The 84234-nt window shown below is 70.2% G+C and carries 74 protein-coding genes and 2 tRNA genes; 46 read left to right on the forward strand and 30 right to left on the reverse strand.

Annotated elements, in window-relative coordinates:
• From ACWD0F_RS15020 to ACWD0F_RS15030, 3 genes are all read left to right on the forward strand, one after another.
• A partial coding sequence (locus ACWD0F_RS15020; RefSeq protein ID WP_449875582.1) for a S1C family serine protease occupies positions 1-1393 on the forward strand: 1393 nt, incomplete at its 5' end.
• A 292-nt stretch (positions 1394-1685) separates the two neighbouring features.
• Complete coding sequence (locus ACWD0F_RS15025; protein WP_449875584.1) at positions 1686-2048, forward strand: sec-independent translocase; 363 nt, start codon at positions 1686-1688, stop codon at positions 2046-2048.
• A gap of 26 nt (positions 2049-2074) precedes the next feature.
• Positions 2075-2443, forward strand: a complete 369-nt coding sequence (locus tag ACWD0F_RS15030; protein ID WP_449875586.1) for a hypothetical protein — start codon at positions 2075-2077, stop codon at positions 2441-2443.
• A gap of 100 nt (positions 2444-2543) precedes the next feature.
• On the opposite strand, the gene ACWD0F_RS15035 is transcribed toward ACWD0F_RS15030, so the two are convergent.
• Entirely contained in the window at positions 2544-3503 is a 960-nt protein-coding gene (locus ACWD0F_RS15035) for an EamA family transporter (RefSeq protein ID WP_449875588.1), read from the reverse strand.
• 96 nt (positions 3504-3599) lie between these two features.
• On the opposite strand from ACWD0F_RS15035, the gene ACWD0F_RS15040 reads away from it, so the two are divergent.
• Both ACWD0F_RS15040 and ACWD0F_RS15045 read left to right on the forward strand, forming a co-directional pair.
• Positions 3600-4808, forward strand: coding sequence for a magnesium transporter MgtE N-terminal domain-containing protein (locus ACWD0F_RS15040; protein WP_449875590.1), 1209 nt, complete (start codon positions 3600-3602; stop codon positions 4806-4808).
• Positions 4798-5265 (forward strand): DUF1003 domain-containing protein, encoded by a 468-nt coding sequence (locus ACWD0F_RS15045; RefSeq protein WP_449875592.1) that lies wholly within the window; start codon positions 4798-4800, stop codon positions 5263-5265. The genes ACWD0F_RS15040 and ACWD0F_RS15045 overlap by 11 nt, the downstream gene beginning before the upstream one ends.
• Here ACWD0F_RS15045 and ACWD0F_RS15050 read toward each other — a convergent pair.
• The gene (locus tag ACWD0F_RS15050) at positions 5249-5710 is read right to left on the reverse strand and encodes a MarR family winged helix-turn-helix transcriptional regulator (protein ID WP_449875594.1); all 462 of its coding nucleotides are present in this window, start codon (positions 5708-5710) and stop codon (positions 5249-5251) included. The genes ACWD0F_RS15045 and ACWD0F_RS15050 overlap by 17 nt on opposite strands.
• 160 nt (positions 5711-5870) lie before the next feature.
• Between ACWD0F_RS15050 and ACWD0F_RS15055 the strand changes: the two genes are divergently transcribed.
• Together ACWD0F_RS15055 and ACWD0F_RS15060 are read left to right on the forward strand one after the other, a co-directional pair.
• A complete protein-coding gene (locus ACWD0F_RS15055; RefSeq protein ID WP_449875596.1) occupies positions 5871-7007 on the forward strand; it encodes an Mrp/NBP35 family ATP-binding protein in 1137 nt (378 codons plus the stop codon).
• A 127-nt stretch (positions 7008-7134) separates the two neighbouring features.
• Positions 7135-8067, forward strand: a complete 933-nt coding sequence (locus ACWD0F_RS15060) for an HpcH/HpaI aldolase/citrate lyase family protein (RefSeq protein ID WP_449875597.1) — start codon at positions 7135-7137, stop codon at positions 8065-8067.
• Here the strand turns inward: ACWD0F_RS15060 and ACWD0F_RS15065 are convergent.
• A complete protein-coding gene (locus tag ACWD0F_RS15065) occupies positions 8057-8605 on the reverse strand; it encodes a DUF6529 family protein (RefSeq protein WP_449875599.1) in 549 nt (182 codons plus the stop codon). The two genes, ACWD0F_RS15060 and ACWD0F_RS15065, sit on opposite strands and share 11 nt — an antisense overlap.
• Complete coding sequence (locus tag ACWD0F_RS15070; RefSeq protein WP_449875601.1) at positions 8602-9303, reverse strand: hypothetical protein; 702 nt, start codon at positions 9301-9303, stop codon at positions 8602-8604. The genes ACWD0F_RS15065 and ACWD0F_RS15070 overlap by 4 nt, the downstream gene beginning before the upstream one ends.
• A gap of 99 nt (positions 9304-9402) precedes the next feature.
• Here ACWD0F_RS15070 and ACWD0F_RS15075 point away from each other — a divergent pair, with 99 nt between their 5' ends.
• Positions 9403-10410: a CPBP family glutamic-type intramembrane protease gene (locus ACWD0F_RS15075; protein ID WP_449875603.1), complete on the forward strand. Its 1008-nt coding sequence runs from the start codon at positions 9403-9405 to the stop codon at positions 10408-10410.
• Between the two features lie 405 nt (positions 10411-10815).
• A complete protein-coding gene (locus ACWD0F_RS15080) occupies positions 10816-13686 on the forward strand; it encodes a hypothetical protein (protein ID WP_449875605.1) in 2871 nt (956 codons plus the stop codon).
• A gap of 54 nt (positions 13687-13740) precedes the next feature.
• Here ACWD0F_RS15080 and ACWD0F_RS15085 read toward each other — a convergent pair whose 3' ends face one another.
• On the reverse strand, positions 13741-14151 hold the full coding sequence (locus ACWD0F_RS15085) for an NUDIX hydrolase (RefSeq protein WP_449875607.1): 411 nt from the start codon (positions 14149-14151) through the stop codon (positions 13741-13743).
• Between the two features lie 74 nt (positions 14152-14225).
• Between ACWD0F_RS15085 and ACWD0F_RS15090 the strand changes: the two genes are divergently transcribed.
• The 4 genes from ACWD0F_RS15090 (at position 14226) to ACWD0F_RS15105 (ending at position 17825) form a co-directional block, all read left to right on the forward strand.
• Positions 14226-14852, forward strand: coding sequence for a DUF6758 family protein (locus ACWD0F_RS15090; protein WP_449875609.1), 627 nt, complete (start codon positions 14226-14228; stop codon positions 14850-14852).
• Between the two features lie 52 nt (positions 14853-14904).
• Positions 14905-15621, forward strand: coding sequence for an MBL fold metallo-hydrolase (locus ACWD0F_RS15095; protein ID WP_449875611.1), 717 nt, complete (start codon positions 14905-14907; stop codon positions 15619-15621).
• A gap of 83 nt (positions 15622-15704) precedes the next feature.
• Positions 15705-16607, forward strand: a complete 903-nt coding sequence (locus ACWD0F_RS15100) for a RecB family exonuclease (protein ID WP_449875613.1) — start codon at positions 15705-15707, stop codon at positions 16605-16607.
• Positions 16608-16655: 48 nt separating this feature from the next.
• Complete coding sequence (locus ACWD0F_RS15105) at positions 16656-17825, forward strand: MFS transporter (protein WP_449875615.1); 1170 nt, start codon at positions 16656-16658, stop codon at positions 17823-17825.
• On the opposite strand, the gene ACWD0F_RS15110 is transcribed toward ACWD0F_RS15105, so the two are convergent.
• The 3 genes from ACWD0F_RS15110 to ACWD0F_RS15120 form a co-directional block, all read right to left on the reverse strand.
• The gene (locus tag ACWD0F_RS15110) at positions 17782-18687 is read right to left on the reverse strand and encodes an oxygenase MpaB family protein (protein WP_449875617.1); all 906 of its coding nucleotides are present in this window, start codon (positions 18685-18687) and stop codon (positions 17782-17784) included. The two genes, ACWD0F_RS15105 and ACWD0F_RS15110, sit on opposite strands and share 44 nt — an antisense overlap.
• Positions 18688-18700: 13 nt before the next feature.
• Positions 18701-19591 carry an alpha/beta fold hydrolase gene (locus ACWD0F_RS15115; RefSeq protein ID WP_449875619.1) on the reverse strand — a complete coding sequence of 297 codons (891 nt, stop codon included), beginning with the start codon at positions 19589-19591 and terminating at the stop codon, positions 18701-18703.
• Positions 19592-19930: 339 nt separating this feature from the next.
• A complete protein-coding gene (locus ACWD0F_RS15120; protein WP_449875621.1) occupies positions 19931-21961 on the reverse strand; it encodes a DEAD/DEAH box helicase in 2031 nt (676 codons plus the stop codon).
• A gap of 350 nt (positions 21962-22311) precedes the next feature.
• Between ACWD0F_RS15120 and ACWD0F_RS15125 the strand changes: the two genes are divergently transcribed.
• Positions 22312-22947: a ferritin-like fold-containing protein gene (locus ACWD0F_RS15125; protein ID WP_449875623.1), complete on the forward strand. Its 636-nt coding sequence runs from the start codon at positions 22312-22314 to the stop codon at positions 22945-22947.
• A 74-nt stretch (positions 22948-23021) separates the two neighbouring features.
• Here ACWD0F_RS15125 and ACWD0F_RS15130 read toward each other — a convergent pair whose 3' ends face one another.
• The 5 genes from ACWD0F_RS15130 to ligD (ACWD0F_RS15150) all read right to left on the reverse strand — a co-directional run bounded on the left by ACWD0F_RS15130 (position 23022) and on the right by ligD (ACWD0F_RS15150) (position 26168).
• Positions 23022-23252, reverse strand: coding sequence for a DUF3107 domain-containing protein (locus ACWD0F_RS15130; RefSeq protein WP_449875624.1), 231 nt, complete (start codon positions 23250-23252; stop codon positions 23022-23024).
• An 89-nt stretch (positions 23253-23341) separates the two neighbouring features.
• Positions 23342-23962 (reverse strand): TetR/AcrR family transcriptional regulator, encoded by a 621-nt coding sequence (locus ACWD0F_RS15135; protein WP_449875626.1) that lies wholly within the window; start codon positions 23960-23962, stop codon positions 23342-23344.
• A 126-nt stretch (positions 23963-24088) separates the two neighbouring features.
• The gene (locus tag ACWD0F_RS15140) at positions 24089-24373 is read right to left on the reverse strand and encodes a hypothetical protein (protein WP_449875628.1); all 285 of its coding nucleotides are present in this window, start codon (positions 24371-24373) and stop codon (positions 24089-24091) included.
• Positions 24374-24417: 44 nt separating this feature from the next.
• Positions 24418-25290 carry a non-homologous end-joining DNA ligase gene (gene ligD, locus ACWD0F_RS15145; protein ID WP_449875630.1) on the reverse strand — a complete coding sequence of 291 codons (873 nt, stop codon included), beginning with the start codon at positions 25288-25290 and terminating at the stop codon, positions 24418-24420.
• Positions 25287-26168, reverse strand: coding sequence for a non-homologous end-joining DNA ligase (gene ligD, locus ACWD0F_RS15150; protein ID WP_449875632.1), 882 nt, complete (start codon positions 26166-26168; stop codon positions 25287-25289). Before ligD (ACWD0F_RS15150) ends, ligD (ACWD0F_RS15145) begins: the two co-directional genes overlap by 4 nt.
• A gap of 81 nt (positions 26169-26249) precedes the next feature.
• On the opposite strand from ligD (ACWD0F_RS15150), the gene ku reads away from it, so the two are divergent.
• Positions 26250-27143 carry a non-homologous end joining protein Ku gene (gene ku / locus ACWD0F_RS15155; RefSeq protein ID WP_449875634.1) on the forward strand — a complete coding sequence of 298 codons (894 nt, stop codon included), beginning with the start codon at positions 26250-26252 and terminating at the stop codon, positions 27141-27143.
• A 31-nt stretch (positions 27144-27174) separates the two neighbouring features.
• On the opposite strand, the gene ACWD0F_RS15160 is transcribed toward ku, so the two are convergent.
• Positions 27175-28122 carry a DUF2332 domain-containing protein gene (locus ACWD0F_RS15160; RefSeq protein ID WP_449875636.1) on the reverse strand — a complete coding sequence of 316 codons (948 nt, stop codon included), beginning with the start codon at positions 28120-28122 and terminating at the stop codon, positions 27175-27177.
• 307 nt (positions 28123-28429) lie between these two features.
• On the opposite strand from ACWD0F_RS15160, the gene ACWD0F_RS15165 reads away from it, so the two are divergent.
• Entirely contained in the window at positions 28430-28756 is a 327-nt protein-coding gene (locus tag ACWD0F_RS15165; RefSeq protein WP_449875638.1) for a hypothetical protein, read from the forward strand.
• 501 nt (positions 28757-29257) lie between these two features.
• Positions 29258-29596 carry a hypothetical protein gene (locus ACWD0F_RS15170; RefSeq protein WP_449875640.1) on the forward strand — a complete coding sequence of 113 codons (339 nt, stop codon included), beginning with the start codon at positions 29258-29260 and terminating at the stop codon, positions 29594-29596.
• Positions 29597-30566: 970 nt separating this feature from the next.
• On the opposite strand, the gene ACWD0F_RS15175 is transcribed toward ACWD0F_RS15170, so the two are convergent.
• On the reverse strand, positions 30567-30887 hold the full coding sequence (locus ACWD0F_RS15175; protein WP_449875642.1) for a hypothetical protein: 321 nt from the start codon (positions 30885-30887) through the stop codon (positions 30567-30569).
• A 484-nt stretch (positions 30888-31371) separates the two neighbouring features.
• Positions 31372-31704 carry a hypothetical protein gene (locus ACWD0F_RS15180; RefSeq protein ID WP_449875644.1) on the reverse strand — a complete coding sequence of 111 codons (333 nt, stop codon included), beginning with the start codon at positions 31702-31704 and terminating at the stop codon, positions 31372-31374.
• Positions 31705-32538: 834 nt separating this feature from the next.
• Between ACWD0F_RS15180 and ACWD0F_RS15185 the strand changes: the two genes are divergently transcribed.
• The 11 genes from ACWD0F_RS15185 (at position 32539) to ACWD0F_RS15235 (ending at position 49194) form a co-directional block, all read left to right on the forward strand.
• Positions 32539-33441: an alpha/beta fold hydrolase gene (locus tag ACWD0F_RS15185; RefSeq protein WP_449875646.1), complete on the forward strand. Its 903-nt coding sequence runs from the start codon at positions 32539-32541 to the stop codon at positions 33439-33441.
• A gap of 42 nt (positions 33442-33483) precedes the next feature.
• Positions 33484-34665 carry an adenylyltransferase/sulfurtransferase MoeZ gene (moeZ, locus tag ACWD0F_RS15190; RefSeq protein WP_449875648.1) on the forward strand — a complete coding sequence of 394 codons (1182 nt, stop codon included), beginning with the start codon at positions 33484-33486 and terminating at the stop codon, positions 34663-34665.
• A 47-nt stretch (positions 34666-34712) separates the two neighbouring features.
• Positions 34713-35432 carry a hypothetical protein gene (locus ACWD0F_RS15195; RefSeq protein ID WP_449875650.1) on the forward strand — a complete coding sequence of 240 codons (720 nt, stop codon included), beginning with the start codon at positions 34713-34715 and terminating at the stop codon, positions 35430-35432.
• Positions 35426-36661: a S8 family serine peptidase gene (locus ACWD0F_RS15200; RefSeq protein WP_449875652.1), complete on the forward strand. Its 1236-nt coding sequence runs from the start codon at positions 35426-35428 to the stop codon at positions 36659-36661. Before ACWD0F_RS15195 ends, ACWD0F_RS15200 begins: the two co-directional genes overlap by 7 nt.
• A gap of 56 nt (positions 36662-36717) precedes the next feature.
• A complete protein-coding gene (locus tag ACWD0F_RS15205; RefSeq protein ID WP_449875654.1) occupies positions 36718-37620 on the forward strand; it encodes a hypothetical protein in 903 nt (300 codons plus the stop codon).
• Positions 37614-38786 carry a S8 family peptidase gene (locus ACWD0F_RS15210; RefSeq protein ID WP_449875656.1) on the forward strand — a complete coding sequence of 391 codons (1173 nt, stop codon included), beginning with the start codon at positions 37614-37616 and terminating at the stop codon, positions 38784-38786. The genes ACWD0F_RS15205 and ACWD0F_RS15210 overlap by 7 nt, the downstream gene beginning before the upstream one ends.
• 45 nt (positions 38787-38831) lie before the next feature.
• The gene (locus ACWD0F_RS15215; RefSeq protein WP_449875658.1) at positions 38832-39191 is read left to right on the forward strand and encodes a hypothetical protein; all 360 of its coding nucleotides are present in this window, start codon (positions 38832-38834) and stop codon (positions 39189-39191) included.
• Positions 39179-39493, forward strand: a complete 315-nt coding sequence (locus tag ACWD0F_RS15220; protein WP_449875660.1) for an MGMT family protein — start codon at positions 39179-39181, stop codon at positions 39491-39493. The genes ACWD0F_RS15215 and ACWD0F_RS15220 overlap by 13 nt, the downstream gene beginning before the upstream one ends.
• A 208-nt stretch (positions 39494-39701) precedes the next feature.
• Positions 39702-42449 carry a CDP-glycerol glycerophosphotransferase family protein gene (locus tag ACWD0F_RS15225; RefSeq protein ID WP_449875662.1) on the forward strand — a complete coding sequence of 916 codons (2748 nt, stop codon included), beginning with the start codon at positions 39702-39704 and terminating at the stop codon, positions 42447-42449.
• Positions 42450-42700: 251 nt separating this feature from the next.
• Entirely contained in the window at positions 42701-45913 is a 3213-nt protein-coding gene (locus tag ACWD0F_RS15230; protein WP_449875664.1) for an ATP-dependent helicase, read from the forward strand.
• Complete coding sequence (locus tag ACWD0F_RS15235) at positions 45907-49194, forward strand: ATP-dependent helicase (RefSeq protein ID WP_449875666.1); 3288 nt, start codon at positions 45907-45909, stop codon at positions 49192-49194. Before ACWD0F_RS15230 ends, ACWD0F_RS15235 begins: the two co-directional genes overlap by 7 nt.
• Here ACWD0F_RS15235 and ACWD0F_RS15240 read toward each other — a convergent pair.
• Genes ACWD0F_RS15240 through ACWD0F_RS15255 form a run of 4 tightly spaced genes read right to left on the reverse strand, consistent with a single transcriptional unit; the run spans position 49154 to position 54383 of the window.
• Complete coding sequence (locus tag ACWD0F_RS15240; RefSeq protein WP_449875668.1) at positions 49154-50227, reverse strand: type III PLP-dependent enzyme; 1074 nt, start codon at positions 50225-50227, stop codon at positions 49154-49156. The two genes, ACWD0F_RS15235 and ACWD0F_RS15240, sit on opposite strands and share 41 nt — an antisense overlap.
• Positions 50224-51756 carry an IucA/IucC family protein gene (locus tag ACWD0F_RS15245; protein ID WP_449875670.1) on the reverse strand — a complete coding sequence of 511 codons (1533 nt, stop codon included), beginning with the start codon at positions 51754-51756 and terminating at the stop codon, positions 50224-50226. Before ACWD0F_RS15245 ends, ACWD0F_RS15240 begins: the two co-directional genes overlap by 4 nt.
• Complete coding sequence (locus ACWD0F_RS15250) at positions 51757-53244, reverse strand: IucA/IucC family protein (protein ID WP_449875672.1); 1488 nt, start codon at positions 53242-53244, stop codon at positions 51757-51759.
• Positions 53241-54383, reverse strand: a complete 1143-nt coding sequence (locus tag ACWD0F_RS15255) for a siderophore biosynthesis protein (RefSeq protein ID WP_449875673.1) — start codon at positions 54381-54383, stop codon at positions 53241-53243. Before ACWD0F_RS15255 ends, ACWD0F_RS15250 begins: the two co-directional genes overlap by 4 nt.
• A 144-nt stretch (positions 54384-54527) precedes the next feature.
• Here ACWD0F_RS15255 and nudC point away from each other — a divergent pair, with 144 nt between their 5' ends.
• Positions 54528-55502: an NAD(+) diphosphatase gene (nudC, locus tag ACWD0F_RS15260; RefSeq protein ID WP_449875675.1), complete on the forward strand. Its 975-nt coding sequence runs from the start codon at positions 54528-54530 to the stop codon at positions 55500-55502.
• On the opposite strand, the gene ACWD0F_RS15265 is transcribed toward nudC, so the two are convergent.
• The gene (locus ACWD0F_RS15265; protein WP_449875677.1) at positions 55503-55751 is read right to left on the reverse strand and encodes a mycoredoxin; all 249 of its coding nucleotides are present in this window, start codon (positions 55749-55751) and stop codon (positions 55503-55505) included.
• Positions 55752-55873: 122 nt separating this feature from the next.
• Entirely contained in the window at positions 55874-56770 is an 897-nt protein-coding gene (locus ACWD0F_RS15270) for an alpha/beta hydrolase (RefSeq protein WP_449875678.1), read from the reverse strand.
• Between the two features lie 144 nt (positions 56771-56914).
• Here ACWD0F_RS15270 and ACWD0F_RS15275 point away from each other — a divergent pair, with 144 nt between their 5' ends.
• From ACWD0F_RS15275 to ACWD0F_RS15295, 5 genes are all read left to right on the forward strand, one after another.
• Positions 56915-59002, forward strand: coding sequence for an ATP-dependent DNA helicase UvrD2 (locus ACWD0F_RS15275; protein WP_449875679.1), 2088 nt, complete (start codon positions 56915-56917; stop codon positions 59000-59002).
• Positions 59003-59156: 154 nt separating this feature from the next.
• On the forward strand, positions 59157-60026 hold the full coding sequence (gene tesB / locus ACWD0F_RS15280) for an acyl-CoA thioesterase II (RefSeq protein WP_449875681.1): 870 nt from the start codon (positions 59157-59159) through the stop codon (positions 60024-60026).
• Positions 60027-60187: 161 nt separating this feature from the next.
• Positions 60188-60451 carry a hypothetical protein gene (locus tag ACWD0F_RS15285; RefSeq protein WP_449875683.1) on the forward strand — a complete coding sequence of 88 codons (264 nt, stop codon included), beginning with the start codon at positions 60188-60190 and terminating at the stop codon, positions 60449-60451.
• A 127-nt stretch (positions 60452-60578) separates the two neighbouring features.
• A complete protein-coding gene (locus ACWD0F_RS15290) occupies positions 60579-60848 on the forward strand; it encodes a WhiB family transcriptional regulator (RefSeq protein WP_449875684.1) in 270 nt (89 codons plus the stop codon).
• Between the two features lie 66 nt (positions 60849-60914).
• Positions 60915-61079 carry a hypothetical protein gene (locus tag ACWD0F_RS15295; protein WP_449875686.1) on the forward strand — a complete coding sequence of 55 codons (165 nt, stop codon included), beginning with the start codon at positions 60915-60917 and terminating at the stop codon, positions 61077-61079.
• Between the two features lie 141 nt (positions 61080-61220).
• On the opposite strand, the gene ACWD0F_RS15300 is transcribed toward ACWD0F_RS15295, so the two are convergent.
• The 4 genes from ACWD0F_RS15300 to ACWD0F_RS15315 all read right to left on the reverse strand — a co-directional run bounded on the left by ACWD0F_RS15300 (position 61221) and on the right by ACWD0F_RS15315 (position 67146).
• Positions 61221-61832: a hypothetical protein gene (locus ACWD0F_RS15300; protein ID WP_449875688.1), complete on the reverse strand. Its 612-nt coding sequence runs from the start codon at positions 61830-61832 to the stop codon at positions 61221-61223.
• A 636-nt stretch (positions 61833-62468) separates the two neighbouring features.
• Positions 62469-64751: an ATP-binding protein gene (locus ACWD0F_RS15305; protein ID WP_449875690.1), complete on the reverse strand. Its 2283-nt coding sequence runs from the start codon at positions 64749-64751 to the stop codon at positions 62469-62471.
• Between the two features lie 487 nt (positions 64752-65238).
• The gene (locus tag ACWD0F_RS15310) at positions 65239-66576 is read right to left on the reverse strand and encodes an ABC1 kinase family protein (RefSeq protein ID WP_449875692.1); all 1338 of its coding nucleotides are present in this window, start codon (positions 66574-66576) and stop codon (positions 65239-65241) included.
• Positions 66577-66639: 63 nt separating this feature from the next.
• Positions 66640-67146: a hypothetical protein gene (locus ACWD0F_RS15315; RefSeq protein ID WP_449875694.1), complete on the reverse strand. Its 507-nt coding sequence runs from the start codon at positions 67144-67146 to the stop codon at positions 66640-66642.
• 1394 nt (positions 67147-68540) lie between these two features.
• Between ACWD0F_RS15315 and ACWD0F_RS15320 the strand changes: the two genes are divergently transcribed.
• The 3 genes from ACWD0F_RS15320 to ACWD0F_RS15330 all read left to right on the forward strand — a co-directional run bounded on the left by ACWD0F_RS15320 (position 68541) and on the right by ACWD0F_RS15330 (position 70490).
• Positions 68541-69323, forward strand: a complete 783-nt coding sequence (locus ACWD0F_RS15320; RefSeq protein WP_449875696.1) for an enoyl-CoA hydratase/isomerase family protein — start codon at positions 68541-68543, stop codon at positions 69321-69323.
• A 67-nt stretch (positions 69324-69390) separates the two neighbouring features.
• Positions 69391-69906 carry a M48 metallopeptidase family protein gene (locus tag ACWD0F_RS15325; protein ID WP_449875698.1) on the forward strand — a complete coding sequence of 172 codons (516 nt, stop codon included), beginning with the start codon at positions 69391-69393 and terminating at the stop codon, positions 69904-69906.
• Entirely contained in the window at positions 69900-70490 is a 591-nt protein-coding gene (locus ACWD0F_RS15330) for a DUF2064 domain-containing protein (RefSeq protein WP_449875700.1), read from the forward strand. Before ACWD0F_RS15325 ends, ACWD0F_RS15330 begins: the two co-directional genes overlap by 7 nt.
• Positions 70491-70550: 60 nt before the next feature.
• Here ACWD0F_RS15330 and ACWD0F_RS15335 read toward each other — a convergent pair whose 3' ends face one another.
• The 3 genes from ACWD0F_RS15335 to ACWD0F_RS15345 are packed head-to-tail and all read right to left on the reverse strand — an operon-like array spanning position 70551 to position 73336.
• Positions 70551-71537, reverse strand: coding sequence for an endonuclease/exonuclease/phosphatase family protein (locus ACWD0F_RS15335; protein WP_449875702.1), 987 nt, complete (start codon positions 71535-71537; stop codon positions 70551-70553).
• A gap of 33 nt (positions 71538-71570) precedes the next feature.
• Positions 71571-72131: an NUDIX hydrolase gene (locus tag ACWD0F_RS15340; protein WP_449875704.1), complete on the reverse strand. Its 561-nt coding sequence runs from the start codon at positions 72129-72131 to the stop codon at positions 71571-71573.
• On the reverse strand, positions 72128-73336 hold the full coding sequence (locus tag ACWD0F_RS15345) for a zinc-dependent metalloprotease (RefSeq protein WP_449875734.1): 1209 nt from the start codon (positions 73334-73336) through the stop codon (positions 72128-72130). Before ACWD0F_RS15345 ends, ACWD0F_RS15340 begins: the two co-directional genes overlap by 4 nt.
• Positions 73337-73466: 130 nt before the next feature.
• Here ACWD0F_RS15345 and ACWD0F_RS15350 point away from each other — a divergent pair, with 130 nt between their 5' ends.
• The 9 genes from ACWD0F_RS15350 (at position 73467) to ACWD0F_RS15390 (ending at position 83151) form a co-directional block, all read left to right on the forward strand.
• Positions 73467-74540 carry an NAD-dependent epimerase/dehydratase family protein gene (locus ACWD0F_RS15350; protein WP_449875736.1) on the forward strand — a complete coding sequence of 358 codons (1074 nt, stop codon included), beginning with the start codon at positions 73467-73469 and terminating at the stop codon, positions 74538-74540.
• A 20-nt stretch (positions 74541-74560) separates the two neighbouring features.
• Positions 74561-74986: a molybdenum cofactor biosynthesis protein MoaE gene (locus ACWD0F_RS15355; RefSeq protein ID WP_449875706.1), complete on the forward strand. Its 426-nt coding sequence runs from the start codon at positions 74561-74563 to the stop codon at positions 74984-74986.
• Positions 74987-74995: 9 nt separating this feature from the next.
• Positions 74996-76042: a YlbL family protein gene (locus ACWD0F_RS15360; protein ID WP_449875708.1), complete on the forward strand. Its 1047-nt coding sequence runs from the start codon at positions 74996-74998 to the stop codon at positions 76040-76042.
• Positions 76043-76207: 165 nt separating this feature from the next.
• A complete protein-coding gene (locus ACWD0F_RS15365; RefSeq protein ID WP_449875709.1) occupies positions 76208-79114 on the forward strand; it encodes a UPF0182 family protein in 2907 nt (968 codons plus the stop codon).
• Positions 79115-79177: 63 nt separating this feature from the next.
• Positions 79178-79254 (forward strand) — tRNA-Met (locus ACWD0F_RS15370).
• A gap of 114 nt (positions 79255-79368) precedes the next feature.
• Positions 79369-79445, forward strand: a tRNA-Met gene (locus ACWD0F_RS15375).
• 74 nt (positions 79446-79519) lie between these two features.
• Positions 79520-79987, forward strand: a complete 468-nt coding sequence (locus ACWD0F_RS15380; protein ID WP_449875711.1) for a group II truncated hemoglobin — start codon at positions 79520-79522, stop codon at positions 79985-79987.
• A gap of 9 nt (positions 79988-79996) precedes the next feature.
• Positions 79997-82486 (forward strand): DUF4118 domain-containing protein, encoded by a 2490-nt coding sequence (locus ACWD0F_RS15385; RefSeq protein ID WP_449875713.1) that lies wholly within the window; start codon positions 79997-79999, stop codon positions 82484-82486.
• Positions 82483-83151: a response regulator gene (locus ACWD0F_RS15390; protein ID WP_449875715.1), complete on the forward strand. Its 669-nt coding sequence runs from the start codon at positions 82483-82485 to the stop codon at positions 83149-83151. Before ACWD0F_RS15385 ends, ACWD0F_RS15390 begins: the two co-directional genes overlap by 4 nt.
• Before the next feature lie 266 nt (positions 83152-83417).
• On the opposite strand, the gene ACWD0F_RS15395 is transcribed toward ACWD0F_RS15390, so the two are convergent.
• Complete coding sequence (locus ACWD0F_RS15395) at positions 83418-83816, reverse strand: hypothetical protein (protein WP_449875717.1); 399 nt, start codon at positions 83814-83816, stop codon at positions 83418-83420.
• Positions 83817-84234 lie beyond the last annotated feature (418 nt).

Genomic DNA, 84234 nt, shown 5'->3' on the forward strand with positions numbered 1-84234 from the left:
CAGCCCGTCGTTCGGTGCGCCGGAGTCCGGCGCGCGGCCTTATGACGGCCCGTCGTTCGGTGCGCCCGGCAGTGGTACGCGGTCCTACGACAAGCCACCCTTCGGGGCGCCCGAGGGCGGTGCCCGCTCCTCCTACGACACCCCGCCCTTCGGCGGCAGGCCACCCTATGGCGGCACGCCGCCGCCACCCCCGCATCAGGCGCTCGGCATGGGCTCGGGCTGGGCTCCGCCACCCCCGGGCGGTCCGGATGGCGGCCGGCCGCCGAGACGCGGGCCCGGCATCGGCGCGATGGTCTCGATCGCACTGATCATCGCCGTCGTGGCCTCCGTGCTGGGCAGCTTCGGCACCTACCTGCTCACCAAGCCGGGCAGCGGCACCGACCCCTCCTACAGTCTCGGCCCGATCCCGACCGGCGCCACGAACCGGGCGCCCGACTCGGTGCCCGGCGTGGCCGCCCGGGTGCTGCCCAGCGTGGTCTCCATCGAGGCCGGCACCGCCAGCGAGGGCGCCACGGGCTCCGGCTTCCTGATCAAGAACGGCTACGTGGTGACCAACAACCACGTCGTCGCGGGGGCCGTCAACGGCGGCGAGATCCGGATCATGTTCCACAACCGCAAGACCACCGCCGCCCGCATCGTGGGCCGCGATCCCGGCTCCGACCTGGCCGTGATCAAGCCGGAGGAGACGTTCGGCACGCCGGAGATCACCCTCGGCAACTCCGACCAGGTCGTCGTGGGCGACCCCGTCATCGCCATCGGCTCCCCGCTGGGCCTGACGGGCACGGTCACGACCGGCATCGTCAGCTCGCTCAACCGGCCGGTCATCGCGGGCGACGACACCGGAACCAGCAGCGAGGAACCCGCCTACATCAGCGCCATCCAGACGGATGCCGCCATCAACCCGGGCAACTCGGGCGGTCCGCTGGTGAACGGCCGCGGCGAGGTCGTCGGGGTGAACTCGGCGATCGCCACGCTGAGTCGTTCGGTGAACAGTCAGAGCGGCAGCATCGGCCTGGGCTTCGCGATCCCGGTCAACCAGACCAGGCGCGTGGCCGAGGAGCTGATCAGCACCGGCAAGGCCAAGCGGCCCAAGATCGGCATCGTGCTGGACAAGGACTACAAGGGCCAGGGCGTGCGCATCGCCTCGGAGCCCAGCGGCGGCCGGCAGCCGGTGGACGCCAACGGGCCCGCCGACAAGGCCGGTCTGAAGGCCGGTGACGTGATCCTGGAGATCGACGGCCTCACGCTGCAGGACGGCAACGAGCTGATCGCCCTGATCCGCAGCAAGGCGCCGGGGGCCAAGGTCGCCGTCAAGTACCAGCGCGCCGGCCAGGAGCGCACCGCGACCCTGGTCGTGGTGGCCGAGGACGGGCCGACGCCGTCCCCGTCCTGAGCCGGCCGGTCCGCTGAGCGCCGGGAGAGCCTGCTCTCCCGGCGCTCAGCGCTGTCACGGTGCGCGCGGCCCGCGCATGCGGGGCCTTGGCGCTGTCACGGTGCGCGGCCTCGCTCGTGCGGTGCTCAGCGCTGTCACTCGCACGGGGACGCTGCCCTGGGGTGAGGAGGAAGCTCCCGCCGATTTGGCGGAAATGACCCAGGGGGGACGACCGACCTACCCCCCGGAGCCCTTAGTCTGTGGATAGGCCGGGGTTGTCCTCGGAGAGGTTGGACTGCGGTAGGAGCTCACGGTGTTCGGACTCGGGTGGTTGGAGGTCGGGGCGCTGATCGTCATCGCTCTCCTCGTCTTCGGTCCCGACAAGTTGCCTCAGGCCGCCTCCCAGGCGGGGCGGACGCTGCGCAACCTGCGCCGGATGGCCAACACCGCGCGCGACGACCTGCGGGCCGGGCTGGGCCCGGAGTTCTCCAACTTCGATCCGACCGACCTCAATCCGCGCAACTTCGTTCGCAAGCATCTGCTTGACGATCTTGAGGACGACTGGAACGACAAGCCCAAGACTCTGGAGCCGGTCGTCGCGGCGCCCTACGTGCCCGAGCCGGTGGACGAGCTCGGCTATGGGGAACTGCCGCCCTACGACTCGGAAGCGACCTGACGCGTCCGCTGGACTACAGTCGGGCTGTGAGCGACAACAGCGCGGCCATCCAGGAGGGCGCGAAGAAGTCCGGCGTCCTCTGGCTCACCCTCGACCGGCCTCGCCTGGCCTGGCACGCCTGGCACGACGGCGCGATCTACCTGGTCACCGGGGGTCAGGAGCAGCGGCTGCCCGGCCTCGACGCCCTCGACCGGGTCCAGGTCACGCTGCGCAGCAAGGACAACGGGGCCAGGCTGGTGGAGTTCGAGGCGACGGTCTCGGCGGTGGACCAGGCGGCGGCGGCCGACGCCGTGGCGGTGCTGGCCAAGGAGCGGCTCAACGCCCCCGACAGCGAGCATCTCACCGAGCGCTGGGCACGCGAGTCCACCGTCCTGCGGCTCACCCCGGCACACTGACGCCGGCCAGCCTCTTCGAGCGCCTCCTTCGGCTCACGCGGGCGCGCTGACCCTGTCGCGTCTCACGCGGGTGCGCTGACGCCGGCGCGTCTCCCGCGCCTCACACGGGCGTGCTGACGCTGCCGGGTCCTTCGAGCACCTTCTGCGGTGCCGCGGGATGGGTGGAGGCCGTGGCGGTCTGCGCGAGGAACGCGCCGGACAACACGATCAGGCCGCCCAGCATCTGGAAGACGCCCAGCGTCTCGCCGAGCACCGCCCAGGCCACGATCGAGCCGCCGATGACCTCCAGGGAGGCGACGGTGGCCCCGACGGCGGCCGTCAGGCGCCGCACGGCGTTCACGCTCAGGATGTAGCCGCCCAGGGTCGCGATCAGCACCAGCCACAGGTACGCCACCACCACCGGCAGGGTCAGGCCGCCCGCGGGGGTGACGGAGACGGTGAAGGCGTCCCAGGGGATGTTCCACGGGCGGGCGAACGGGATCAGCACCACGGTCGCCCCGGCCATGCCCCAGGCGATCAGGCCGAGCGGGTCCACGTCGTCGCCGAAGCTATCGCTCATGATGAAATATCCGGCGCAGCACGCGCCCGCGAGCAGTCCGAGCAGCAGGCCCAGCCCGTCGAGCCGCATCCCGTGCCACGCCTCGACGACGACGCCGAGGCCCACCACGGCGACGACCGCGCCGGCGTAGGCGGCCCGTGCGAGGCGTACCTTGCGGACGAACCGCACCCAGGCGACCACCATCACCGGCGCCATGAACTCCAGCAGCAACGCGATCCCCACCGGCAACCGGGTGATCGCGACGAAGTAGAGCGACTGCACCCCGGCCACCGCCATGAGCGCGTACAACCCCAGGAACGGCAGCCTGGACCGGGGGATCCGCAACGCCCGGGGCCGCACGACGGCCAGCACGGCGATCAGCAGCAGCCCCGCGCCCGCCATCCGCGTCCAGACGGCCTCGATCGGCGCCAGCCCGGCGCCGATGAGGTATTTGGCCATCGGGCCCGAGCACGCGAAACACCACGCGGACACGAACGCGAGCGCGAGTCCCGTAGACCTCATCCCACACCACCTGGCCAGTAATTACCGTATAAGGGGTTTGATACTGACATGTACGGCGTCTCGGGCGCAACAGAGTCCCACTGTTAGCCTGACCACGTGAAGATCTTCGTGGCCCGGCTGCCGGGAACCCCGGTCTTCGACCCGGCGGGCGACCAGATCGGCCGTGTCCGGGACGTCGTCGTCGGCCTGCGCATCGGCCGCGGGCCCATCGTCCACGGCCTGGTGGTGGAGGTGCAGCCGCGCCGCCGGGTGTTCCTGCCCATCACCCGCGTACGCCGCATCGAGGCCGGATCCGTGATCTTCACCGGCCGGCTCAACATGCGCAGGTTCGATCAGCGGGCCACCGAGACGCTGGTCGTCGGCGAGATCCTCGACCTCAGAGTGACCGTCGACGGCGAGCCCATGACGGTCTACGACGTGGCCATGGAGGAGATCAAGCCGTCCACCTGGGAGATCACCAAGGTCGCCCTCTACAAGGGCAGGCGGCGTGAGCCCAGGATCGTCGGCTGGGCGGAGGTGCAGGGGTTCGACAAGCTGCAGAAGGACCAGGGGGCGGCCGGGCTGATCGCCGCGTTCGGGTCGATGCGGGCCGCCGACATGGCCAGCGCCCTGCACGAGCTGCCGAGCAAGCGGCGCGTCGAGATCGCCCGCGCCCTCGACGACGACCGGCTGGCCGACGTGCTGGAGGAGCTGCCGCCCGAGGACCAGATCATCATCCTCGGCACCCTGGCGCCCGAGCGGGCCGCCGACGTGCTGGAGGAGATGGGGCCCGACGACGCCGCCGACCTGCTGCACGACCTGCCGGCCGAGCAGGCGGCCGAGCTGCTGGCCCTGATGGAGCCCGGCGAGGCGGCCCCGGTGCGGCGCCTGCTGACCTATCCCGAGGACAGCGCGGGCGGCGTGATGACCAGCGAGCCGGTCGTCCTGCCGCCCAGCGCCACCGTGGCCGAGGCGCTGGCGAACATCAGGCAGCAGGACCTGGCGCCCGCCGTGGCGGCCCAGGTCTACGTGACCCGGCCGCCCACGGAGACGCCGACGGGCACGTACCTCGGGGTCTCGCACTTCCAGCGGCTGCTGCGCGAGCCGCCGTCCACGCTGCTCGGCAGCGTGCTTGACCCCTCGATCGACCCGATCAGGCCGGAGTTCTCGCTGCGCGAGGTCACCTACTACCTCGCGCACTACAACCTCGTCGCGGCCCCGGTCGTGGACGAGCTCGGCCGGCTGGTCGGCGCGGTGACGGTCGACGACGTGCTCGACCACCTGCTTCCTGAAGACTGGCGCGAGGGGACCGACCGTGACGACTGAACGACTGGACCAGCCACGGGACCTGCGCCGCTCGCTGCGCCCGCACTATGATCCGGAGGCTTTCGGCCGGCTCTCGGAGCAGATTGCCCGGTTCCTCGGAACGGCGCGCTTCATCGTGTACATGACGGTGTTCGTGGCGATCTGGGTGGTCTGGAACGTCGCCGCGCCAGGCCATCTCAAGTTCGACCCCTACCCGTTCATCTTCCTGACGCTGATGTTGTCGTTGCAGGCCAGCTATGCCGCGCCGCTCATCCTGCTGGCCCAGAACCGGCAGGGCGACCGCGACCGCATCCAGTACGAGCAGGACCGCGAGACCGGCGAACGCAACCAGGCCGAGATCGAGTATCTGACCCGTGAGATCGCCGGTCTGCGCCTGGCGCTGAACGAGGTGGCCACCCGGGACTACCTGCGCTCGGAGCTCGGGCACCTGCTGGAGGAGATCAGGAAGGGCCAGTGACGTCGAGCTTGGTGAGCATCGCCCGCACCTGCCCGATCTCCCCGGCGTCCAGCATGTCGAGGAACTGGGACCTGATGCCGCGCAGGTAGGTGGGGGTGGCCTCGGCCAGCCGCGCCGCCCCCGCCTCCGTCAGGACGGCGAACAGCCCGCGGGCGTCGTCGGCGCACGCCTGCCTGGTGACCAGCCCGTCACGCTGCAACCGGTCGATGAGCCTGGTCAGGCCGCTGCGGGAGAGCAGGACGCGTCCGGCCAGATCGTTCATGCGCAACCGCCGCTCAGGCGCCTCGCCGAGCTGCATGAGCACGTCGTAGGAGGCCAGCGGCAGAGCGTGGGCGACGAGCAGCTCCGCCTCCAGATGGCGGGTGATGCGGACCTGGGCGCGTTGCAGCGTCCGCCAGACGGTCAGCTCCTCGACGGTCAGGCCCTCGTCGCGCAGAAGAGTCACGGAGTAACCTTAGGACGTTGTTGCACGGACATCTAACAGCACGGATTAACTGAGTGGGGTCTCCGGTTCATACCATGGAGGGGCATCCTCACTGACGTTCAGCGCTTGCCACACATATACCGACAAAGGAGGGACGGCACTCCCTCGTGCCGAGACTTCGATGGCACTAACCCAGGAACAGGTGACGGTCGCTCTCGCCACCGTCATCGACCCCGAGATCCGTCGGCCGATCACGGACCTCGACATGGTCAAGAGCATCGAGATCGCTCCTGACGGGGCGGTGCGTGTGGGCGTCTTCCTCACCGTGTCCGGCTGTCCGATGAAGGACACCATCACCCGCGACGTGAAGAACGCCGTCGGCAAGCTCGACGGCGTCACCGGCGTGGAGATCGAGCTCGACGTCATGAGCACCGAGCAGCGCAAGGTCCTGCAGACCAAGCTGCGCGGCGACCGCGGGCCGGAGAAGGAGATCCCGTTCAACCAGCCCGGCTCGCTGACCCGCGTGTTCGCGGTGGCCAGCGGCAAGGGCGGCGTCGGCAAGTCCTCCGTGACGGTCAACCTGGCCGCCAGCATGGCCGCCGGCGGGCTCAAGGTCGGCATCGTCGACGCCGACATCTACGGCCACAGCATTCCTCGCATGCTCGGCGCCGCCGAGCGGCCCACCAAGGTCGAGGACATGATCATGCCTCCGGTGGCCCATGACATCAAGGTCATCTCGGTCGGCATGTTCAAGCCCGAGGGCAACACGCCGGTGGTCTGGCGCGGCCCGATGCTCGACCGGGCGCTCCACCAGTTCCTGGCCGACGTCTACTGGGGCGACCTCGACGTGCTCCTCCTCGACCTGCCGCCCGGCACCGGGGACATCGCGATCTCGGTGGCGCAGCGGCTCCCGTCGGCGGAGCTCCTGGTCGTGACGACGCCGCAGATGGCCGCCGCCGAGGTGGCCGAGCGGGCCGGCTCGATCGCGGCCCAGACCCACCAGCAGATCGCCGGCGTCATCGAGAACATGGCCTGGCTCCCGTGCCCGCACTGTGACGAGCGCATCGCCGTGTTCGGCGAGGGCGGCGGCCAGATCGTCGCCGACGCGCTGACCAGGACGCTCGGCTCCCGGGTGCCGCTGCTCGGGCAGGTCCCCATCGACCTGCGGCTGCGCGAGGGTGGCGACGAGGGCAAGCCACTGGTGCTCACCGACCCCGACTCTCCCGCGGCGGCCGAGCTGAACAAGATCGCGGCCGGCCTGAGCAAGCGTTCCTCCAGTCTGAAGGGCCTCCAGCTGGGCCTGGCTCCGCGCCGCTGACCTCCCGTCTCCGTCGCGGGTTCCCAGCGAACCCGCGACGCGACGCGACCCGACCCGCGACCCGACCCGCGGTGCGAGCTGTGACCCGCGGCGTGGCACGGGATCCGTGGTCGGTTAGCGTGTGCGCATGCGCTCACGACGTTCGGTGCTCGCCGTGCCCGGCAGCAACCCGCGGTTCCTGGAAAAGGCCCAGACCCTGCCCGTGGACGAGGTCTTCCTCGATCTGGAGGACTCCGTCGCGCCGCTGGCCAAGGAGGAGGCGCGTGGCAACGTCGTGACCGCGCTGCGCGAGGGCGACTGGACCGGCAAGACCCGCGTGGTCAGGGTCAACGACCTCACCACGCAGTGGACCTACAGAGACGTGATCGAGGTCGTCGAAGGCGCGGGGGAGTTCCTCGACTGCGTCATGCTGCCCAAGGTGCAGGACTCGACCGAGATCGTCTGGCTCGACACCCTGCTGACGCAGATCGAGAAGACCATGGGCTTCGAGGTGGGCCGGATCGGCATCGAGGCGCAGATCGAGAACGCCCGCGGCCTGGTGAACGCCGACGCCATCGCAGGATCGTCGCGCCGCCTGGAGACGCTGGTGTTCGGTCCCGCCGACTTCATGGCCTCGATCAACATGCGCACCCTGGTCGTCGGCGAGCAGCCGCCGGGCTACGTCGAGGGCGACGCCTACCACTACATCCTCATGCGGCTGCTGATGGCGGCCAGGATGCACGATCTGCAGGTGATCGACGGGCCCTACCTGCAGATCAAGGACGTCGAAGGTTTCACCAGGGTCGCCAGGCGGGCCGCGGCGCTCGGCTTCGACGGCAAGTGGGTGCTCCACCCGTCGCAGGTCGACGCGGCCAACGAGGTGTTCTCCCCGGCGCAGGAGGACTATGACCACGCCGAGCTCATCCTGGAGGCGTACGACTACTACACCTCGGTCGAGAAGCGCGGCGCGGTCATGCTGGGCGACGAGATGATCGACGAGGCCTCCAGGAAGATGGCGCTCGTCGTGGCGGCCAAGGGGCGGGCCGCCGGTCTCACGCGGACGAAGAGGTTCACACCTTGAAGCCGACGGCGGTGAAGAACCAGAACGACGACGTCAGCCAGAGCCCGATGAGCGCGGTGAACGCCAGCCCGCCGAGCACCGGCAACGTCCAGCCCGGCGTGTTCCGCTTGGGCAGCGACAACAACTTCGCGGTGAAGACGCCGTAGAAGAAGCAGCCGAGCAGCGAGTGCGCGAGCACCCTGGGCACGTCGTACTGCAGGCCCAGGGCGTAGAGACAGTGGAAGGCGACCGGGATGGTCAGCACGAACGCCAGCCGGCCCGACCAGCGGTGCACGGCGGGCGGGATGCTGACCCCCAGCTTGCCCCACATCGACAGGGCCGAGACGACCTGGACGATCGCCAGCACGAACGCGCCCGTCGTCAGCCACACCTTCATCGGCAGCGCGCCCGAGAACCCGGCCACGCCGACGGCGAACCCGGTGGGCGTGTGCGCCCGCCCATAGACGCCGAGCGCGACCAGCACGAGACCGCCGATCAGCAGCGGCACCAGCAACGGGGTCACGCTGCCGCGCGAGGACGGCTGCTGGATGGCGGTCATTGCATCTCCTCGATGAAGCCGTCGACGTCCTTCGGGTAGACCGTGGTGTTCTCGACCGTCACGGGGGCGGTGGGCTGCTCGTTGTCCAGCTTGACGTCGACGCTCTCTTCGCCGACCTTGGCCGTGCCCACCTGGTAGTAGCCGCCGCCCGGGTCCTTGATCTGGATCCAGCCACCCTTGAACTGGGCACCCCTGACCAGCGCCGTGGCGCGGTAGAGCCCTGACGGCTTGACGACCGTGGGCGCGACGAAGCTCCACTTCTTGCCGGCGACCGAGACCCAGCCCTTGGCCTGGCCGCCGCCGAGTGTGGCCGTGACCTTGGAGCCGCCGCCCGCGAGGCCCTTCAGGTCGAGTGCGCCCGCCGACTCGGTGCCCTTGAACCAGGCCTCGGCCCGGCCGTCGCAGAAGTAGCCGACCGCCTTGCCGTTCCTGATCGAGATCGCGATGAGCGCGCCGTTGCCCTTCACCCGGCCGCCGTAATCGGCCTTCGCGATCTTCTTCGGTGCTGTTTGCTCAGGTGATGGCGATGGTTCTGTGGCCTGCTCCGGTGTGGTCTCCTCCGCCGCGGACGGTGCCTCCGCGGCGGTGCTGGCGGCGCCGCTATCGGCCGCCGGTGTCGCGGTGACGCTGGCGACACCGAGCCCCGCCGCGAGCACCACGCCCGCCGCGAGGGTGATGACAGGTCCCAGCCTTGACATGGCCTGCTCCCAGGGTCGAAATGCCTATGGCTCCGAGCATCCGCTTAAAGAGGGCAACCGTCTGTGAACTATTGCGCACCAGGCGGACAGAATGGGTGGATGCAGGAAAATCCAGGGCCCTATTTTCCCTCGGGTGAGCAGCCGCCGGGCTACCCCCATCAGCCACCCGGCTATCCCTATCAGCCACAAATCCGGTCCTGGTTCCTGCCGACGCCGAGCGGGGCCCGTTACGACCATCTCGCGCGCAACGCGGCCGCCCGGCCATGGCGGACGATCGTCGGCACGCTGACCGTCGCCGCCGGCTTCTTCGTCATCGGGATCGTGGTGATCTGGGCGGGCATCGTGGTCGCGTACTTCCTCGGCATCCCGACGCCGCTCGAAGCCGACGGGCAGTTGTTCGGCGATCCGGTGTTCGGACTGGTCGTGGTGCTGCTGTCGATCGCGCCCGTGCTGGCCCTCGTGTACGGCGCCGCCGCGCTCATCCAGCGGCGCAGGCCGGGAACCGTGTCGTCGGTGGCGGGCCGGCTCCGCTGGCGGTGGCTGCTGACCTGTGCCGGCATCGCCGTGGTGGCGCTGGTGCTCGGCCAGGTCACGCAGGCGGTGGCCCTGTCGTTGTCGGGCGAGGACGAGGCCCTGTTCGGCTGGAGCGGGTGGGCCGGGTTCCTGCCGGCGCTCGTCGTGATCGTGTTGCTGGTGCCGTTCCAGGCGGCGGCCGAGGAGTACGTCTTCCGCGGCTGGTTCGTGCAGGCGGTCGGAACGCACCTGAACAACCCGATCTGGTCCATCGTCGTCGGGTCCGCGCTGTTCGCGTCCCTGCACGGGTACTCGTGGGTGGGACTGATCGACGTGTTCGCTTTCGGGGCCGTCATGGCCTGGCTGACGGTGCGGACCGGAGGTCTTGAGGGCGGCATCGCGCTGCACGTCATGAACAACGTGGTGGCCTTCGGGCTGAGCGCCGCCGCGGGAGGTCTCGACGACGCTCTGAACCAGGGGAAGGTGCCGGTGCCGTGGCAGGCGCTGACGGGGACCGTCGTGCAGCTCGGGGTGTACGCGTTTGGTGTGTTGTATGTAGCCAAAAAACGCTCGATAAGCACTATTTCGGGATAAAGCGGGCGGGAGGTGCCGGGAATCTCACTAGAGAGGTCTCGCTATTCCGGCCCAGTCGTGTTGGTCTGGATCCTGTTGGTCGAGCGAGACGATGGGAGGTGATCGTTTCCGTGGGACGGGGTATTAGTGCGCACGTGTGATACTTCGTCTCGAAATAAGCGCACGATCGACCTTCCTGGAACGGTCCGCAGAGTGTGACCGTTCCCGTACGTCTAGTTCGACTAGGAGGTACGGCGCGTGGCCTCCGGCCCCAGCGAACCGCCACGGCGACCGCCGGGTGACGACGACTCGCGTCCCGAGGACGCGTCGGAACCGCAACCTTCGCAAGAGCCCAGGATCAGGCATTCGCCTCCTGGCCCCAGCGATGACCGGACCAGGGGATTACCCCTGACCTCGCCCTGGGGCATGCCGCCGTTCGCCGCTCCGATTCCGGAGGACGAGCCGCAGGAAGCGCCCAAGGGGCGCCGGCCGTACAGCTCGCCGACGGCCGAGCCCGAGGCCGAGCCGCGCCGCCGCCCGCGCCGCATCGTCAACCGGCCCGACAAGCTCGTCGCCGGCCGCCCGCTCCAACCCGACCCCGAACCGCGCGCTCATGACGTGCACGACCCCGAACCGCCCGGCATTGACGCGCACGACCCCGAACCGCACAGCCCTGACGTGCACGACCCCGAACCGCACGATCCCGCCGTGCACGACCCCGAACCGCACGATCCCGCCGTGCGCGGTCGCGCACCCTACGATCCCGCTGTGCCCGGGCGCGCGGCGCACGATCCTGAGGCGGAATGGGCCCGTGACGATGCCGGGCCCGCGCCGGGACAGGACGCGCACGAGCCCGACGAGCGGGGTGAGGACGCGTACGACCCGCAGGAGGACGAGTTCGAGGTGCGGCGGGTCGGACGCCCGCCGGCCGGCCGCCCCACCCGCCCCGACCTCCTGGTGGCCACGGGCGCGCCGCGCCCGCAGGGGTCGAACGGCAGGCACCACAGAGGACCGGCGCCGGCCGCCGTCCGCAGGTCCAGCCCCCTACGCCGGCACGACAGAGCCATCCCTCTCGTCCTGGCCGTGGCCCTGGCGGTCCTGGTGGGCACGGGTGTGCTCGTGTGGCAGTGGGGCGACGGCGAGAGCCCCGGCCTGCGGCTGGCGGCGGGCACGGGACGTTCGGGGGACGAGCTGTTCACCGTCTCGGCCGCCGGCGACGGCACCGACCAGAAGCTCAACGACATGACCTCGGTGGGCCGCGCCGTCGTGGCGGTCGGCAGCGACACCACCAGCCCCACCCCGCGCCCGCTGTTCCTGTTCTCCCCTGACGGGGGCAAGAAGTGGCAGCTCGGCCAGGTGAGCGGCGGGTCCGCGCCCACGGTGCGGCGGGTGGTCGGCGGCGCCGGCCGCTGGCTGGCCAGCGGCGGCGACGGCACCTCCGGCGACCGCGGCCTGTGGACCAGCACCGACGGGTTCAGCTGGACCGCCGTGGAAGCCGCCGGCATGACCGCGTTCAGGCCCGGCGACGCCATCCAGGACATCGCGCGGACGGCGTCGGGCTTCGTCGCGGTGGGACGGACGACGGGGGCGGACGGGGGCTCCGGCCCCGCGGCCTGGCGCTCCGGCGACGGCCGGACCTGGGACCGCGTCGACACCAGGGGCCTGGAGGTACGCGAGATCAAGGCCGTGGTGGCCGGTGGCGACACCGTCGTGGCCATCGGGGTGCCCGACGACGGCGTCGGCTCGCGGGTGTTGCGCTCGGCGGACGGCGGGCGCGCCTGGCGGGCCACCGGTTTCCAGCTCCCTGAGGCCGATCCCCGCGCGGGGACGCTGGCCGTGCTGCCCAAACGGTTCGTGCTGGTGCCGACGCGGCAGCGCACGATCGAAGGCGACGTACGCGTCTACTGCTCGCCGACCGGGGCGCAGTGGTCGCAGTGCGGCTCCATCGGCGGCCTGAGCGGCGAGAGCGTCGGCGTGGAGTCGCTGATCTCCTACCCGTCCGGCGTCGCGGCGATCACGCAGGCCAATCTCGGCCGCTACTCCGTGCTGACCACCAAGGACGGGCGAGGCTGGGACAAGCGCGCCGACCTCGGCGACCTGCCGGGGGCGACGCTGCGCGGCTTCACGATCTCCGACGGCGGCACCCTGTTCGCCGGCGGCGACCAGGCGGCCTCCGACGTCGACAACCAGCTCGTGCTCATGACCGCGCCCCCGCGCGGAGCCGCGTCCCAGGTGCGGCTCGGCGAGATCGAGGGCCTGACGCGGATCGCGCGCGAGACGACCGCGCTGGCCGCCTCCGCCGGCCGGTACGTCGCGGTCGGCTCCGCCTCCGGCGACGCCGGCCTGTGGACGATCAAGAACTGGCAGAGCTGGAAGTCCATGAGCCTGGGCGGGCCCGGCAGGCAGTCGCTGGAGGACGTGGCCCACGGCGCCCGCGGCTGGCTGGCCGTCGGCGGGACCGAGACGACCTCACTCACCGACCCGCTCCTCGTCACCTCCGACGACGGTGAGAACTGGAAGCGGGTGAACGCCTCCGGCGACCTGGCCCGTGACCAGGACCATCCCTATCTCGACACGCACGTCGTCGCGGCGGGCAAGCAGGGGTACGTGCTGGCGGGCGAATCCAGGGACCAGGCGGGCGCGGCGAGCGCCGCCGTGTGGTTCACCCGCGACCTGCGCAAGTTCACCCGGTCGGAGAAGTTACCGCAGGGCGGCTCGGGAGTGCGGATCCAGGACGCGGTCGCCATCGGCGACGGCTATCTGGCCGTGGGCGGAGCGGGCTCCGCCGACCGGGAGAGCAGCGTGGTCTGGCACTCCGAGGACGGCCTGAACTGGAGCGCGCGCGGGCGCGTGGCCCCGCGGGGCGCCACCTCGGCCGGGCTCCGACGGGTCACGATTTATCAGGACAAGGTGGTGGCCATCGGCACCGCTCTCACCGGCGGCTCCCGGCGCGCCTTCGCGGCCGTGTCCGACGACGACGGCGCCACCTGGGAGACGGCCTGGCTGCCGGCGGACCAGGCGGCCGCCGTGTACGACCTGGCGGCGGCGAAGGAGGGCCTCGTGGCCGTCGGCTGGCACGGCGTGCCGGGCGAGGGCGACAGCGCGGCGTGGACCTCGCAGGACGGCCTGTCCTGGAACCGGATGGAGCTGACCAAGGACCGGCTGGCGGGCCAGGGGACGCAGTGGTTGTCGGCGGTGGCGGTGTCGGGGTCGGAGGTCGTGGCGCTCGGCCGGTCGACGACGTACAACGCCGATCACCTGATCCTGTGGACCTCCAGCCTTACGTCGAACCGGTGAGATCCCAGCTTCAGGTGAGACTCCAGCTTCACGCGAACCGGTGAGATCCCGGCTTCACGTCGAACCGGAAAGATCCGGCAGCACGCCCCAGTCCGCCAGCGATCGGAGGAGGCCCGCGGTGAGCGGCAACCGCGCCAGCTCGCCCATGTCGCACCAGCGCACGTCGGCGGCGTCGTCGCCCGCGATGGGCACGCCGCCGGCCGCCACCGCCAGGTAGTCGCGGATCACGTACGTGACGCCGCCTGGACCCGGGCGCTCCACGGTGCCCGCCAGGCGGCCCACCGTCACGCGCAGCCCCGTCTCCTCCAGAACCTCGCGGCGCACGCCGGCCACGTCCGTCTCACCGGCCTCCAGGCGGCCCCCCGGAATCGACCACAGACCCTCGCCGGGCGGATGGCCCCTTCGGACGAGGAGCAGCCGGTCAGAGGCGTCGAAGATGATCGCGCCGACACAATTTACGCGCACATGACCAAGATTACGACGGGATAACGGGAACCGGCCTTGACGGGGCCGTGCCGGAGAAAGCACCGTGGGTAGTTGTGAGAGCCGCTCCAACCTGCCCGCGGTGTTTCGGCCCCCTTCACGGGCCGGGCACCAGGTCGAGTGCGTATCGATGCGACACGCACGGAGATGTGCTGCCCTATCAGCCTCCTTGGCCGCCGACGAGCACGGCGCTTGAGGCGATACGCAAGAACTCCGTCGTGCCCGTGTGGCTGCCGTGGCCCCTGCCCGCCAACTGGCTGGTGACGGGGTTCGGCGAGGTGGGCGACCAGCGCACCGGCGCCCGTGCCAGCGTGGTGGCCCTGACCGGGCCGTCGCTCATGGAGGGCCCGGCCGACGTGCTGGTCATCGCGGAGGAACCCGGCATCGGGATCGGCGCCGCGTTCGCCGGGCTCGACGGCCCGGATCCCGGCAAGGGATTCGACGCGGGGCCGCCGAACGCCAAGATCGAGGTGCTCGGGCATCCGAGCGCGTTGTGGTGCGTGGGCGGGGCCTCCGACCGGGCCGTCTACGCAGGTGAGGCGCTCGGCAACTGGTTGTGGGCGATCGCCTGGCCGGCCGACGCCGGCTGCATGATCGCGCTGTCCGAGCTGTCGCTGATCGACGCCCGGGATCATGAGCTGGACGTGCCCTTCGGCGCTTTCTCGCCCAGGCTCGAAGATTGACATCTTTGACCGTGATTCGCGCTCTCCTGTAGACGGGCTAGAGTTCGGAGGCGTGACAGCGCGTATCGAGCGAGTGGTGACCGAGGGCCTCGTCGACTTCGACGGCATCGAGCACAAGGTCGAGAACAACACCTGGATCGTGGGCGACGACGACGAGGTGATCGTCATCGACCCGGCGCGTGACGCCGAGAAGATCCTGGAACAGGTGGGCGAGCGGGAGGTGCTGGCCGTCATCTGCACGACGGGCCTGCCCGACCACGTCGGGGCCGCCATCGAGGTGGCGAGCCGGGACGAGGGCGTGGTCGCCCTGCACCCCAAGGACAAGCCCCTGTGGCGGGAGACCTGGTCGGAGACCTGGCCCGACATCGAGGTGGAGGACGACGGCATCTTCGAGGTGGCCGACGTCCAGCTCGAAGTCCTGGAGACGCCCGGCGTCACGCCGGGGAGCGTGTCCCTCTACTGCGAGGGGCTCGCGGCCGTCTTCGCCGGCAAGGCATTGCAGGCCGACGGTCCCGGCAAGCTGGGTGGCGAATACCCCGCCCTGGCCGACCAGCTCACCTCGATCGGCGGGCGGCTGTTCACGCTGCCGGCCGAGACGCGGGTGCTGGCCGCCCACGGTGACGAGGTGACGATCGGCGACCTGGAGCCGCACTTCGACGACTGGGTGTCCGGCTCGCTCACGCGCGTCGGCTCCGATGACGCCGACGAGGGCCCGCTGGCCGACGGCACCAAGATCTCCGGCATCAGTCTCAAGCCGGGCGACGACTAGGTGAAGGAGTGCCGCCGCCTGGTGCGGGGGCTGAGGGCCCGGCGGCGGCCGGCGACCGGGCCCGTGGCGCGGGGTGAGGCCGGATGAGCAGCGTGCAGGGCCAGCTTCCGCTGGACGGGATGCCGCGGCGGCTCTATTCGTGTACGCCGTCGCGGCTGAACGCCTGGCTCGACTGCCGCCGCCGTTACCGGTTCACCTATCTGGACCGGCCGCAGCCGTCCAAGGGGCCCGGGTGGGCCCACAACAGCGTCGGCGCGAGCGTGCACAACGCGCTGGCGGCCTGGTGGCGCGAGCCGTACGAGCGGCGGACCCCGCTGACGGCGTCCATCCTGGTCACCAACGGCTGGATCACCGAGGGCTTCAAGGACGCCGAGCAGTCCGGGCGGTGGCTGGCTCGCGCCCGCGACCTCGTGTCCGGATATGTCGCGACCTTAGATCCGGCTGACGATCCGGTGGGCGTCGAGCGGACGGTCGCCACCCGCACCAAGGTCGTCGCTCTGTCCGGCCGCATCGACCGGCTCGACCGGCGCGGTGACGAGCTGGTCGTGGTCGACTACAAGACCGGCCGCCGCCCGCTCACCCAGGACGACGCCCGGTCGTCGCTGGCGCTGGCCGTCTACGCCATCGCCGCGTCCACGATGATGCGCACGCCCTGCCGTTCGGTCGAGCTGCATCACCTGCCCACCGGCGAGATCGTCGAGTGGCAGCACACCGACGAGTCCCTTTCGCGCCATCTGCAGCGGGCCGAGGAGGTCGCGACGGAGGCGGCGGCGGCCGACGACCGCTACCGCGAGGTGGTCGGCGCGCCCGCGCGCAAGCCGGCCCAGCGGGCGCCCGCCGGTCCCGCGCCGGTGCCGGCCGAGATCGACGAGCTGTTCCCGCCCAGCACCGGCCCCATCTGCTCCTGGTGCGACTTCCGCCGGCACTGCCGCGAGGGTCTGGCCGCCGGTCCTGAGCGACAACCCTGGGATGGTCTGGCGGAATAAATGTAGTTTCCCCACCGAAACAGTGGTTATGGACGATATGTGAGACGTGTGGGGCGATTACCGGCGGCGGTGGCGCTGGGCACGCTGTTCAACCCGCTCAACTCGTCCATGATCGCCGTGGCGCTGGCCCACATCGAGGCCGAGTTCCACGTCGGGATCGCGGCCGTGACCTGGCTGGCCGCGGGGTTCTATCTCACCGGCATGCTGGTACCGCCGCTCATGGGCACGCTGGCGGACCGGTTCGGCCCGCGGCGGGTGTTCTGCGCGGGGCTGGTGACGATGGCGGTCACGGGCGTGCTGGCCGCGCTCGCGCCGTCGTACCCGGTGTTGCTGGTGGTGCGGTTGCTCCAGGCGTTCGGGAGTTGCGCGACGATGCCCGCGGGGATGGCGATCGTGCAGGCGGCGATGCCCGGCGAGGACGGCAGGCCGCCCCCGAAGGTGATCGCGGGGATCTCGATGGTGCTCACCGCCAGCGCCGCCACCGGGCCCGTGCTCGGCGGGCTGCTGGTCTCGTTGTGGGGCTGGCGGGCGATCTTCCTGGTCAACCTGCCGCTCGCGGCCGTCGCGTTCGTCGTGGCGCTGCGCTGGCTGCCCAAGGTGCGGGCGAGCAGATCGCGGCAGGCCCGGCCGCTCCGCCTGAGGCCCCGCCTCCTGGCGACCTGCGGCCAGTTCGCGCTGCTGAACGTGGTCTTCTACTCCGCGTTCTTCGTGGTGCCGCTGTGGGCGCAGCGTTCGGCCGGGCTGCCGGCGCACCTCGCCGGGCTGCTCGTGCTGCCGATGGCGGGGCTGGCGATCGTCATGACCCCCGTCGCGGTGGCGCTGGCCGCCCGCGCGGGCATGCGGGCCCTGCTGGTGCTGAGCGGGGCGCTGCTGCTCGCCGGCTCCTGCGCGATGCTCGCGGTCGGGCCGCTCACGCTGGTGCTGGTGGCCGCCGCGCTGCTGGGGGTGGCGTCGGCGTTCGGCCAGTTCGGGCTGAACTCGCTGATCTTCGTGCACGCCGACGCGCGTGACACGGGGGTCGCGGTGGGGATCTTCCAGTCGTCCAGGTACGTGGGCGCCGCGACCGCGTCCTCGCTGCTGGGCGTGCTGTTCGACGGCACCGGCATGGGCGCGAGCGCGCTGACCATGATCGGCGTGTCCGTGGTCGTGCTGGCGGCCGGCGTGCTGCTGCCGGTCAGACGGCCGGCGGCCGGCGACGGGGATCGGTCAGGCCCTTGAGCCCCTTGCTCACGTCGTAGCCGGCCGCGCCCAGACGCTCCCGCGAGGCGCGCAGCATCTCCCTCGTGGCCGGCATGAACGCGCGGTCGTGCACGGGCTCCGGCACCGAGTTCAGCACCAGCCTGAACGCCTTCAGCGCGGCCGTGACGGTGGCTCCGGGCACCTCGGGGAGCGCGCCGTACATCCGCCTGGCCCAGTCGGGCAGCGTGTAGTAGCAGAGCGCGCCGAACGGGAAGTAGAGGGGCTTGCCGGCGGACAGCAGCCTGAGCTCGCGCGGCAACGCCGGCCACAACAGGAACCGCACGGTGGCGGCGGCCTCCTCCGTCACCCGCAGGCTCGCGCGGGCCCGCTCGAAGTAGGCGTCCATCTCCGCGCACGAGCCCGGCACGTCCTCGGGGTGCAGGCCCACGTAGGCGGCGCTCCCGCGCTGCTCGCGCAGGTAGCGGTCGGCCTGCCGCCCGGTGAGGCCGAGCCCGCCGCGCCTGGCCACCTCCAGGTAGGACGACACCTCCGCGCAGTGCACCCACAGGAGCAACTCGGGATCGTCGACCCGATGGGTCCGGCCGGTGTCGGGATCGTGCACGCGCAGCGCCTTGTGGATGCTCCGCACCCGCCGGCCGATCTCGCCGGCCTCCTGCGGGCTGCCGAACGTCACCCGCCCCACGAAGTCGGCCGTGCGGCGCAGCCGCCCGAACGGGTCCTCCTGGAAGCCGGAGTTCTGCCAGACGCCGCGCATCGCCACCGGGTGCAGCGCCTGGAGCATGAGACCACGGACGCCGCCCACCCACATCGAGCGGTCGAGGTGCACCTGCCAGGTCGCGCTCTGCGGCGGCTGGACGACGATCTCGTCGATGGCTTTCATAGTAAGTGGATGATTACATGATATTGGACCTAGTGTCCAAGAAGTGCTGTTCGGCCGCGTTCCAGAACCTGACCAGCGCCGCCGCCGTCGTCTCCGGCGCCTCGACGGCCGGGGAGTGCGCCGCGCCGGGCACGACCACGCACTCGGCCCCCAGCCTGGCCGCCATCTCCGCCTGCGCCTCGGGCGGCCAGCCGTCGTCGTGCTCGCCGTAGAGCACCAGCGTGGGCACCTCGATCTGGCGCAGCTCGTCGGTGCGGTCGTACATGGTGAGCACCTGCTCCGCCATGCGGGACAGACCGATGGGGGAGTTGGTGAGCAGGCGCTTGTGCAGGAACGAGAGAATCTCGTCAGGCACGTCGCCGGCCAGCGCCTCGGGCTCGAACCGGTGTTGCCACACGTGCTCAAGCCCCAGCGCGGGCACCTCTTCCATGATCTTCCGGCCGTTACGGGCCCGCCGGCCCTCGATGGCCGCGGGGCCGGAACCCATGAGCGTGACCGAGGCGAACCTGGTGCGCCCGTCGATCGCGGCCTCCCTGGCGACCAGCCCGCCGAAGGAGTGGCCCACCAGATGCAGGGGATCGCCGCCGCCGATCACCTGGGCGAGCACGTCGATGTCGGCGCCGAGGGCGGCGCAGGTGTAGGCGCCGGGGTCGTCGGGGCCTGGCGTCTCATACTGTCCGCGCAGGTCGACGGCCATGACCCGGCGGCCGGACTGGGCCAGGGTCATCAGGACCGCGATGAAGTCCTCTTTGCTGCCCGTCAGGCCGGGGACCAGGAGCGCGGGCCAGCGCTCAACCACACCACTGACCGGGAGCGCCTCCAGGGCCGCGAACGTGCCCTGTGACGTTTCGATTTTCTGTGGTGTGACGCCTGGAGGCAGATCGAGGAATCGCGGCGTACTCACGTGAGGCAACAATACCCAGAGGTCAGCGCCCCGACACCGGGACCGCCATTACGCGGGTGCGAGTTGTGAGGAGTTGTCAGCTATGTGGACCTGGGGATTCGGCCCGCCACGTGGTGGGACGACGTTCGGAGATTTTCGGTCCTTCTGGGCCGCGCACACGCGGGCGCGCGCCTCCAGGTGCCTCGTGGACGGCGCTGAGCGGGCTCCTGGAGTGCCGGCCCACCTCGACTGGGCTCTCTGTGGGGCGATGCGCCTTGAGGCCGTCTAGGGGCACCTACGGCTCCTGGCGCGCGAAAGGCGCGCACCCTGGTCGGGTGCGCGCCTTTCGTCGTACTGGCCTCAGCCTGTGCGGCGGCGGTTGACGCCGGCGCCGCTGCTGCTGCGGGGCTGGCGGCGCTGCTGCTTGCGCTCGCTGGCGGCGGACGGGGCGATGTCGTCGTCGTCCGTGGCCAGATCGGGTGACTGGAAGATCACCATGAACGGGCTCGCGGGGACGATGCGCTCCGGCTCCTGACGCACCGGGGGCGGCGGCGTGCTGAAGAGACTCGGCGCCACCTCCGTCACGAGCGGCCGCTCGGCCTGTCGTTCGACCGGCTGTTCGACCTGTCGCTCGACCTGTCGCTCAACCTGGCGTGCGACTTGCCGCTCGACCGGCCGCTCGGCCTGTCGTTCGACCGGCCGCTCAATCTGGCGCTCGACCGGTCGTTCGACGGGCTGTTCGGCGACGGGCCGCTCGATGGGCTCGTCGGCGATCGCCGGCCTGGCGGCGGGTGCTTCCGCCGTCACCGGCTTGGCGGCGCTCCGGCGCGAGCGGGTGCTCTTGACCGGTGCCTCCTCGGCCACGGGCGTGTCCACGACCGGAGCCGCGTCGGCGGTCCGGCGCGAACGGGTGCTCTCGACCGGCGCCTCGGGGGCGTCGGCGAGCGCCTGCTCGATGGCCGTCGAAGCCGCGCCCCTGCGCGTACGGGTGCGCCTGGTGTCGGCGGCCACCTGGACCTCGTCGGTGGAGAAGATCGCGGGGGCCTCCTCAGTCTTGACATCCACGAGCTCGACCTCCGGCGTCTCGACGGGTGCGTTGTCGTTCAGCTCCTTGCCGCCACGGGTGCGACGGCGCTGACGGGACGTCTTGGCAGGACGTTCGCGCTCGCGCTCGCCCCCGCGATCGTCGCGCTCGTCACGGCGGCGACCGCCACGTCCGCGGATACGACCGGTCTCCCCGAGGTCCTCGATGCGCTCCGCCGACAGCCCGGCACGAGACCGGTTGACGTGCGGCAGGACGCCCTTGGTGCCCTTGGGGATGTTGAGCTCGGCGTAGACGTGCGCGGAGGTGGAGTAGCTCTCCACCGGCTCGGCGAAGTCGAGCCCGAGCATCTGGTTGATCATCTTCCAGCGGGTCAGCTCCTCCCACTCCACGAACGTGACCGCGATGCCCGTGCGCCCGGCCCGGCCGGTACGGCCGATGCGGTGCACGTAGGTCTTGTCGTCCGTGGGGCAGTCGTAGTTGACCACGTGGGTGACGTCGTCGATGTCGATGCCGCGGGCCGCCACGTCGGTGGCCACCAGCACGTCGATCTTGCCGTTGCGGAACGCGCGCAGTGCCTGCTCGCGCTGGCCCTGGCCGAGGTCGCCGTGGACGGCCGCGACCGCGAAACCACGCGTGTCGAGCTGCTCGGCGACCATGTCACAGGCCCGCTTGGTCTCGCAGAAGATCATGGTGAGACCGCGGCCTTCGGCCTGCAGCAGCCGCCCGACGATCTCGATCTTGTCCATTCGGTGGGCGCGCCACACGATCTGGCGCGTCAGCGGAGTGGTCTCGCCCTCGCCGCTCTCAAGCTCAGCGCGTACGTGCGTCGGGCGGTTGAGGTATTTGCGGGACAGCGAGACGATCTCGCCCGGCATGGTCGCCGAGAACAACATCGTCTGCCGCTCCGCCGGGATCAGCTTGAAGATCCGCTCAATGTCAGGCAGGAAGCCCAGGTCGAGCATGCGGTCGGCCTCGTCGAGCACGAAGCTCGTGATTTGGCTGAGGTCGAGGTGCTTCTGCTTGACCAGGTCGAGCAGGCGGCCGGGGGTGCCGACGATGACGTCGACCCCGGCCTTGAGCGCCTCGATCTGCGGCTCGTAGGCCCGGCCGCCGTACACGGTCAGAACTCGGGAACCGAGTTTGCCCGCGGCGGTGACCAGGTCCTCGCTCACCTGCGTGGCGAGTTCGCGGGTCGGCACGACGACCAGCCCGCGGGGCTTCTTGCGGTTTTTGCGTGGCTTGCCGATGCTCTGGAGCATGGCGATGCCGAACGCGAGGGTTTTGCCCGTGCCCGTGCGTGCCTGACCGATCAGGTCCTGGCCGCTCAGCGCGAGCGGGAGTGCCATCTCTTGGATGGGGAACGGTGTGACGATGCCCTCAGTCTCGAGGGCATCGGCGATTTCTGGTGTGACTCCGAGGTCTCGGAAAGTCGTCAGCGTGGCCTGCCTCAGTCTCAAATGAAGGCGGGCCTGCCGGGACCGACGGGTGGAAAACACCCCCGTGTTGTGGGTCCTCGCGGTAGAGCCAGCCCTCTCGCGTCATCAGCGACCGCGCACCCGGGGAATCGGGGGTAATCGGGGGATTCCCCCGAATTAACACAGTGCGGTCGCACTTTCACAGATCAGTGTACTCGATACCACAACGTTGGCCGAGCTCGCGGATGTTCCCGAAGAATCTCCGAAGTACGCTGCCTTCCATGAAGCAGTCTCCAGGAGTCGTCGACCTGCTCGGCGTGCTCGCCTATGCCGAGCTTAGCGCCTACGCCCGGATGACCGAGGACGCGGCCACTCTGGCGCCCTCGCTGGGCGACCGGGCGGAGCTGAGCCGGTTGGCCGTGACCGAGTACGCCCATTTCCGCCTGCTGCGCGACCGCCTGGTCGCGCTCGGGGCCGATCCGGACGCGGCGATGTCGCCGTTCGTCGAGGCGCTGGACGCCTGGCACGCCCAGACCCGGCCGGGCGACTGGCTGCAGGCGCTGGTCAAGACCTACGTGGGGGACGGCATCGCGCTCGACTTCTACCGGGAGGCGGCCAGGCACCTCGATCCGTCGATCGCCGAGCTGGTGGACGAGGTGCTGGTGGACGAGGGGCGTTCGCGGTTCGCGGTCGAGGGGGTCAGGGCGGGGATCGAGGCCGAGCCGGCGGCGGCGGCGCGGCTGGCGCTGTGGGGCCGGCGGCTGGTCGGCGAGGCGCTGAGCCAGGGGCAGCAGGTGGCCTCCGCGCGGCCGGAGCTGGCCCAGTTGCTGGTGGAGTCGGGGCAGGTCGATATTTCCCGACTTTTCGCCACGTTGACGGAAGCGCACGGCAAGCGCATGGCCGCCATGGGCATCTGACCTCTCGGGCACGCAGGACTGCTCATCGGTCGAGGGGTACGGCGCCTGAGCCGCACCCCCCCGGGCCTGAGTCCTTAGAGCGTGCCGCCGAACCCGACCGGTCTGGTCTCGTCCTCGCCGATCTCGATGAACCCGAGCGAGGCCACCGGCACCACGATCCGCCTGCCCTTCGTGTCGGTCAGGGTGAACACGCCCCGATCCACCGACAACGCGTTCCTGATCTCCTCTTCCACCTGATCGGCCGTGAGGTCGGTCTCGACAACGAGTTCGCGGTGTACGGAGCGTACGCCGATCTTGATTTCCATAGTGGCTCCCTAGTCGACGGGCCTGGCTCAGTCCCATCGTGACCGCTCACGCGGGCGAACGGGGGAATGATCGCGCCGAGCGAACGGGGTTATGCCGTACGCGGAAAACCGCTGATGCCGCGCCAGGCGAGCCGCGCCATCATCTGCTCGGCCGCGTCCTTGGGGATCGAGCCCTGGGTGGTGACCCAGTAGCGGGCGCTCACCTCGGCCATGCCCACCAGGCCGACACCGAGCAGGTGCGCCTCGTCACTGGTGCACCCGGTGTCCTCCTGGATGAGCTCACTGACCATCTCCGCGCACTCGCGCAGAGAACGCTCCACCCGCTGCCGCACGGGTGCGACATTGCGCAGGTCGGACTCGAAGACGAGGCGGAAGGCCTCGCCCTGCGTGGAGACGAAGTCGAAGAACGCGCTGAACGTGGCCTGCACGCGCAGTTTGTTCTCGTGGGTGGAGGCCAGGGCCTCCCTGCAGCGGTTGACCATGTCGTCGACGTGCAGGTCGAGCAGCGCGAGATAGAGCTCCAGCTTGCCGGGGAAGTGCTGGTAGAGCACCGGTTTGCTGACCCCGGCGCGGTCGGCGATCTCGTCCATGGCGGCCGCGTGGTAGCCGTTCTCCACGAACACTTCCTGCGCGGCGCTCAGAAGCTGCCGGCGGCGGGCGAGTCGGGGCAGCCGGGTGCCCCGGGGCTTGGCGTCCGGGGTTGCGGTCACGCGGTCTCCATAAGTCTCTGTAACGGGCTGTGCGGACATCCTACGTGCGAGTAAGCGCCCTCTCAGCGATAGCCGGCATCACCGGGGCGCGCCCCCCAAGCACGCCCGGTCAGCACGGCGGCCGCCTCAGCGGTATTCGTCATCGTCGACGTCGACCACGCGGTCCTGATCGGCCGCGTCGGCCGGGTCGACCTCCAGCGGAAGCTCCCGGCGCACGGAGTCACCTCGCTGGCGCACGTCGAGCTCCTGCTCGACCGCGTCGCCCGGATCGACCTCCAGCGGCAGGTCGGGCCGGAGCCACCCGCTCGGCGGGCGCACGTCCTGACGCTGCTCGGCGGTGTCGGCCTCGGGCGCCTCGATCGAGATCTCCTCTTCCTCGTCGTTGGAGTCCTCATCCCCGCGAATGTCCATCTCCGACATCTTTTGGTCCCCCTCTTGGTGCGGACGGAACCAGCCTACGCCTGGCCGAAAAGGTCGCCGCGTTTCTCCACTCTGGCGAGGACGTCCGGCGCCGCGAACTCCAGGTCACCGGGACGTTCGCACTCCTCGACCTCCTTCCACGTCACCGGGGCCGAGGCGGTCGGCCGCTCCCTGGCCCGCAGGGAATAGGGGGCGATGGTGGTCTTCGCCGGGTTGTTCTGGCTCCAGTCGATGAAGACCTTCCCCGGCCTGGCCTTCCTGGTCATCACGCTGACGACCTCCTTCGGGTGCTCCTTCTCCAGGAGCTGGGCCAGCCTCTTGGCGTACACGGAGGGCTCCTCACGGCCGTCCCAGTCCGCGTAGAGCTGCATGCCCTTGTTGCCGCTGGTCTTGGGCCTGGGGCGGAGGCCGTCGGCACGCAGGATCTCGCGGAGCAGGAGCGCCACCCGGCAACATTCGACGATCGTCGCGGGCGGCCCCGGATCCAGGTCGAACACGAGCGTGTCCGGCGGCAGCGCCCGGCCGTGCTCGTCCACCCGCCACTGGGGGACGTGGAGTTCGAGGGCGGCGAGGTTGGCGTAGTAGACGAGGCCCGGCAGGTCGTCGATGACGGCGAAGTCGATGGTCTCGCGGTCCTTGGTGCTGCCGGGGGCGGGCAGGGTGACGCGCCTGATCCAGTCCGGGGTGTGCTCGGGGGCGTTCTTCTCGAAGAAGGACTGGCCGGTGACGCCGTTCGGGTAGCGCTTGACGGTCAGGGGGCGGCCCTGGAGGTGGGGGAGCAGCACGGGGGCGACGCGGCTGTAGTAGTCGATGACCTCGGACTTGGCGAAGCCGTACTCGGGGTAGAGGACCTTGTCGAGGTTGCTCAGCGTGAGCTCGCGTCCGGCGACCTTGACCGGCACCTTCATCGGGTGACCTCCGCGGGGAGCTTGTCGGGCCGCAGCCCGCGCCACACGGGGTGCCGCAGTCGCTGCTCATCGGTCCACATCGTGTAGGCCACCTCCCCGACCAGAACGGGCCTAACCCATCGATTTCGCCACGGAACGTCGTTGCAGAACGGGCTGCGGGGAATCTCCAGCGGGCGCAACGTCCGGTAGAGGTCGTCCAGGACGGTGTCGGTGAAGCCGGTGCCGACGTGCCCCACGTACGTCAGCCCCGCGTCCGTGAACATCCCCATGATCAGCGACCCGATCCCGCCCGCCCTGCGCCCCTTGCCGGGTTTCCAGCCGCCGATGACGATCTCTCTGGTGTTCAGGTTCTTCACCTTGATCCACCAGGGGGAGCGGATGCCGGGCCGGTAAGGGGAGTCCAGGCGTTTGGCGACGACCCCTTCCAGGCCCTGCTCGTAGGTGGCGGCGAGCAGGCCGGACGCGCCGGGGAAGTAGGGGGGCGCGCCGATGTCCAGCTCGTCGAGAAGGGCCCGGCGGTCGCGGTACGACAGGTCGAACAGCGGCATGCCGTCGAGGAAGAGCAGGTCGAACGGCATGTACGTGATCGGGTACAACTCCAGCATCACCGGCTCGGGGTCGGTCAGGTGCATCCGCCGTTGCAGCCGCTCGAAACTGGGCCGCCCGCGGGGGCCGAGCGCCACGACCTCGCCGTCGATGACCGCGTTCTTCACCCCGAACCCCGAAATTTCGGGATATCGCCGCGTGTACTCCACTCCATGCCGTCCCGTCACCCGCAGCCCGCCGTCGAGATGGACGATGGCCCGAATGCCATCCCACTTGACCTCCAGGCCGTACAAGTCGGGATCGGAGGGTAGTTCCCCAGGTACAGCCAGCATTGGTGCGATTGGGTATGGCATTGGTTGCCCCATGACGGGTATGTGCCCCATGGGCGAGCCGTTGAGAGCTGAGGAGTGCTCATGCGCAGCATCTGGAAAGGTGCGATCTCCTTCGGGCTGGTGACGATCCCGGTCAAGCTTTACTCCGCCACCGAGCAGAAGGACGTCTCCTTCCATCAGGTGCACCGTGAGGACGGCGGGCGGATCCGCTACAAGCGCGTGTGCACCGTGGACGGCGAAGAGGTCGCCTACTCCGACATCGCCAAGGGCTACGAGCTCGCCTCGGGCGAGATGGTGGTGCTGACCGACGAGGACTTCGAGGATCTGCCGCTCAGCACGTCACGCCGGATCGACGTCCTGCAGTTCGCGCCGGCGGAGCAGATCGATCCCATCTACTTCGCCAAGTCCTACTACCTGGAGCCGGACGCTCAGGGGGCGAAGCCGTACGTGCTGCTCCGCAACGCCCTGGAGAGCTCTGGCCAGGTGGCGGTGGTGAAGGTGGCGCTGCGGCAGCGGGAGTCGCTGGCCACGTTGCGCGTACGCGACGGTGTCTTCGTCCTGGAGACCATGCTCTGGCCCGACGAGATCCGCGCGCCCGAGTTCGGGTTCCTGGAGGAGGACATCGAGGTCCGGCCCCAGGAGCTCAAGATGGCCGAGTCGTTGATCACCACGATGGAGTCCGACTTCGACCCCGGCGAGTACCACGACACCTACCGCGAGGCGTTGCAGCAGGTGATCGAGGCGAAGGTGGCGGGCAAGGAGGTCATCGCGGCGCCCGAGGAGGAGGAAGCCGGCCCCGCCGTGGACCTCATGGCGGCGCTGCGGGCGAGCGTGGCGGCGGCGAAGCGGGAGCGGGAAGGCGAGCCGGCCAAGGCCAAGAAGTCGTCCCCGTCCAAGTCGAAGGACGAGGAGAAGGCTCCGGCGAAGACCGAGGAGAAGGCCCCGGCGAAACGGAAGACCCGCAAGTCGGCCTGACCGGTGCCTGGTGAGGGCGGTTCAGTGGCGTTCACACGGGTGCGTCCGAGAACCAGGTGATCCCCTGGCCGTGCGAGCGGGTCCAGGCGAGCGGTGTGCCGTCCAGCGCGAGCACGTTGTACAACTCCTCGCCCGGCGGCGCCGGCAGGGTGTCGTAGGCCAGCGAGTCCGGGGCCTCGTTCGCGATCCAATGCCCGGGCAGCCCGCGGACCACCTCGGTGAACGTCAAGCGTCGCGGCGCCGCCACGTGATAGAGCACCGAGCTGTGGAAGACCACCAGCGTGGCGTCGGGCGGGGCCTGCGCGGCCAGCGCCGGCAGGTCGTCGACCAGGTCGCCGCGTACGAGCAGCGGCGGGTCGGCCGCGGCGACGGCCGCCGCCGCCCGCAGCCGGGCGCGGCGATGCGCGTGCTCCGGCCAGATGAGCGCGTCGAGCCAGGCGAGATGCGCGGAGTCGGCCGCGTCGAGCGGGTTCAGGTCCAGGCCGGCCCGCCACACCACCCGGGGTAAGCCGGTCGGCGGTGTCATGCCGGCGGTCGTGCAGGTGAGGACCGGTGCACCGGAGCCGACCAGGTGATCGTCGTAGCGGTAGGCGTACCGGTCGGGGTAAAGACAGAGCCCGGCGGACGCGCCGACCTCCAACAACGCGAGCGGCTGCGGGAGCGCGGTGAGCACCGGCAGCAGGACGGCACACCGTCCGGCCTCGTTCGTCTGCGTGGTCCTGACGCGCATCTCCGCCGCGATCGACGGCCAGTTCGCCACCGTGTAGTCGTGGAACGCGGCCGGGTCCTCGACCGGGCCCCCGAGCAGCCGGACGACGCCGAAGAGCAGGTTCGGCTGCCGCTTGGTGGGCGGAAGCGCGGCGAGCAGGTCCAGCAGCCGCTGATCGCGCGACACCGCTGAGGCCAGGCGCTCGTACGCGGGGGACACGCCACGCGCCTGCCGCGCGGCGAACTCGGCATAAGTCGCGGCGGTCGTCATGCCCCGATGGTCGCAGCGAACTCCGCCCGCGCACGTATCCCCATGGCCAGAACCTCTAGAGCGGCATGGGACAACCCCGTCCCGCCAATCCGGACATATCGGATAATTCGTACTATTTCAATTCATAATGCTGTAATGCGAGCAATAAGAGTCTTAATGCAGAGCAAAAAGGAGTCATTCCTGTTTGTGGCCTCCTGTCCCGGAAAAGACATTTACCGGATGGCTCATCAGCAGCCGTCCAAGCCCGTTTCCGGGAAACCGGAGGCGTGGAGAACGGGGCAAATCGATCCTTTAGGGGGAAAACGCAATGCCCAAGCTCAAGAGTGTTATCGCCGGTCTCGCCATCAGCACGGCCATGGCCGGTGGCGTGGTCAGTCTAGGGGCGGCCACCTCAACCGCCAGCGCTGCCACTCAGATCGGTGCCGGCACGTCCGTTCTGGCCAACAACGGCTGCTACGCCCGCCGCCGCTGCGGCTGGGGCTGGGGCGGTGGCTGGGGCGGCTGGCGTCGCCACCACCACCAGAAGTTGCGGGTGCGGGTGAACGTGCACAACCGCAACTACAACCGCAACGACAACCGGCACGAAGTCCGGCACGATGTCCGGCGCCCGAGCGCCACCAACGGTACGTCGTAAGTGCCGTGTGCTGATGGTGCAGGGATGAGTTGCCCGTAGTTCATGGATGGTCGTTGTTCGCTTGGGTGTGGATTTCGGCTGGTGAATGTCGGGTTCTCGGGAGCGGTCCGCGTCTTGCTTCGCGGTTCGGCCTGAGATTCTTTTCTCCTCGTCTCCACGGCATTTGTGATGAGGGCTCCTCTGGCGTCAGTCAGGGGAGCCCCTTTTGCGTTACTGGAGTGGTGGCCGGGTGGGTGTCTTCGCGGGTGTGTCGTGCTGGTTTCTGGTGCGGGGATGGCGCGGTCTTATAGGTGATGGCGTGGTGGGGGTTGGGCATGGGGTTGTGTGGTGTCGGGCAAGTCTGCGCATTTCCGGTTTGCTGGGTTTTCGGCCGGATATATGCAGTATGCGGGTGATTGGTTAACGGTCGCCTGTGGCGTTTCTCGGGTAATCGGGGTTGTGTGCTGGTTGTTCGGGAGGCGTGGGGAACGGGGCAAATCGATCCTTTAGGGGGAAAACGCAATGCCCAAGCTCAAGAGTGTTATCGCCGGTCTCGCCATCAGCACGGCCATGGCGGGCGGTGTGGTCAGCATGGGGGCGGCCGCGTCGAGCGCCAGTGCTGCCACTCAGGTCGGGGTCGGCACGTCCGTCCTGGCCAACAACGGCTGCTACACCCGCCGCCGCTGCGGCTGGGGCTGGGGCGGCTGGGGTCGCGGCAAGGGCAAGGGCTGGGGCTGGGGCCGGGGCTGGGGCGGCTGGGGCCGTCAGAACCACGGCTACGGCCGGATCCGCATCGTCGTCATCAACAGGAACCACAACCAGAACCACAACGACAACGGCAGTGGCCGCGGCAGGTGGTAGGACCGGCGTCCTAGCATGAGCCCGTGGCGCGTTCCCCGCGCCACTCAGGAGTCCGCTGAGCGATGAACTCCGGCCGTACGCCCGAGTGCCCGTATTCACCGGGACCAATGCCGTCCCACCGAATACGGGCACTCGTCATTCCCCCCACATGCCTGCGTTGCCGTGAACGCCGTTCAGGCTATTCGGCATTGCCTGGCGAGAAATCCGGAATGGTGGCGACAGCGTCGAGGAATGACCGTTCCCGTGGCAGCCGGAATGGCCGCTCTCGTGGCGGCGACCCGGAACGGCCGCCGTTCTCGTGGACGTGCCGCCCATGCGCGGTCCCAGGTGCTCGGCGCGCCCGAGTCGGCGCACGCCGGCCGCTGAACGCTGGGCGAGGTTGGAGGGGCGGCGAAGTGCGCTTCCTGGTCCCGTCGGGGTGCGCTCGGCGGGACCCAGAGCAGGTTTCGTGGTGCGTCCGAGTGCTCTCGGCGAGGCCGCGGAGTACGTCTCGTGGCGCGGTCCGGGGGTGCTCGCGGCGGACTCGGCGGCGCGATGGGCCTGAGATGGCTGTCGACGCGTTGAGCGCGTCCTGGCGTGAGGGTGTCATCGGGCTGTCTGAGGCCGGGATCGCCGCCCGGCAACGACGGCCCATGGCGTGGTGGCGCGCTGCCTGGACGAATCGGGCCCCGTGGTGGTGCGTTGTCTGGACGGATCGCGGGCCTTGTGGGTGGCGGGCTGTCTGGACAGGTCGCGGGTTCTGTCGTGGCGAGCGGCGCTCCGGAGGGTGGCGGGGGCATGCACGCGGGCGACGCCCGGTGGCCCGGCCTGCTGTCTGAGCTTTGCGGGGGAATGACGAGTGCCCGCATTCAGTGGGACGGCATTGGTCCCAGTAAATACGGGCACTCGGGCGTACGGCCGGAGTTCATCGCTCAGCGGACTCCTGAGTGGCGCGGGGAACGCGCCACGGGCTCATGCTAGGACGCCGGTCCTACCACCTGCCGCGGCCACTGCCGTTGTCGTTCTGGTTGTGGTTGTGGTTGATGACGACGATGCGGATCCGGCCGTAGCCGTGGTTCTGACGGCCCCAGCCGCCCCAGCCCCGGCCCCAGCCCCAGCCCTTGCCGCGGCCCCAGCCGCCCCAGCCGCAGCGACGCCGGGTGTAGCAGCCGTTCCCGGCCAGGACGGACGTGCCGACACCGACCTGAGTGGCGGCACTGGCGCTCGACGCGGCCGCCCCCATGCTGACCACGCCACCGGCCATGGCCGTGCTGATGGCGAGACCGGCGATAACACTCTTGAGCTTGGGCATTGCGTTTTCCCCCTAAAGGATCGATTGCCCCGTTCCCCACGCCTCCCGAGCAACCAGCACACAACCCCGATTACCCGAGAAACGCCACAGGCGACCGTTAACCAATCACCCGCATCCTGCATATATCCGGCCGAAAACCCAGCAAACCGGAAATGCGCAGACTTGCCCGACACCACACAATTCCATGCCCAACCCCCATCGCGCCATCACCTATAAGTCACCCGCCGCAGAAACACCACACCACCCCGGAAAACACGCCACCACCGCCGCACAACGCAACAAGGGCTCCCCTGGCCGACGCCAGGGGAGCCCTCATCACAAATGCCGTGGAGACGAGGAGAAAAGAATCTCAGGCCGAACCGCGAAGGAAAACGCGGACCGCTCCCGAGAACCCGACATTCACCAGCCGAAATCCACACCCAAGCGAACAACGACCATCCATGAACTACGGGCAACTCATCCCTGCACCATCAGCACACGGTCACTACCAGCGACTAGTAGTGTGCGTGGGCCTGTTGTCGTTGTGGTTGTCGTTGTGCACCACGACGCAGATCGTGCCGCCGCCACGACGGTGACGTCCCCAGCCACCGCCCCAGCCGCCCCAGCCGCCGCCACCGTGGTGGCCCCGCCCGCAACGGTGGTGACGACGGTGGTGGTGGTTGTTGTTGTTGCCCCAGCCCCAATCGTCGTTCGTGAAGACGAAGTTGCCGGTGCTGACCGGGGTGGCGGCACTGGCGGCCGCACCCATGCTGACCATGCCGCCGGCCATGGCCGTGCTGATGGCGAGGCCTGCGATAACACTCTTGAGCTTGGGCATTGCGTTTTCCCCCTACAGGATCGATTGCCCCGTTCTCGACTTTTCCGGGTACCGAAAAGGTCTTGGACGGCTACGAGGAGTCATCCGGTGGATGTCATTTCCGGGGCTGTGCACGAGCAAACAGGAATCACCCTATTTTGCTATGCATTAACGGTCTTATTGCTCGCATTAGATATCTATCCATTGAAATGGAATGATATGTCTGATTGTGTCGCGATTGATGGAGTGAGTGCAGGCCGAGGCGATTGTCTCGTCGGCCGGACATCCGTTGTCCGGCCATGCCGAATACGCGCGAGCCCGTGTTCTCGCCTGCGGTGTCGATCGCGAAAATCCGCGAGCACGTTAGGTGCCGCCACACCGGTCGCCAGGCGCGCGCCATAATGGCGCCCGCATTCGCCGTTAATAGTGAATGGTCGGCATGCTGACCCTCATCGGACAGGTCCGGCGAGCGTCATTGTCGGGGCGCGGCGGAGGTCATCCATAGGGGCCGGCAAGTGGTCGCCCTCCCCGTAGACGGCTTTCGCTTCGCATGGGTCGACGGCAGTCTCGGTCCGCGTCCGGCTCGCCGTCGTTCACGGACAGTGCCTTCGACGTCACGCTGTGTGCCGCTGGTGTGATGTTTTCCCACTGCGGCCGCCATAAACGGCATACGGCAGCTTTTGCCGCACCCTTGGACTGTCATGAGATCGCTTAGACATCTATGTAGTGAATTAGGCTGATATGTCGGGGTTCGTGGGCCTGGCGCGTGCATCTGCCCGTAAGGGTCGGTCTGTACGCAATCCGGACCCCGCCTACGCTTGATGTGCAGCGTTGCAGGGACGACAAGGAGGAAGCATGGCGGCGGAGCCGGTCCCGCACTGGCCGGGACACATGATGGGCTCGGTGCACGTCCGATCCACCCCGGAGCGTGGCCCCGAGGAGCAGGCGGTCTTCGTGCACGGCCTGGCCGGGTCGGCCACCAACTGGACCGACCTCATGGACGAGCTCAAGGACACGGTCACGGGGCACGCGCTCGACCTCCCAGGAGCGGGGTTCTCGCCCGCGCCGGCCGACGGCGACTACACGGTGGCGGGACACGCCAGGGCAGTGATGGCGCTGATGGAGCGGACGGGGCCCGCGCACCTGTTCGGCAACTCGCTCGGCGGCGCGATCGCCGTCAGGGTGGCCGCCACGCGCCCCGACCTGGTCCGCTCGCTGACCCTGGTCTCGCCCGCCCTGCCCGACCTGCTCCCGAGATACGGCCCCGTCCGCGTGGCCGCCGCCGCGATGCCCAGGCTGGGGGAGTGGGTGGCGAGCAGGTTGCGTCTCCTGCCGGCCGAGCAGCGCATCAACGCCTCGTTCGCGATGGTCTGGGCCGATGCGGCCGCCGTCCACCCCGCCCGCCTGCGCGACGCCATCGATGAGCTCCGCCGCCGGGACGACCTCCCCTACACCGGCGAGGCCATGATCCGTTCGGCCAGGGGCATCGTGGCCGAATACTTCCGGCGCGGCGCGGACAATCTCTGGAGCCAGGCCGCCAAGGTCCAGGCGCCGACCCTGATCGTGCACGGCCGGCACGACCGCCTGGTCCGGCCCGCCATGGCCGCGAAGGCGTACCGGACGTTCCCGCAGGTCAGACTGGTGCTGCTGCCGACGGCGGGTCATGTGGCGATGATGGAGACGCCGCGGCTCGTGGCGGCGGAAGCCCGCCGTCTGATCCGTGAGACCCGGTTGGGGAATGCGCCGCTGCCCAACTAGGTTCCACACTGAGATAAGACCCCTGGAACGGGAGCGTAGAAAGTGTCGTTGCCACCGCTGGTCGAGCCGGCCGCAGAGCTGACCGTCGACGAAGTGCGCCGTTACTCCCGCCACCTGATCATCCCTGATGTGGGCATGGCGGGGCAGAAGCGGCTGAAGAATGCCAAGGTGCTGTGTGTCGGCGCCGGGGGCCTGGGCTCACCCGCGCTGCTGTACCTCGCGGCGGCGGGCGTCGGCACCCTCGGTGTCATCGACTTCGACGTGGTCGATGAGTCCAACCTCCAGCGCCAGATCATCCACGGCCAGTCCGACGTGGGCAGGCTGAAGGCCGAGAGCGCCGCGGCGTCGGTCCGTGAGATCAACCCGCTGGTCGAGGTCGTGATCCACAACACGGCCCTGACCACAGAGAACGTCATGGAGATCTTCTCCGGCTACGACCTGATCGTCGACGGCACCGACAACTTCGCCACGCGCTACATGGTGAACGACGCCGCGGTGCTGCTCGGCAAGCCGTACGTCTGGGGCTCGATCTACCGCTTCGACGGTCAGGCCAGCGTGTTCTGGGCCGAGCACGGCCCCTGCTACCGCTGCCTCTACCCGGAGCCCCCGCCTCCCGGCATGGTGCCGTCGTGCGCCGAGGGCGGCGTGCTGGGCGTGTTGTGCGCGTCGATCGGCTCCATCCAGGTCAACGAGGCCATCAAGCTGCTGACCGGCATCGGCGACCCGCTGGTCGGCCGGCTGATGATCTATGACGCCCTGGAGATGAAGTACCGCGACCTCAAGGTCCGCAAGGACCCCGAGTGCGTGCTGTGCGGCAAGAACCCGACGCTCACCGAGCTGCTCGAGGACTACGAGGCGTTCTGCGGCGCGATCTCCGACGAGGCGGCCGAGGCGGCCACCGGATCCACGATCACCGCGCGGGAGCTCAAGGCCATGCAGGACAACGGCGACAACATCTTCCTCGTCGACGTCCGCGAGCCCAACGAGTACGAGATCGTCTCCATCCCCGGCGCCACGCTGATCCCCAAGGGCGAGTTCCTCAACGGCTCGGCCCTGGAGAAGCTGCCGCAGGACAAGAAGATCGTGTTGCACTGCAAGTCGGGCGCGCGCTCGGCCGAGGCGCTGGCGGTCGTCAAGAGCGCCGGGTTCTCCGACGCGGTCCACGTCGGTGGTGGAGTGTTGAGCTGGGTCAAGACCGTGGACCCGAGCTTGCCCAGCTACTAACCGTTTTCTGGGGATGTTCCCGGGACGCCCCGGTTAAGGTCGATGGCGTGAACTCCGCCCGTCCGTGGCCCACCTTGGTGGTGGCCTCCGCGCTGACTCTGGTCTGCGCGGTGGCCGCCGGGGTCGCGGGCAGCGCGGCGGGCACGGAGCTGACCCGGGGCCCGAGCACGGCGGAGCTGAACACGGCGGCCAGGCACGAGGTCGCCGACCGCTGGCGCACCTGGCCCAGCGGCCGCATCTTCCCCGCCACGCTGCCGTACTCCGCCGAGCAGGGCGGCCTGGAACGGGCCAGCCGCATCGGCATCTCCACCCGCACCGCGTGCGGCGGCTCCGTGGACGCCAAGGCGGCCAAGGCCCTGCGCGCGGCCGGCTGCAAGGGCGTGTTGCGGGCCACCTACATCGACGCGCTGCGTGGCGTGCTCGTCACGATCGGTGTGGTCGCGCTGGCCGACGAGCCGCGCGCCGCGCGGGCCAGGTCCGCCTTCGCCGACACCGGCAAGCCCGTCCCCGGCGTGCGGCCGCTGGCCTTCAGCGGCACGGTCGCCGACCGGTTCAGCCCCGGCGTGCGCCAGGCGGGCTCCGTCCGGCAGGCGGGACCGTACCTGGTGCTGACCACGGCGGGGCAGGTGGACGGCCGCCCCGCTGACACGGCGGGCGAGTCGCGCCCCGCCATCTTCGCCTTCGCCACGGAAATCTCCGAGCACGTGCTGACCAGCCTGAGCACCCCGCGCATGCCCGACTGCGCGGCCGAGGAGTGGCAGTGCTGAGGCGTGCCGCGGCGTTCGTGCTGGCCTGCGGGCTGGTGTGCGCGGCGCCGGCCGCCGGGCTGGTGTTCGCGGCGCCCGAGGCGCGGGCCGACGACGTGCGCGGCGGGCAGCAGCCGGTGATCAAGACGCTGGCGCTGACCCAGGCGTGGCGCATCAGCATGGGCGCCGGGGTCACCGTGGCGGTGCTCGACTCCGGGGTCGATCCGCACCATCGCGACCTGGCCGGGTCCGTGCGGGCGGGCAAGGACTTCACCGAAGGCGCGAACCCGCCGGGGACCGTTCCCAGCCGCCTGCACGGTACGTACATGGCCTCGTTGATCGCCGGTCACGGTCACGGCGCCGGCGGAAGACTCGGGATCATAGGCGTCGCGCCCGCGGCGGACGTACTGTCGGTAAGGGTCATCCTTGAGGACGAGGAGCCGGGTTTCCGGGAGTTCAACTCGGCCGAGCGCTTCGAGAACGTGGTGGCCAGGGGCATTCGGCACGCGGTGGACAAGGGGGCGGACGTGATCAACATGTCGATCTCCAAGGAGCTGGCGACCCGGGAGGAGCGGGCGGCCATCCGCTACGCCATCTCCAAGGGCGTCGTGCTCGTCGCCGCCGCGGGCAACGACGGCGACCGGAAGATCGACGGTGATTTCGCCCCCTACTCCTATCCGGCCGCGTTCCCCGGGGTGGTCGCCGTGGCGGCGACGGACCGGCGGCTGCGGCGGGCTGCGTTCTCCAACTGGAACTCCTCGGTGCTGGTGGCCGCGCCGGGCGTCGACATCATGGGCGCGGGCCCGGGGGACGAATACTGGGTCGGCCGGGGCACCTCGCAGGCGACCGCGCTGGTGTCGGGGATCGCCGCCCTCATTAAGGCGAAATATCCGAGCATGTCGCCGCCGCTGGTGGCGCGGGCACTGACCGCCGGCGCCACCGACCGGCCCCCGGGCGGCTACGACACCGCCACCGGCTTCGGCATCGTCAACGCCGCCAAGGCCCTGGCCGAGGCGGGCCGGCTGGCCAAGCACACCGAGACCGCCATGGGCCCCCAGGTCCAGGATCCCGCCGCCCCGATGGCGGGCGGCCAGGCGGGCCCCATCAAGGTCATCTCCAGGGACGAGGGCCGCGTCACGGCCTACGCGGGCATCGCGGCGGCGGCGGCCGGCGGCGCGCTCGGGTCGTTGGGGGTCATATTCGTCCTGGTCAGACGTGTACGGCGGGAGCACAGCTCTCAAGACGCATGATCCGCCCCCCAAGGGGGACGAAATAGACATCGGAGCGACGCGGGAACGAGGCGGTGGTGAGGGGACGTAGGTCGACGTCAGGGCTACCGCGCGCCGGGGGAGAAGCCACGCCCGCCCAGCGGAACCCGCTGGGCGCCAGCACCAGCCGCCGGTCGCGGGTGCGTGCCTGGCCCGCGGCGGGCTCCCGCGCGCGCACCGCCACCGGCCGGCGGGCCCAGCAGGCCTCGCTGGAGCAGGGCGCCCGCTACCGGCGGATGTTCGTCCTGCTGCTCAGCGTCATCGTCGTGGTGTCCTCCGTCGTCGTGCTGCTCGGCACGATCGGCCTGTTCGCCGAGACCCGGTCGCGGCCGCTGACCGCGGCCGAGCAGAACCAGTACAAACAGGAGGAGATCGCCAGACGCTGGCAGGCGTGGCCGGCGACGGGGGTCTTCCCGGAAGAGGTGAAGTATCTCGGGCTCGACCGGGCCCAGCAGTACGCCCGGCGCGTCGGCATCGCCCCCGAGACCGACTGCGGCAAGGGCGTGGACGCCTCCGTGGCCGGAGTGCTCGACAGCCACGGGTGCGTCACCGTGTTGCGGGCGACGTACGTCGACCAGACGGCGTCCTTCGTGATCACCGTCGGCGTCGCCGTGCTGAAGGACGAGGCGTCCAGGGTGTCGGCCACCGAGGAGCTGACCCAGGACGACCGCGTGGGCGTGCTGCCCGTGGCCTTCCCCGGCACGGTGACCGAGCGTTTCGGCGCCGAGCAGCGCCAGCGCACCGGATGGGTGGGCGCGGGGCCGTACATCGTCTTCTCCACGGCGGGCTACGCCGACGGGCGCACCAGGGCCGCGATCGCGCCCGAGGAGATCCTGCACAGCGAGTTGTGGCCGGCGGCCAAGTCGGTGGGCAATCAGATCGCCTACTTCCTGGCGGACCCGCCCAAGGTGCCGCCCTGCACCCAGGGGAACGTGTGCTGACCGCCGTGCGCACGCTCGCGGCCGCGCTGCTCCTCTTCGCGGGCCCGGCCGCCGACCCGGTCAGGGAGCAGCAGCAGTGGGTGCTCGACGCGCTCAACGTGGAGCAGGCGTGGTCGGTCACCAAGGGCGAGGGCATCACCGTCGCCGTCATCGACAGCGCGGTGGACGGCCAGATCAAGGAGCTGAAGGGCCGGGTGAGCACCAGCCCCGACATGACGGCGGGCGCCGTGCCGCGCCAGGTGCGGCCGGGCCGGCACGGCACCGCGATGGCCGGGCTGATCGCCGGCTCGGGGGCCGGCGACGGGCTGGTCGGCGTGGCGCCCGCGGCCCGCATCCTGTCGTTGCCCATGGTGGTGGACGAGGAGCCGGAGCCGGCCGTCCCGCCGGCGGAGGAGGAGGGCATGTCGGGGGAGAGCTCGCTCGCGCGCGCCCTGCGGTACGCGGCCAACCACGGAGCCCAGGTCATCAGCATGTCGATCGGCTCCTACGGCCCGGTCAGGTCCGAGCGGGAGGCCGTCTCGTACGCGCTCGGCAAGGGCATCGTGCTGGTCGCCGCCGTGGGCAACGACGGCCAGACCGCCTACGCCAGGGAGAGCGGCACCTCCTACTGGAGCTTCCCCGCCGGCTATCCCGGCGTCATCGGCGTCGCGGCCACCGACAAGCAGGGCAGGCGAGCCCTGTTCAGCAGCGACAACCTGTCCGTGCTCGTCTCAGCGCCGGGCGTGGACGTGCCGGTGGTCAAGCGCAAGAGCGGCTACGAGTTGTCGGAGGGCACCAGTTCGGCCGCCGCGCTCGTCTCCGGGGTGGTCGCGCTCATCAAGGCCCGCTATCCGAACCTGCCGCCCGAGCAGGTCGCCCAGGCGCTGTCGTCGAGCGCACGCGGCCGGCCCGCCGCCGGCTACGACGACCAGACCGGCTACGGGGTCGTCGACGCCGCCGCCGCGCTGAACGCCGCCGAGCGCCTGACCGGCGTCAAGCGCGGCGTCGTGGCCGGCCAGGACCACTTCGGCCAGGGCGAGGACTCCCCGGTGCCGACACGGCCCGGGCCCGACCCGTGGCGGTTGTGGTTGTACGGGGGCGGGGTGCTGGTGGCGCTCGTCACGTTCTGCGGCGCCATCGTGCTGCTCAACCAGCGCAGAAGCGAGGGCGTCGACCGCTGGGAGTGAGCTTCGATCGTCGTGTGGAGTAAAGATCCGCTATGGTCCCCCGTCATGGGATACGAGCTGCGGGTGGTGCGCGACTCGCCACTCGCCTTCGCGGAGCTCGCGAAGGCCATCGCGCCGGCCGGTTTCGGGCTGCGCGGATCTGATGAGATCGTGGCCGGTCACGGCGGCCGTGCGTACACGGTGGCGCGCTGGCGGGGCCAGTTGATCGGTGAGCCGGGCTCCGACTGGCAGGTGGCCCAGCTCGTGCGGTTGTCGGCCGCACTCGGCGGCCGCCTCCTGGGCGAGGACGGCGAGGTCTACACGCTGCGCGACGGCGTCATCGAGGTGGTGACCGGCGAGGGCGTCATGGAGATCGGCAAGTACGACGAGATCGTCGACGCGGGCCCGGCCGCATGGACCCCCTGAACCCCTTCGCCGAGCGGGTGCTCGACCTCGTCGAGCGCATCCCGCCCGGCAAGGTCATGGCCTACGGGGACATCGCCGAATACCTGGGCGAGGGCGGCCCGCGCCAGGTCGGCAAGGTGATGTCCACGTGGGGCGGCGGCGTTCCGTGGTGGCGCGTGGTGCACGCCGACGGCAGCGGCGCGGCCCCTGACCACCTGCGACGGTGCCTGGCCCACTGGCGCGAGGAGGGCACCCCGCTGCGCGGCGAGCGCGTGGATCTGCGTGAAGCCAGGTGGGACGGGCGTTCAGCGGATTCTCAGTAAGGCATTTGACCTGCACTTTCGCCAAACGGGCGATTCTGTGACATGTGACTCCCCTTACCATGGGCAGAACACTGATGGCGGCCCGAAAGGCGGTGCCACCCCTATGGCCACCGGCGTCACAGCCCAGAGCCAGGGCGGCGACACGCGCGCCGACCGCCTCAAGGCTGTCCAAGACCTCTGCGATCGAGGCGAGCCTCTCGAAGCGGTCATGCGAGCCGCCGGTCCCGGCGGCCGCGACGCGGCGTTCGACACCGAGATCCTGAGCGGCCCCCTCGGGGCCCGGATCGATCTCGCGGTCAAGCGCGGCGCGGCGCGGCGGCGTGAGCTGCTCGACCTCGTGCGCCCCTATCTGGCGGGCGTCGACGCGGGGGTCAAGCGCGACCTGCCGGTCGCGCGCCGCCTCATCTGCCACCTCATCGAGCATCGCCAGGACGCGGAGCTCGTCGACGGCGAGACGCTCCTCACGGTGGTGCTGGCGGCGGCCGAGCCGTCCAAGCGCATCCGCAAGGGCCTGCGCTGGTACGCCGACCTGCCCCTGCGCGACGAGCTGCCGCCGGAGCTCTACCGGCTGCGCCGCGCCGACCTGGTGCCGGTGACCCACATCGACGACATCGTCTGGGTCAACGGCAAGCTGCGCGTCACCGGCTTCGCCTACCTGGCGGGGTTGTCGGTCCGCAGCCGCCGGGCCAACTGGGCGACCGTGGTGCTGCGCGGGCCACGCTGGCTGCCGCCCATCCGCATGCGCACGCGCCGGGTCCTCGCGCCCGAGGCCACGCACGGGGCGCGCGAGCCCGGCTGCAACTACGACTGGTCGGGTTTCAGCGCCGAGCTGAGCCCGTGGCCGCTGCGCTGGCGCGGCGCCGTACGCGCGGTGGTGTCCGGCGTGCGCCGCCGGATGCGCCACCGTCCGACCGTGCCCGACGCCACGACGTGGCGGGCCGAGATCGTGTTCTGGAGCCGGGGCGCGCGGGCGACGGGCCTGCTGCGCGGCTCCTCCGTCGGCCGGCCGGAGCGCCCCGCGGGGCTCAAGCTGAAGCCCGGCTGGTGGGTCCGCCCGGTCTGGACGTCCGACCGGGCGCTGCAGGTCGTGCTCCAGCCGAACCGGGCCGAGCTGACGGGTGTGTCCGTCGACGGCGACCGGCTGGAGCTCACGATCACCCTGCCCGGCCGCAGCGTCACCAAGGGACACGCGCGACTGGGCGGCCACCGCATCGCGGCCGACTTCACGCCGTCCGGCGCCGGCACCCAGGTGGTCATCGGCCTGGCCGTGCCCACCCTGCTGCAGGAGAAGGACGGGCGGCGGCTCTGGGTCGAGCCCAAGGGCGACCCGGCGGCCTCGGTCATGCTGGGCGACCTGGTGGACACCCGCACGGCTGTGGGCGACCGCGAGATCACCGTGCAGGGTGACCGCCGCGACCGCGTCATCGTCTCGGCGCACCGCATCCGGCCGGTGATCGTGTCGGCGGTCTGGGAGGGCTCCGCGCTGCTCCTGCGCGGCCACTACCCCGACGCCGCCGGCCCGCGCACGCTCACGCTGCGGCACCGGTCCGGCCTGTCCTACCTGCTGCCGATGGAGCGCTCCGGCGAGGAGTTCTCCGTACGCGTCGAGCCGTCGGCGATGGACCGCTTCGGCGAGCCCGTGCCGCTGTCGTCGGGCACCTGGAACCTGTCGATCCGCCACCCGTCCGGCGAGATCGTCCCGCTGCGCATGGACCACGCGGCCCTGCCGGGGCTGGACGAGGAGCCGCGCACGCTCGGCGGCCACACCTACCGCATGATCTCCACGCGGTTCGACGTGCCCGTGGTGACGGTGGAGGAGGCGCGCCCGGCCGACGAGCGCGGCGTCGCCGGCACCCACGTGCTGCGCCGCGTCTTCTATCCGGCCCAGCGCTCCGAGCCGCTGACGGACGCGACCGTCTACGTCGTCAACGACGGGCGCCTCTACGCCGACAGCGTCCGCGCCATCTACGAGGAGCGGCTGCGGCGCGGCGACGACCGCGAGCACCTCTGGATCGTCAAGGACGGCGCCTTCGAGCCGCCGGGCGGCGCGACCGTCGTGCGCGCGGGCAGCCGCGAGCACCACGACGCGCTGGCCCGATCCCGCCACATCGTGACCAACACGTTCCTGCCGGCCTGGTTCCGCGCCCGCGAGGACCAGATGGTGGTGCAGACCTGGCACGGCACGCCGGCCAAGCACATCGGCAACGACCAGCCGCACATGAACCGCGACCCCAGGCCGCCCATCTGGCACCGCCAGGCGGCCGAGGTGCGCGGCTGGGACCTGCTGCTGTCACAGTCACCGTGGGCGACGCCGGTGCTGCGCAAGGCGTTCGGCTACAAGGGCGAGATCCTGGAGAGCGGCCTGCCGCGCAACGACGTGCTCAACTCGCCCGACCGCGACGCCCTGGCGGCGGCCGTGCGCGAGCGGCTGGGGCTGGCGGCGGGCAAGCGGGTGATCCTCTACGCGCCGACGTGGCGGGACTACGACCGCAAGAACGCCATGGTCAAGCTGGACCTCGCCAAGACCCGTGAGGCGCTGGGGGCCGACCACGAGATCCTGGTGCGAGCCCATCCCATGCAGGCCGCACCCGCCGTCCCCGACATCGCTCGCGACGTCACCACATATCCGGATATGGCGGATCTGTTGCTGGTCGCCGACGTGCTCGTGACGGACTACTCGTCGGTCATGTTCGACTTCGTCTGCACCGGGCGGCCGATCGTGTTCTACGGCTACGACGTGGCGAAATACGCCGCCAAGCGGGGGCTCTACCTCGATCTGGCCGAGCAGGCGCCGGGGCCGGTGTTGTCGACGTCGACCGACGTGGTGGAGGCGCTGCGATCGATCGACGAGGTGGCGGCGGCGCACGCGGACCGGTATGAGGCGTTCCGCGCGACCTTCGCGCCCCGCGACGACGGAAAGGCGACCGCGCGCGTGGTCGACCACCTGTTCTCGTGATCAGGAACTGAGCCGCCGGGGCGGAAGGGCCCGCCCCGGCGAGCGGTGTACGCGCGGGCGCGCTGACGTCGGTCGATCAGCGGCGTGTCGCCGGGAAAGTGGGAGAACGGCCCACTACGGTAGGCGGTTCGCGTGGGGAGACCGGGCAAGTCGGCACGATCTACCCCTGTGGTCTGGTGGAATCTAGTGTTGTGAGTGGTCAGACCTGGCGGTTGGTACGACGTGGCAGCAGCGGCCCTGTTGTGCCTCCTGTGCTCGACGAGCATCAGCGTGCCGTGGTCGAGCACCCGAGCGGCCCCCTTCTCGTCCTCGCCGGCCCCGGCACCGGCAAGACCACCACGATCGTGGAGAGCATCGTCGATCGCATCGAGCGGCGCGGCGTCGACCCCGAGCGCGTGCTCATCCTGACCTTCAGCCGCAAGGCCGCCGAGGAGCTGCGCCAGCGCGTCACCGGCCGGCTGCGCCGCACCACCCGCACCCCGCTCGCCCTGACCTTCCACTCCTACGCGTACGCGCTCCTGCGCCGCGAGTCGATCCTCGACGGCAGGCCCCCACCCCGCCTGCTCACCGGCCCCGAGCAGCTCCTGGAGATCCGCCGGCTGCTCCACGGCGAGCTGGAGGGCGGCGCGCTCGACTGGCCCCAGTCGCTCCGCGAGCCGCTGAAGACCCGCGGGTTCGCCCAGGAGCTGCGCGACTTCCTGGCCAGGGCCAACGAACGCGGGCTCGACGGCGAGCGGCTGGTCGCGCTCGGCGGCCGGCACGGGCGCGCCGACTGGGCGGCGGCGGGCCGCTTCGCCGAGCGCTACCTGGACCGGTTCGACCTCGACCCGGAGGAGACCTACGACTACGCGGAGCTGGTCAGGGCCGCCTCGGCGCTGCTGGCCAGACCCGAGGTGCGCGAGCGTGAGCGGGCGGCGCACGACGTGATCTTCGTGGACGAATACCAGGACACCGACCCCGCGCAGGAGCTCCTGCTCGCCCAGCTCGCGGGCGACGGCCGCGACCTGGTCGCGGTGGGCGACCCCGACCAGTCGATCTACGGGTTCAGGGGCGCCGAGGTGCAGGGCATCATGCGCTTCCCCGAACGTTTCCCCGCCCGCGACGGCCGCGAGGCCCCGGTGCTGGCGCTGCGGGTGTGCCGCAGGAGCGGGGCCGGTCTGCTGGAGGCCACCCGCCGGGTCGCGGCCCGCCTGCCCGTCGCCCCCATGCCCGACCACACCTATGGCCACGAGCACGGCCACCGCGAGCTGGCGCCGCTGCCGGAGCTCGATCCCGGGGACGCACGGGTGCTGCTGGCCGACAGCACCAGCCAGGAGGCGGCCATCGTGGCCGACACGCTCCGGCGCGCGCACCTGATCGACGGGGTGCCCTGGCACCGGATGGCGGTGCTGGTCCGCTCCGCCAGGCGGCAGGTCCCGCTGCTGCGCCGGGCGCTCACCAACGCGGGCGTGCCCACGATGATCGCGGGCGACGAGGTGCCGATCGCGCAGGAGCCGGGCGTGCGCCCGCTGCTCACCATGCTCAAGGTGGCGCTCGACCCGGCCCTGCTCGACGAGGGGGTGGCCGAGGAGCTGCTGACGGGCCCGCTCGGGGGCACGGACATGATCGGCGTACGCCGCCTCCGCCGCGCCCTCAAGATCGCCGAGAACGAGGCCGCCGCCGCCGAGCCGCGCCCCCCGGAGGACGAGCCGCGCACTCCGGAGGACGAGGCCGCCGAGCCGCATGCCGCTGGCGACGACGAGCCGGATGCCTCGGAAGACGACGACCCGCGTTCCTCGGGAGCGTTGCTCGTCGCCGCCGTGCGGGACGCCCGCGAGCTGACCCGGATCGAGCCCCACGTGGCCCTCCCCGCCGAACGCGTCGCCAAGCTGCTGGCCACGGCCAGGCGGGCGGCGGCCGAAGAGGGCACCGCCGAGGACCTCCTGTGGGCCGTGTGGCACGGCAGCGGCCTGTCCGAGCGCTGGACGAACCAGAGCCTGGCCGGCGGCCCCAGGGGCGCCCAGGCGGACCGCGACCTCGACGCCGTGGTGGCCCTGTTCGACCACGCCGCCAGGTTCGTGGACCGGATGCCCAAGGCGGGGCCGGAGGTCTTCATCGACGATCTGGCCGCCCAGGAGATCCCCGGCGACACGCTGGCCGACCGGGCCCCCGACGGCGACGCCGTGCGCGTGCTGACCGCCCACCGCGCCAAGGGCCTCGAATGGGACGTCGTGGTGGTCGCGGGCGTGCAGGAGGGCGTCTGGCCGGACCTGCGCCTGCGCGGCTCCCTGCTCGGCGTCGAGAACCTCATCGAGGTGGTCGAGGGCGCGCAGCCGAACGCCGCCTCCCTGGTCTCCAAGCTGCTGGCCGAGGAGCGCAGGCTCTTCTACGTGGCCGTCACCAGGGCCAGGCGCCGGCTGGTGGTGACCGCGGTGGGCGGCGAGGACACCGACGAGCGGCCGTCCAGGTTCCTGTCGGAGCTGATGCCGGGCGCGGTGGAGACCGCGACGGGGGACGACCGGGCCCGCTGGCTGACCATGCCCGCCCTGGTGGCCGACCTCCGCAGCGCGGTGACCGACCCCACCAAGTCGCCGAGGATGCGCCAGAAGGCGGCGCAGCAGCTCGCCCGCCTCGCCGCCGCCGGCGTCCAGGGCGCCCACCCCAACGACTGGTACGCCCTGACGCCCATCTCCGACGACCGCCCCCTGAGCTGGCCCGGCGACATCGTCAGCATCTCACCGTCGGCGGTCGAGAGCTTCACCAAGTGCGGCCTGCGCTGGCTCCTGGAGACCGCGGTCGGAGCGGCCGGCACCAGCACCGCCCAGGGCCTCGGCAACGTCATCCACGCGCTCGCCGTCCTCGCGGCCACCGACCTGCCCAGCGAGGACCGGCTGGGCGAGCGCCTGGACGAGGTCTGGAAGGAGCTCGACTTCGGCGGCGTCTGGTACAACCGGAAGCAGCGCCAGGTGGCCGAGCGGATGATCGGCAAGTTCCTGCGCTGGCAGGAGCAGAATCCGCGCGAGCTGAAGGCCATCGAGGAGTCGTTCACCGCCATGGTCTCCGAGGGCGTGCAGATCAAGGGCCGGGTGGACCGCGTGGAGAGCGACGACGACGGCCGGGCGGTGATCATCGACCTCAAGACCGGCGGCTCCAAGCCCAAGGCCGGCGACCTCGACCGCCATCCGCAGCTCGGCGTCTACCAGCTCGCCGCGCTGCTCGGCGCCTTCGCCCGGCACGGCATGACAGAGCCGGGCGGGGCCGCGCTGGTGCAGCTCGGCAAGGCGGCGGGCAAGAACGCCGCCCTGGAGCAGCAGCAGGGCGCGCTGGCCGACGACAAGGACCCCGGCTGGGCCGGCGACCTGGTCGACACGGTGGCGACCGGCATGTCGGGCCCGTTCTTCCAGGCCCAGGTCAACGACGGCTGCCGCACCTGCGCGGCCAGGTCGAGCTGCCCGGTCAACGACAACGGGGGCCAGGTGTGCTGAACCCCGTCGAACTCGCCGAGAAGCTCGGCATCCTCCCCCCGACCAGCGAGCAGGCCGTGGTCATCGAGTCGCCGCTGCAGCCCATGGTGGTCATGGCCGGCGCCGGTTCGGGCAAGAGCGAGACCATGGCGGGGCGGGTCGTCTGGCTGGTCGCCAACGGCCTGGTCAAGCCGGAGAACGTGCTCGGCCTGACCTTCACCCGCAAGGCCGCGGCCGAGCTGGCCACCAGGGTCAGGGAGCGCCTGAACGGCCTGGCCGAGGCGGGCCTCGTCGAGCCGGGCGAGCTCGACAACGAGCCGACCGTCTCCACCTACCACGCCTACGCCGCCCGCCTGGTGACCGACCACGCGCTGCGCGACGGCCTGGAGCCCACCATGCGCCTGGTCACCCCGGCCGTGTCGTGGCAGCTCGCGTCGCGGGTGGTGGCGATGTACGACGGGCCGATGGACAAGATCGAGCTGGGCCCGCCGTCGGTCACGGCCGCCGTGCTGGAGCTGGCCGGGGAGCTGTCGGAGCACCTGCGCGCCGGATCCGAGGTGCGGCGGGTGGGGGAGTGGCTGCGGCAGCGCTACGACACGCTGCCGGGCCGGCGCGTCGTCGCCCAGGGCAAGCCGGTCACCGTCCAGGCGGCCAGGGAGCAGTTGCTGCCGCTGGTGGAGGCGTACGAGCGGCTCAAAAGAGGGCGCGAGGTCATCGACTACGGCGACCAGATGTCCCTGGCGGCCAGGATCGCGGCCGGTCACAAGGAGGTCGGCGAGATCGAGCGGGGCCGCTACTCCGTGGTCCTGCTCGACGAATACCAGGACACCAGCCACGCCCAGCTCGTCCTGCTGCGCTCCCTGTTCGGCGGCGGCCACCCGGTCACCGCCGTGGGCGACCCGTGCCAGTCGATCTACGGCTGGCGCGGCGCCTCCGCGGGCAACCTGCGGCGCTTCTCCCGGGACTTCCGCACCGGCTCGGGCGAGGAGGCCGAGGTGCGGCAGCTCAGCGTCAGCTTCCGCAACGGCGACCGCGTCCTCGACGTCGCCGCCCGCGTGCAGCTCCCGCTGCGCATGGAGGCCCGCGAGGTCCCCGTCCTGGTGCCCGGTCCCAACCGCGTCGACCGGGGCCGCGTCACCTGCGCCTTCCACGAGACCGCCGAGGACGAGGCGCGATGGGTGGCCGACGGCGTCTTCCGGATCCTCGGCCAGGAGGTCGCGCCCGACGGCCTGCCCTGGGGCGAGAAGGAGCGCAAGAAGACCCTCGCCGTGCAGCCCCAGGACATCGCGATCCTGGCCCGCAAACGCTCGCAGTTCCCCGCGCTGCGCCGGGCGCTCGAAGAGCGCGACATCCCGGTCGAGGTCGTCGGCCTGGGCGGCCTGCTGACCGTGCCCGAGGTGAACGACATCGTCGCCACCCTGCGCGTGCTCTACGACGCGACGGCCGGCGACGCGCTGGCCAGGCTGCTGGCCGGGCCGCGCTGGCGGATCGGCCCGGCCGACCTGCGGGTGCTGGGCGAGCACGCCAGGATGCTGGCCCGCGAGCTGGCCGACAGCCACCGCGAGGCGGACCCGCTCGACCAGGTGGTGGCCGACCTGGCCGAGGAACGCGGCAGCCTGGTGGACGCCCTCGACGAGCTGCCCGACCGGGAGGAGTGGCTGGAGTCGTTCTCGCCGCTGGCCCGCACCCGGCTCGTCGCGCTCGCCCAGGAGCTGCGCCACCTGCGGGCGCACACCGCGCAGCCGCTGCCCGACCTGATCAGCGAGGTGGAGCGGCGGCTCGGCCTGGACATCGAGGTGGCCGCGCGCAGCGGCACGGTGGGGGCGTTCGCGGCGCGGGCGGATCTGGACGCGTTCCTGGACGCGGCGTCCAGGTTCGCGGGCGACGCGGAGGATCCGACGCTGGGGGCGTTCCTGGCCTATCTGCAGGCGGCCGAGAGCGAGGAGTTCGGCCTGGAGGGCGGCCGGGTCGGCGAGAGCAACAGCGTCAAGCTGATGACCGTGCACGCCTCGAAGGGCCTGGAGTGGCCCATCGTGGTCGTGCCGGGGTTGTCGCAGCTCGTCAGCGCGAAGGGGACGATCGCGACCGGTAGCATCTTTCCCGCCACCCCGGTCATGAACAGCCGCTGGACGGAGAATCCGCGCAAACTGCCTTACCCGCTGCGCGGCGACTCCGCCGACCTGCCCAAGCTGGGCGGGCTGAGCAAGGAGGAGCTGGCCGCGTTCGACGAGCTCTGCCGCGAGCGCGACCTGATGGAGGAGCGCAGGCTGGCCTACGTCGCCGTCACCCGCGCCCACTACCACCTCATCGCCTCCGGCTACCGCTGGGGCACCGCCACCAAGCCCCTGGAGCCGTCCGACTTCCTGCTGGAGGTCCGCGACACCGCCGACCGGGTCTCGTTCTGGGCGGACGACCTGGCGGAAGGCGCCACCAACCCGCTGCTCGCCGAGCCCGCCGCCGCCGTCTGGCCGGTCACGCCCGAGGGCCTGCGCTACGAGTCCACGCTCGACGGCGCGCGGCTGGTCGAGAGCGCGCTGGCGGGCACGTTCGCCCCGGCCGATGAGGAGGACGAGCCGCTGCGGCCGTTCGAGGAGGAGCGGTTGCGGGCCTGGGAGCGCGACACCGACCTGCTGTTGCGCGAGCGCGAGAGCCAGCGCCGCAAGCCCGCCACGACCGTCGAGCTGCCCGCCAGGCTGACCGTGTCGTCACTGGTCACGCTCGCCGCCGACCAGCGGGAGCTGGCCCGCAGGATCCGCCGGCCCGTGCCCGTCCGGCCCGCGCCGCTGGCCCGGCGCGGCACGTCGTTCCACAAGTGGCTGGAGACCAGGTGGGACCAGCAGCGGCTGATCGACGACCTGGAGCTCTACGACGACGAGCTGGAGGAGGCCGACGTCCGGCTCGCCGATCTGCAGGCGCGGTTCGAGGAGAGCGAGTGGGCCGAGCGGCGGCCGGTCGATCTGGAGGTGCCGTTCGAGACCATGATCGCCGATCGGCTGGTGCGCGGGCGGATGGACGCCGTGTTCGAGCTGGAGGGCGGCGGCGGTTACGAGGTCGTCGACTGGAAGACCGGGGAGCCGCCCAAGGGCAAGGCGGCCAAGGCGGCGACCGTGCAGCTCGCCGCGTACCGGCTGGCCTGGGCGGAGCTGGCCGGGGTGCCGCTGGAGCGGGTGCGGGCGGCCTTCCACTATGTGCGGGCCAACCGGACCGTCCGGCCGGTGAACCTGCTCGACGGTGACGGGCTGGTCGCGCTCATCGAGGGGGTCAGGATCGCAGATAGTGGAACGCCGGCTTCGGATGCATGAGGAAGTCGTGGTGGGAGATGTTCCAGGCGTAGGCCCCGGCCATCTCGAACACCACCGTGTCGCCGATGCGCACCGAGGTCATGATTTTTCGGGAAAAAACGTCTTTTGGGGTGCATAGCTGGCCGACGAGCGTGACCGGCTCGTCCGCCGCTCCGCCCCGGCCCGACCCCGTCGGCAGGACCGTGAACGGCTGGTCGTGGCCCTTGGCCGCCGGGGTCCGCAGATGGTGCGTGCCGCCCAGCAGCACCGCGTACGCCTCGCCGCGCACCCGTTTCACGTCCACGACCTCGGTCGCGTAGTAGCCGCAGTACGCCGTCAGCGCCCGGCCGGGCTCGATCCGCACCGTTTTGTCCCGGCGCAACACCTGCAGGCCGGCCCCGTAGGCCGCCCAGTCGAAGCGTGACCGGGGCTCGGCGTAGGAGACCGCCATGCCGCCGCCCAGGTTGACCTCCGGGTGCCCGTTGTCCAGCAGCCCGCGTGCCAGGTCCAGCAGCTGCGGGGCGTCCAGGCCGCTGGCCAGGTGGGTGTGCAGGCCGCGCAGCCGTACGCGGTCGCCGAACAGCGGCAGGCACTCCGCCACGCCCGCCTCGTCCATCCCGAACGGCCCGCTCATCGTCAGCGCCGCGCCCGCGACGGGCAGGTCGGGGTTGAGCCGCAGCAGCACGTCGGCCTCCAGGCCCGTGGCGAGCAGGCGGCGCAGCTCGTTCGGCGACTCGACGTGCAGGCGGTGGTGCGGCAGCCGCAGCTCGGCGTCGGTCTTGCCGGGGCCGCCGAGCGCCACGGGCTTGCCCGGGAACAGCGCCGTGACGTGCGCGTGCTCGCCTCCCGACGACACCTCGAACCCGTCCACGTGCCGCGCGAGCACGCGCAGCAACTCGGCGTCCGGGTTGGCCTTGACCGCGTAGTAGAGCTCGGCCGGGCCGAGCGCGCGCCGCACCGAGGCGGCGTGCTCGTCCAGCGCGGGCAGGTCGTAGAGGTAGGCGGGGGCGCCCGGCAGGCTCAGCGCGGCGTCCCTGACACGGTCGGGGATCATGCGAGCGGGTTCGCGATCGGCACGTAGCCGGCGGCGCGGTCGGCGGCTCTGGCCCAGCGCACGCCCAGGTTCGCCTTGGCCGGCAGCGGCGCGCCCGCCAGCAGGTCCGACAGGGGCAGCGGCCGGCCGAGCTCGGCCGCCTGCCGGGCGAGCAGGTCGCGGGCGATCCGCCACAACGCGCGCAGCAGCTCGTCGTCCCGGCCCGCCACCGTGGCGGCGATCTCGGTGAGGTGGTTGACGAGCAGGCAGTAGACGACGCGGGCCCAGCCGCGCTCGGCGTCGTACGTGAGCGCCTGGGCGACCTCGGGCCGCAACCCGCCGAGGTCGTGCCGGCCCGCGACCAGCTTGGTGCCCTCCAGGTCGCGGAAGACGCCCTGGACGGGCAGGCCGGCGGAGTCCAGGCCGACCAGGACGTTCTGGAGATGAGGCTCCAGGACGACGCCGTGCGTGAAGTACATCTCCAGCACCGGCAGCGCGACCACCGACACGTACGCCGCCCACCACGCCTCCGGATCCGGCGCCTTGAGATCCACGGCGAGGGCGCCGGCCAGGACCGGGGTCACGCCGGGGGAGCAGACCGTCCAGGGGCTCTGCCGCACGATCACGCCCAGGCCCTCGTGCAGCCGGGTGCCGAGGGCGGCCGAGCGGTAGCCGGGCTCGGCGAGCCAGCGGGTGGCGGGGTGCCGGGCGGCGACCTGCTGGAACAACGGCGCCAGGCGGGAGGTGAGCTCGACCGCTCCGGCCAGCTCGTACCAGGCGTTCTTCCGCACGCAGTTCGTGATCCGCACGTCCAGGGAGAACTTCAGGCAGACCTCCGCCTCCGGGGCGTACACCGTGCGTACCGACGAGGTCGGCAGCACGACGGGACCGGGTCCCAGATCGATCAGCTCGGCCCCGAAGGCGGGCGCCAGCAGGTCGAGCTGCCACGGATGCGCGGGCAGCACCCGGTAGCCGCCGGGCGCCGTCCCCATCCCGTCGAGGGCCGAGACGTCGCCCTCCTCCTGCAGGACGTCCTCGCGCACGCCGATCAGCCTGACGGGCAGCTCGGCATGCGCCTCGGGGGCGTACCGCAGCCAGCCGTCCCCGCCGCGCGCCTTGGGGCTGGGATGGAACGGGTGGCCGTAGACCAGGGCCTGCTCCGAGGCCAGCCAGGGATCGGCGGGCGCCACGGCCTCGGCCCTGGCGCGCAGGATCGCCGCCACGGCCTCCTTGCTGGCCGCCACCTGCCCGGCGAACTCCCCGTTGTGCCCCTGGAGGTCGGCTTCGACCAGGCGTACCAGCTCATCGGTCGTCAGCGGTTGCCAGACGCCCTCCTTCAGGCGCTCAGGCGGGCCGGTGAAGCGCAGCGCGGCGCCGCCGTGCGTACGGGCCCGCAGCAGCGTGTCGGCCACCCGCAGCAGCAGGTACGGCGGCGCCGGCCAGACCTGGCCGCGCGGCCCGGCCACCTCCCGCGCGCAGCAGCGCAGCAGGGCCGCCAGCGTCGCCTCCTCGGCCAGGGCGGAGGGCGCGTCGATGGCCAGTCCGTGCATTCATGCTCTCCTCAGGTAGTTGGGCCCGCTGATGCCGTAGTGCTTGTTGACGTCGCGCGCCCCGGAGCGCTCCTTGGCCACCAGCGTGCCGGCCGTGATCATGGACTTGCCGGTCAGCCTGGCCGCGTCGAGCGTCCTGGCGCGCAGGAGCCTGGCCATGGGGTCGTCGCCGTACTCGCCGAGCGCCTCCGACAACGTGTCGCGCAGCAGCGCCGCCGCCCGCGCGGGCGGCAGCGCGCCGAACGCCACGGCGGCGGCGGCCAGGTGCAGCGTGATGGTCACGAACACGTCGGCCAGCGCGTGCGGATCGTCGTTGTACATGCGCTCGTCGGCGAACGCCGGCAGCGCGACGCCGGCGGCGGCCAGCCTGGCGGGCGAGGCCAGCAGCCCGTCGTTGTCCTTGACCAGCAGCCGCAGGCGCTCGCCCTGGAAGAGCAGGGCGAGGTTCTGCTGGTGCGCCTCCAGCGCGACGCCGTAGCGCACGAACAGCCGCACGTTCCAGCGCAGCAGCAGGCGCAGGTACTGGGGGATCACCTCGCCGGCCTCGGCGAGCACGCCCGGCGCGGCGAGCGCGGCGACCGGCACGATCTTCCCCTCGGGCAGCCGCCTGACCATCCAGGCCAGGTACTCGTGTCCGGCGTGCGCCCAGGTCTGCTCGCCGGCCACCACCACGCCGGGATCGGCCAGCTCGCGCAGCAACGTCTCGGCGCGCGCGCCGTCGGCCAGCGTGCCGGCCTTGATCGATCGCCGGTTCCTGGCGCCGAGGGTGCTGATCGGCAGCGGCAGCTTGAGGTGCAGGCGCGGATGGAGCTCGACCGTCCGCATGGACAGCGTGGGGCGTACGGTGATCGCGGCCTCGTCGAGCAGCCGCACGCCGCCGACCTTCCGCACCTCGTCCACGGTCAGCGGATGCACCGGAAAGAGCACCTCGCCGGGCCCGAGGTCCACGGCCGGCGCCACGTCGGCGGGCAGCCGCGGTGCCGAGCCCGGCAGGAGCGCCCGGCGCGGCACCGCCGCCCACCGAAGCTCGAACGACGGCGCGAACTCCGGCGCGTAGGCCAGCAGCTCGTCCTCGGACAGCCCGGTGCGCGCCCGCGAGGTCGGATAGACCGGATGATCCACGAACGCGGCCAGCGCCTCGTAGGAGGGGCCGCGCCGGAGCACCTCCACCGCGTGGGCGTCGTGCAGTTCGAGCGCGGACAAAGCCGCCAGGCACTCCTCGAAGAAGGCGGAGACCCCCTCCGCGTCGGCCGGATCGGCCACCTCCACCAGCGTCTCCAGGACCTGTTCCAGCCCGAGGAGCTCGTCCCCGGCCACCACGAAGTCCTGGAACAGCCCGCCGGGCGCCAGGCGCGCCCAGCGCCCGTCCGCGAGCAGGAGCCCCACGCCCTCCTTGGTCCTGGTGACGCGGGAGGACAACCCGCCATAGTTCTCGCGGAGCAGCGCGTCCAGCACCCGAGCGGCCAGATAAGCCTCCCGAGCGCTCATTCGACCACCCACGGCCGGGCGGCGCGGTAGTGCTCGATCGCCGCGTCCACCCGCGCCCGGTCCGGCCCGACCGCGCGTACGACGCCGAGATAGTCCCGGTTCGTATGGGTGAGGGAGACGACGTCCCCCACGCTGCGCAGCGGCCGATGCCAGAGCCGCACGTCGCCCAGCTCGACGGACTCGTGCCCCGGTGCCTCCTTGATCGTCCCCGGCCGGTCCGCGACCAGGCTGACCGCACTCCCGTGTCGTGAAATATCCGGAAGGGCGGGCACGCGCTCCCCGAGATGCACCCGCAGAATCCACTCGAACAGCGCAATCCCTCGCACGTCCGCCAGCAGGAAGTCGCAGTGATCACCGATCACCCGATAGTTCATCTCGACCACGCGGGGCCCGGCGGCCGTCACCACGTATTCGGTGTGACAGGCGCCGAACCCCACCCCCAGCGCCCGCAGAGCGCCCAGGACCTGCTCGTGCGGCCCGTCCGGCGCCCAGTCGAGCCGGGTCTCCACGAAGTACGGCAACGCGCCCAGAGTGGTCTCGAACCCTCCGAGCACCCGCACGCCGGTCCCGTCCCCGAGGGTTTCGAGGGTGCGCAGCGGCCCTTCGAGATACTCCTCGGCGACCAGCGCCTCGCCCGGCCGCCGTTTCCTGACCTCCGCCACGGCCCCGGCCAGATCGTGCTCGCGCTCGACCAGCAGGACATCCTCGCTGGCCACCCCCTCGCGGGGTTTCAGCACGACTGGGAAGGGCAAGCCCTCGGGCACCGGGTCGTGTGGGGCGAGCCGTACAGACCGAACACGCTCGACCCCGGCCTCAAGGAGCCTGCGACGCATCAGGAACTTGTTCTTGGCGGCCACGCACGCCCGCCAATCCTTTCCGGGCAGCCCGAAGTAGGCAGCGGCCAGGGCGGTTTCCGCCTGCAGGTGGTCGGAGTTGGAGAAGATCGCGTCCGGCCGGCCGAGGTGCTCGACGGCGTCGATGAGGGCGCGCGGATCACGTACGTCACACGCCACCGCGTCCGGATGCCGCTCCGGCCGGTCGGTCAGGATCGTCACCTCGCAGCCCAGCGCGCGAGCCGCGGGCAGAAAGCCGTCCGTCACGGAGTCGGTCGGCTTGAGCGCGGTCAGGTAGAGCCGCAACGCGAAGGCACCCCCGGAGGATCAGGTAAGGCTAACCTAACTCGTCGATCTTAGCCCTACGGAGATCACCTCGGGGCCCGGACGCCGTAATCGGCGGCTAACCGCGAGGTCATAGGATGACATGCGATTGGGAAGGGGCGGCCAGTGGAGACCACCGCAGAAGAGCAACTCGTCGGACCGCTGCTCCTGGCACGGGGCACCATCGACAGATCGTCGGCGCTGAGAGCCGACGAGCGGTGGCTGGAGGCCGCCTGGTCCGACCCCGCGACCAGGGTGCTGGTGATCGACAACGGGCACACGCTGGTGCGGCGGACGGGCGATGAGGTGCAGGCGGTGCTGTTCCCGGCCGCGGACGCGCCGCCTGGGCAGCGTTACCTGCTCGGCGTCGAGTCGAGTGTGGCCTACTTCGCGGTGGCCGCGGCGCTGCCCGGCCACTCCACGAGCGACGGCAACGGCCGGGTGACGGTCCCGCTGAGCCTGCTCGACACGCCCGAGGGCGAGCCGGTGGCGGCCGGCCTGCGCCAGGTCGGGGGCCTGCTCGGTGACCGCGACGCCGGTCTGCTGGTCTACGCCGTGGCCCTGGAGGCCTGGCACGCGACCCACGAATACTGCCCGCGCTGCGGCGCCCGCACGAACGTCGCGGCGGGCGGTCACATCCGCGTCTGCCCGAAGGACTCCAGCCAGCACTTCCCGCGCGTCGACCCGGCGGTGATCATGCTCATCCGCGACGAGGACGACCGCTGCCTGCTCGCCCGCGGCCCGCAGTGGCCGGAGGGGCGGTTGTCGATCTTGGCCGGGTTCGTGGAGCCGGGGGAGTCGCTCGAATACGCCGTCATCCGCGAGGTGGCGGAAGAGGTCGGCATCACCGTCGTCAATCCGCGCTATCTCGGCAGCCAGCCGTGGCCGTTCCCGCGCAGCCTCATGCTGGGCTTCTTCGCCGAGGCCGTCACGACCACGCTCACGCCCGACAGGGAGGAGATCGCCGAGGCGCGGTGGTATTCACGCGAGGAGATGGCGAACGCCCTCGCCTCGGGTGAGCTGCGCCTGCCGCCGCCGGTGTCGATAGCCCGCCGCCTGATCGAGACCTGGTACGGCGGCGAGCTCACGGGCGACTGGTGATCAGGCCGCTTCGAGCAGGGCCTTGACCTCGCGGGCTGAGGGATTCGTCCGGACGACCCGGCCGTTCGGCGTCTCGATGACCACGGTCGGCACGACTTGGTTCCCGTTGTTGACGCTCATCACGAACTCGGCGGCCGCCTGGTCACGCTCGATGTCGACCTCGTTGAAGGTGATGCCCTCACGGGCGAGCTGAGACTTGAGCCGCTTGCAAGGACCGCACCAGGTGGTGCTGTAGACCGTGAGCGCCATATTGGGAAATCCCTCCAAAGTCAGGACATTCAGGCGCTCCGTGCAACAACGCGGAGCGCCTGCTTAATCCCTGCTCTGGACGGCACGCCAGCCGACGCTCAATCCCTGCTCTGGACGGCACGCTAGCCGATGCGCTCGGCGATCCACGCCTGCACGCGCTCGGCCACGCCCGGCTCGCGGTAGAGCGGCGCGCTGTGGTTGATCCCCGGCGCCGTGAACACCGTCACCGGCACGCCCACCTGACCCAGCATCTGCTTGAGCAACTGACTCTGCACCGGAGGCACGAACTCGTTCTCCGAGTGCACGGTCAGCATCGGCGCGTCCTTGCGGGTGGCGTGCCAGGCCACCTCCATGCTGGCCCACACCCGCGAGCACTTGCCCTTGGGCGCGCAGCCGCCGGCCAGCTTGATCGCCGCCGAACGGAGCTTGCGCTTGTTGAGGTCGGTCGTCTTCTCGCCGTCGGCGAAGGCGCGCAGCGGGGAGATGATCGGCGACAGGCCCACCACGCCCTTGAGGCCGTTGATGCCGTTGCCGTACGTCCCCACGGCCGCCGCGATGTGCCCGCCCGCGGAGAAACCGACCACCACGTAGTTGCCCGGATCGAACGACCACCGGTCGGCGTGCTTGCGGGCCGTCGAGATCGCGGCCAGCGCGTCGCTGCGCTGCGCGGGCCAGGGCGCGTCGCCGGAGAGCCGGTAGTTGATGTTGAAGACCGTGTAGCCGAGATCGGCGTAGCTCCGGGTGATCTCCGTCATGTACTTCTTGTCGCCGCTCGACCACCAGCCGCCGTGGACGAGGAACACGCCGGGACGCCGCATGCCGTCGGGCGTCCACCAGACGTCCATGGCCTGGCGCTGGTGCGATCCGTAGGAGACGGTCTCCGTGGACAGGCCGCCGAGCCCGTCGTACTCGATGGGCGTCGAGGGGGCTGGTGTGGGCTCCTGCACCGCGTTCGCGGTCACCGGTGTGAGCACGACGGCAGCGAGCGCGAGCACACCCGCGTAAACCGCAGTTCGCACGGCCTTCCTTTCCCCCATGCACATGGTCGGGCCCCATTGTGGGGGAAGAGACCAGTTCTTTGCACCTTGTTGACTATGAGCATAACTCGGGGCGCATGTTGCCAGAATAAAGTGCTGCACCGCCAGAGCTGGGAGGATATACGAGTGAGCAACCCTGACGACGTCCTGATCGGTCTTGATCCCGAGCAACGCGCGGTCGCGGAGGCCGTTCGCGGGCCGGTCTGCGTCCTGGCGGGCGCGGGCACGGGCAAGACCAGGGCGATCACCCACCGCATCGCGTACGCGGTGCGGACCGGCGTCGTCGACCCGCAGAGCGTGCTGGCTGTGACATTCACCACGCGGGCGGCGGGCGAGTTGCGCCAGCGGCTGCGCGCGCTCGGCGCGCCGGGCGTGCAGGCCCGCACCTTTCACGCGGCGGCGCTGCGCCAGCTCACCTATTTCTGGCCGCGGGTGATCGGCGGCCAGGCGCCGTCGGTGATCGAGTCCAAGCTGCCGGTCCTGATCGAAGCCTGCCGCCAGATCCGGAAAAATCCTGATCGGTCCGAGTTGCGGGACATCGCCGCCGAGATCGAGTGGGCCAAGGTCGTCCAGATCGCCCCCGACGACTACGTGAAGGCCGCGGAGGAGTACAACCGCCTGTCCTCGGGCCGCTCCGACGACTCCGGGGGCCGCCTGGAGCGGGAGGCCCGCGTGGCCGAGGTCGCCCGCCTCTACGAGGGCTACGAGCGGATCAGGCGCGAGCGCCACCTGGTCGACTTCGAGACGATCCTTGAGCTGACCGCGGCCGTGATGACCGAGCACCAGGAGGTGGCGAGCCAGATCCGGCAGCAGTACCGCTACTTCGTCGTGGACGAATACCAAGACGTCAACCCGCTGCAGAAGCTCCTGCTCGACACCTGGCTCGGCGGGCGCGACGACCTCTGCGTCGTCGGCGACCCCAACCAGACCATCTACTCCTTCACCGGCGCCAGCCCGCGCTACCTGACGGGGTTCGCGGTGGAGCATCCGCAGGCGGCCCTCATCAAACTGGTACGCGACTACCGCTCGACCCCCCAGGTCGTCGACCTCGCCAACCTGGTCATCGCCAAGGGCAGATCCCCGCACCGCCTGGAGCTCGTCGCCCAGCGCCCCGAGGGCCCCAAGCCGGCCTTCACCGAACACGACGACGAGCCCGCGGAGGCCGCCGGGGTGGCCAGGGCCATCAGGAAGCTCCTCGACAAGGGTGTCGCCTCGCGCGAGATCGCCGTCCTCTTCCGCGTCAACTCCCAGTCGCAGGCGTACGAGGAGGCTCTGTCCAAGGCCGAGATCCCCTACGTCCTGCGCGGCGCCGAGCGCTTCTTCGAACGCCCCGAGGTGCGCCAGGCGGTCGTGCTGCTCCGCGGCGCCGCCCGCTCGTCGGCCGACGAGCCCCTGGCCTCGGAGGTGCACTCCATCCTCACGGGCGTCGGCCTGGCCCCGTCCCCGCCCGCGGGCGGCGGCAAGGCCCGGGAGAAGTGGGAGTCGCTCAAGGCCCTGGCCGACCTGGCCGAGGACATGGCGGCCGAGGGCGCCGACCTGCCGGCGTTCGTCGCCGAGCTGGAGCGCCGCGCCTCCGAACAGCACGCCCCGCCCGTGGAGGGCATCACCCTGGCCTCCCTGCACGCCGCCAAGGGCCTGGAGTGGGACGCGGTCTTCCTCGTCGGCCTCACCGACGGCATGTTGCCGATCATCTACGCGGAGAGCCCCGAACAGATCGAGGAAGAACGCCGCCTCCTCTACGTCGGCATCACCCGGGCCAGAGAACACCTCGGCCTGTCCTGGGCCCTGTCCCGCGCGCCCGGCGGCCGCAAGAGCCGCCGCCCCTCCCGCTTCCTGGACGGTCTCACCGGCCGCCTCTCGGCCCCGCCGCGTTTCGCGGCCCCCAAGGGCGAACGCCGCACGGTGGCCGCGCCGGTGAGCTGCCGCGTATGCGCGAAGACCCTGGCCGCGGCGGCCGAACAGAAGCTGGGCCGGTGCACGACGTGCCCCGCCGACTACGACGAGGCGCTGCTGGAGCGGCTCAAGGCCTGGCGCACGGCCACGGCCAAGGACGCCAAGGTGCCGCCGTACGTCATCTTCACGGATGTGACGCTGCAGGCGATCGCGGAACGGGCGCCCGCCACGGAGCAGGAGTTGTTGTCGATCGCGGGCATCGGCCGCGTCAAGATGGACCGCTACGGCGAAGCCGTCCTCGCCCTTTGCCGCACCCCCTGACCCCGCGCTCCGTCCTCACGCTTCGCCACACAACCGCCCGTAACAACCCTGAAATCCCAAGCAGGAATCATCAGACGACCAGCCCCACGTTTGGGCGCTGACGGACAGCACGTCAGACTTGTCGCAAGACGGGAAGCACAAGGGGGACAAACCAGTGAACGAGGCGCTGAAGGAGCTGCTCGACCTGCTCGACCTGGAGCAGATCGAGTTGGACATCTTCCGTGGCAGAAGCCCGGAGGAGCGCATCCAACGCGTCTTCGGCGGCCAGGTCGCGGCCCAGGCTCTGGTGGCGGCGGGCCGCACGGTCCCCAAGGACCGCAACGTCCACTCCCTCCACGCCTACTTCATCCGCCCGGGCGACCCGTCCATCCCGATCGTCTACAACGTCGAACGCCTGCGCGACGGACGCTCGTTCACCACCCGCCGGATCGTCGCCGTCCAGCACGGCAAGGCGATCTTCACGATGTCGGCGTCGTTCCACATCCCCGAGGAGGGCGTGCAGCACCAGGCGTCCGTGATGCCGGCCGTGCCCGATCCGGAGACGCTCGCGACGTTCCAGGATCGGATGTACGACCTGGTCGGCGACCACCCCGACCTGCGCGACTGGTTGTCACGCCCGCGCCCGGTGGACGCCAGGTACGCCTCGCCGCTGACCTGGGAGGCGTACAAGAACCCGGAGTTGCGCAGCGCCGAGACGAACGTCTGGTTCCGCTACCACGCCGAGCTGCCCGACGACCCGTTGCTGCACGTGGTGCTGGCCGCCTACGCCTCCGACTTCACCCTCGTCGACACGATTCTGCTGGCACACGGCATGGCCTGGGGCGCCTCCAACGTCATGGGGGCCTCTCTCGACCACGCGATGTGGTTCCACCGCCCGTTCAGGGCCGACGACTGGTTGCTCTACGCCCACGAGTCGCCATGGTCGGGTGGGGCGCGCGGACTCGCACGGGGCGAGATGTTCACGGCGTCGGGCGAACTCGTGGTTTCGGTCGTTCAGGAGGCCATGATCCGGGTGATGAAGTAGGCCGGAAGCCGGCCAACGGCAGTGGTCCGCAGGACGCGGCCGATGTAACAAAATCGCAGGTAGAAAATATGTTGCCCCTTCCTGCGGTCCGGGTTTAGGGTCATGGTCAAGCAAGTCGGACAGTCCTGTTCCGACGATTCAGAGAGTGGAGGTGAGCCCCAGTGATCAGCATCAAGACGCCGGCCATGCAGTGGGTCGCCTCCGCATGCAGTCACTCGGTGAGGCTCGCCGATGGCCCGGCCAAGCTGCACCGGGAGAAGTCTGCCCGTAGCCAGGCCGCCGCCTTCTATGCACGACCGCATGCCGGAGTCGTCGCATCTGGAGCTCCTGTCTACAACGCACGTATCGAACTGCCGGCCAACCAGCTCACCAAGGGTGGACTGTGCGGTCCGCAGCCCTGGAGGGATAAACCGGTCATAACCTGACCGGCGAATAGCCCCCAGGCCGCGGATCCCACAGACGGGAACCGCGGTCTTTTTGTTTGTCCGTGATCCCCGACAGTCCACGAGGTGCCCAACCAAGATCAAAAAGATCGATCAAAAGGAGAGACTGATGGGGGCGAAGACGATCATGGACCTGATCGACGAAGCCAGGATCCCCTGTCGTACCGACCCTGACCTGTGGTTCGCCGAGTCGCCGGAGGACGTCGAGTTCGCCAAGGCGCTCTGCGGCAACTGCCCGATCCAGAAGGCCTGCCTCGACCGCGCGCTTGAGCGCGAGGAGCCGTGGGGCGTCTGGGGCGGCGAGCTGGTCCTCAGGGGGACGATCGTCCCCCGCAAGCGTCCGCGCGGGCGTCCGCGCAAGCACCCGGTCGCTGCCTGACCATCACACCCCTACGAGAAGAAAGCGAACAGACCGATGACCACCAGATCCACCAGGAGCCTTTCCGTGCCGCATCTCATCCATGACCTGGTAAATGACCGAATACAAACGCTGCACCGCGAGGCGGAGGAGCAGCGACTCGTGCTGCGCGTCACGCGAGTACAGCGAGCCAGGCGCGAGGTCAAGCGGGCGAACGATCGCCTCCGCAAGGCCCTGAGCCGCCAGGTCTGATCCAGCAGATCCTGCCGCCGGCGCAGGATCTCCTGACAGATCCCCACCACGAAGAGCCGGGCGCAACCAGCGCCCGGCTCTTCTCGCGCCCTGGGTGAGCCCACCTTTTTCGTGTTTCGGGTGCCCGGCTTTCACCGCACCTCAGACAGTGCGCCGCCGCGCGCCTGGGCCGGCGTCCGCTGAAGGGGTGCCGATGACCGGCTCCCCTTCAGCGATCCAGAGCCGTGCCGACATCCACGCGATCCCGGCTCCCGCCACCATCAGCCCGATCAGATAGACGGCCACCGGCACCACGCTCCGCAACGATCCCGGAACCATCCCCACCGCATAGAGCAGCACGGCCACCACCGGCATGCCCCCGCTCCGGATCGCCGCCGCACCGAACGTCAGCACCCCGATCAGCAGAACGACCGAGGTGACCAGGAACGCCCGCCCGGTCACCCCCGCCAGCAGCCCGGTCACAGTGCCACCGCCGAGGTAAGGGAAGACGAAGTGCAGGATGTACTCGATCGCGAACGCCCCGGCCAGTCCGGCCGAGTTGAGCACGTACCCGACGAGGCCGAGGCTGCCCGCCGAGTCACGAATCAGCAGGTAGATGCCGGTGATCGCGAGTAAGCCGGTCAGCGCTCCGAACGGTGCGATGCCGTGCGTGAGAGCCGTCTCCGGCAGAAAGCCGGCGCGACGGGCGGAGTTGATGACGAGCAGCACGGCACACACGAACCCTGCCGCCGCCGTGACCCGATACACACGCATGCCGGAAGTCCTTTCTCTCGCCGAAACCTTTGATAACGCTCGTTATGATGCGCGTTATCGGTGGTCATGGTGAGAGCGTGCCGGGAGACGTAAGCATCCCGAAAGAACTCGGCGCACTGCTCCAGGACCTGCTGCGCACGGCCATGCACGTGCTCCGCGAACAGGGAGCACGCACTTGACCCTCCGCCGCGTGGCCGACGCCGCCACTTTGGGCATCTGCACCTGTTTCGGCGGTCGCCCCGGTCTCCTGGAGGCCATCTATCACTACGGTCTCCAGCGTCCTCCACCAGGCGATGACGACGTCACCGAACGGTCACACGGACCCGCCGGCCAAGATCATGTCGGTTGCGCACGGGTACAGGAGGTTCACGCCGGCCGATCCAGCCCTCGCATGTCGAGGCGTGCGCGTACCTTGCGGGGCTGTGCGCAGCGGGCCGGGCGTTCAACACCGAGAAGACCTACGCGGGCCGGATCGCCGGTACTTGTCGTACAGCCTGGGGCACGGTGTGGACTGGTCGAGTCCCGAGCTTGGCCCAGTTGATGGCGATGATGCGGTGGCTGGTGGATGAGCCGATGCCGCCGCGGTCGCGCAGGCCGAGCTCGGCAGCGGCCAGGCCCTCTGTTCGCCAGGGATCGTCACGTGTTGTGATCAACGCCGAGGGCCGCCAGCTCCGCTTTCAGCTTGTCAAGCAATCTGGGCCCCCAAACTTTGTACTTCTCCACCAGCTCGACCGCCCGGGTCAGGTGCTCGCGAGCCTCGCCGGTCACACCGAGCCCGGCATAGGCCCGGCCCAGCACCACGCGCATGTTCATGGCCCAGACACTGCCCTGCTCGATGGTCTCGGCCAAAGCCGGCTCGGCCACCTCGATGGCCTCCGGCCAGCGCTGCGCGGCGAGCAGAGCTTCGACCAGGCCATGCAGGGCATTGATGCGTGAGTGTTGTGCCGCAGCGGAGGCGACCGGCTGTTCGTCAATGTCTCTCAGCAGACTGCGAAACGCCTCAATGGCCTCATCCAGCCTGCCGAGAGGGGCGAGCACCATCGCCGCTCCTCCGCTGGCCCAGTAGAAGGTGTCGTGGTAACCGGCGGCTTCGGCCAGCTCCCGACCTCGGGAATATGCCCACAGCGCCTGATCGAAGTCGCGAAGGACCCGCCATGCCTCGGCCGCGTTACACACCGCATCGGCCTGCTCTTTGACCGCGCCGAGGCTTTCGGCGAGCCGGTAGACCTCCATCGCCTGCTCCGCGCACTCCCTCAACGCCGCGTCTCCACGGTGTGCGTGAGTCGCGAGGGACGCCCAGACCTGGCGGTTCATGTGCCACAACTCCCGGCGGTCGGACAGCCGGGCAGCAGCGGCCCGCGTCAGCCCGAACACCTCCAGCCAATCGCCCAGCCAATGCGGCGTGTAGGCCGCGAACCAGCGCATCGCCTCACCGAGCTCGGCCACCCGCTCGTGCCGGCCGGCGGCGGCCGCCATCCGCAGCCCGGCCAGCCACGTCTCCCGTTCGACCTCCAGCCAGGCCCGCGCCTCCTCCTGCGTGGCCAGCCGAACCAGACCCTGCCAGCCAGGCGGCGGCGCGCCGTGGTCAGGTTCGAACCACCGCCCGGCCACGGTCGCGCACTCCAGCAGCCAGCCGACCATCCGCTGCTCGGCCGCCGCCCTGGCCTTGGCCGGTTCCTCCGCGCGCAACCGCTGGCTCGCATACAACCGAATCAGGTCGTGGAAGCGGTAGCGGTCAGCGCCCTCATGCTGCAGCAGGCCCAGCTCGACCAGGTCATCCAGCTGATCCTCAGCATCGAACACCTCGGACTGGATGAGCACCGCCGCGATCGGCGCCGCGAAACCCACCGCGGGCACCAGCGCCAGCCGCCGGAAGGCCGCCTTCGCCCGCGGCGACAGCAGCGCGTACGACAACGCGAACGCCGCCTCCACCCCCACATCACCCACCGCCAGGTTCGCCAGCCGGCGATCCTCATCCGACAACCGCTCCGCCAGCAGTCGCATCGACCAGCCCGGCCGCGACGCCAGCCGGGTGCCCGCGATCCGCAACGCCAGCGGCAGATGCCCGCACAACCCCGCCACCTGCGCCGTCTCCACCACCGCGCCCTCAGCGCCCTCCCGCACGATCACCCGCAACAACGCCGCCGACTCCTCCGGCGACAACGGCGACAACGCGATCCGCGCCACCCCCTCCAACCCACCCAGCGCACGCCGGCTGGTCACCACCACCATCCCCGCCCCCGCACCCGGCAGCAACGGCCGCACCTGAGCCTCATCGGCGGCATTGTCCAGCACCAGCAGACACCGCCGCTCCGCCAGCGTTCCCCGCAACTGGCTGGCCCGCTCCTCCTCCTCAGCCGCAATCGCCCGCGGGTCCACGCCCAACGCCCGCAGCAACCGATGCAACGCCTCCGCCGCCGGCACCGGCTCGGCGTCCACACCCCGCAAATCCACATAGAACTGCCCGTCCGGGAAGGTCTCCCGCAGCAACTCGGCCGCCCGCACCGCGCACGCCGTCTTGCCCAGCCCCGCCTGCCCGTGCACCACCACCACCGGCGTAGGACCGTCTGCGGACGCCTCCCGTCCCAAACGGCACAGCAGCTCCAGCTCCGCCACCCGGCCAACGAAGTCGCCGATCCCACGCGGCAGCTCAAACAGCCCCGGCCGCCCCGGCACCAGGCCGCCCGCCCGCGGCCGGCCCGCCCGCGCAGCCTCCACCAGCTCCACCCGCTGCGCCTCACCCAACCGCAACGCATCGGCCAGCGCCTGCACCGTGCGCTGTTGCGGACCCCGGCTGACGCCACGCTCCATGTCCCCGATGGCCCGCACACTCACTCCGGAGGCGTGCGACAGCTCCTCGATCGTCAGCTCCGCGGCTTGCCGCAAGCTCCGCAGAAGCGGGCCGAACGAGCTGGCCATCCACTCTCCCTCGTCGATACCTGCACCCGGCCACCGGGCGGCTTGAGCCAAAATACCGGCATGCCTGAGCTCGGCGGCTCGGCGGGCTACTGGGCTATCCCAAGGCGCCGATCATGAGGGATCACAGTGGACCTGCTCGAAGATCGCCCGAGGCGGGATTGGTTCCGGCGACACGCTGAGCCTGGCCATGCCAGGGGTGGGGTGTTCGGCCAATGTCTGGGCCCGCTTCGGATGTTACGTGACTTGAGCGCTTGCCAACTTGCCTTACGTACGCTGAAAAGATCATCTCGCTACTCGCCCGCTGGCCACTACCCCTCGGATCCCGGGCTCACCCGGTGGCACTCGCCGGCCTCGCATTCCGCCCGCCTGGCGGCACTCGCCTGCCCCATATCCCGCCCGGTCGACGGTACGCGCCTGCCCACAGCTCGCCCGCCCGGCGAACACGCGCCAGCCCCGGCGGTGGGGATGCCGGAGAACGTCTTTACGGCTACCCGATTGCCAGCGCCTCGTCGTTCGAGTCGTCGTCGGCGAATCCTGGGACCCATCGGATCACCTCGTTACGGAAACGCGCCGTGGTGCCCAATTGGCACAGCACTCCGATCCCGGCCGCGTGCACCCGGTGAATCAGCACGTACGACGTCGGCAGGTTGAGCTGGCGAATCACGTTGGTCGGACGGAGGTCGGTGACGCTGGCCGCCTGGGCCTGAAGCCACTCCCGGCTGAACGTGAACTCCTCCACCGCCGTCGGCTCCACATACGGGGCGAGGAAGGCGCGCAGGGCGTCGGCGTCGATGTCGATGTCCTCCCGGATGAAGCCTTCTTGGCGCAGACCGGTCATGACGGCGCCCATGTCGCCCTGGTTGAAGATGCGCATCAGCTTGCCGAAGACCTTGGGATAGCCCTCCGGCATCCGGTTGACCGCGCCGAAGTCCAGAACACCGAGCTTGCCGTCGGCCAGCATCCGGAAGTTGCCGGGGTGCGGGTCGGCGTGCAGCATTCCGACGCGGGCGGGGGAGCTGAACAGGAAGCGTACGAAGAGCAGGCCGGCCCGGTCGCGCTGCTCTTCGGTGCCCTCGGTGATGATGCGGGACAGCGGGGTGCCGTCCATCCACTCACTGACCAGCACCATCTCGTTCGCCGCCACCACGTCGGGGACGTGAAAGTCGGGATCGCCGTCGAACTCGAGGGCGAAGGCATGCTGCGCCTCTGCCTCTCGGAGGTAGTCGAGCTCTTCGGCGACCCGCTCGCGCAGCTCCGACAGCACGGCCTTCATGTCGAGACCGGGCAGCAGCACGCCGAACAGCTTGCCCAGCCGTGCCAACTGGGTGAAGTCGCCGAGCAGGGCCTTACCCGCACCCGGGTACTGGATCTTGACGGCCACCTCACGGCCGTCGTGCCACACGGCCCGGTGAACCTGGCCGATCGAGGCGGCGGCGGTGGGCTGGTCGTCGAAGGACAGGAAGTTGTCCCGCCAGTCGTCACCGAGCTGCTCGGTGAGGACCTTGTGAACCGTGGCGACGGGAAGCGGGGGAGCGGCGTCCTGCAATTTGGTCAGCGTGGCACGGTAGGGCCCCACGATCTCCGGCGGCAATGCCGCCTCGAAGATCGACAGGGCCTGCCCGAGCTTCATGGCGCCGCCCTTGAGCTCGCCGAGCACCTTGAAGATCTGCTCGGCGGTACGTTGCTGCAACTCCTGGGCCACGATCTCGGCGGACTTGCCGCCCAGTCGCTTGCCCAGCCCGAGCGCTGCCCGGCCGGCGTATCCCAGCGGAAGGGTGGCCAGCTTGGCCGAACGCGTGACAGCACGGCGCGGAAAATCGCTCACACTGATGCGCGGAACCTCGGCAGAGATGCCGCTACCCCCCTTCGTGGTCGTCTCCTGAGCACGTCAGTCGTGGTTAGGTGCCATGACCATTCTTAGCGGAGATGGATCGTTTCGCATACAACGACATTGTGGGTGTACCCGCCATGACCGTCTTTTCCAGCGCCAATCGGGTGATACGTCCATTGTGCCGTTGGTCACAACGGACGGTTTGCCGTCCAGATAGGCCAGCGCATGGCCTGTAGCCTCGGCCGCGACCACCGCCGCGAGCGCCGATCCGCAGGCGATCTCCCCCGGCGGATAGCCACCGATCCTGGCGGTGACGATCGGCCACACAGGATCGAGATCGCGACGCGTCAGATCGAGACAGTGCAAGCACGCCGAATCGCCCGGCAGGACCAGCGGCCCGACGATCCCGTGCCCTTCGAACGCCGCCACCAGCAGGTGGGGGATGCCCAGTGAGGTCAGCTCATTGGACAGCACCCCGTCCAACGGGGTGACGGGCGCGAGGATGACGAGATCCGGACGATCCGACTTGTCTCCAAGATACGGGCCACCGGCCAGTGCGTTCACCGCCGGCGTGACGGCCTCCGGACCCTCCTCGTCCAGCTTCTCCGCCCCGGAGGAGGAGGCTCCGGAGGAGGATGCGAGTGGCCGGGTATCGGCGGAGCGCCGGCCCTGCCGCGTGGTGGCGGAAGGCGCAATCGGCGGGGAGTTGGTCGCCGTGGAAGATGAGGGAGGTGGGTAGGCCGGTGGGGGCGAGTCGCCCGACGAGGGCGTGCGCTGGCCCGAGCGCGAGCGAATGGGCGTAGGCACCGCCTGTGGAGCAGCCCGCGGCGCCGGTGGTGGAGTAGTCCGTGGAGCAGCCCGTGGAATCGGTGGTGGAGTAGTCCGTGGAGTGGTCGGTGGAGCAGTCCGTGGTACCGGTGGTGAGGCAGCTCGTGAGGCGGCCGGTGGAGCAGCTCGCGGTGCCGGTGGTGAGGCAGCTCGTGAGGCGGTCGGTGGAGCAGCTCGCGGCACCGCCGGTGGAGCAGCACGTGGAGTGGCCAAGGGAGTAGTTCGTGGAGTGGTCCGGGGCGCGTCAGCGGACGAGGGCCGCGCGGAAGAACGCTCGGCGAGGGCGTCGGCGGGTGGCTCGGTGACGTCGATGGGATCGCTTGTTTCGGCGGATTCGAGGCTGCCGGAGGTGAGCCGTCTGGCCACTGCCACCGCGCCCGCCTCACGCGTCAGCCCGATCTCCGCCCACGTCAACCCGCCCGGCGTGATGTCCCCAGGCCGCACGGGCCCGGTGTCGAACACCCGGATGTGCCCCACCCCGCCGGCCGCGAGCAGGGCCACGACCTGGGCGCCGACCCGCCCGGCCCCATAGACCCGCACCCGCTTCTCCCGCCGCAGCCCGAGCAGCGAGATGCCGCCCTCGGGAGCGGTGGAGCCGAGGTCGAGCGCCTCGAGATCCGGCCTCAGCCGATCCCGCTCGGCCAGGGAGAGATCACGGAGCGGCCCGGGGCTGGTGGCGGCGTCGTGGAGGGCGCCCTGCGCGGCGAGCTGGTCGAGCAGGGATCTGGCGCGGATCTCGTCGAGCCCGGCGGCGGTCGCCTCGTGCAGGACGCACTCCAGATCGCGGGTGCCGTCGAGCCCCTCGATCCATTTGCGGACAGGCGGGGTCAGGCCGCTCAACATCACGGCTCGGAGGGGATGCACGCCGTATTGGAGGGTGTGCTCGTCGCGGATGATCCGCCGGAGAGCGGGCTTCACACGTGGCCTCATGGCGGGAAGGTTTCCATGCCGGAGCAAGATCCCGAGCGCGTTCGGCCGCGGCTGTGGATAACTGTTCTCTTCGGGGCGGCCCTGTGGACAACGCGAAGGGACGAATGAGTTCAGGCTGGTCAAGGGGTAGCAGATCAGCCCAACGAGGGCCTGATCGATGGGCTGTCTCCGGCGATGCGCCCCGGGTTACGCTTCCCCGCATGGATGAGCTCGTGGTTGATCGCAACGATGACGGAGTCGTACTCATCACTCTCAACCGCCCGGACGTGCGCAACGCCATGACCGAGGTCATGACCGAACGATGGCGGGAGACCATGTCCGGCCTGGCGCGGGATCGTGCGGCCCGGTGCGTGGTCATCACGGGAGCCGGCACCTCATTCTCCTCGGGCGGCGACCTGTCGTGGCTCGGCGAGCGCGGCGCGGAGGCCGTTCCGCCGCTGCGTGACCGCATGCTCGCGTTCTACCGCACCTGGCTCATGGTCACCGAGCTCGAGATTCCGACGATCGCCGCCGTCAACGGCCCGGCCGTGGGTGCCGGCCTGTGCGTGGCGCTGGCCTGCGACCTCGTGTACGCGGCCGCCGACGCCAAGCTCCTGGTCCCGTTCACGTCGCTGGGCCTGCACCCGGGTATGGCGGCCACGTATCTGATCCCCAGGAGGGCGGGCGTGGGGCTGGCGCGGGAGATGTTGCTCGCGGGCCGCACGGTCACCGGAGCGGAAGCGGCTGATAAAGACCTGGTAAATCAAGCTTTTCCGAAAGATGACCTAATGTCGGAAGTGCAGACTATCGCCACGAAGATCGCCCAGAACGCCCCGATTGCCACAAGGCTCACCAAAGTGGCCCTCAAGCAAGACCATCAAGACCTGGAAGCCGCTCTGAGGTGGGAGTCCTTGGCCCAGCCCGTGACCATGGCCTCCGACGACATGCTGGAAGGACTGTCCGCGCATCGGGAAAGGCGCATGCCCAAATTCACCGGCTCTTAATCATCTGACCAGCAGAAACAACGTCCACCCTCTGTGGAATTTCGTCAGTCTCGGCTAACGTGCATATGTGCCCCCCGAGACAGTCGAGGTTCGTCGCAGTTCTCGTCGCCGGCGTACGGTCTCCGCCTACCGCGACGGCGATAAGACGATCGTGCTCCTGCCCGCCTGGCTGAGCGGCGAAGACGCGGATGAGTGGGTCAGCCGGATGCTGGATCGGCTGGCCGCCAAGGAACGTCGCCGAAGGCCGACCGACGAAGCCCTCCTCGAACGCGCCCGCGACCTGTCGGCGAGATATCTGGACGGCGAGCCCGACCCCGTGAGCGTGCGCTGGGTCGACAACCAGCAGCACCGCTGGGGGTCGTGCACCCCGGAGAACGGCACCATAAGGATCTCCACCCGCCTCAAGGGCCTGCCCGAGTGGGTCATCAACTACGTGATCATTCACGAGCTCGTGCATCTGCTGGTGCCCAGTCATGGGGCCAAGTTCTGGGCGCTGGTAGAACAGTATCCGAAGGCGGAGCGGGCTCGTGGGTTCCTCGAAGGATTCTCCGCCGCGGCCCACACGGCACCGGAGGAATGTTGACGCGCATCGTCGCGGTCCTCGTACGCCGGCACATGGTCCAGGAGGCGGCGCCCGCCGGCGTCGACCTGGCGGCGTTCCTCGAAGCGGTGGCCGAGGACACCTACGAGATGGTCGCGGGCCTGGAGCTCGTCACCCCGGTGCTGATCACCAGCGTCCCCGAGCTGGACGAGATCGTCTGGCCCGGCACCGAGGTCATCACCATCAAGGACGACGAACCGCTGCGGGCCATCCTCGGCCGGCTGCGGGCGGAGCAGGTCGCCGTGGTCGCCGCCGACGCCCCTGACCTGCCTCCGCTGCTGGTCGGCAAGCTGTTCAGGGAGCTCGGCCGGGCCGAGATCACGATCTGCCCGGCGGAGAACGGCGGAGCCGTCGCCCTGGCCTGTGCCCTGCCCGCGCCCGCTTGGGCCGACCCGGACCTGGACGACCCGGACATCATCGCCACGCTCCGCGCCCAGGCCCCCGGCTCGCGCAGGGTGGCCACCACCCCCGGCTGGCACCGCCTGCGCACCCGCGAAGACGTGGCACGCCTCGACCCCGGCCTCGAAGGCTGGGACAACACCAGGGCCCTGCTCAGGGCATGGTGAGTGGCGCGATGGTCCTACAGGCATGGTGAGTGGCGCGATGGTCGTACGCCAGGGCCCTGCTCAGGGCACGGTGAGTTCGGCCAGCACGGCGCGATGGTCGGTCCCGGGCACGTCGCGCACGCTGACCTCGCGTACCGCCACCCGCCGGTCCACCAGCACGTGGTCGATGGTGATGATCGGCGGCACCCGCTTGTTGGCCGGCCACGTCGGGATCAGCCCGGCCCCCACCTGGTCGGCCGCGTCCTTGTAGCCCCTGGCCAGCAGCTTGCGCAGGGCGGCGTGGTCGAGGGAGGCGTTGAAGTCGCCCGCCAGAACCCGCACCCGGTCAGAGGAGGCCGAGGGAAGCGCGGCCAGGGCCTCGTTCCAGTCGGTCACCTGCCGGCCGAGCGGCGGGAAGGGGTGCACGTCGACGAACTCGATCGGCTTCCCGCCCGGCAGTGAGATCACCGCCGCGGGCATGTTGTGCCCGAAGGACTGCACCGCCTCGCCGAGCGGCTGCAGCGGGTGCTTGGAGTAGAGCCCGCTCCCGCTGGCGTCCCATTCGTCCTCCAGCACGCGGTGCGGCATCAGCTCGCCGAGCCCGGCCGCGTCCAGGTCGGACACCGCTCCGGGGGTCAGCTCCTGGGTGCTCAGCACGTCGGGGTCGAACTCGCGTACCAGCTTCATGATCGTGGCGGTGTCGGCCCGGCCGAACAGCATGTTGATCGTCATGACCTTGAGCTGCCGGCCGGTCGCGGCCTCGGCCGTGCCCAGCGCCCTGGGCAGCACGCTGAAGCCCAGGGCGGTCGAGGCGAGCAGCGCCACCACGGTGGCCGCGCGTTTACGGCCGACCGCGGCGATCAGCAGGGGGACCAGCGAGCCCGCCGCCGCGTACGGCGTGGCGGTCATGATCTGTGTGGGCAGCGACCCGCGCTCCAGCCCCGCCACCCTGGCCACCGCCCAGGCCGCGAACGGGGTCACGGCGACCCAGGTCAGAGCCGTGCCGGGAAACTTCCATCGTTTGCGGCCAGGTGTCACGATCGTGCCGCCGACGGGTGAAGTCTCCACACAGCCCCCTCAGTTGGAACGACCCAATGGACTCTAGCCAACCGCGCGTGAGCGCAGCCTAAGCGCGGCCTGTCCGCGTGCGGCCAATCGCCGCGTCGCGTCGTCGGAGAGCTCGGGGATCTCGTCCACGGGGAACCAGCGCAGGTCCAGCGACTCGTCGCTGATCACGGCCGCGGCGCCGGGCGGGGCCACGGCGGCGTACTCGACGTCGAGGTGCCAGCTCAGCGGCGGATGGCACCACACCTCGTGCCGGTCGACCGCGAGCGGCCCGGGCAGCAGCTCAAGGCCGGAGATTCCCGACTCCTCCCACGCCTCCCGCAGAGCGACCTCAGCGAGCGAGGTGTCGGCGACCTCGCAGTGGCCGCCCATCGGCAGCCACTTTCCGGCCTTCGGATGCAGCGTGAGCAGCACCTGCGAGCCGTCGGGCGACAACACCGCCGTCGTGGCCGTCAGATGCCCGGGCACGCACTCGCGCAGCATGGCGTCGTCGTGAGCGTCCAGATGATCGAGGAACTCCGTGCGCAGTGCCTCTTCCTCCGGCGTCGGCGCGATCCAGGCGGACAGCACCGCCACCGCGTCGAGGTGCAGGCTCAACTCTTGTCGCCCTCGTCGTCGTCCGGCTTCGCCTCCAGTTGGGAGATGTCCCAGGTGGTCTCGCCCACGACGAACGCCTCGGGGTCGGCGAGATCGTCGGCCGTCGGCATGAGGTCGGGATGACCCCACAGCGCGTCGCGCCCGTCGACCCCGCGCGCGTTCTCCAGCGCGCGCCACAGCGCCGCCGCCTCGCGCAGCCGCCTGGGCCGCAGCTCCAGCCCCACCAGCGTCCCGAACGTCAGCTCGGCGGGACCACCCGTCGCCCGGCGGCGGCGGACGGTCTCTCCCAGCGCCACGGCGGAGGGCAGCTTGCCCTCGGCGGCCTGGTCGACCACGGTGGCCACCCACCCCTCGACCAGCGCGAGCATCGTCTCCAACCGCGCCAGCGCGGCCTTCTGCCGCTCGGTCTCCTCGGGCTTGAGCAGGTTGCCCCCGCTCAGCGCCTCCTGGATCGCCTCGGGGTTGTTGACGTCGAGGCCGCGGATCTGCTCCTCCAGCGCGGAGGTGTCGACCGTGATGCCCTTGGCGTATTCCTCGACGGCGCCGAGCAGGTGCGAGCGCAGCCACGGAACGTGCTGGAACAGCCGGTGATGCGCGGCTTCGCGCAGGGCCAGGTAGAGCCTGATCTCGTCGCCGGGGACTTCCAGGCCCTCGCTGAACGAGGCGATCCCCCCGGGCAGCAGCGCGGCCGTGCCCGAAAGCGGCAGGCCGATGTCGGTGGTGCCGACCACCTCGCGGGCCAGCGAGCCGAGCGCCTGCCCGATCTGCTGGCCGACCATCATGCCGCCCATCTGCTTCAGCATGCCCATGAGCGGCCCGGCCATCTGCTGAGCCTCGGGAGGCAGCCCCGAGCCGCCGAGAGCGCCGCCCATGGTCTCGACCATGCGCTCGGCGATCGGCTCACAAAGTTTGCGCCAAATAGGGACAGTGTTCTCGATCCACTCAGACCGGCTCCAGGCCTGCGGGTTCGACACGCCGCTGGGCAGCGTCGTCGCCTCGTTCAGCCACAGGTCCGCCAGGCTGAGCGCCTCGACTATCTGTCGTCGCTCGCCTTCCATGACGCTCGGATCGCCTTCGGCGACCACGGCGTGCCGGGCGATGTTCTTGGCCATGTCCCAGTTGACAGGGCCGGAGCCCTGGGGCGCCGACAACATGTCGGCGAACTGGCGCATCGCCTGAGCCATCTGCTCAGGGTTGCCGAACATGGCGAACGGGTTCTCGTTAGGGTCGTTTTCGCGACCTGGCAGGTCAGTCACCGCTCTACCTCGTGCAGGATGGAGGAGTCCACATCCGCCACGTTAGTCGTCCTACGGCGGATCAGTGCAAAGTGAGGACCTGGTGCCTACCTCGAAACGCCCGCGCCAACCCGTCGTCGCCGTCACCGGTGCCGCCTCCGGCATTGGCCGGGAGTTGCTCGCCAGGCTCGTATCCGCCGCGGATTTCCGCAGAGTGGTGGCCATTGACGAGGAGCGCGGTGATGTTCAGGAAGCCACGTGGAGAGTGATCGACGTACGAGATCCGCTCTTGGCGAACCGGATCTCCGACATCGACGTCCTGGTCCATCTGGCCGGTGACTACGCCGTCGACTCCGATCCCGGGAAGCGGCGGGCGTACAACCTGCGCGCCGCCCAGACCGTGCTGACCGCCAGCGCCGCGGCGCGCGTGCGGCGTGTGGTGCTGGTCACCAGCGCGATGGTGTACGGCGCCGCGCCCGACAACGAGGTGCCGCTGGCCGAGAACGGCCCCGTGGCGGCCGAGCCGGACACCGGCGTCGTGGGCGACTTCCTGGAGATCGAGTCGCTCGTACGCAGATCGTTGCGCAGCCATCCGGGCCTGGAGGTCACCGTGCTGCGCCCGGCGGCGGTCGTCGGCCCCGGCGTCGACACGGTGATCACCCGCCACTTCGAGTCGCCCAGGCTCCTGACCGTCAAGGGCTGCAGCCCGCACTGGCAGTTCTGCCACATCGACGATCTCCTCTCGGCGCTGGAGCTGGCGGCGCACGGCGCGGTCACGGGGGTCGTGGCGGTCGGCTCCGACGGGTGGCTGGAGCACGACCGGATCGAGGAGCTGTCCGGCATCCGCAGCCTGGAGCTGCCCGCTGGGCTCACGTTCGGCACGGCGCAGCGCCTCCACCGGCTCGGCATCACCCCGGCTCCGGCGACCGATCTGCACTACGTCGTCTATCCCTGGGTGGTCGACTGCGTGACGCTGCGCGAGGCGGGCTGGAAGCCGGCGTGGACCAACGAGGCCGCGTTCGAGCAGCTCCTTGAGCTGCGGGAGAAGCGCACGACCGTGGTCGGCAGGCGGCTGCCCGTCAAGGAGGCCACCCTCACCGCCGCGGGCGCCACCGTCGCCGTCATCGGCACCGCCGCGATCGTCCGCCAGGTCCGCAAGAAAAGGCGCCTGTGAAGGTCGGTTAGGCTTTTTCCGTGGACGTCATCCGGTTGCTCGGCATTCGTGACACCCCGCTCTCCGTCGACGAGGTGCTGGCCGCTGTGGGCGACCACGCCGCCGGCGGCATCACGATCTTCGTGGGCGCGGTCCGTGAGCAAGACCAGGGAAAGCCTGTGACGAGGCTCTCCTATTCCGCGCACCCCACGGCCGAGGCCGAGCTGCGCCAGGTGGCGGAGAAGGTGGCGGCCGACTTCCCCGTGACGGCGCTGGCCGCCGTGCACCGGGTGGGCGATCTGGAGCTGGGCGACACGGCCGTCATCGTCGCCGTGGCCGCCCCCCACCGGGACGAGGCGTTCAAAGCTTCGCGCAGGCTCATCGACGACCTGAAAGCGCAGGTCCCGATCTGGAAACACCAGTCGTTCGCCGATGGCCAGACCGAATGGGTCGGCGCCGGCGAATAAGCTCATCCCATGTCACGACGCGCCCTGACTCTGCTGCTCGCGGGGTTTCTCGTGCTCGCGCTCGGTGTGGTGGGCGCCTTCCAGCCGGTCCCGTACGTCGTGCTGAGTCCCGGGCCGACGGAGAACACGATCGGTGAGGTCGACAAGAAGCCCGTCATCTCGATCAAGGGCAGGGAGACCTACCCGACCAGCGGCGCGCTGAGTCTGGTGACCGTCGCCTACCAGGGCGGCCCCGCCGCCAGGATCGATCTGCTGACGGCGTTGCGCGGCTGGATCGATCCCACCGTGGCGGTGGTCCCGCAGGAGACGATCTTCGCTCCCAACCGCGACCCCAAGGAGGTCGAGGAGGAGAACACGGTGGAGATGACCAACTCCCAGGACTCCGCCACCGCCGCCGCGCTCAGCGAGCTGAAGATCCCTTACAGCATGGTCGTCGGGGTCGTGTCCACGGAGAAGGGCCTGCCCGCCGAGGGCAAGCTGCAGAAGGGCGACGTGATCAACTCCGTCGACGGCAAGCAGGCCGCCGACGTCAACGTCGTCAGCGGCGCGGTCAAGGCGCACAAGCCGGGCGAGAGCGTGGTCTTCAACGTCACCCGTGGCAAGGACAAGCTCGACGTCACCCTGCGGACCGTGGCGGGCCCCAAGAGCCAGACTCTTGTGGGCGTCACCATGCAGGCCACGTACAAGTTCCCGTTCGACGTGGACATCAACGTCGGCGACGTCGGCGGGCCGAGCGCCGGGCTGATGTTCTCGCTCGGCATACTCGACAAGCTCACGCCCGGCGAGCTCACCGGTGGCAAGCGGATCGCGGGCACCGGCACAATCGAGCCGACGGGCGAGGTCGGCGCGATCGGCGGCATCCAGCAGAAGATGGTCGGCGCCAGAGACTCCGGCGCCACCGTCTTCCTGACCCCCGCCGGCAACTGCGCGGAGGCCATGAAAGCCGTGCCCGACGGGCTTCGGCTGGTCAAGGCCGACACGCTGCACAACGCGGTGGTGGCGCTCGACGCGCTGCGCACGGGCAAGGGCGCCTTGCCGGCGTGTGAGGCTGGATGAAACTTCTGGCCATCGCCGTGCGTTAGCCGTACGGCTGGCACACCGGTGTAGGTTGCCAGACACGGACCGTTTCTTCATTACGACGAGGGGTTGGCCTTGAGCTTCCGGACCCCAGGAGCCGGCAGGGCGATGCGCTTGCCCCGCCGACCGCGACTGCTTCTGCCTGTGGCGATCGCCCTGGTGGCGATCGTGGCCCTGTTCTTTCTCTTTTCCGGTATTTACACCGACTATCTATGGTTTGACGCAACCGACTACACCACGGTCTTCTCCGGGGTGCTGCTGACGCAGATCGTGCTGTTCCTGCTGGGAGCGGTGTTGATGGTCGGCATCGCCGGCGGCAACATGTTGCTGGCGTTCCGGATGCGGCCGATGTTCGGCCCCGCGATGTTCGGCGGGGGCAGCGGCGCGGACCGCTACCGGATGGCCCTCGATCCCCACCGCAAGCTGATCTTCATTGTGGGTATGGGCTTGCTCGCGCTCTTCTCCGGCTCCTCGTTCGCGGGGCAGTGGGAGACATGGCTGAAGTTCATCAACGGCGCGTCGTTCGGACAATTGGACAAGTTGTTCCAGTTGGACATCTCGTTCTTCATGTTCGACTACCCGTTCATCCGGATGGTGCTCAACTTCCTGTTCACCGCCGTGATCATCTCGATCGTGCTGGCGGCGATCACGCACTATCTCTACGGCGGGTTCCGCCTGCAGTCGCCGGGCGTGCACGCCTCCAGGGCCGCGCGGATCCACCTGTCGCTGCTGCTGGGCATCTTCGTGCTGCTGAAGGCGGTCGCCTACTGGATCGACCGTTACGGTCTGGTCTTCTCCGACCGCGGCTTCGTGCACGGCGCGTCCTACACCGACGTCAACGCCGTGCTGCCGGCCAAGACCATCCTCGCCATCATCGCGCTGATCTGCGCCGCCCTGTTCTTCGCCGGAATCATCCGGCCCGGCGGCATGATCCCGGGCGTCTCCTTCGGCCTGCTCGTGTTGTCGGCCATCCTGATCGGCGGCGTCTACCCGGCGCTGGTCGAGCAGTTCCAGGTCAAGCCCAACCAGCAGGGCAAGGAAGCCCAATACATCCAGCGCAACATCGAGGCCACGCGCGAGGCCTACAACGTCGACAAGACCGAGGTCGAAAACTACAACGCGGAGTCCGACCCGACCAAGGTCCAGTCCAACGCCGACTCCTCGGTCTCCGGCGTGCGGCTGCTCGACCCGGCGCTGGTGTCCTCGACGTACGAGCAGACCCAGCGCATCAGGGGTTTCTACAGCTTCGCCGACACCCTCGACGTCGACCGCTACCCGGACTCGACGGGCAAGCTGGTCGACCACGTCGTGGGCGTCCGCGAGCTGACCGGACCGCCCGAGGGCCAGAACAACTGGATCAACCGGGCCCTGGTCTACACGCACGGCTACGGCATCGTGGCCGCGCCGGGCAACCAGGTCGACGCCAGGGGCGAGCCCGCCTACGACGCCAAGGACATGCCGGTCACCGGCCCGCTGGTGGCCACGACCAAGCTCCAGGAGTCGCGGATCTACTACGGCGAGGAGCCGGCGGCGGCCGAATACGTGATCGCCGGCGGTAACCCCAAGAACCCGCAGGAGCTCGACTACCCGGAGACGGGCGTCACGGGCCAGAAGAACACCACGTACACCGGCCAGGGCGGCGTCCCCGTCGGGTCGTTCCTCAACCGGCTCGTCTTCGCCGCCAAGTACGGCGAGGCGAACATCGTGTTGTCGGGCGACATCAACGACAACTCCAAGGTCCTGTACGTCCGCAACCCGCGTGACCGGGTCCAGAAGGTCGCGCCGTTCCTCACGCTCGACGGCAACCCGTATCCGTCGATCGTCGACGGGCGTGTCACCTGGATCGTCGACGGTTACACGACGTCCAACGACTACCCGTACTCGCAGAGCGAGAGCCTCGGCGACATGACACGCGACACCACCACGGACCGCCGCGTGATCGCCCAGCAGCCGAGCGACAAGGTCAACTACATCCGCAACTCGGTCAAGGCCACGGTCGACGCCTACGACGGCACGGTCAAGCTCTACGGCTGGGACACCAACGACCCGGTGCTGAAGACCTGGAGCAACGCCTTCCCCGGCATCATCAGGCCGGCATCGGAGATGAGCGCGGACCTGCGCAACCACGTCCGCTATCCGGAAGACCTGTTCAAGGTCCAGCGCTACACGCTCTCGCGCTACCACGTCACCAACCCGGCCGCCTTCTACAGCGGCCAGGACTTCTGGAACGTCCCCAACGACCCGACCCAGGGCACCCAGAACATCAAGCAGCCGCCCTACTACCTGACCACCACGATGCCGGGCGGCACGCCGACGTTCTCGTTGACGACCACGTTCGTGCCACGGCAGGGAGGGGCCAACCTGTCGTCGTTCATGGCGGTCGACTCCTCCTCCGGATCGGAGTACGGACGCCTGCGCATTCTGCGCATGCCGTCCAACACCCCGATCCCGGGCCCGGGGCAGATTCAGAACGCCTTCCAGAGCCGGCTGGCCGGCCAGCTCAACGTGATGGGCGTGGGTAGCTCGTCGTTGCGCTACGGCAACCTGCTGACGCTGCCGTACGCGGGCGGCCTGGTCTACATCGAGCCGGTGTACGTCCAGGTGGCCGCTGGCGGTGGTCAGGAGCCCTTCCCGATCCTGCAGCGGGTCCTGGTGTCCTACGGCAGCAACATCGGCGTCGGGCGAAATCTGGACGAGGCTCTCAAGGAGGTCTTCGGCGGCACGCAGCAGCAGACCCAGCCTCAGCAGCAGCAGCCGAACACGCCGGCCCAGACCAGCACGGCGCTCAACTCCGCGATCGTCAACGCCAAGAAGGCGTATGAGGACGCGCAGAAGGCGCTACAGGCCAGCCCGCCCGACTGGGACGCCTATGGCGACGCCCAGAAGCGGCTGGACGACGCGCTGAAGGCGCTGGAGGGAGCCAACGTGCAGCCTTCGGCCAGCCCGACGGCCACACCGACGGGTTCGCCCACGGCCACACCGACGGGTTCACCGCCCGTTTCGCCATCGGCCACACCGTCCGGTTCACCATCCGCGTCACCTACCGGTTAACCACCGGAGGGCCGTCAGTTTGCGCCCACCCCCCGTCGCCGATAGTCTTCAGACACAACGCGACGCGGGGTGGAGCAGTTCGGTAGCTCGCTGGGCTCATAACCCAGAGGTCGCAGGTTCAAATCCTGCCCCCGCTACCAGAAGAAAAGGCCCGGAGGTCAATCCTCCGGGCCTTTTGTTTTGCCGTCCTGCGGATCCGCAGGTGGTGCGAAGCACTTCTGGCAGGGGGTATAGTTATGACTAACACCAAGCGACGCGGGGTGGAGCAGTTCGGTAGCTCGCTGGGCTCATAACCCAGAGGTCGTAGGTTCAAATCCTGCCCCCGCTACCAAAAGAGGGCCCGGTCTCCTGAAAAGGAGACCGGGCCCTCTGTCATTGGCGTGTCATCACTGATTACATGATTACATGACGGATGAAGCAGTGCCGAGCCTGTACGACTGGGCCGGCGGCACGGAGGTTTTCGAGCGATTGACCACGGCGTTCTACCGCACTGTCGTCAAAGACGACCTGATCGGCCCCTTGTTCGCGCACATGGACGCCGAGCATCCGAAATACGTGGCGATGTGGCTCAGCGAGGTCTTCGGGGGCCCCGACCGCTACACGAAGGAGCGCGGCGGCTACCCGAGCATGCTCCGCCACCACCTCGGCAAGAGCATCACCGAGCCGCAGCGCCGCAGATGGGTGAGTCTGCTCATGGACGCGGCCGACGAGGTCGGACTGCCCGACGACCCCGAGTTCAGGGCGGCGTTCGCCGGCTACGTCGAATGGGGCACCAGACTGGCCAGGCACAACTCCCAGCCCGGCGCCACGCCTCCGTCGCAGGCTCCGGTGCCGCACTGGGGGTGGGGAGTCGCGCCGCCATATCAGCCGTAACCTGGAGGAATGGCAGTCAGGCCGCGCGGCCGGCTACGCATCTACCTGGGGGCCGCGCCCGGGGTGGGCAAGACCTACGCGATGTTGAGCGAGGCACGCCGCGCCGAGGCGCGCGGCAAGGACGTGGTCGTGGGCTTCATCGAGACCCACGGCCGCGCCCGCACCGCCCGGCTGCTCGACGGCCTGGAGATCCTGCCACGGCGGACCCTGTCCCACCGGGGCGCGACCTTCACCGAGCTCGACCCGGACGCGGTGATCGAGCGCGCCCCCAAGGTGGCCCTGATCGACGAGCTCGCCCACACGAACGTCCCCGGCTCCCGCAACGCCAAGCGCTGGCAGGACGTCGAGGAACTCCTCGACGCCGGGATCGACGTGGTCTCCACCGTCAACATCCAGCACCTGGCCTCCCTGAACGACGTGGTCGAGCAGATCACCGGCGTGCCGCAGCGCGAGACCGTGCCCGACGCGGTGGTGCGGCGGGCCGACCAGATCGAGCTCGTCGACATGGCGCCCGAGGCGCTGCGCCGCCGCATGGCCCACGGCAACGTCTACCCGCCGGAACGGGTCGACGCCGCGCTGGCCAACTACTTCCGGATCGGCAATCTGACCGCGTTGCGGGAGCTCGCCCTGCTCTGGGTCGCCGACAAGGTGGACGAGCAACTCGACCTCTACCGTACGGATCACTCCATAGCGGGCACCTGGGAGACGCGCGAACGTGTGGTCGTCGCGCTGACCGGTGGCTTGGAAGGTGACACGCTCGTCCGCCGGGCCGCCCGCATCGCGGCCAGGACCAAGGGCGCTGACCTGCTCGCCGTGCACATCACCAGCGCCGACGGCCTGGGCGCCGGCGGTGACCCCGCCCACCTGGCCCGCCAGCGCACGCTCGTCGAGGACCTCGGCGGGACCTACCACCAGGTGGTCGGCGACGACATCCCGCGCGCGCTGCTCGATTTCGCCCGGGGCGTGAACGCCACGCAGCTCGTGCTCGGCGCGTCCAGAAGGGGCAGGTTCGCGCAACTGATCTCGCGTGGTGTGGGCATCACGGCCACGGCGCTGTCGGGATCGATCGACGTGCACATGGTCACGCACGAGGCGACCAGGAAGGGCCCCGAGCGGAAACGGTCGCGGGCCGCGCTGACCCGCACCCGGCGCGCGTACGGCTGGGCGCTGGCCCTGGCCGGGTTGCCGGCGCTCACCGCCGTGGTCCGGCCCCTGGACTTCACGTTGCCCACCGAGATCCTGCTCTTCCTGCTGCTCGTCGTGGCCGTGGCGCTGACGGGCGGCATGGGGCCCGCGCTGACGGCGGCGGTGCTCGCGTTCGGGCTGCTCAACTGGTTCTTCACGGCGCCGGTGCACACGCTGACGATCGCCGAGCCCGAGAACGTGCTCGCGCTGGCCATCTTCGTCCTGGTGGCGATCATGGTCAGCACGGTCGTCGACCTGGCGGCCAGGAGGAGCAGGGAGTCGGCACGCTCGCGGGCCGAGGCCGAAGTGCTCTCGACGCTGGCGGGGCACGTGCTGCGCGGGGAGGCGGCGCTGCCGTCGCTGCTCGGCAGGATGCGCGAGACGTTCGGGCTGACCTCGGTGACGCTGCTCGAACGGCGTGATGACTGGCGCATCGTCGCCACCTCCGGCGGGGTGCCGTGCACGCGTCCCGGGCAGGCCGACGCCGACGTCGCCATCGACGACCGGCTCGTGCTCGCCGCGCACGGCCGGCTGCTGGAGGCCAGTGACCGGCGGGTGCTGGAGGCGTTCGCGGCGGAGGCGGCGGTCGCGCTGCGCCAGCAGCGGCTGCGCGAAGCGGCCGAGCAGGCCCGGCCGCTCGCCGAGGCCGACCGGATGCGCACCGCGCTGCTCGCCGCCGTCAGCCATGACCTGCGCACCCCGCTGGCCTCCGCCATCGCGTCGGTGGAGAGCCTGCGCGCCACCGACGTCACCTGGTCGGACGAGGACCGCGCCGAGCTGCTCGACACCGCCGACAAGTCGCTGATCAAGCTGAACCGGCTCGTGTCGAACCTCCTCGACATGAGCCGCCTCCAGGCCGGCGCGCTCGGCGTGACCCTGGAGCCCGTGGCGATCGGGGACGTCCTGCCGCACGCCATCGACGACCTCGGACCTGTGCGCGTTCTCGGCGACATCCCGCCCGAACTGCCCGAGGTCATGGCCGACCCCGCGCTCCTGGACCGCGTGCTCGTCAACCTGATGGCGAACGCCGTCCGCTACAGCCCCGACGGCGAGCCCGTACACGTCACCGCGAGCTGGCACGGCGGGAACGTGGAGATCCGGATCATCGACCGGGGTCCGGGCATCGCGCCGGAGGCGCAGGAAAGGGTGTTCCTGCCCTTCCAGCGGCTCGGCGACCGTGCCACGCACGCGGGAGTGGGGCTCGGACTCGCGCTGTCTCGCGGTCTCACCGAGGCGATGGGCGGCACGCTCGTTCTGGAGGACACACCTGGAGGGGGACTGACCATGGCCATCTCACTGCGGCGGGCCGCATGACCCGGGTGCTGGTGGTGGACGACGAGCCGCAGATCCTCCGCGCGCTCCGCGTCAACCTGGCGGCCAGGCAGTACGAGGTCGCGGTGGCGCCCGACGGCGGCTCGGCGCTGCGCCAGGCCGCCGACTGGCATCCGGACGTGGTCATCCTCGACCTCGGCCTGCCCGATCTCGACGGAGTGGCCGTCATTCAGGGCCTGCGCGGCTGGACCGAGATCCCGATCATCGTCCTGTCCGGCCGCGCCGACAGCAGCGACAAAGTGCACGCGCTCGACGCGGGGGCCGACGATTACGTGACGAAGCCGTTCAGCATCGACGAGTTGCTCGCGCGCCTGCGCGCGGTGACCCGCCGCACGGGCCGGCACGAGGAGGAGCCGGCCACGGTGCGGGTGGGCGACCACGTCGTCGACCTCTCCGCCAGGACGATCTCAGGAGGGGTACGTCTCACGCCCACGGAGTGGCACTTCCTTGAGCTGCTGCTGCGCAACCCGGGCAAGCTGATCAGCCAGCGGCAACTCCTGACCGAGGTCTGGGGGCAGACCTATCTCAAGGAGACGCACTACCTGCGGCAGTACATGGCCCAGCTCCGGCGCAAGCTCGAACCCGATCCGGCGCATCCGGTGCACCTGCTGACCGAGTCGGGGATGGGCTACCGGTTCCAGCCGTAGCCGCAGGCCTCTCAGGTTTTGACGAGCATGGAGATCGCCTTCTGCACGGCCCAGCCGAGCAGGAGAACTCCGAAGACCACTTGGGTGATCCGCATCCAGGAGGCCGAGGACTCATCTGCATAGACCACGACGCCAACCCACATAACGGCAAATGTCCCAACTAGGAGGACTGCTGCCCAGTTCAACCCCCGCTGCCACATATGCGAAGTCTCGCAGCCGGCCCGCCAAGGGCGGGTATGGCCCAAGTCGGCACCTGGGCAAGGGGCCTATCGGGGGAGCGTCCTGTGGCTGCCGACACACCGGCGCAGGCGCATGCCGCGCGGCCGCTGGGGCACCGCCTCCTCCAGGCAGGCCAGCAGCGCGGCCGCCGTGCGGGCGTCGGACAGGATCCGCTGCACGGCCTCGCCGTCCTCGGGCAGCTGGCCGCGGGAGGCCAGCTCGTGCTTGAGGAACGCCAAGGGATCCGGCGCGCCCACGGACTCCGCCGCCACCGTCGCCCGTGCGGCGGTGAGGAGGCGCAAGTAGTGGGTACGCAGGACGGCCTCGCGCATGCGGGCGTGTTCGAGGTCGTCGATGAGGGTTCTGGCGATTCTCAGCAGGTCTCCGCTGGGGGTCGCCTCGTCAGCGAGGAACGCACGGATGTCGTCGTACTCCGACCTGGTCATTGCGGGCACCTCCGAGAGCGCAGTCGGCTCGTAGCTACTTCGTACCTGGGAGCGATTGCGGATGACTTGCTGACGGCTTGACTGCGCCTGTTGACCTGGGGGTTCCTTGGGGAGGTTTGAGCGTCTGGTGGTGAGGGAAGGACCCCATGATTACCTGAGTGGCGCGAAGCGGGCGCCGTGGGCTGCTAGAGTTGCTTCGCGCAGGGCGGCCACGAGGTTCCAGGATCTCGGAGAGGCCCGGCGAATCTCACTTTCTTCAGGGTCGTTCTTCGGATGGATTCGCATCCACTCGAAACGGCTGGTAAGTTAGAGGGGTTGTCCTCGAAAGGGGGCGGGCTTAATTCCAGCAGGTCGAGCAAGTCGGGTCAATTTGACAGGGACTTGAACGGCTGAAAGAATTAAGACACAACGAAGCGAA

This window comes from Nonomuraea sp. NPDC002799 (assembly GCF_053592075.1).

Bases quoted from the DNA above. Each gene is read 5' to 3' on its own strand.
- ACWD0F_RS15250 (WP_449875672.1), bottom strand. From the start codon at position 53,244: ATGAGCGCTCGGGAGGCTTATCTGGCCGCTCGGGTGCTGGACGCGCTG.
- ACWD0F_RS15305 (WP_449875690.1), bottom strand. From the start codon at position 64,751: ATGGCCAGCTCGTTCGGCCCGCTTCTGCGGAGCTTGCGGCAAGCCGCG.
- ACWD0F_RS15345 (WP_449875734.1), bottom strand. From the start codon at position 73,336: ATGTTCGGCAACCCTGAGCAGATGGCTCAGGCGATGCGCCAGTTCGCC.
- ACWD0F_RS15160 (WP_449875636.1), bottom strand. From the start codon at position 28,122: ATGACGACCGCCGCGACTTATGCCGAGTTCGCCGCGCGGCAGGCGCGT.
- ACWD0F_RS15395 (WP_449875717.1), bottom strand. From the start codon at position 83,816: ATGACCAGGTCGGAGTACGACGACATCCGTGCGTTCCTCGCTGACGAG.
- ACWD0F_RS15245 (WP_449875670.1), bottom strand. From the start codon at position 51,756: ATGCACGGACTGGCCATCGACGCGCCCTCCGCCCTGGCCGAGGAGGCG.
- ACWD0F_RS15180 (WP_449875644.1), bottom strand. From the start codon at position 31,704: ATGCCCAAGCTCAAGAGTGTTATCGCAGGCCTCGCCATCAGCACGGCC.
- ACWD0F_RS15070 (WP_449875601.1), bottom strand. From the start codon at position 9,303: ATGTCAAGGCTGGGACCTGTCATCACCCTCGCGGCGGGCGTGGTGCTC.
- ligD (WP_449875630.1), bottom strand. From the start codon at position 25,290: ATGAAGGTGCCGGTCAAGGTCGCCGGACGCGAGCTCACGCTGAGCAAC.
- ACWD0F_RS15125 (WP_449875623.1), top strand. From the start codon at position 22,312: ATGAAGCAGTCTCCAGGAGTCGTCGACCTGCTCGGCGTGCTCGCCTAT.
- ku (WP_449875634.1), top strand. From the start codon at position 26,250: ATGCGCAGCATCTGGAAAGGTGCGATCTCCTTCGGGCTGGTGACGATC.
- ACWD0F_RS15130 (WP_449875624.1), bottom strand. From the start codon at position 23,252: ATGGAAATCAAGATCGGCGTACGCTCCGTACACCGCGAACTCGTTGTC.
- ACWD0F_RS15300 (WP_449875688.1), bottom strand. From the start codon at position 61,832: ATGCGTGTGTATCGGGTCACGGCGGCGGCAGGGTTCGTGTGTGCCGTG.
- ACWD0F_RS15140 (WP_449875628.1), bottom strand. From the start codon at position 24,373: ATGGACATTCGCGGGGATGAGGACTCCAACGACGAGGAAGAGGAGATC.
- ACWD0F_RS15240 (WP_449875668.1), bottom strand. From the start codon at position 50,227: ATGATCCCCGACCGTGTCAGGGACGCCGCGCTGAGCCTGCCGGGCGCC.
- ACWD0F_RS15380 (WP_449875711.1), top strand. From the start codon at position 79,520: ATGACGGATGAAGCAGTGCCGAGCCTGTACGACTGGGCCGGCGGCACG.
- ACWD0F_RS15385 (WP_449875713.1), top strand. From the start codon at position 79,997: ATGGCAGTCAGGCCGCGCGGCCGGCTACGCATCTACCTGGGGGCCGCG.
- ACWD0F_RS15330 (WP_449875700.1), top strand. From the start codon at position 69,900: ATGTTGACGCGCATCGTCGCGGTCCTCGTACGCCGGCACATGGTCCAG.
- ACWD0F_RS15225 (WP_449875662.1), top strand. From the start codon at position 39,702: ATGCGAGCCGCCGGTCCCGGCGGCCGCGACGCGGCGTTCGACACCGAG.
- ACWD0F_RS15320 (WP_449875696.1), top strand. From the start codon at position 68,541: ATGGATGAGCTCGTGGTTGATCGCAACGATGACGGAGTCGTACTCATC.
- ligD (WP_449875632.1), bottom strand. From the start codon at position 26,168: ATGCTGGCTGTACCTGGGGAACTACCCTCCGATCCCGACTTGTACGGC.
- ACWD0F_RS15220 (WP_449875660.1), top strand. From the start codon at position 39,179: ATGGACCCCCTGAACCCCTTCGCCGAGCGGGTGCTCGACCTCGTCGAG.
- ACWD0F_RS15060 (WP_449875597.1), top strand. From the start codon at position 7,135: ATGCGCTCACGACGTTCGGTGCTCGCCGTGCCCGGCAGCAACCCGCGG.
- ACWD0F_RS15290 (WP_449875684.1), top strand. From the start codon at position 60,579: ATGGGGGCGAAGACGATCATGGACCTGATCGACGAAGCCAGGATCCCC.
- ACWD0F_RS15055 (WP_449875596.1), top strand. From the start codon at position 5,871: ATGGCACTAACCCAGGAACAGGTGACGGTCGCTCTCGCCACCGTCATC.
- ACWD0F_RS15215 (WP_449875658.1), top strand. From the start codon at position 38,832: ATGGGATACGAGCTGCGGGTGGTGCGCGACTCGCCACTCGCCTTCGCG.
- ACWD0F_RS15390 (WP_449875715.1), top strand. From the start codon at position 82,483: ATGACCCGGGTGCTGGTGGTGGACGACGAGCCGCAGATCCTCCGCGCG.
- ACWD0F_RS15100 (WP_449875613.1), top strand. From the start codon at position 15,705: ATGAGCAGCGTGCAGGGCCAGCTTCCGCTGGACGGGATGCCGCGGCGG.
- ACWD0F_RS15035 (WP_449875588.1), bottom strand. From the start codon at position 3,503: ATGAGGTCTACGGGACTCGCGCTCGCGTTCGTGTCCGCGTGGTGTTTC.
- ACWD0F_RS15170 (WP_449875640.1), top strand. From the start codon at position 29,258: ATGCCCAAGCTCAAGAGTGTTATCGCCGGTCTCGCCATCAGCACGGCC.
- ACWD0F_RS15175 (WP_449875642.1), bottom strand. From the start codon at position 30,887: ATGCCCAAGCTCAAGAGTGTTATCGCCGGTCTCGCCATCAGCACGGCC.
- ACWD0F_RS15165 (WP_449875638.1), top strand. From the start codon at position 28,430: ATGCCCAAGCTCAAGAGTGTTATCGCCGGTCTCGCCATCAGCACGGCC.
- ACWD0F_RS15080 (WP_449875605.1), top strand. From the start codon at position 10,816: ATGCCGCCGTTCGCCGCTCCGATTCCGGAGGACGAGCCGCAGGAAGCG.
- ACWD0F_RS15360 (WP_449875708.1), top strand. From the start codon at position 74,996: ATGTCACGACGCGCCCTGACTCTGCTGCTCGCGGGGTTTCTCGTGCTC.
- ACWD0F_RS15120 (WP_449875621.1), bottom strand. From the start codon at position 21,961: ATGGCACTCCCGCTCGCGCTGAGCGGCCAGGACCTGATCGGTCAGGCA.
- ACWD0F_RS15185 (WP_449875646.1), top strand. From the start codon at position 32,539: ATGGCGGCGGAGCCGGTCCCGCACTGGCCGGGACACATGATGGGCTCG.
- ACWD0F_RS15110 (WP_449875617.1), bottom strand. From the start codon at position 18,687: ATGAAAGCCATCGACGAGATCGTCGTCCAGCCGCCGCAGAGCGCGACC.
- ACWD0F_RS15265 (WP_449875677.1), bottom strand. From the start codon at position 55,751: ATGGCGCTCACGGTCTACAGCACCACCTGGTGCGGTCCTTGCAAGCGG.
- ACWD0F_RS15075 (WP_449875603.1), top strand. From the start codon at position 9,403: ATGCAGGAAAATCCAGGGCCCTATTTTCCCTCGGGTGAGCAGCCGCCG.
- ACWD0F_RS15065 (WP_449875599.1), bottom strand. From the start codon at position 8,605: ATGACCGCCATCCAGCAGCCGTCCTCGCGCGGCAGCGTGACCCCGTTG.